This is a genomic window from Mesorhizobium sp. BH1-1-5, from assembly GCF_020165615.1.
Classification (GTDB): domain Bacteria; phylum Pseudomonadota; class Alphaproteobacteria; order Rhizobiales; family Rhizobiaceae; genus Mesorhizobium.
On the sequence record NZ_JAIUIM010000004.1, the window covers coordinates 114,355 to 226,201 of the forward strand.

Sequence of the window (111,847 nt, forward strand, 5' to 3'; positions counted from 1 at the left end):
GCGCCTCGCAGCCATTGCGTAGCCGTGGCGACGTTCGTGGTGGATGGCGAGAGCCGAAGCCCGCCGTGGGACGCCTTAGCCAGAAAAGCCTCCAAAGCCTTGCGCCGATCGCTCAAAGATCGATCGAACATGGTCTTGCCGCCTGGGGCGACGAGCATGTCGAACAGGATCAACTGCGCCGGCGTCTCCAGGCTCAGCTTGCGGATGCGGCTCTCGGCCGGGTGCAGCCGCATTTGCAACGCGTCGAAGGAAGCACCACCGTCGATCTCGATGACGATCTCGCCGTCGGCGACGAAATCCTCGGCGTCGAGGCTTTGAATCGTCGCCATCAATTCGGGAAAGTAGCGACCAAGCGGCTTTCCGGATTTCGCCCTGAGGTCGACCGCCTTGTCGTCTTTGAAGGCAAGGCAGCGGAAGCCATCCCATTTCGGCTCGTATTGCCAAGAACCATCTCCCTCCGGCAACACGTCAGCGGATCGCGCCTCCATCGGTTGCGTGTCCAAGGGTAACGGAAAGTCGTTCCTTTTCGTCCCTACCATCGTTCTTCCGTGTCATGGTGCGGCAGGTCAATGCCGCAGCAAACCCAAGCGAGCCGCTGGGAGGAGCCATAATTATGTCGTGGCTCAAGCTCGGCCGGCTCGTCGAAGCTCCCGATATGCAGCGCGACCTCGTGCGGATTCGCGTCGTAGGCGTGGGTAAGCGGTGTACCGCAGGATTGACAGAAGCTTCTCCGGGCGATTGGCGAGGACCGGCGATAGGTTGGTTCCGTGGTCAGCCAGGAGAGGCCGGCCACAGGCACCCAGGCTAATACAGCGAAGGCACTCCCGGTCGCACGGCGGCACATATCGCAGTGGCAATAATGCACGCGCGGTTCGCCGGTCAGGCGGTAGCGGATGTTTCCGCACAGACACCCGCCATTTCGCTCGACGGCTGCGTTTGGCATAAACACGTCCGGTTCTTCCATCGAGTTTGAACGCCTTATCGAAGCTGCGGTTTCGGTAAAACAGGATGTCAGGCGTCAAGCTCGATCAACGCGATGCCGAGGGCTCGTCGTTTCGTGCGCCGCAAATGCACAGGCGATTCCGTCACGGTGACTTCGAGTGTCGGCTTCACTATGCCTTCGAGCAGATGCCCGCCTCGGGTCGATCCGTCGCTTAGGCCTAGCACCGCGTGCAAATGCAGGCTTGGCTTGCCGCTGTCGTCGATGGCAATGTCGCCGATCGCGCTCAGCACTTCGCATTGTTCGTCGACCGGGATATTGCGGTAGGATTTCGAGCTGAAATCGAACCAGCCGACCTTAGCCTTCTCGAAAGCGCCGATCGCTGTCAACGAGGCGCCGGTAATCCCCTTTTGCCCGGCGAAGCCGGTAAGCGACGCAAAGGCTTCCTCGCCCGGATCGAGCACGACCACGAATATTCTTTGCCCGGAGGTTTCAGCAACCAGCTTCGATTTCATGACACCCTGCCGACGGAGGTTGATTATATCAGAACTCGTGGCTGCGCCGCATGTTCCAGCCGGTTGCCGGAAGCTTCGTGAGGTTGCAGCTCACAGCACTGCCGCTCACGCTTTGGTGAAGCTTCCCGGTCGTGGGCTGGGAACAATGCAAAGGCTGAAAGGTTAGCGCCCGGACGAGCCCAGCCAGGAGCGAGCCATGTCCCAACCCACAGTCCTCCCCAGCAACGGTATCAGCCGAAGAAACTTCATGGCAGCCACGGTCTCGGCGGCTGCAGTCGCGCCGGTGCTTGCTCCGCCCGCGCAGGCTGAGGCGCGGGAAACGGTCCAGCCGAAACTGAGGCAGCCGGTTGTGACCTCGCTGCGCATAAACAAGCAGGCCCATCAGCTTTCGTTCGATACCAGAACCAGCCTGCTCGATGCGCTTCGCGATCACGTCGGGCTCACCGGCACCAAGAAGGGCTGCGACCACGGCCAATGCGGCGCCTGCACGGTGCTTGTCGACGGCAAGCGTGTGCTGTCTTGCCTGAGCTTCGCCGTGATGAACGAAGGCAAGGACATCACAACAGTCGAAGGGCTCGCTTCCAGCGATGGCAAGCTGCATCCGATGCAGCAGGCTTTCATCGACCATGATGCGTTCCAGTGCGGCTACTGCACCCCGGGCCAAATCCTATCGGCGATCGGCTGCGTCAATGAGGGCCACGCGGGATCCGAAGCTGACATCCGCGAATATATGAGTGGCAACATCTGCCGCTGCGCCGCCTATCCCAACATCGTCGCCGCTGTCCTGCAGGCACGCGACGAGACGAAGGGAGCCTGACATGCGACCCTTCATCTACGAACAGCCGACCGACATTTCCGCTGCGGTCGCGATCGCCTCACGCTTCACCACCAAGGACGACCAACCGACACGCGCAAATGCGCAGTTCATCGGCGGCGGCACCAATCTTGCCGACTATATGAAGCTCGGCGTTGCCGAGCCAAGCCGGCTGCTCGATCTCAACCGGCTCGAGGACCCTGGTCTCAGGCAAATCCGGGTCACCGATGACGGTATCCGCTTCGGCGCCCTGGTGCGGATGGGGGAAGCCTCCGACCACGCGGAGGTCAAGCGCCGCTATCCGGTCATTGCCGACAGCCTGCGGCTTGCCGCCAGCGGCCAGATCCGCAACATGGCGAGTCTCGCCGGCAATATCCTACAGCGCACGCGCTGCGAATATTTTCGCGAGACGTCCTGGCACTGTAACAAGCGCATGCCCGGTTCGGGTTGCGCGGCAATGGAAGGGTTCAATCGGCAGCACGCGGTGCTGGGGGGCAGTGATGCCTGCATCGCCACCTATCACGGCGATTTCGCCCAGGCGCTGATCGCGCTCGATGCCGTCCTTCATGCCGAAGGCTCGCGCGGCGCACGAAAGATACCATTCGCGAAGTTGCATCGGCAGCCTGGCGACACGCCTCATATCGAGACCGACCTCGCCGCCGACGAGATCGTCAGCGCCATCGAAGTGCCTGCGATAGAGTGGGCGCGACGCTCGCTCTATCTGAAGATCCGCGACCGTGAATCCTATGCCTTTGCGCTGGCTTCAGCCGCCGTTGCGCTCGACCTCGACGGCGACAATGTTCGTGAAGCGCGCATCGCGTTGGGCGGCGTGGCGACGGTACCTTGGCGCGCCCGGGCGGCCGAAGAAGCCCTGCAAGGCAAGAAGCTGGACGAGACATCGGCAGGAGTTGCGGCGGATGCGGCCTTCGCCGAAGCACAACCGCGCCAGCACAACGCATTCAAGATCGAACTCGGCAAGCGAACGCTGGTGCGCGCGCTGCTCGAAGCCCGCGACATCGAGGTGTGACCATGGACACAGCTGCTCCAAGACCCAAAGAGAACCAGGGCGCACCGCTGCCGCGCATCGATGCGCGCCTGAAAGTCACTGGACAGGCGCATTACCCCGCCGACTTGCCCACCGCCAACATCGCCTATGGCGCGCTGGCGACCAGCAGCATCGCCAGAGGCAAGGTGACGAAGCTTCATCTCGACGATGCCCGCGCGGTGCCCGGCCTGCTCGACATCGTCACCTATGGCGATATGGACAAGGTCGACAAACCGAAATTCGGCAATTCCGGCGCCACCTCGATCGGCCCATTGCATGACCGGACGATCTTCCATGACGGGCAGATCATCGCGCTCGCCGTCGCCGAGACTTTCGAAGCGGCTGAAGAGGCGGCGCAGCTGATCCGCGCCGAATATGAGGACGACAAGCCAACCGCCAGCTTCGACAGCCCCGGCACGAAAACCGTCCCGGCGGCTGGCAAGAGCCCATTGTTCAAGGAAGACGTCAAGGCAGGCGATTTCGACGCGGCTTACGCTGCCGCAGCGGTCAAGATCGACCAGCGTTACTCGACGCCTACCCAGCACCACAATCCGATCGAGTTGTTTTCAACGACCGCGTTCTGGGAGGGCGACCAGCTTGTCGTGCACGAGGCCTCGCAGAACGTCACCGGCTGGAAAGTCGAGCTCGCCAGGCAATTGGAGATCGATCCCGGCAAGGTACGCATCGTCAGTCCTTTCATAGGCGGCGCCTTCGGCTCGAAAGGACCGATGACGCCTCGCACCGCGATCGTGGCCGTTGCCGCCAAGCGGCTCGGACGTCCGGTGCGTTGCGTGACCAGCCGCATGCAGGCGTTCGGCATCCAGACCTATCGGGCCGAAACGCGGCACCGCATCCGCATCGGCGCCGGCAAGGACGGCCGTATCACCGCTTTCGCGCATGAGGGCTGGGAGGTTACGTCGCGGCCCGACCTTTATGTCGTCGGTGGCACCTCGGCGACTGGCCGGATGTATGACTACGGTTCGGTGCTGACGCATGTCTCGCTGGTGCAGGCCGACCGCAATACGCCTGGCTATATGCGCTCGCCGCCCGAAACCCCTTACGTCTACGCGCTGGAGAACGCCATGGACGAAATGGCGGTGGCGCTCGGCATGGATCCGGTCGAGTTCCGTCGCATCAATGAGCCGAAGACTGAGCCGATCGGCAAGAAACCGTTCTCCAGCCGCTCGCTGATACAGTGCTACGATCAGGCGGCGGAGGCGTTTGGATGGGCCAAGCGAGATTCCAAGGTCGGCGCGATGCACGACGGCGACTGGCTGATCGGCATGGGCTGCGCCACGGCCATCTATCCGACAGCGGTAGCCCCATGCGCGGCACGCGTGCGGCTCACAGCTGACGGCGAAGTTCGGGTGCAATGCGGTTCACATGAGATCGGTACCGGCGTGCGCACCGTGGCCGCTCAGATGGCGTCGGAGCGGCTCGGCGTCGGCATCGATAAGATCAGCGTCGAAATGGGCGACAGCAGCCTGCCTCCGGCTCCGGTCTCCGGTGGGTCGATCTCCACGGCCAGTGTCTGCTCGGCGGTGCTCAAGGCATGCGACGCGATCCGCACCAAGCTCTATGCCGCCGCGACCGCCGAGGGTGGTCCGCTGGCCGGTTCCCATAACGAGGAATTCGACCTCGCCGACGGAAAGATCGTGGCAAAGGGCGGTGCGTCTGCCAAGGTCGAGGACGTCCTGAAGACCATGCAGGTCGGCGCCATCGAGGAGTATGTGGAGTTTGCGCCGAAGGGCGCGACGCCCGAGGCGCTGAACAAACTCTATGCCGGCACGCCGGAATTCCACGGCGGGGAACAGGACGAGGACTCAGTCAAGTATGCCTTCGGCGCCGAGTTCGTCGAAGTCCGCATCAACAGGTACACGAGGGAAATCCGCGTGCCGCGCATCGTCGGCGCCTTTGCCGCCGGCCGCATCATGAACACCCGCACCGCGCGCAGCCAGCTTATGGGCGGCATGATCTGGGGCATCGGCCAGGCGCTGCACGAGGCGACCGAGATCGACAGCCGCTATGCGCGCTATGTGAACCGCGACCTTCAGGACTATCTCGTGCCGGTCAATGCCGACATCAAGGACCTGCAAGTGATCCTGGTGCCGGAGGTCGATCACGCGGTCAATCCGGCCGGGGTGAAAGGCCTCGGCGAGCTCGGCAATGTCGGCACGGCCGCGGCCGTCGCGAGCGCGGTCTATCACGCGACCGGCAAGCGCATCCGCGACCTGCCGATAAGGATCGAGCACTTGCTCTCATAGGCGCCGCGTCTGCCGAACTAGATGCTATCTTTCAGGAGCGGTTGCGGGCGCTGTATAGCGCCTCCGCACGGCGTCGATCACGAGCTTGCGGCTTTCGTCTGCCGACAATGTCTTGTTCTTCTCGGCCTCCGCCGTCTCGCGGGCGAGGTCCTTGTCCCTGATCTGCTGGCGGAACCATTTGGAATAGTCGCCGGCACGCAGGTGGTAGTCCCAGGTCTTGTCGTCGATGCCTTCCGCCATCTGCGCGAAGATGATGAGATTGTGGGCTCTAAGGTTCATCGCCTTCTTCGGCCCGGTGAAATAGAAGCTCCCAGCTTCGTCGAGTTCGCCTTCGGCGTATTTTCGGCTATGGCGCTTGAGCGACTGACTGGGCTCGATCGCCTTGACCGTGAACGGCTTCTTGTCGTCATGCGGCCGCCAGAACAGCACCCGGTCACCCTTGGGCAGCGGAATGTTCTTCGGTGCCTTGAGCCCTGTTTCCTTGCAGAAGGTCTTGATCACGCCCTTGGCCTTGGGTCCGAGCGCGATCACCGCCGTCACCAGCCGCAACGCATCGGTGGAAATCGCTTCGGGATGGACGGTGATCAGCACCGTGCCGGGCAGCTCGATCGAAAGCACGGATCGCGTGTCTCCGCGCCGCTTGGGCATCAAATGATGCGCCTCGTCGATGATCAGCCAGTGCGGCCTTGCGGTCCGGTAGCGGACATTGCCGAGGCCGGGCAGCAATTCGGCGAAGAAATCGGGCCGCTCATCTACCTTCAGCGCCAGGCCGTTGACCACGACATTGGTCTGCGGCTTCTCGATCAGTTCCAGCAATTGCTCCTTGTTCGGAGCGGTCGAGCCGTTGCCGAGCGGCACCGCGCCCTTCAAGCCGTCATAGTCGCCTTCGGGATCGAAAATGCAGAACTGCAGGCCTTTCTCGACCAGCCGCTCGGTGAGCGCCGTGGCCAAGGTCGATTTGCCGATGCCCGAGCTTCCGGCGATCAGCACCGTCTCGGTCGGCGACAGGTAAATCTCGTTGCCACGCGAAGTCCCGAACAGCACGCCGCGCGAGCGTTTCTTGGACAGCAGGTGATCGCGCTTGATCAGCTTGCGGATCAGCTCCTCGACGCCTTTGCCGCGCTGTTCCTTGGTGATCAGGTCCGCGGTTTCCTTGACGGCGGGCAAGGCATTGGCGACTGCGACGCTGCAGCCGGAGGCCCTGAGGAAGGCGTGGTCGTTCTCGGCATCGCCGACGGCGACGACATTGTGCGGCGACAGCTTCAAATCTTCGAGCGTAGCCGCCAGGCCGGTGGCCTTGTTGATGCCGGAGGGCAGGATCATCACCGCGCCCTTGTTGAAGATGATCTCCAGATCCAGCCCGAGCTTCTTGATGACATCGAGCACGCTGGCCTGATGCGGCTCCCAGGTGGCGACGATCGAGCGGCCGACCGACAGCGGTTTCACGCCGCGTCTTTTCAGCCTCTCGACGAGATCGGCGGAAGGCGAGGGCGAGATCGTGCGCTCTTCCTCGCTGGCCGGCGTGTAGACCAGCGCGCCGTTTTCGGCGACCACCTTGTCGAAGAGCGAAAGCTCGGGAAAGACTTCCTTGAGGTCGGGCAGCTCGCGGCCGGTGACTAGGATGAGCTTGCGGCCGGATTTCTTCAACTTTTCCAGCGCCGCGACCGTGCTTGCGTTGACCAGCCCGTCATGCGCCAGCGTGCCGTCATAGTCGGTGGCCAATGCCATGAAATACATCGGTGTAGCTTTCGTTGTCATTGCGTCGATGCGTGAGGCGCAAAGTCCCGGAATGCCGAAGAACGCGTCGAAGGCTTAAAGGCTCCGCTTCATGGACGGAACTCACCCATCGGCTTCGACGGGGACACAACACAAGCGATGAAATCGTTGCCAATGCTGCGCGCCATGGCAATCGCCCGGAAGGATAACTGAGGCAATGGCCCGCTTCAGCGGAACTCTGTCCGTTTGTAGCCGTTTTTCCGCACTACTTTGGCTGGCGGTGCAGGTTTCACACCTGGCCCGTGAGCTGCGTTCCAGGATAGAGAGACCTTGATGTTTCACATCGGCATATGGATGCTGGTCATTGCCGGCGTTCCCGTGATCCTGATCTTGATCTGGATGTTCTCCATAGCCAGACGCCGAAGCGCACGAGCGCGCAACGCGAATCGTTCAGAGACCGGAGCGGATGGCGGCCATACCAACGTTTCATAGCTTGCCAGGTCGGGAGACTCAGCCCGCAGGCAGGGCATAGGCTATAACCTCGTCGCCGACCTTGGTTTCCATGAAATGATGGCCGCCAGGTGCGATGACAATATATTGCCTGCCATCGACCTCGTAAGTCATCGGCGTCGTCTGGCCACCGGCGGGTAGATCGGCCTGCCACACCTGCTTACCGGTCTTGATGTCGATCGCGCGCAGCTTGTTGTCGGTGGTCGCGGCGATGAAGATCAGGCCGCCGGCGGTCACCAGTGGACCGCCATTGTTCGGCGTTCCGATGGTGAGCGGCAGCATGGACGGAAGGCCGAATGGTCCGTTGTTGTCGGCGCTGCCGAGAGGCTCGTCCCACAAGGTCTTGCCGGTCTTGAGGTCGATGGCGCGGATGTGGCCATAGGGCGGCTTCGAGCAGAGCAGGCCGGTGGACAGGCGCCAGCCCGCATTGACGGCAATGGCGTATGGCGATCCAGACTGCGGGTCGCCGATGTCCTTGGCTTTCTTCGAACTGCCACCTTTGTCGATCGGCTTGAAGCCCATCTGATCCGCTTTCTCGCGCGGGATGAGCTGGTTGTAGTTGGGCATGTCGTTGTAGTTGGCGATAAGTACGCCGCTGTCTGTGTCGACGGCGACGCTGCCCCAGTCCGAGCCGCCGTTATAGCCGGGGTATTCGATGAACGGCTGGTTCACCGTAGGTGGCGTATACTCGCCTTGATAATACGCTCGATGGAATTGAATGCGGCAATAGAGCTGATCCAGGGGGCTCATGCCCCACATGTCCTTTTCGGTCAGCGCCGGCTGGTCGAGATGCGCATAGCCGGAATAGGGCTGGGTCTTCGAGAGCTCGTTCGGCTCGACACCGCCCGAAGGAACCTTGCGTTCCTCGACCGGGAAGAGCGGTCTGCCTGTCTTACGGTCGAGCACGTAGATCTGGCCCTGCTTGCTCGGCACGATGATGGCCGGGATCTTGCCGGTCGCGGTCGGGAAATCGACCAGCGTCGGTTGCGAGCCGAGGTCATAATCCCAAAGGTCGTGATGCACCGTCTGGAAATGCCACACCGGCTTGCCCGTCGTGACGTCGATGGCGACGATCGACGAGTTGTATTGGTTCTCGAAATCCTTGCGGTCGACACCGTAATAGTCGACCGCGGCATTGCCGAGGGGCACATAAACATAGCCGAGCTGCGGATCGGCGGCAGCAACGGTCCACATGTTCGGCGTGCCGCGTGAGTAGGTGTCCCCGGCGGGCGGCGCACCGGTTCGATCGGGATGCCCCATATCCCAGGCCCAGGCCAGCTTGCCGGTTGTGGCGTCGTAGCCTCGGATGACCCCGGACGGCGCGTCCTCGGCCTGTCCGTCCTTGACCTGAGCGCCCACCACGGCGATGCCGCGCACGATCGTTGGCGGCGCGGTGACCGAGTACCAGCCCGGGACCGTTTCACCGATGCCCTCCGTAAGGTCTACACCGCCTTGCTGGCCGAAATCGGCGCAGGGCTTGCCTGTCTTGGCGTCCACCGCGATCAGTCGAGCATCGAGGGTCCCTACGATGATCCTGGTGGCGCAGGCTTGATCGGCGCCGGCACCCGGCACCGCGAAATAGGCAACGCCGCGGCAGCTTGCTCCGTACGGGATAGCCTTGTCGGAAACCTTCGGATCGTAACGCCACTCTTCCTTGCCGGTCTTGGCATCGGCCGAGATCAGGATGTTCTTGGCCGAGCACGCATATAGATGGCCGCCGATCTCGAGCGGCGTGTTCTCGGGCGAATACATATCCTTGGCTGCCTTGCTCGGCATGTCGCCGGTATGGAAAGACCAGACGCGCGTCAGCTTCGAAACGTTGGACGCTGTGACTTGGTTGAGCGGTGAATAGCGCGTTGCAAGTTCCGAACCCCCATAGACCGGCCAGTCGTTGCCGACCTGATGGATCGCGGCGTCCTGCGACGCCGCCACGCCGTTCGGCGCGGACTGCGCGGCGGGCGCCGGCGGTTGCGCCGGTTGTGACTGCGCCAAGGCATTCATGTGCAAGAAGCCGAACGCGCCCAGTGCAATGACCGGCAGCAGCAGGCTTGTCACATAGGCGGCGTTCCTGCTGCCTCGGCTGCCGATGTCGCGGAAGGCCGGAACGGCAAGCAGGACGAAGATGAGGATAATCGTGGGAGCCAAGACGCGCGGCATCAGCGCCCAGCCGTCGAGACCGACCTCCCAATAGGCCCAGGCAACCGTTGCGAGCCATGTCAGGATGTAAAGCCAGACACCGGCCATGTTTCCTGCCAGCAGCAGAATGCCCGCGAGCAGCAATGCGATGCCGGCGGGCAGGTAATACCAGGAACCGCCGAGCGCGATGAGCCAAGCGCCGCCGCCGCCGATCAGCAGGCCGAGAATGACCAATAGGATGCCGACCAGCGCTCTCCACCAGTAGGCGACGCCGCGATGGCGCACAGGGCGATGAGAGTTGTTTGCAGCAGCGTCGGTCATGGCATTTTCCAGCGTGAAACAGATCGTGATGTCTGGCGAACGCATGCAGCGAGCAGTGGTTGCGGATTAAATTCGAGCCCCGGCGTCGCTGCCGGTCACCATTCTGTGATCCTTTCGCGACTTCGGAACCTTCGTGGCGAAAGCACCGTTAGGTGTCGTCAACTCTGAGTTTGCCTTCAACAGAATCGGCGAGGGGATGCCGCAGATCTTCTCGAAAAACGCCAATGGCGTTGCGCGCTTTGTCATCTGGGGAAGTTGTGCCGCTCTGCTGATCGCCGCCGCGATCGGGACAATCCTGCCCCGTTCGGACCTGGTAACGGGAGTAGGTGAGCCATTGGCGCAGCCGGTGCCGTTCAGCCACAAGCACCATGCCGGCCAGCTCGGCATCGACTGCCGCTATTGCCACAGCGGCGTCGAAACCTCGCCTTCGGCAGGTCTGCCGGCCACCGAAGTCTGCATGACCTGCCATTCGCAGCTTTTCACCAATGCCAATATGCTGGCGCCGGTGCGTGCGAGTCTTGCCAGCGGCAAGCCGATCGAATGGCAGCGCGTCAACAGCGTGCCCGATTTCGTTTTCTTCAACCACGCGATCCATATCAACAAAGGTGTCGCCTGCGAGACCTGCCATGGCGAGATCGACCAGATGCCGCTGACCAGGCGAGCGCATACGCTGAGCATGGAATGGTGCCTCGGCTGTCATCGCAATCCCGGGCCTAATCTGCGTCCGCCGCGGGACGTGTTCCTGATGCATTGGCAACCGCCTGAGGACATCGCCGAGATCAGGCGACAGCTGATCGGCATGCTCGACATCCATCCCGAGACGATGACGGATTGCTATGTCTGTCATCGCTGAAGCAAAGGCCCCGCCCGCCATCGACATCGCTACGTTGCGCCGACGGCTGACAAGCGACGGCGACCTGTGGCGCAGCCTTGACGAGATCGCCGGCACGGCGGAATTCCGGCGCTTCGTCGAAGCCGAATTTCCGGCAATCGCGGAGCGCCTCCCGGCAAGGCCGAACCGACGGACGCTGCTGAAGCTGATGGGTGCCTCGCTTTCGCTTGCCGGGCTGGCCGGCTGCAGCAGGGCGGAGAGCATCGTGCCCTATGTGCGCCAGCCGGAAATGCTGATCCCCGGCAAACCAGCCTACTACGCGACCACACTGTCGAGCGACGGCTTCGGTATCGGCGCCATAATCGAGAGCCATGAAGGACGACCGACAAAGGTCGAGGGCAATCCGGATCATCCGGCATCGCGCGGCGCCACCGACGCGGTGATGCAGGCAGCGGTACTGACACTGTTCGATCCCGATCGCTCGCGCATGCCACTCAAGGATGGCGAGCCGGCATCTTATGGCGATTTCCTGAAGGCAATGGCGGGGCTCGTTTCGCGATGGACGGCATCGCAAGGGCGGGGCGGAGCGCTGCTGGTTGAAGCGACGACCTCGCCGACTCTTGCTGCGCAGTTGGATGCGCTGCGAGCACGCTATCCGGAATTGAAAATCTATCGCCATGATCCGTTGGCGACGCCGGCTGCGGGGGAGGCGTCACATGCGCTATTCGGCTCTGGGCTGACGCCGCTCTACCACTTCGACCGTGCCGAGACGATCTTAAGTCTTGACGCCGATTTCCTCGGCGAGGGACCCGGGCGGCTGGCCTATGCGCGCGACTTCGCTGCGCGGCGACGTGTGCGCAGCCCGAACGACCGGATGAGCCGGCTCTATGCGGTGGAATCGACGCCGACGATCACCGGCGCGGCGGCCGACCACCGCTTTGCGGCCAGGCCGAGCGAGATCGAAGCTTTGGCTGCCGGGCTTCATGCCACGCTGGAAGGCCAGGCCGTTGCTTCCGTGCCGCCCGTCTACACGGCATGGATGGCTGCGCTGGTCGATGATCTGAAGGCAGCCGGCCGCAGCGCGCTGGTCGTGCCGGGTGCGCATCAGAGCGTGTTCGTTCACGCTGCAGTGTTTGCCGTCAATGCGAGGCTTGGCGCGCTCGGCAATACGGTGGAGTTTATCGAGGCGCCGGATGCGCCGCAGGTCGATGGCGATCTGGAGGCGATGTGCGAAGCGATTGCGCACGGGGCGATCGACACGGTCGTCGTGCTCGGCGCAAATCCGCTGCACACCGCGCCGGCAGGCCTCGATGCGCGCAAGGCTTTCTCCGGCCTGGAACTGCTTGTCCATCATGGGCTCTACCGCGACGAGACGGCATTCCCGGCGCATTGGCATGCACCGGCAGCGCATGCGCTCGAGAGCTGGAGCGACATCCGTGCCTATGACGGCACGGCCTCGCTGGTGCAGCCGCTCATCGCGCCGCTTTATGACGGCAAGACCGGGCATGAGCTGCTCGCCGTGCTTGGCGGGCAGTTCCAGACCGATGCGCTTCCGCTTGTCCGGCAGCATTGGGCAGGGCTCGATGATGACGCGTGGAAAAAGGCTCTGCGCGACGGCGTCATAGTGAACAGTGCCGCCAGGCCGGTATCCGTCACAGTGCCGCCGGACTTGGCGGGACTGAAGCCGGCGGCAAACGCAGGCAATGGCATCGATATCCGCTTCGTCGCTGATCCCTGGTTGCGTGACGGGCGTTACGCCAACGCCTCGTGGCTGCAGGAGCTGCCGCGACCGCTGACCAAGATAGTGTGGGGTAATGCCGCGCTTGTATCGCCCGCCACCGCCGAGCGACTGAAAATCGGAAACGGCGATGTCATCAATGTCGCCTCAAATGGCGCGGACGTCGATGCGCCGGCCTGGATCGCGCCCGGCCATCCGGACGAAACGATAACGCTCTCCTTCGGCTTCGGGCGAAAAGTCGGTTCCGTTGCCGCGCTGTCGGAAGGCTACGACGCCTTCCATCTGCGCCGTGCTTCGGAGTGGTTCGCGACCGGCGCGACCATCGCGCCCCGCAAGAACAGCATGCGTGTCATCACCACGCAACAGCACCAGGCGATGGAAGGTCGCGCCATCGTTCGCCACGCGTCGCTCGATGCATTCCGGCAGACCCCGGATTTCGTGCGCAAGGATGCGCCGCCAAGCCCGACGGAATCGCTCTACCCCGAATGGCACTACGACCAGGAAGCCTGGGCAATGGCGATCGATCTGTCGGCCTGCATCGGCTGCATGGCCTGCGTTTCGGCCTGCCAGGCCGAAAACAATATCGCGCCGGTCGGGCCGGACGAATGCGAGCGCGGGCACGAGATGCATTGGTTGCGTATCGATCGCTACTACGACGGACCGGTCGATGCCCCCGATACGTTCTTCCAGCCGGTGCCGTGCATGCATTGCGAGAAGGCGCCGTGCGAGGTGGTCTGCCCGGTCAACGCCACCGTGCACACGCATGATGGTCTGAATGCGCAGGTCTACAACCGCTGCATCGGCACGCGCTATTGCTCGCAGAACTGCCCCTACAAGGTGCGTCGCTTCAACTTCCTCGATCACCAGTCTTTCGACAAGGACGAGGCCGGGCCGGAGCAGGGCGTGCACAATCCCAATGTCAGCGTGCGCTCGCGCGGCGTCATGGAAAAATGCACCTATTGCGTCCAACGCATCAGCGCCAAGCGCATCCAGGCGCAGATCGAGAACCGCGATATCGCCGACGGCGAAGTGGTCACCGCCTGCCAGCAGGCCTGCCCGACCCAGGCCATCACCTTCGGCGATCGCAACAGGAAGGATGCAAGGGTCGTCCGCGAGAAAGCCGCGCCGCAGAACTACGCATTGCTGGAGGAACTGAACACGCGGCCGCGCACCACTTATCTCGGCAAGATATCCAATCCGAACAGCAGGCTTGCCAAGCTGGATGAGGCGACCGATGGCTGACACCAGCGCAAACAGTCCGGTAGTTTTGCGCGGTCGCCACGATTTTCCCGAGATCAGCGGGCGCATCGGCTCGATCGTGCTCAACGGTCGCCTGCCGCGGCATTTCTGGACCGCGTTCTTCCTTTGCTTCCTGCTGGTTTTGCTGCTGCTCTATTCGATCACCTACCTTATCGCCGTCGGCGTGGGCGCATATGGCATCAACATGCCGGTGGTCTGGGGCACGATGATCTCCAATTTCGTCTGGTGGATCGGTATCGGCCACGCCGGCACTCTCATCTCGGCGGTGCTATTGCTGCTGCGCCAGCCATGGCGCGCCTCGATCAACCGTTTCGCCGAGGCGATGACGCTGTTTGCGGTCGCCATGGCCGGGCTGTTCCCGATCCTGCATCTCGGCCGGCCATGGTTCTTCTACTGGCTGCTGCCGCTGCCCAACGTGCATATGCACTGGCCGCAATGGCGCAGCCCGCTGGTTTGGGATTTCGCGGCGATCGCGACTTATGCGACCGTATCGCTGCTGTTCTGGTACATGGGGCTTCTGCCCGACCTCGCGGTGCTGCGCGACCGCGCCAGATCACGGCCGGCGCAGCTCTTTTACGGCATATTGGCGCTTGGCTGGCGCGGCTCGGCCCACCATTGGGCGCGCTACCAGGTCGTCTATTTCCTGCTCGCGGCGCTTGCGACGCCGCTGGTCGTCTCGGTGCATTCGATCGTCTCGCTCGACTTCACCTTCGCCATCACGCCCGGCTACCACTCGACGATCTTCCCGCCCTATTTTGTCGCCGGCGCGCTGCTCTCGGGCTTCGCCATGGTGCTCACCATCGCCATCCCGCTGCGCTGGGCTTTTTCCGTCGAAGACCTGATCACGCTCAGGCACATGGACAACGCCGCCAAGCTTATGATCGCCGCCGGTATGGTCGTTGCCTATGGCTATGTCTCGGAGGCGTTCTTCGCCTGGTATTCCGGTGAGCCTTACGAACGCGCCATGATGGTGCAACGCGCCATCGGCCCGTACGCGCCGATGTTCTGGACGATGCTCAGTCTCAACTGCGGCGTCCTGCAGCTTCTGTGGTTCACGCGCGTCCGGCGCAACATGCCGCTTTTGTTCGCGATCGCCATTGCCATCAACGTCGGCATGTGGATCGAGCGCTACATTATCGTCGTGACCGGGCCGAGCCGCGATTACCTGCCGTCGGCCTGGGGCCAGCAGTCGCTGACCTGGCTCGATTTCGGCATCCTGTTCGGCTCGGTCGGCACTTTCTTCGCGCTGGTATTCCTGTTCATCCGCATCCTGCCGGCGATCACCATCTTCGAGGTCGAGGAACTGGCCGAGGAAGAGGGCAAGCTCAAATGAGTCTCTACGGTCTCATGGCTGTGTTTGCCGATCCCGAAGCGCTCGTTGAGGCGGCGCGTGGCATGCGCCAGCGCGGCTATCGTCGCATAGATGCGTTCTCGCCGTTTCCGATGAAGGAACTGGACGGGATACTGGAGATCCCGAAGACACGCCTGCCTTGGGTCGTGCTCGCCGGCGGTATTGCCGGCGCGGCTCTCGTTTATGCTCTGATTTGGTATTCCGTCGAAGTCGATTATCCCATCAATGTCGGCGGGCGACCGCTGCATTCCTGGCCGCCTTTCGTCGTCATCGCCTTCGAAGCCGGCATCCTCGGCGCCGCCTTCGCCGGCTTTCTGGGCGTGCTGGCGGCCAACGGGCTGCCCCGCTACCATCATCCGGTCTTCAACGCCGAGAGCTTCAGCTACGCGCGCGGCGGCAAGTTCTATCTGCTGATAGAGGCGGCCGACCCGCGATACCGCAAGGGCGTGACCCGGGGCCAGCTGACGCGGCTGGGTGCCGAAACGGTCGAGGAGATCAAAGCATGAGCGGCCTGCGCCTCACGCTCATGCTCGGCGCGCTGGCCATCGCCGGCTGCCGGCAGGACATGGAGGACCAGCCGCGCTACGATCCGCTGGACGCGAGCAACCAGTTCGCCGACGGCATGTCGGCACGCACGCCGGTGACGGGCACCGTCACGCGCGACGCCGATCTTTCGCCTGTCCCGGACAAGATCCCCTATCCGATCACGATCGAGCTGCTGCAGCGCGGCCAGCAGCGTTTCGATATCTTCTGCTCGCCCTGTCACGGCCGCACCGGCGACGGCCACGGCATGATTGTCCAGCGCGGCTTCCCGGCCCCGCCGAGCTACCATCAGGATGCGCTGCGTAGAGCCTCGGACCGGCACTTCTACGACGTCATCACCAACGGCTATGGCGCCATGTACTCCTATGCCGCACGCGTGCCGCCAAAGGACCGCTGGGCGATCGTGGCTTATATCCGCGCGCTGCAATATTCGCGCGACGCTCCAGTCGGTGAGCTATCGGAAACGCTGCGCACGCGGCTCGAAGCTGAGGCATCGCCATGAGCCGCCTCGAGCAGGGTTTTGTGGCTGTCGGCATCGCGGGTCTCGTCCTCTGCGCTCTTGGCGCATCGCTCGATGCCAGAGCGATGCTGGGCGCTTGGCTCCCCGCAGCTCTCTTCGCGCTCAGCCTGCCGCTCGGCGCACTGACCATATTGATGGTGCATGGGCTGACCGGCGGGCGCTGGGGCGAGGCGGTCCGCCAGCCGTTGCGGATCATGACCGCGCTGCTGCCGTTTGCGCTCATCTTGCTGCTACCGGTGCTGATGGGACTCGACTTGATCTTCCCATGGGCCGGCGCCGATCCCGCGACGCTGTCCGAGAAGGTTCGAGAGAAGCTTGCCTATCTCAACGTGCCGTTCTTCCTGCTGCGCTTCGCTGTCTGCGCGGCGATCTGGCTCGTTCTCACTTGGGTGGTGCTCGGCTCGACTTCAGAGGGTTCCGGGAAGGCTGGCAACGGGAGGAAATATGCTCTTGGCCTAATCCTCCACGCGCTTGCCGTCAGCGTCTTCGCCATCGACTGGATGCTTTCGATCCAGCCGGAATTCACCTCGACCATCTACGCGCTTTGTGAGGCATCCGCCGAAGTCGTCGGAGCTTTCGGCCTGGCGATCCTCGTGCTGGCGGCGAGGCGGGCCGTGGAGGTCATGCCCGGCGGCGAGGAAGATGCCGCGCTTAGCGAAGACCTTGCCAACATGCAGCTCGGATTCCTGCTGACCTGGATCTACCTCATATTCATGCAGTGGATCGTTGTCTGGGGCGGCGACCTGCCCGACGAGATCGGGTGGTACATCATTCGCGCGACGGGAGGCTGGCAGTATCTGCTATGGCTGCTGATTGCCTTGCAGGTGGCCGCGATTGCAGGCTCGCTCAGCCGACCGCTCAAGCGCAGCCATGACGGCCTGATCTGGCTGACGGGTTTGGTCCTGGCAAGCCATTTCGTCGATGTGTTCTGGCGCATCCGCCCGCCACTCCTTTCCGGCGGTCTGCTGGCACTGTGGCATGATGCTGTCGCCTGGATTGGATTGGGTGGGCTGTGGCTCGCCCTGTTCCTTTTCCTGCTCCGCCGGCCGGACAGGCTCGTCTGGTGGAAGCGGGAGGTCGCCCATGGCTAAGGCGCATCGCCATCCCGAGACGCGCGATGTCCAGCCGCGGATGCTGCTTGCTTTCGGTGGCGGGCTGTTGGTGTTTCTCGTCTTGGCCGCGATTGGCATGAAGCTCGCCTTCAACACCACACCGAGGTGGCTGCCGCAGCCCGCGAACGTCAGCCCGGAAGCTCCAGACTTGCAGACCGCGCCAAGGCAGGATCTTGTCAATTTCCGCGCCGAGGAGGACCGACAGCTGAAAATACTCGGCTGGGTCGACCGCAATGCCGGGATTGCTCGCATTCCGATCGACGACGCCATGCGGGCAATAGTCAGCAACGGGCTGCCGGATTGGTCGCAGCAGCGATCCGCAACGGCTGGTGCCGATGGCTGCGCCCTGGTCGCAGCGGCCGTTCCCCGCGCTCCGCAGGCCCAGACTCGCCGACAGCAAAGCGGGACAGAGCGATGAGAAGCTTATTAGCCGCTCTTTGTCTGTTCGTCGCCGGCGCGGCCCCTGCCGCCGAGCGACCGACATTCGATCCGAAGCTCGGCGCGCAATTAAGGCTGGACCGCGAACTGGTCGACGCCAGCGGCCAGAAGCGGCCGCTTGGCGAAACGCTGGACGGCCATCCGGCGCTGGTGGTCTTCGGTTACGACAAATGCCCGAACCTATGCGGCGTCACCCAGCAGGCCGTTGCCTCCGACCTGAAGAAAACATCGCTTCGCCCGGCAGATTACCGCGCGCTGTTCATCTCGATCGATCCCGAGGAGACACCGGCCGACGCAGCCGCGGCGCAAGCCGAAATCGCTTCCGCAGCCGGTCCGGCAGGCCAGTCCGCCTGGCGGTTCCTGACGAGCAGCGATGGCGCCGGTGCGGCGCTCGCCAATGAAGCCGGCATCACGTTCGACCGGCGCAAAGGCATCGATCAGTTCGTCCATCCGATCGCCGTCATTGCGCTCACACCGTCGGGCCGAATTTCACAGATACTGCCGGCGCTGACCTTCACGCCGCGCGATCTCGAGCTTGCGCTGGTCGAGGCGTCGGAGAACAGGCTCGGATCGATTGCCGATCACGTCTTCCTGCTCTGTGCTGGCTTCGACAATTCGAAAGGCCAATACACCCCAGCGATCTGGGCGGCACTGAAAGTGGCGAGTCTGGCAACGCTGTTCGGTCTCGGCGCGACGGTGCTCTGGCAAAGCTGGGGGAGGGCCAGGTGAGCTTCGGCATCCCCTTCTTCCCCCAGGAGGCTTCCTCCGAAGCCGGCCAGGTCGACGCGCTGTTCTACACGCTGCTCGCTTTCTCAGTCGTTCTCGGGCTGGCGCTCACCGGTCTCGTCGTCGGCTACGCTGTGAAATATAGGGTCGGCTCCAAAGCGGATCGAACAGGCAAGCGTTCCCGAAGTCTGCCGCTTGAGATGAGCTGGACGATCGCCAGCCTGGTCATTGCCTTCATCTTCTTCGGCTGGGGCGCGACCCTTTTCGTTCGCCGCGACCATCCACCGGCCGACGCGCTCGAGATCAGCGGCCTTGGCAAGCAGTGGATGTGGGAGTTCAGGCAGCCGGGCGGCCAGCGTGAGATCAACGAATTGCATGTCCCCGTCGGCAAGGCGGTCGTGGTGTCGCTTGCCGCGCAGGACGTCATCCACTCCTTCTACGTGCCGGCGTTCCGCATCAAGCAGGACGCGGTACCGGGCCGCACCACGCATATCTGGTTCATCGCCACCGAGCCCGGCCGCTATCACCTGTTCTGCGCCCAGTATTGCGGCACGCAGCACTCCGAAATGGGCGGCTGGGTGACCGCAATGGCGCCCGAGCAGTATGCCGCTTGGCTGAACAGTCAGGGCGAAGGCGAGACGCTTGCCGCAAGCGGCGAGAAATTGTTTCGCGCGCTCGGCTGCTCCGGGTGCCATGGTGCCAGCAGCAAGGTCAGGGCGCCGTCGCTTGACGGCATCTTCGGTCGACCGGTGGCGCTCGACAATCAACAGACGGTCATCGCCGACGAGCGTTACCTGCGCGACTCCATCCTCAACCCGAAGAAGGAAATCGCCGCCGGCTACGAACCGATCATGCCGAGCTTCGACGGCCTCATCGACGAAGGCGAACTGCAGATGCTGCTTGCCTATCTGAAGTCGCTTTCGCCGCAACCAACGGCTGGAGCCAGGTCATGACCAACGCGGCGATGCAGGGCACCTATCTGGGGGAAGGCAGCGGGCCTCGCGCGTGGCTTCTCACAACCGACCACAAGCGCGTGGCGTGGCTTTACCTAGTCTCGCTGACTGCCTTCTTCTTCCTTGGCGGCGCCATGGCGGTACTGATGCGGATCGAGCTGGCGACACCGGCCGGCGACCTCGTCTCCGACGATGTCTACAACCGGCTGTTCTCACTGCACGGCATCATCATGGTCTGGTTCTTCCTGGTGCCGTCGATTCCCGCGACGTTGGGCAATTTCCTTTTGCCGCTGATGATCGGCGCGCGCGATCTCGCTTTCCCGCGGCTGAACCTCGCCAGCTGGTATGTCTTCATCTTCGGCAGCCTGTTCGCTCTGTTCTCGGTGGTGGCTGGCGGCGTCGACACCGGCTGGACCTTCTACACGCCGCTGTCGACACTCTATGCCAATGGCTGGGTCTCGACGGCGGCGTTCGGCGTCTTCATCGTCGGCTTCTCGACGATCATGACCGGCATCAACTTCATCGTCACCGTGCACACGCTGCGTGCACCCGGGCTCACCTGGTTCCGCCTGCCGATCTTCGTCTGGACGCTCTACGCCACCAGCCTCGTGATGGTGCTGGCGACCCCGGTGCTCGCCGCCTCGCTGATCCTGATCGTGCTGGAGCGCGTCTTCGGCATCGGCATCTTCAATCCGGATCTCGGCGGCGATCCGCTGCTCTTCCAGCACCTCTTCTGGTTCTACTCGCACCCCGCCGTCTACATCATGATCCTGCCCGGCATGGGCGTGGTGTCGGAGGTGCTGCCCTGTTTCAGTCGCCGACCGCTGTTCGGCTACAAGGCGGTGGCGATGTCGTCGATGGCGATTGCCGTCTTCGGCTTCCTGGTCTGGGGCCACCACATGTTCGTCAGCGGGCAGTCGGCCTATGCCGGCGTCGTCTTCTCCTTTCTATCTTTCTGTGTTGCAATTCCTTCGGCGATCAAGGTCTTCAACTGGAGCCTGACGCTGCGCAAGGGCGAGATCAGCTTCGAGACGCCGATGCTCTATGCGCTGTTCTTCCTTGCGCTGTTCACTTTCGGCGGGCTGGCGGGGCTGTTCCTTGCGTCGCTCGCGGTCGACGTGCATGTCCACGATACCTATTTCGTCATCGCGCATTTCCACTACATCATGGTTGGCGGCATGGTGACCGCTTATATGGCCGGCCTGCATTTCTGGTGGCCGAAGATGACCGGCCGGATGTATTCGGAAACGGCGGGGCGCATCGCGGCAACGGCCACGTTCGTCGGCTTCAACCTGACCTTCTTCCCACAATTTGTGCTTGGCTTCGACGGCATGCCCCGGCGCTATCATACCTATCCGCCGGAGTTCCAGTTCTGGAACGTGTTGTCCTCGGCCGGCGCGGTGGTGCTGGCGATCGGCTACCTGATGCCGTTGTTTTATCTGGGCTGGTCGCTGTTTCGCGGCGCTCGCGCAACCGACAATCCGTGGGACGCCACCGGGCTCGAATGGCAGACGAGCTCGCCGCCGCCACCGCATAATTTCAAGACGATGCCTGTCGTGACACGCCCGGCCTATGCCTACGACATGAAAGGGCTGGAGCACGAACGCTTCAGCCCGCACCGGGAGGAGGCGGCTCGATGAGCGGCACAGAAAGCATCGCTTTCGACACACCCCGGCGCGAACGGAGCGCTGACAATTTTGCCATGTGGGTGTTCATCGGTTCCGAGGCGATGCTGTTCGGCGCCATCTTCCTGGTTTTCCTGATCGCACATATCGATTTCGGCCCAGCTTTCGCTGCGGCCTCGAAACACCTTTCGTTGCCGCTGGGCACCTTCAACACGGCTGTGCTGATCACCAGCAGCTTCACCATGGCACTGGCGCATCTGCTTGCGCTTCAGAGGCGCTGGCGCGCGACGGTCTGGGCGCTGGCCGCGACCTCGGCGCTAGGTATCTGCTTCCTGGTCGTGAAGGGGATCGAATACGGCAAGGAGATCGACGAAGGACTTGCGCCACTGCTTGGCCTGCCGTTCCGCTATGCCGGGCCCGATCCGACCCATGCCGAATTCTTCTTCGGCCTCTATTTCACGATGACCTCGCTGCATGCTCTGCATCTGATCGGCGGCATCGTCGTGATCGCCGGCATGGTCGCACTCTGGCGGTCAGCCAACCCGGCCAACCGGCTGCGCCGGGTCGTGGCCGTCGGCCTCTACTGGCACTTCGTCGACATCATCTGGGTATTCATGTTCCCCGTGCTTTATCTGATCAACCGATGAGCGAATTGCGAAAACTCACCTTCGGCTATCTCGGGCTGCTCGCGCTGTTGGCGCTGACGGTCGGCTCGTCGCTTTTCGACCTCGGCGGCTTCAATGTCGCCCTCAACCTGGCGATCGCCGCCGCGAAGGCGGTCCTGATCGCCATGCTGTTCATGCATCTGACAGGCATGTTGCCGCGGCTCGCCGTTGCGGCCGCCGGGCTTTGGCTCATCATCCTCTTCGGGCTGACGCTGATCGGACGATAAGAGAGCGATATCAATCGCCCTTTGGCACGCCGACATAGTTTTTCGTCTTGAAGAGCCCGGCCAGATGGGCGGCATTCGACGCCGCCATCTTGATCATGCCGGCGACTTTTTCTGGGGTCTCGGGAAGATCGACGAAGTTGACGTCGCCCATCGCTTCTCCGACCCAGTACACGCCGCCATTGGCGGGAACGGTGAAGCCGACGTCGTTGAGCGCCTGATAGCACTCGGCATGGCAATGATGCGCGCCATCCTCATTGCCGACGATCGCCACCAGCGCGACCTTGCCGGCGGCTGGCATGCGTCCGCTGTCGTCGGTCTCGGACAGGAAAGCGTCCATCCTCTCCATCACGCGCTTGGCCACGCTCGACGGCTGCCCCATCCAGATCGGCAGGCCAAGGATGAAGATGTCGGCTTCGAGTATCTTTTTCCGCAGTTTCGGCCAGTCGTCGCCTTCGCCCATATCCGAAAGCACGCCGGGCTTAATGTCATGAACGAGGGCGCGAGCGGTTTCGCATCCGACGTCATGACTGGCCAGCGCCTTAGTCAACTCGGCGAGCATTCTGTCGGTGGAGGATTCCTCCCCGTCAGTCGGCATCTTGAGCGTGCAATTGAGCGCGAATGCGGTGAGAGACATCATATCTTCCTGTTGGTTTGAAGCGACTGTGCCTTGCCGATCCGAGCATCTGACGGCGAGTGCCTGAGCACAGCAATTGCGGCCGGCGCCGCTAGGTGTCCAACCGCGAGCGCTCCGATATGTTCCTCCGGTTGTCGCGCAGCTTTTCGATCTCTTCCGGTTCCTTATCGTCGATTTCCGCCACGGCGTCGCTTGCCGTCCGGCTCGATTTGATCAGTTCGTCCAGTTTGGCTTGTAGGGCCTGCGTGTCGCGATGCTCAGCGCGCTGTATCAAGAGCGTCATCGCCCAGGTCGCAAGCGTGGCGATGCCATGCCAGTCGAGCGTCTCGCGCTCGAAAACGAGCCACGCCGCGGTGAAGCCAGCCAGGACTAGAAATGCCGACGGTCTAGCGGTCAGCGTTCCGATATTGGTGAGCGTCTCTCGAATTTCGAATTTTGCCATTCCTTCGAAGGGCGGGTGGTAGCCTTGGTTCCAGCTTGCCCTACATCTCGCTGTTGCCGATAATACCGGCTTCACCCTCGCTTAGATCGGTGAAGCGCACAGGTGCACCGCTGCCAACCATCTCCTCCGCCGGACGCATTTCCTCTTGCGGAAGGAACACGGCTCCGCCGGCCTGGAGCGCCTGGCGGATCCTCAGAAGTTCGTCGGCCGTCGGAATTCGATCGCCATTCTCGAAGGTGCGGATTGAAGCCTCGCTGAGGTTGCACTTGGCGCCCAGACGGACCTGCGACCATTTCAACAGGGCACGCGCCGCACGCGATTGCCCGGGCGTCAAGCAGCCCATCGCAGCCTCCTATTTGTTCAGTCCGTTCGCCATGTCGAGGTGATGCTGAAGGTGCGGCAGCGTCGCCGCGGCCCATGATTTGAGATCCGGCTGGTCGCCGTTGTCTCCATATCGCTTGAACAGATCGACCGCGTCTTCGTGGCCGTCGACCTGAACCGAATGATACTGTTTGTTGAAATCGTCTCCCTGGCGTGCCTTCAGATCATTCAGTGTAGACTGCTGTTTGTCCGTCATGGCGGAGGGCAGATTTGCCTTGACCTTTCCGCTCGCAACAAGGCCCTTCAGATCGGCGGTCGTCTTCTCGTGATCCGTGATCATTTGTTGCGCAAAGGTCTTGGTGGCTGCGTCGGCGCGTTCCAGCGCAAGCTTGCTGGACTCGATCTCGAACATGTCGCTGGTGGCGGCTTCGGTCACGAAATCCTGGGTGGACGGCGCCATCCCAAGGACCGAGTTGACGCCGGTCTTTTCGGTGGTGGACGTCGATTGCGCCCAAGCCGTCGTGGAAAGGACCACCGCCGCGGCCACGATCATCAATTTGTTCATGTCTGTTCTCCTGCTTCGGCCCTAACAGCGCGTTATCGGCTTTGTTCCTTGCCGGTCCGCCCAAGTCGGGCCTCCCGCACTGTCGGCCTCAATCCTGATGCCTGGACCCACCAGCGCCGCTCTGCTTGTTTGCGTCCCGCAGCAGGCGGACAATGGCATCGACGGGGGATGGGTCGGTTGTGGGTTGGGTTTTCCAGCGCCACAGATGGCGAAACAAAATCTTCAAGCTTGGCATCGCAACAGCCTCCTGCGCTATCAAACCTGGAACCAGTTGCGATGTTCCTTTCTCCGCTAACGAACGGCCGCGGCGACAAGAAATGCGACGGCGGCTACGACCACCAGCGCCACGATGACCAGCACGGGGCCGTTCCTGCGCGGCTGCAGGTTGGGCGCGTTCTCCGGCGGTCGCATCGCGTCGGCGAAGCTCGCCTGGTTGGTGAAGTTGGGTTTTCGCGGCTTGGTCGGCTGAGCGGAAGTCGCGACATCACCGGCTTCAGCGTCCGCTTCCTGCGGTGCTGCCGCCGGGTCGAATCCCGGGGTCTTGTCCTGCGTCCTGCCGGCCTGGATTTCGCCGCGAGCCTCGGCGGGTGTGCGTTTGTCGAGTGACATTCGGCGCCTCCTTTGCTCCCAAACCCGCAGCCGGCCACGCTGTTCCAACCGGGCCGTCAAGGGAGGAGGCGAGCCAGACAGCTCCATTCGAGTACACGGGCGTTACGGCATCAGGCGTTCGCCGATTCTTGAACCCGGACGGAACTTTTGGGACCGGGCAGCTTTATTCTCGACACCAGGACAAGAGGCAGGAATGCAAGTTCTCGACACAGCGATACATGCCAGTCCCGGAATCGTGACGGTCGAATTTGTCGGCGACGGCGGGGAAAAGATCGCCGTCACCATGATTGTGTCCGACCCATTGCTCGGCGACGCCGCGCTCTTTGATCGCGCGCGAGAGATGATGGTTCAGTGCGCGGCGTTCGGCCTGCTTGCGCAAGGCAGCCAGGACGACAACCCGGATAGCATCCGGCCGGGCACCGAGAGGCCGAGCGATACCGGCCAGAATCTCTACACATTCGAATATCGCGAGGCTGGCAATTTGAGGCGGCTCGACGGCGTTGAACTGCCCAACCTCGAAGCAGTCCATGATGAAGCACTGCGGTCGGCGATCGATTTGCTCGACGATGCGGCTGCCGAACCCCGCCAGGACGGCTGGGCGGTTCGGGTGCGTGGCGGCGACGGTAAGGTCGTCCTGTCCATCGATTTCGATGAGGCGAGGCGGGAAAAGGCAGCCGCCGCAATGTGATGGAGCTTATGCCCGTGAACGATCGGACGATAATCCCCTTTATGTCGCTGCACGCGATTGCTGCCGCAAGGGGCGACGGGCTGAGGCCGGAGTTCCTTCGTCTGCTCGACGCCCGCGCGGCCTTGTCCCACCCCGATGTGATCGAACTTCACCAGCAGACGGGCCTGAACCAGGCTGGCCCAAACCCGGTCGGCAACCCCGAAACCGCTCCGAAGCAAAGTGTGGTGCGTTTCCCGGGCCGGCGGAGTACGATCAGCCGTGCGTCAGGAAGAGGTGAGCGCGTCAGAGGAGGTCGCCATGGCAGAGCCCCTGGCACTAATCATTGAAGACGAATACCTGATCGCTTCGGACGTGGCCAACGGCCTGAAGGAGCGTGGTTTCGAGGTGGCCTGCGTGGCGTCCGAGCGAGCAGCCGCGGCCTGGCTGGACGACAATAAGCCGGACCTGGCCATCATCGACATCCAACTGCTCGACGGCCAGCGAGGTGCCGCCGCTGCCCGCCTCAAGGAAGCGGGCGTGCCTTTCGTCGTCCATTCGGGCTATGATCCGGAGTTCCAGGCGCCGATCTTTCATGGCGCGCCCTATCTGCCGAAGCCGGCGCCGATCCGGCATCTGGTCGAACTGGCAGGCCAACTGATAGGGGATCGCGCCGAACTATAGACGAGCCCAACTCAACGAGCTCATTTCAGCCTGGCGCGGCGCCATCCTTGCGGAACCGCGCCACGGCCTCGATCAGCAGGTTGTAGTCGACAGGTTTGGTCAGCTTCGGCGTGTCGCGAAAACTGTCGGGAAAAACGGTGGCGCTGTCATAGCCGGTGAGGAAAATGAAGGGGACACCGTCGCGTGTCAGATGCTCGGCCAGAGGGAAGCTTCGCTCACCTCGAAGATTCACATCCAGAACCGCGCCGTGCAGGGCAATTCCGTCGATTTCATCCAATGCCTGTTGAACAGTAGGCGCCGGTCCGACCACGGTGCATCCAGCGCCGATCAATTGCTCTGCAAGGTCTTGCGCAAGCATAAACATATCCTCGACAACGAGGACGTTGAGACCCGATAGGAGCGTGTTTGTGTTCATTATGTCCACAAAGCAAAAAACGCTATGGGCCTGCGTTTGGCCCCAGCGGAATTTCTATATCGCATTCAAGCCCAGTTCGCTTGAATCGCAGATCGACCTTACCTCCCATCTCATATTCTAAACTTTGCTGGATAAAGCTTGTTCCGAAATTCCTCTGCTGCGGCTCCATGACGGCAGGACCGTCGATTTCCTTCCAGCGGATCGACAGCAGGCCTGATTTGTCGGTGGTCCATGCCACATTGACGCGACCGTCCTCCGTCGAGAGCGCGCCGTATTTCGCCGCGTTGCTGGCGAGCTCGAAGAACACCATGCCGAGCGTTGCGGCCATGCTCGCGCGGAGCTGCAATGATCTTCCACGGATGACGATATTTTCGCGCAGCTTGTCGCTGTAGGGCGACAGCACCGCCCGCAGCAACTGCTCGAGATCGGCATCCGTCCAGTTATAGGAGGACAGCACTTCGTGCATCCGGCCCATCGCCTGCAGCCGCTGCTGGAACGAGGCTGAGAAATCGCTCACCGAGCTCGCCGTGCGTACCATGCGCGACGTCAGCGCGGTCACCGTGGCCAGGATGTTCTTCACCCGGTGCTGCAACTCATGCAGCAGCCTTTCCTGACTGCGCTCGGCCTCCTTGTGGCTCGATATGTCGACCAGCGCCGCTATCGCGCCGCGTACCTTGCCCTTTTCGTCGAAAAGCGGATTGGCCGACATCATGACGTCGACGACGGCGCCATCGTCACGCAGGATCCGCGCTTCGTAGCCGGGCACTGCCTTGCCGATGCGCATCGCCTTGAGCAGTGGCTGGTCGTCGGCGCCCACTTTGGTGCCATTTAGCGTCAACGGTAACGCGGCGGGCATGGATATCAGCTTGTTGCCGGTAGCGCGCCAACCGAGCAACTCCGCCGCGCGCCGGTTGGCGCGGATCTCCGCGCCAGCGCCATCCTCGGCGATGAAGATGCCGATCGGAACCAGGTCGAGCAGGGTTCCGAGGCTTTCGATGCGGTTGCGCAGGTCATGCGAGAGCACGCCGATCCTTTCCTCGGCCTGCGTGATCTGGGTGACGTCGACGAAGGTGATGACGACGCCCGCTATGATATTGTCGACCGTCCGGTAGGGCAGCACCCGCATGATATAGGTCTGGCCGTTCTCCGTACCCTCGACCTGCCGCTCGATTGTGCCGAGCCTTTGCAGCACCTGTTCCATATCGGCCTGCAGGCCGTCGGCGGGGAAGCGCGGACGGACATGCGCCAGCGGCCGGCCGACATCGCTTTCCACCAACCGGAACATGTCGCGCGCGGTCGGTGTGAAGTTCTTGATGCAGAGGTCGCGGTCGAGGAAGACGGTGGCGATCTGCGTGCTTTCGAGCAGGTTCGCCATGTCGTTGTTGGCGCGGGTGAGTTCGTCCACGCGCAGACTGAGCTCGGCATTGACTGTGTTCAACTCCTCGTTGATCGACTGAAGCTCCTCTTTCGATGTCTCGAGTTCCTCGTTGGACGACTGCAGCTCTTCGTTGATCGAGGAAAGCTCCTCGTTCGAGGATTTCAGCTCCTCATTGGAGGATTCGAGCTCCTCCGTCGTGATCTGCAGCCGCTCCTTGGTTTCCCTCAGCTCCCTTTCGAGCTGGCTGATATTGGCGCTTTCGACATCGTCGGTCGTGTGTACAGGCTCGTCGTCGGATTCCGCCTTGATGCCGCCGACATCTCGGAAGACCAGCATATAGAGCGGGTCCGACGAGCCGTCCGAAGGCAGCGGCTGGACAGCTAGGCTGATCGTCTGGCGACCGCCATTGGTCCCGACGGTGATCTTGCTCTGGATCGCCACCTGTCCGGTGCTGGCCGCCTTGTGGAGCGCGGCGCGCAAATCCATGCGCAAGCCCCGCCTTGCCATGGAAAAGACGTTGTGGTCGGGAGCGCCTGCGGCGAGTTCGAGATATTTCCCCGTGCCGCCCGAACTGTGCGCCAGTTCCCCGACGGCGTTGACCACCACATAGGCTGGCGCAAATCGTTCGACGAGAAGACGCTCCGCCATCTCCTGCAAGGTTCCGTTCTTCTCCCGCTGGCGTGCATTGGGCGCGGTCTGCCTTGCCGCCGCAGCGAGCGGGAATTCTGGCAACCGATGTGGAGTTACCCCGCCGCGCTTCTGGAAGATGCGGCTCATCTTGTCGACGGTCGAGAACAGGCGGGCGTGCCGCGTGACGTTTTCGGAGGATCCGAGGAAGAGATAGCCGTTGTCGCGCAGCGCGTAGTGAAAGATCGGGACAATCTTTTCCTGCAGCTCCGGGCCCATATAGATCAGAAGGTTGCGGCAGGCGATCAGGTCGAGCCTGGAGAAGGGCGGGTCACGCAACACATTATGCGCGGAAAACAGGCAGACTTCGCGCAGTTCGGCCGAAACGCGGTAGGTGCCATCCTCGCGTGAGAAGAACTCCCTGAGCCGCTTCGGCGTTATGTCCGTCGCGATCGTTGCCGGATAGCGGCCCGCGCGAGCGACCTCCAGCGCGCGCTCATCGATGTCCGTGGCGAAGATCTGCAAATTGGGCGAGGCTGCGCCGCGCGGCGCGTTCTCCTTCAAAAGCACGGCGATCGAATAGGCCTCTTCGCCCGTCGCGCAACCCGGCACCCATACGCGGATCGTCTCGTCGGGCTTGCGGCCCTCGAACAGTCGGGGAATGACTAGCCTTTCCAGCACATTGAAGGCGTGCTCGTCGCGGAAGAAGTTGGTGACGCCGATCAGCAGGTCCTGGAACAGAAGGTCAACCTGCTGCGGCTCGTCCCGCAGCCGCTTGTAGAAGAAGGTCGGATCGTCGATCTGCAGCACCTGCATGCGGCGCTGGATGCGCCGCAGGATCGTGTTGTCCTTGTAGCCGCTGAAATCATGGCCGGTGCGCACACGAAGCAGCGCCGCAATGCGCGAAAGCTGCTCGGCGACATCGCGCTTGCGGCGGTCGCGCTCGCTCTCGGTGTGGTTGAAGTGGCGGAAATAGCCGATCAGCTTGCCCGCCATCTCCTCGGCGGGAAGCACCATGTCAACCAGGCCGCTCTGGACGGCGCTGCGCATCATGCCGTCATATTCGGCACTTTCCTGCGCTAGTGTCAGACCGCCGTGCTCCTTGATCGCCCTCAGCCCGATCGTGCCGTCGCTGCCCGTCCCAGACAGGATGATGGCTGCCGCATTTTCCGACTGCTCCTGCGCCAGCGAGGTGAAGAAATCGTCGATCGGCGTGCGCTTGGCGCGCGTGGTCGTCATCTTGGCCACGTGAAAACGTTGGCCGTTGACCGTCAGCGATGCGCCCGGAGGGATGACATAGATGTTGTCCGGCTCGATTTCCGCCCCTTCAGCGGCGGTGTGCGTCCTGATGGCGGTCGAGCGCTGGATGATGCTGGCGAGCACGCTTTCGTGCTCGGCGTCGAGATGCTGAATAACGACATAGGCAAAGCCGCTGTCGACCGGAACCTCCGGGAAGAATTTCTGCAAGGCCCCAATGCCGCCCGCCGACGCGCCGATGCCGATAACGGGAAAGGAGGCAGGCTCTCGCGCGTCCGCGGTGCCGGGCTCGGGCGAGCTAGTCCGCGGCTTTCTTTCCGTTGCCTTCCTCGGTGACCGCGCCATCGTCTGCTACCTGCACCCGCCTGCTTTCCAGAATGCGCTCGATGAGAGCGGCATCCGCTTCGTATTCCTTCGCTCGCCTGCCCAGTTCGAAGGCGAGTTCACGTCGATCCTTCGTCCTCTCCCGCTCGGCCATCCGCCGGGTGAACGCGGCCCGCTGTTGATGTGAGCGGAGCAGGCTCCACAGGATCTCGTCCGCCTCGATCGCCTGCGCCTCCATCACTGCGTCGGCGGTAAAGGCATGCCCGGTATGGCACCGATAGCGCAGCATGTCACCGTCTTCGATCTGCCACAGCGGCCCGTGGCATTCCGGGCATGTAAACACCGACAACTCGCCAAGTCGATCTTCATCTTTCATGGTCGAATGCTCCTGCGCGGCGAGGGCCGCCTCCAACCTGATCACCGGCGAGGCCGGAAAGGTTTTACCGGCCGGTTCCGCCACGAGCTTTGCCAGCAAAGCGCCGAGTTCCGCCGCCGGCAGGCAGTGATCTATCTCGACGTAGCGCAGCGCGCTTTCCACCATGGCCGGCACCAGCGCATCCTTGGAATCCTGGACGACCGCCAGCCCGCCGACTGCCTTGACGGCCCTTAGCCCGGCGGTGCCGTCGGAAAGCGAACCCGACAGCAACACGCCGACAACGCTGGCGCCGTAGCTCAACGCCGCCGAGCGGAATAAAGGATCGATGGCCGGCCGTGCAAGGTTTTCGCGTGGGCCGCGCCTTAGCAGCATATGGCCATCATGGAGGAGAAGGTGGGAGCCGGGTGGCGCCACATAGATGCAGCCCATCGTGAAGGCAGCACCGTTCCCGGCCGGCACGGCACCGAGCGGTCCCGCCCGGTCGAGGATTTCGGGCAGGTAGCTGACCTGGCCGACATGCACCACGACGAATACGGCCGCCGGCAGGTCGGCGGGCAGATCGCTGACAATCTGCTTCAGGGGCTCGATCCCGCCGGCCGAGGCGCCGATGACGATGATGTTGTGGTTTTTCGGGCCTTTGGAATGGGCCATTCCGCGACGAGCCTCCAGATTGGGCTGTGAGAACCGTTCCGTTGCGGTGACGGCGCCATCGCGGTTCAGCGACCGGTCAGCTCTTTAACAACGCAATCCGCGCGATGTTCCATGGCTGCAGGTCCAAGCGCCTCTCCGTCGTCGTAAAAGATGGCTGGAACATAGGAGATCGCTGGCAGTTCGGGTTCGCTTCGGACGCCGTGCCAGGCGTCTGTGAAGACGGGTGGCAACACCTGGTCGGCCCGCGCCTGTCCCTCGCAGGCGTGGGCTTCGGCCCCCGGCAGGATCTGCCGCGCCGCAGTGCGGATGTACCGCCAAGAACCACAGGAGACAGCAATGAAGCATCAGACCTCATACGAACTTCAATCGTTGGCGGTCGTCGACCGGCTTGGATTGATCCCTCTTGCAACGAGAACGCAGCGGATCGAGCGGTGGGCGGACCTGCTCGACCGCAATCCCCTGCGCTGCCTCTCGGCGCTGACGGGCACCGAATATGTCGATCCCGGGGTCCGTGAACGGGTGCGGGCGGACGGATCGCCGCTCGCGGTTGCGTTCGATGATCCGTTGCTGCGCGCGGCCGGGTTGCAATCGGACACCTATGGCGAGGCGAAGCGCTTCTTCGAACTCTCCGATTGGCAATTGCATGACGTCGTCTGTAGTTGCCATGCCGGCGCCACGATGCAGGCGAGCTGGGCCGCCGCGCGGGTGCGCAAGATCGTACAAGGCAACCGGGTTCTCGCCTGGCTCAGGAGCCGCTTCGTGCATTGAGATAAACGTGTCGTCCGGCGAGCAAGGGCCGCCGGACGAGGCGGTTGAGATCAGAGCAGGCTCCGCGCGAGCGCTATTCCAAGCGGGGTGGCGCCGATCCCGAAATACGGCAACGGCCTGAGCATGCTTGATCGCGTGGCTGCAAGCTGAAGCGCGACGCGGTGGCCGGTGAGGCTGACCGTATCTCAGCCACCTTGGTCGATAGCGTGCGGCGACGGCTGCTGGGCGCCGCCGCTGGGGCGTTTGCTTGTCCGGTCAGCCCAAAGCCAAAGGGCGGTCATCACGATCAGCAGAGCCGCGACAAGTGTAACGATACGACGCATTCGCTGGTCGCCGTGCCTTCAGCCGCCGGGCCTGTTGGCGGCCGGATCCGAGCCGACGCCAACCGCCGGATCCGGCGTCACCGGGCCGCGCTCGGCTTCCGAACCTTCCGACTCGATTTCCTGGACGGCTTGATCCCAATGCTCCTGCTCACGCCCATCGGGGCGGCCTTGCCGTTCCCAGATCTCGTGGGCACGTTGCCTGATGCGCTCTTCCCTATCCATGCCGACCTCCTCTCGCGCCTGAACTGGGCGCTTACCAGCGCCTAATCGAGTGCCGGGAGGTTTGTTCCATCGGATTTCGAGTGGATTGAATGCGAGCACAAAGCGTCGCGGGAACGTCGCCTTTGGAATCCCGCCGTTCCGGTGGCCCCTGGCACGGTTGGCTGTGAGGGTGATGACAGTTTACTTGTTCGCGCGAATTTTCTGGCGCGCGTTGATTCCGGCCGTTGAGGTGGTGTCGTTCTCGACATCTCCCTCGACCGTGTTCTCGCCATGCTCCAACTCGTCGCCCTCCTTGATGGTGCCCTTGGAGGTCCCGATGCCGGGATCGTTCTCCATGTCGGCGTCGCTCGGCTTTTTCGATTTTGGGTGCTGGCTTCCGCTCATGGCCGTTCCTCGCTGAACCCTCCGAACCGGAAGGGACGCAGAATGTTCCGACATCAAACGCCGAACGGATAAGTGTCCGGCATCCCTTCCGCCGCGTGCTCGGGTCCGAGCGGCGTGACGGCGCTGGTTTCATCGAACCACGCAAAGGCATCGAACTGCCGCGCCAGCGAGGCGTCGGCATAGTGGCTGTGCAATTCCGTTTCCGGTCGGTAGATCACGCCGATGAAGCGTTCCAGGCGGCGCTCGGTCAGGCGGTCGCGCAGGTCCGGGTCGTGTCCGAGGTCAAGCAGGAACCGGCCGATGCCGGCGTCGTGGCAGAGCCGCTCGTAGCTGTCTTCGCGAGAGGGCCGCACCGATTTGATTTCCATCTCGCCATCCCAATCGGTCGCTGCCGCGACGGTGCCCGCATGCGTGCCGAAGCCGATGAGCGCCGCAGCATCGCCAAACCGCTGCCGGCAGAGCTGGCCGACATTCAGTTCGTCGCGCGAGATACCCATTTCGGTGTAGCGCGCATCGCCGATATGCGAATTGTGTGCCCACACCACAGCTTTCGCGTTGGGGCCCCGCGTATCGAGGATATGCTCCAGCGTTTCGAACATATGAGTATCGCGCAAATTCCAGGATTGCGGGCCGCCATAATACATGGTGCGGTAATAATGCTCGGCGGAGGCGACGAGACGGGCATTCTGCGCGGCGTCGAAAAGGTCGTCGCCGTCTTGTCCGGTATCGTCAAGCTGCCTCGCCAGCATCTCGCGGCATTGTTCGAGAACCGCTTCCTCGCATTCGCGGTAACCCCTGGTCAGCGCGGCGCGGCCATAGGTCGACGGCTCGGTCTGCCAAGGTGTCAGGCAGCCATAGCGTTCCCGCGCAATTCTCGCCGCTTCGGGATCGGTGCGATCGAGATACTCCAGGACGGCGGCGATCGAGCCGCGCATGTTGTAGATATCGAGGCCGTAGAATCCTGCTTGCGGCTGGAGTGCCTTGACCTTGTGATTGTGCTCGCGCAACCACTTCACGAATGCTGCGACGTCGGTGTTGCGCCACATCCAGGTCGGAAAGCGCTGAAACGGTCGTTCGGCGCCACTGGAAGTGCCCTTACCTCGAACGTAGCGGTCGATCGCAGCCGCATCTGGCCAATCGGCCTCCACGGCCAAGATGGTGAAGCCGTGCCTCTCGATTAGCCTTTTGGTGATTGCCGCGCGCGCCCGGTAGAATTCGGATGTGCCGTGGCTGGCTTCGCCGAGCAGGACGATCCGCCGGTCCGCGAACTGGTCGAACGGTTCGGCAAAGCCGGGATCGTCGAAGTCGGGCAGCGGCTCGGCGGCCGCGGCGATCATTTCCGGGAGGCTGCGCTGGCGCGCCAGTGGAACCGCGCGGATAGTCGTCGGACGGCTTTCCTCTCGCCAGCCCTGTTCGCCGATGAGCGGGACGAAGCGCACCCCGCCGAAATCCTCCTCGCTGTAGGTCGATGCGCCCGTGCGGGTCACCTTGAGCAGGCGCTGCTCGTCAGGATCGTCGCTCACTGGAATGACCAGCCTGCCGCCGACGTCGAGCTGCTGCTGCAAGGCCAGTGGCGCGCCCGGACCGCTCGCCGCCACCACGATTGCGTCGAAGGGTGCCGCTTCCGGCCAGCCTCTGGTGCCGTCGCCGGTCCGAACTTCGATGTTGCCGTAGCCTAGTCTCTGAAAGCGGCGCCGTGCGGTCTCGGCCAGCGCCGCATGGCGTTCGATCGTGTAGACATGGTCGACGATGCGGCTCATGACAGCCGCCGCATAGCCCGATCCCGTGCCGACTTCGAGCACCTGGTCGCCCGCACCGAGCTGCGCCATCTCCAGCATGAAGGCGACGATGTAAGGCTGCGATATCGTCTGCCCTTGCGCGATCGGCAGCGGTCCGTCCTCATAGGCGAATTCCTCGTAGCCGGGATCCACGAAGACTTCGCGGGGAACCTCGCGCATCGCCGCCAGGATTTCCCGATCATGGATGCCGCGCCGGCCGAGATGAACATCGACCATCCGACGGCGCTCGCGGGAAAGATCGAGCATCGGAATTCCCTCCTATTCTCCTGCCTCCATCATCGTCTTTGCCGGCTCCCGGGCGACGTTTTCCTCGATCTCGCCGCGGCCCGGAGTCTGAGGCAGCGCCTTGCGGAAGTTCTTGGCGTAGTCGGGTGGCATTTTCGGCGGCATCATCGGTTCATGGGCGTCGACCAGCGCCTCGATGATCACCGGGCCGCTGGTGGCGAAAGCCTGGTCGAGCACGCGCTCGACCTCATCCGCCCGCTCGATGCTGAAGCCCTTTCCGCCCATCGCCTCGGCGGCCTTGGCGAAATCGATCGGCTGCAGCTCGCAGCCGAATTGCGGGTTGCCGAGGAACATCATCTGTTCCCAGGCGATCTGGTTCAGCATGTTGTTCTTGATGACCAGGAGTTTCAGCGGGATGCCGTAGCGCACCGCCGTTGAAAACTCGCCGAGCTGCATGGCAAGGCCACCGTCGCCGACGATCGCCGCGACCGGGCGACCGGGAAAGGCAACGCCTGCGGCGATCGCATAGCTGAGACCGCAGGACATGGAGGCAAGCGCGCCCGAGACGCCGAAGGCCTGTCCAGCGCGAACATCGACATGGCGGGCGGCAAGCTCGGTGTTCTGGCCGGAATCGGTGGCCAACACGCAGTTCTGCGCTAGGCGTTCGCCGAAGGCGCGTGCGATGCGCTGCGGCTTCAGCGGATGCGCCGAGCCATCTTCAGACTGGCGCATCATCTCGCGCCATTTTTGCATCGAACTCTGTGCTGTCGCCAGGAATTCGCTGTCGCCTTTCTGCTTCAGCCGCTTGTTGAGGGCGCGCAATGTCTCGGCCGCGTCGCCGACCAGGCCGGCCTCGACGGGGAAGCGCAGGCCGATGCGCTGCGCGTCGCAATCGATCTGGACGCCACGCGCTTTGCCCGGCTGCGGATAATATTCGATGTAAGGGAAGGTCGAGCCGACGATGAGGACGGCATCGCACGTCTCCATTGCCTCCTGCGAAGGCAAGGTGCCCAGGATGCCGATGCCGCCAGTGGTGTAGGGATGGTCGTCCGGCAGAACCGCCTTGCCGAGCAGCGCCTTGACGATTGGCGCCTGCAGAAGCCGTGCCGTTTCTTCGAGCTCCGCCGTCGCGCCTATCGCACCACGTCCCGCAAGGATCGCCACGCGCCCCGCGCCGTTGAGAAGGGCCGCGGCCTTGTCCAACTCCGCATCTTGCGCCAGGCAGCGCGGTGCGAACATGTCCTGCGGCGTGTGCGCCGGCCGGTTGCGCTTGGATCGCTTGGCCGCGTCGGCGGGCTGCTCCTGGATATCGCTGGCGATCGAAAGATGGGCGACGCCCTTGCGGGCGAGCGCCGTGCGGCAGGCGAGGCTTGCGACGTTCTCCATATGCGCCGCGTCCGAGACCTGGACGTTGTAGACGCTGACGTCGTTGAAGACGCGGGTAAGATCGACATCCTGCTGCGTGAAGGTCTCGATCAGGTCATGGAACTGCATGCCGGTGATTGCCAGCACCGGCGCCTGGTCGAGCTTGGCATCGTAGAGACCCGTCAGAAGGTGGGTGCCACCGGGTCCGGATGTTGCCAGGCACACGCCAAGCCTGCCGGTCCATTTCGCGTAGGCGCAGGCCATGAACGCAGCCGATTCCTCATGCCTGACCTGGACGAAGGATATCCTGTCCTGGTTTTTGCGCAGCGCTTCCATGACGCCGTTTATGCCGTCGCCCGGAAGACCGAAGACGACTTCGACGTTCCAGGCGATTAGTGTGTCTACAAGGATTTCGGCTGCGTTCGGCATGGTGGGGCTCCGCTTCTTGGCGCCCCAACCGTCAATCTTGCAGTTGGTTCCCTCGATGGCGGCAAAGCCGCCGCAAAATCGTCCAGTCGCCCAAGCGGTCGAATTGTTTACGATCAATAGCCCCCGATGATCGGCAGGATCTCGCCGGTGATGTAGCTGGAGCATTGCGGCGAGGCCAGGAACACATAGGCCGGCGCGATCTCTTCCGGCTGCGCCGGCCGCTTCATCGGCGTCTTGGCACCGAACTGCGAAACGTCTTCCGCTTCCTTCTCGGAGGGGTTGAGCGGCGTCCAGACCGGACCGGGCGCGACCGCGTTGACGCGGATGCCCTTGCCGACGAGATTGCCGGAGAGCGCGCGGGTGAAGGCGTGGATGCCGCCCTTGGTCATCGAATAGTCGACCAGTTCCTTCGAGCCCTCGATGCCGGTGACCGACCCGGTGTTGACGATCGCCGAGCCCGGTTTCATGTGCGGCACGGCTTCCTGGGCCATGTGGAAATAGCCATAGAGATTGGTCTTCAGCGTGGTGTCGAAATGCGCTTCGGTGAGATCGGCGAAGTCGGCCGAATGGACCTGGAAGGCCGCGTTGTTGACCAGCACGTCCAGTTTGCCGAAAGCCTTCACCGCCGCAGCAACCGCCTTGCGGCAGAAGGCGCGCTTGGCGACGTCGCCGCGCAAGATGATGCAGCGCCTGCCCTCCGCCTCGACCGCCTGCCTCGTCGCCTTGGCGTCGCGGTCCTCGCTGAGATAGACGATGGCGACGTCGGCGCCTTCGCGCGCGAAGAGCACGGCGACCGCGCGGCCAATACCGGAATCGCCGCCGGTGATGAGCGCAACCTTGTCCTTGAGCTTGCCCGACCCTTGCCAGAACGGCGCGTCGTAGAGCGGCGCCGGTTCGATCGCCCATTCCTCGCCAGGCTTGGCATGATGTTGCTTCGGGAAAGGCGGAACGGGATACCGGCGCGCGCCGGCCTGCATGGCGCCCGTCGCTTTTGCCTTCGCCTTGCGGCGATCGGTGGCGTCAACTTCACGCTGCACGTTTCGCTGGTGGGCGGCCGATTTGGATGTATCGGTTTTCGCAGCGGCTATTCTGGTCATACCTGTTCCTTCTCCGAGCGTCCTATGATTGCCTAAGCGGATTTCCTTTGCGGCTTGGCTGCGCCCTTGCGCGCGATGCCTTCCTTGGCCAAGCTTTTGCGAAGAATGGAGGCGAGGTCGACGACGTTTTCTTTCGGCCTCGTCGCGGCTTTGGGAGGCTTCTTACCCTTGCGTTTCGCGTCGATCATCGCGATCAACGCATCTTCGTAGGTATCTTCGAATTTCGATGGATCGAGTTTCGTGACCTTCTTGTCGATAAGCAGCCCCGCGATCTCCAGCAGGTCGTCGTCATATTTCGGGTTCGTCAGATCATCGAGAACGGTCTTTTCCGACGCCATCTCATTGTGCGTTCTGAGTTCCGTGAGCAACATGCCTTTGCCGAAAGGCTGTACCAGAACCTCCCGGCCGCGCTGGTAAAGCACCACGCAGGACCGCGCCGCGACGCGCTTCTTCGCCATGGCCTCGCGCAACACCGAAAACGCCTCCAGCGCCGCCCCGTCCGCCGGAATGACATAGTAGGGCTTTTCGAGATAACGAGTGTCGACGTCGTCGATCGCGACGAAGCTCTCGACCTCGAGCGTGTGGGCAGAGCTCAGCTTCAGCTTCTTGATCTCATCGGGCTCGATCTCGATGAAATCGCCCTTCTCCAGCTCATAACCCTTGGTCTGGTCGGCGGCGTCAACGACGTCGCCGTTTCTTCGTCGACATAGGCGCTCTTCACGGGAAGTCCGTCTTGCCGGTTGAGGATCTTGAAATGGATCTTGCCGGCCTTGCTCGTAGCACCCACAAGCTTCACGCCGCACGAGACGGATCCCACTTTCAAGAAGCCTTTCCAAACCGCGCGTGGCGCCGCCATGGCCAATCCTTTCGGCAAATGCGAGCGTCCGCCAGCTTGCGCCAACGGACGTCTTTGTCAGGGACAAATCGAATAGCCGCCAATTTCCTCGGCAATCGAGGTGAGCGCCCGCGACAGGTGAAAGAGTTTCTTCTCTTCGTATGACCTCGCCCGCTCACGCAGCAACAAGATGCATCTGGCCCGCTCCGCCACTGCTATGCTGTCTTCGAGGTTCTCAGGCTTGGCCAGGGCCTCAATGGGAAGCATGATGCTCACGGCTAGCCCGCGTTTTGGCGGCCTTATTGGCTGAAGCCGAACGCTCTGCGGCCGACCGGTTCGCCGACGCCGAGCCACCCTTCTTACCACCCTTGTGCGCGGCGGGATGGCCGGTGTGCTTGCCACGACCCGAACCACCTTCTTTCTTGCCGCCGCCGTCGTCCTTGTTCACGGTCGCCCAAGCGCGCCGCTCGGCTTCCTTCTCGGAAACGCCGCGCTTTTCGTAGCCCTCGGCAATGTGATCGGCCTTTCGCTCCTGCTTGCCGGTGTATTTGGATTTGTCGCCACGTGGCATCAGAATCTCCTGTTGGTTTCCAGGCAGACTCGTCTAACCGGCGTGACGCTGAAGGGTTCCAAGGCGGGATAAAATCCGTGGAAGCTTGGCCTGTCGCCGGACAGTGAGGCTGCCCGGCCGGGGTTCGCCGGGCAGCCTCGCTTAAGGTGACGTCTCGGGAGGATGAACGTCACAGCTCGCCGAACCCCGGGTCAACTATAATGTTCCACCGGTTTGGCTGGGAATGTACCCCCGCACTCGATCGGAAGCATCACGAAATATTTCGCGGGGAACGCCTGCCATCTTTTGAGGTTGGAAGAGGCGCGGGACAGCATCCCAACAAACCACGGAGATATCCATGCCCAACCAAGGTGGAAGCCACGAAGACCATGCGAAGGCCGGCCAGCAGAGTCACAAGAGAACTGACGACAACAACCGCCAGCGTTCCGGCCAGCAGCAGGCGGACGAAAACCAGCGCGGCGGACAGCAGCGCGACGGCAATTTCGCCGACGATCGCGAGAAGGCATCCGAAGCCGGCCGCAAAGGCGGACAGTCCTGAATCTCGTATCGGCGGCGCCCAGGGGCGCCGGTCGGGTTTTCAACGGAAGGAGACAAGAAATGCCGAAGACCAACGGCAATGGGCTGGAAAGCCTGTTCATCGACGGCCTGAAAGACATTTACTACGCCGAGAAGAAAATCCTGAAGACCTTGCCGAAGCTTGCCAAGGCCGCGCAATCGGAGCAGCTCAGCGCCGCTTTCGAGAAGCACCTCGCGGAGACCGAAGGTCAGGTCGACCGGCTGGAGCAGATCTTCGAGCAACTCGGCAAGGCTGCCAGGGGCAAGACCTGCCCGGCCATCGACGGCATCCTGGAGGAAGGATCGGAAATCCTCGAGCAATACAAGGATTCGCCGGCGCTGGACGCGGGGCTTGTAGGCGCCGCGCAGGCGGTCGAGCACTATGAGATCGCGCGCTACGGCACGCTGATCGCCTGGGCGGAACAGCTGGGCATGAAGGATGCCCTGCCGCTGTTGCGTGAAACCCTTGAGCAGGAATCGGCGACTGACGAGACGCTGAGCCAACTTGGCGAGGGCGAGGCCAACGAACGGGCTCTGCAAGCGGCTTGAGTATTTACCGCGCCGCTCACCCGGGCGGCGCGGGTTTTCTCAGCGATCGTCTTTCATCCGGCTGCTGGGATCGCCAATGGCGGGGTCCCGTGGTCGGCTATATCTCCACAGGCGGGGCAAGTCGTCCGCGAATTCGACCCACGGCAACTTCATCGACCAGAAAGCATGCACCGCCGGCTTGAAGCGCTCGGGATGATCCATGAATCCGACGGTCAGCCAATATTCATTGGCCAAACCTTCATCGACGTAGCCGATCGAGGATCCACATTCCGCGCAGAAGCTTCTGACGACACCGGACGTCTTGCTGAAAGTTTTGGGCGCTTGACCGCCGAAGCGGATTTGCTCCTGCTTGTAGCCGATCCAGATAGTGAGCGGGCTGCCGAGCGCCTTCCTGCAATCATCGTCATGATCGTAGTTGACCCAAAACGGCTCTCCGTGGGCTTCCGCCATAACCTTCCCGCAGAAACACGATCCTTTCTCGATCCGGTCTCTCATGAAGCCTCCTCATGCCTTGCCCAGCCGCGAGCTCTTCTTACTTCCACCAATCGAGGATCTCCTCGACCGACCCCACCTCGACGTGATGCGAATAGCGCTCGTTGAACAGCTTTAGGATGTTTTCGTAGGCGACGTCGGACGTGCTGCAAATCGCGTCCTCTGCAAGCACGACGCGGAATCCCAGGTCGATCGCGCCCATGACGGTCGCGAGAACGCACATATCGGCTTCGCCGCCGCTGATGACGAGTGTGTCGATCTCCTCGGAAAGGAAGGCCCGGGCCAGATCTCCCCCGAACCAGGGCGAATACACTGGCTTATCGAAGGTCCTGGCGGGAGGGACGAACGAGCCCAACGGCGGCGCCAGTTCGATGATCTCAGTGCCGGCTCTTTCCAAGGTCATCTCCTGCCAGCGGTGGAAATAGCTGCGCCACATACCGTGGCCATCGCCCGGTCTCCGGGCGGGGATGAAACGGGTGAAGACCGTTCGGCTCGGGTCCTTTTCGACGAGACGGATCACCATCGGCAACGTCGCCGGCAACCAGCTCACGGCCCAAGGACCGGGCGGCATGAACATCTTTTGCATGTCGACACAGATATGCGCCGTCCTGTCGGAAAGGGGCCGCTCAACCGTCATGGTCAACTCGGCCGCCGACGGCGGAAAGCTTTCATGCCCTTGCGCAACGAAATGGCCGCCTTGCTGGCGCTCTGCCAGCCCTTCAGCTTTATCTTCTTGCCGGTGCCGAGGACCGATGAAAAGAAGAACTGCTCTATCTCGCGGCGCAGTTCGTCCGGGACATGGTCGGCGGCAACGGGTTCATCGGGCGCGTCCTCCTTATGCGGGCAGAAGATATAGCGGTCGTTTCGGATTTCGTTGCCATCGCGATCCTTCTGCTTGATGCGCAATGCGCCGAGCAATTCGCATTTGATCACGACGCCGGGCGCGGTCGCGGCCTGATGGATCACCATGCCATCCAGGGGATCGCCATCCTCACCCAAGGTCGATGGAATGAAGCCCCAGTCGAAGGGGTAAGTGTTCCCGACAGGCAGCGGTCGCGAGTATTGAAAAACGCCTTCTTTCGGTACGTAGGCGAGCTTAGCCGCCGAGCCCCTCGGCGTCTCGACCACCATCCGGAAAAAATCGCCCGACATTGTGGGAAGCTTCAGAAGATTGGTCATGGCGCATGTTCCGACCGATTGCCGAAATAGCACGCGCCAGCGCGAGAAAAGTTCCATCTTTTTCGGCAGCGCCAAGAAACCCGTTGCCGGCCGGCGCGTTCACTTTGCGCTACAGCGGAGTGCGCCCATGCCTGACTTTCTGCCTCTCATCGTCAAATTCCCCGGCAGCAGCCAGCCGACCGTTGTCTGCATCTTGCCGAGGCTGCGGCCACGCTCGGCAAGCGGTGGCCAAACCGAGCATCCAACGATTATGCCAGGGCCGCGGACTTGCTGGGAAAGGCCATGGCGGGTGACTGCGCGCGCCCCGCGTTGCTTTCGAAGCCCTATCGGAAAGCGGCGGGACAGCAGCGCCTGCTGATGGCACCAGTCGGAGCGCCGCCCTGCAGGTGCTCGATTCCCTCGCCGGGGAATCGATGGTGGTTTCGCCCGACCCCGACGTGGGCGCACTGAAATGACAGACGCAAGCGCGACGGTGGAGCGTGACCAGAACAACAAAGTTGCCAAAGGCCCGTTTCAACGTTTCCTTCGTACGATCGGACCCGGCTTCATCACCGGCGCTTCCGATGACGACCCGTCGGGAATAGGGACCTACAGCCAGGCCGGCGCGTAGCTCGGGTTCAATATCGGCTGGACGATGCTTTTTACCTTTCCGCTCATGCGGCGATCCAGGAAATCGCTGGTCGGATCGGGCGAACAACGGGTAGAGTATCTCCGGAAATCTCTATCGCCATTATCCGCGGGTGCTGCTCTATTCTGTCGTGGTCCTGCTTTTCGTCGCCAATGTCATCAACATCGGCGCCGATCTGAGCGCGATGGCGGATGCGCTGAAGCTTCTCGTTGGAGGGCCCAGCTCGCTCTATGTGCTGGCCTTTGCGATAATCAGCGTGGCGGCGATCGTTTTTCTGAAGTACAGCGCTACGTCAAAATCCTCAAATGGACTACTCTCAGCCTATTCGCCTATGTCGCTGCCATGTTTGCGGCCAAGGTGCCGTGGATTGAGGCGGCCAAAGGGTTGCTGATCCCGCACGTCGAATGGAACGGCACTTTCTTCACCACGTTGCTCGCAATCCTGGGAACGACCATCTCTCCCTATCTTTTCTTCTGGCAGGCCTCACAGGAGATGGAAGAGGAAAAGCAGGACCCGGCTGCGCAGCCCTTGAAATGGGCTCCGTGGCAAGCGTCGCAAGCCTTTCAACGCATTCGCGCCGAACGCTGGTCGGAATGGCGCTCTCCAACCTTATCGCGATCGCCATTATCTTCACGACGGCCGCCACGCTGCACAGGGCAGGTGTGATGGATATCTCGTCGTCCACGGATGCTGCAAAGGCGCTGGAGCCTGTAGCCGGCAAATTTGCCTTCGTGATCTTCTCGGCAGGGATCATCGGAACCGGCCTGTTGGCCGTTCCGGTGCTCGCGGGGTCGGCTGCCTTCGGTGTGGGAGAAGCGCTGCAGTGGAAAGTCGGGCTCGCACGCAAGTCTAAGGAGGCCGTGGCGTTTTACGGCACGCTTGCGGCGGCCACGGTGCTGGGAACCGGAATCATGTTCACCCCGATCGACCCTATCAATGCCCTCTACTGGAGTGCCGTCATCAACGGGATATGTTCCGGTCATGGTCGTGATGATGCTGATGGCGGCGCGCCGACATCATGGGCGAGTTCCTTGTCCAAGGCTGGCTGCGCTCGCTAGGTTGGCTCTCGACGGTGGCCATGGGCCTTTGCGTGGCAGGCCTAGTTGCTCAGTGGGTGGCATAGGTCACAACTTGGTCCCCAGTTCTCGAGCCCAAAGACGAAGCTTTCTGCAGGCCTCGATGAAGGTGTCGATCGTATCAGCGCCGCCAAGCTCGATCATGCCCTCATCGGGTTCAATGCCAGCCTTAGCAAACAGTGGCGTCGCTCCCGACGTGAAAGCGATGTATTTGCAATGGGCGAAGGCATCGGCGACGAAATCGCGAGCCGCTGCTTCCGCTGTCAGGTGCTGTGCCGCTTCTTCGGTGAGCAGCAGCGCCACCGCGTCGAACAGGACGGACGGCCCGCCGTCGATCATGTGCTTGGCCTCGATCCAGCTGCCGTCGGCGGCCTCCACACCGCCGACCTTTGGCGCGATGACCTCCATGACCGCGCCTTCGGTCTCGATGCCAGATTGCAGTTTCTTGAGAAGCTTGGGATCTACCCCGTTGGCCACGAGCACTCCGACCTTCCGGCCGGCGAAGCTGTCGGGTCCATTTTCGATGATGCTGAGGGCCGGGGATAGCTCAAGGTCGTCGCGCGGCCGCACCGCGGCATCGGCCGGCTTGGGCAGGTCTTTCATCCCCAACTTGTCGGCGACGGTTTCGGCAAGTCCGTTGTCGATGTTCAGCAAATGCGACACCATCCGCTCACGGATGATCGGCATTTCAACCTTGCTCAGCTCAAAGGTCAGGGCCATCGCGATATGGCGTTGCTCCGGCTCGGTTTGACTGTTGAAGAATTGCCTCGCCTGGCTGTAGTGGTCGGCAAAACTCTCAGCCCGTATGCGCTGCTTCTGGCCACTCTCGGCGTCGGCGAAAGAGCGGAAACCGCGGTCCGGCGACTCTCTCGGGCCTTCGCCCCACGAATTCGGCTGATAGTTCGCGCGACCGGTGGGATTGCGCATTGCCATATGTCCGTCCTGTTGGAAATGGTGGAACGGGCACTTCGGCGCGTTGATCGGAAGGTGCGTGAAGTTGGCGCTGCCAAGCCGTTTCAGTTGGGTATCGAGATAGGAGAAGTTGCGACCTTGCAGCAGAGGGTCGTTTGAGAAGTCGACGCCGGGTGGCACGTTCTGCGTCATAAACGCTACCTGTTCCGTCTCGGCGAAAAAGTTGTCGGGCATCCGGTCGAGGACCAGTCGCCCAACCGGCATCGGCTCGATGATCTCCTCGGGAATGATCTTGGTCGGATCCAGTATGTCGAAATCGAAGCTGTCGGCGAACTCCTGGTCGAAGAGCTGGACGCGCAACTCCCACTCCGGGAAGTTGCCCGCCTGGATGGACTGCCATAGATCGCGGCGGTGGAAGTCGGGATCGGCGCCGTTGATCTTGACTGCCTCGTTCCAGACGACCGATTGAAGTCCGAGCTTCGGCTTCCAGTGAAACTTGACGAATGTGGATTCGTCCTTGGCATTGACGAACCGGAAGGTGTGAACGCCGAAACCTTCCATGAACCGGAAGGAGCGGGGGATCGCCCGATCCGACATCACCCACATGATCATGTGCATGGATTCCGGCGTCAGGCTGATGAAGTCCCAGAAATTGTCATGCGCCGATTGCGCCTGCGGGAAGGCCCGGTCCGGTTCTTCCTTGACCGCATGGACCATGTCCGGGAACTTTATCGCATCCTGGATGAAGAACACCGGGATGTTGTTGCCGACGATGTCCCAGTTTCCTTCCTTGGTGTAGAGCTTCACCGCGAAGCCGCGGACATCTCGGGCGAGATCGAACGAGCCTTTGCTGCCGGCGACGGTCGAAAAGCGGACGAAGGCCGGCGTCTTCTCGCCGGCGCGTTGGAAGATGTCGGCGCGCGTGTACTTCGCCAACGGCTCGTAAGTCTCAAAGAAGCCGTGGGCGCCATAGCCGCGAGCGTGCACCACGCGCTCCGGAATACGCTCATGGTCGAAATGGAAAATCTTCTCCCGGAAATGAAAGTCCTCGAGCACGGTGGGCCCACGATCGCCGATCTTCAGCGAGTTCTGATCGTCCGATACAGGTCCGCCTTGCGCCGTCGTCAACAGCGGCGTGTCGCCCTCGGCTATCTGGTGCAATTCGCCGCCATTGCCGCGGCCAAGTTTCTGATCGTGAACGACAGCTTTGCTGTTCGAGCTGCGCGAGGGCTTTGCCATATGGGATGCTCCTGATCTGATGCAAATCCCGCTCCGCATGCGGCGGCCGGGGTTATTTTGATTGGGCGCATTGATATGCGACGCGGCTGCGTTCCCTCTCAACGTCGTCATCGGGAGCATCGCTGGCGTCTAACAAGCGCCTGCGGTGTTTGTTCCGGAAGCTCCGGCTGGTCGTTCATTTTCATTGGCGTGAAATGTTGGAGCGTATTTAAAAGGCATGCCGGTTCGCCGAAAAATCGCTGAAACTGCCAAGCTGATTGGTGAGTGGCCGCTGACGCCATCCGCGACGGTGGGATCGTCGGTGAGGGCGAGGGGTATCTTCCTCGACACGAAAGATCGGTAGCGATAGAGGCTTTGATCGAGATTTGGTGATGCCCAGGTACAGATCTGAAATGTCTCTCGACGGGCCTTGACGCTGAAAATCGGATTTTACATATATTTTTTCGGGTCGCTCCGACTTGAGGCGACCATACTTCAACCGTCTGAAATCGTTCAAGGAATTGGAGGTTAAGATGAGCGATAGGACATTCGACAGCCCCGTATTCGTGAGAGTCGCAGAAGGGCTCGTTCAAGAAATAGCGTGTCTTGAGGACGCATTCGACTTGCTCGACGAATGGCCTCGACACCGGCGCGGCGTGATCTATGAAACAACGAAGCGGGCATGCCGGCGGGCCTTCGACGGATACATTCCATCGACCGTTGCACGCGACGCATTCGCCGGCTTCGCCCGATCGGCAAAAATTATTGAGGATGTCTCCACAACGGTGCCTTGGATGGTCGGCGCTAAACCTGGCCACGCCGGCGGGTCACCCGCATGACTGGTAGGAAGGAGGAAAACGATGCTTTCCCAACCTTTCGAAAGCCCGTCCGCGTATGGGTCGGACTTGGCTTCCCTCGCCAATTGAATTCCGTGGTGGATGCCTACCAGTTCGTCATCGACTGGTGTGGGAATAGCCCGGAACAGAAAGCTGCGATCCGCGCCTGCAAAGCTGCGTTGGCGGGTGAGATCGACGCCGAGACTGCGCGAGGCATCTTCGTTCAGTTCGCCAGGAGGAAGGACATCCTGGCCGAGCAATCCCCAAGAAACTGCGTAGCGGGTTTCCGCCCGAGCGGTTCGGCGATTCTGTGAAACGCTGAACCGCTGCAGGGCCGAATGGACAGCCTGCTGGAATGTTCATAGCCACTCTGTGACTTACGAGCGGCGATCCCGAAAACGGTTCCATGCATGCGTGCGGTTGGCGATTTGCACCGCGATCGGATGAAACGGAATCGGCTTCATGTTGGTGACCGGCAGCGACATCTGCTCGTCGGTGCGGCGGCCCGCCGCCCAGCGGCCGATCTCCTGGCCGAGCGACATCGAAAGCGCTACGCCGCGGCCCGAATATACGCCGCCGAACACAAGGCCCGGAGCCAACCGGTAGAGGCGAGGTCTGCGGTCGGGCACCACCGCGAAGGTGCCGTGCCAGTACTCCACTATCTCGGGCTCGCCGCCGAAGGCTTGGAATGCCTTGCCGAGCATATGCGAGACCTTGGCGCGGCCGCGGTCGACCTCATTCAACCAGAACGTATGCGTGCCGCCGCTGACCAGCCGGTTGTCGCGGTCGTAATGGAAGTAACGAAGGTCCTGGCGCATGTCGGACACGGCCGGGTTGCCGACAAGAATTCCGGCGCGCAATTCATCGGACAACGGAGCGGTCGCAGCCTGGAAGACCTTGAAGGGCACCAGCGTCTTCTTCAGGCCCGGCCAGATGTCGCCGGTCAGCGCGTTGGTCGCGAGGATCACCTGGGGCGCGCTGACGCTTCCCGATCCGGTGAAGACGCGCCAGCCGCCTCGCAGGCGTTCGATCCTAGTCGCACGGGAGTTCTCATGGATGGTCACGCCTTCGCGTTCCAGGGCGGCGGCGAGACCGATTGTCATGGCGAACGGATTGATGTGGCCCGAATTGTGGACCTTCCAACCGCCGAGATAGGGGCTGCCGATGCGAGCGCTGACCTCTGCGCGATCAAGCCAGGAGACATCCGCGCCGAAGGCTTTCCACTCGTCGTGGAACCGACGGGCGCGGGCGAGGGTAGCCTCGGTGTGGGCGGGCTGGATCCAGCCTTCCTGTACCTGATGGGCATCGATATTGAAGCGCTGCATCAGACCGAAGGCGACGCCTGCGGCGTCCGCCACCATGCGGTTGTAGCGCGTGCCGACGGTCTTGCCGTAGACAGCCTCGAATTCCGAAGGCGATGCCTTCGAATGATGCGAGATGACAAGGCCGTTGTTGCGGCCGGAGGCGGCCGATCCGATCTCGTTGCCTTCGAGCAGGACGACGTCGACCCCGCTGTCGCGCGCGCCAAGCGCCGCGGCCATGCCGGTGAAACCGCCGCCGACAACCAGCACGTCGGCCTTCGCGTCGCCTCCGAGCGCAGGCGCCGTCTGTCGTGAAATGGCGGTCTTGCGCCACAGATGCGGCGTCTTCCAGTCGACCTCAAACATGAAGGACAGTCCCGGTGACGCCGCCAAGGTAATGCTCGCTCAGCGCGGAGTGCTCGGCTATCTCCTGTGCCGGCCCGTGAAGCTTCACCTTGCCAGTGTTCAGAAGATAGGCGTAGTCGCCGCATTCCAGCGCGAGCTGGACGTTTTGCTCGACGAGCAGGATAGAGATGCCGTTGCGCGACAGGTCCAGGATGATGCGGAATATCTGGTGGACGATCTTGGGGGCGAGGCCAAGGGACGGCTCGTCGAGCATCAGCAGCTTCGGTTCGGCCATCAGTGCGCGGCCGATTGCCAGCATCTGCTGCTGTCCGCCCGACATCCGGCTCGCTATGCTGTTGCGGCGCTCCTTGAGCACCGGGAAGAGATCGAACGCCTCGGCGCGCAGCGCCTCAAAGCTCTTACCCGCTCGGCGGATGTGAGCGGCGACAAGATTCTCCTCGACCGTCAGCCGCTGGAAGATCTGGCGGCCTTCCGGGCAATGGGTGATGCCGAGGCGCACGACCTGCTCTGGACGCATACCGGTGATGTCGCGCCCCTCGAAGGTAATCGAGCCAGCGCTCGGCCGTGCGACGCCGGAGATGGAGTTGAGCAACGTCGTCTTGCCCGCGCCGTTCGGACCAAGCACGACGACGATCTCGTTTGGATCGACCTCGATATCGATGTTTTCAAGAACGCCGACGCGCCCGTATCCCGAGCTGAGCCCGGCGATCCTGAGCAGCGGCCCGGATTTCGTCGATGTCATTGGCGGTTCCCAGATAGGCGAGTTGGACGTCGGGGCTCGCCTGGACCTCGGCGGGCGTGCCCTGGAAGAGCAGCTTGCCGTGATGCATGACGATGATGTTGTCGCAAAGCTTCATGACCAGATCCATGTCGTGCTCCACGACGATCGTGATCCGGTCGGGTACGCGCTGGGCGGCCAGCCTTGCGGTCAGTTCCGCCGTCTCGTGGTGGTTGAGACCAGCGGCTGGCTCGTCGAGCAGCAGCACGCGCGGTTCGCACACCAGGGCGCGGGCGATTTCCAGCATGCGCTGGCGGCCGTAGGGAAGGCTTCCGGCATCGGTCTCCGCATAGCCTTGCAGGTCGAAGAAACGCAGAATGTCCATGCATTTCTCGCGTCGCTTTTCACGTCTGGCCGATGCATAGGGCGGCCACACCACTTCCTTCCAAGTGCCGCCGACATCGGCCGGATAGAAGCATACTTCCAGATTCTCGAGCACCGTCATCTGGTCGAAGAGGCGGATGTTTTGGTAGGTGCGGGCCACTCTGGAATTCGCGATCTGGTATTTCTTGAGCGTGTCTAGGCGCTTGCCGTCGAGGGCGATCGATCCCGAGGAGACACTGTAGGAGCCGGCGGTCATGTTGATGAGCGTCGACTTGCCCGCGCCGTTCGGTCCGATCAAACCGTGGATGAGCCCGGGGGCGAAGGAGGTCGTCACGTCGTCGATGGCGACCACCTGCCCATATTGCTTTCGCAGCTTGTCGAAGACCAGGGTCATTTGCCGAAAAGCCTCCGGATGAGCTTGTCCGGCCCGAAGCTGCGCGGGACGATGCCGGCCGGGCGCACGATGATCAGGAAGATCATCAACAGGCCGAGGAAGAGGATGCGCCATTCGGCGAATTCACGCAGCACCTCCGGCAATAGCATCAGGATCGCTGCGCCCGCCACGATGCCCAGAATGTTGCCGATGCCGCCGATCACGATCATCAGCACGATCAGAACCGATTCCTGGAGTGTGAAGCTCTCCGGGCTGACGAAGCGCTGGGAGGCGGCGAAGATCGCTCCCGCGATCGAGCCGATCGTCGCGGACGTGGCGAAGGCGGCAAGCTTGGCGTTGGTCGTGTTTATGCCTATGCCGCGTGCGGCGTCCTGATCCTCGCGGATGGCGGCCCAGGCCTTGCCGAGGATGGAACGCTCCAGACGCCAGACCAGCACGCCGGCCACGAGCACGGTGATGAGCAGCAGCCAGAAGAAATCGATCGGGCGGGCAACTTGAATGCCAAGGATCGAGGCCTTGTCGAGGCGCGCTATCCCCTTGGGGCCGCCCGTGAGCCAGTCGAGATTGTTGATGATGATGCGGATGATCTCGCCGAAGCCGAGCGTGACGATGGCGAGATAGTCGCCGCGCAATCGGAGCACCGGTATGCCGAGCAGTATGCCGGTGGCCGCGCCGAGGCAGGCTGCGACCGGGAGTATCGCCAGGAAAGGCCAATGCAGGTCGAGTTGCGGGCTGGCAAGCAGCGCGTAGCTGTAAGCGCCAACCGCGTAGAAGGCGACGAAGCCCAGATCGAGCAGGCCGGTGTAGCCGATCACGATGTTGAGCCCGATGCCGAGCAGAATGTAGATCAGCAGGCTGTTGATGACGCGGACATAGTAGTTGGGCAGGAAGGGGCTCGCCGCGATGAGCGCGATCGCGATAGCAAAAACGAGGAACGAAATGGCCCGGCCCGAATGCGGCTTGGCTGCGGTCAGGGTTTCGGCGACGGACATCAGAACTCCCTCTTGTACACGATGCTTTCCTCGGACACGGCTTCGCCCAGTATGCCGGCGGGGCGGATCAGAAGCACGAGTATGAGGATCGCGAAGGAGAGCACGTCGCGGTATTCGGTGCCGAGCATGCCATGCGTGATCACGGGCAGCAGCGCCGTTCCGCCGACCTCGACGAAAGCGAGGATGAAGGCGCCCAACATGGCGCCGGGAATCGAGCCGATGCCGCCGAGGATCGCGGCGGTGAAGGCCTTCAGGCCGATGACGGCGCCCATCGTCGGCGTCATGATGCCGTAGTAGCTGGCATAGAGGATACCGCCCGCCGCGCCCAGCAGCGGCCCGACGAAGAACACCATCGAGATCGCGCCGTTGACGTTTATGCCCAGGAGCTGAGCTGTCGGTCGGCTTTCCGACACGGCCCGGACGATGATGCCGATACGGCTGCGGTTGACGAGGAATTGCAGGCCGAACATCAGTGCGAAGGCCGCGATCAGGATGCCGATCTGCATGGAGGTGATGGTGCCGCCAAGCACCTGGTATCGGACGACTGGAAAGAAGCTCGGAAAGGCGACGGGCTGTGGGCCGGCAAGGATCTGGATGCCGGTGACCAGCGAGAGCGATACGCCGAGCGAGGAGAGCATCGGCGCGAGTCGGGTGGAATTCCTCAAGGGCTTGTAGGCAACCCTCTCGATGCCGACACCGATGACACCCACCAGGAAGATGGCGATGACGAAGGCCGCGGCGAGCGCAATGGCGCCGGCGGCGCCCACGGTGCCGATCAACATGCTGAGCACAAGGAAAGCCACGTAGGCGCCGAGCATGAACATTTCGCCATGGGCGAAATTGATCATGCGCAGCACACCGTAGACCATCGTGTAACCCAGAGCGATCAGCGCGTAGATGGAGCCGATCGTCAGGGCATTGACTGTTTGTTGGATGAGGCTTCCCAGCATGGGCCGGCATCCTGTGCAGTAGGTTCCGCGCGGCTGGCGCAGCCGGGGAAAGGAACAATCGGCACGGCCGCGCTTCCGTGGAGCGCGGCCGCAAACAAGCAAGGAGACCGCCGCCGAGGCGAGCGACCCCCCGGCGCATGCCTATTTCTGGCCGGCCAGTTTGAAGTCCGAGCCCTCGACCTTGTAAAGGTAGGACGGGGCCACCTTGAGTTCGCCAGTGTCGTCGAACTCCAGTTCGCCCACCGCGGTCTTGACCTTGACCGCATGCAGCGCGGTGTTCATGTCCTCGCGCGTAAGGCCCTTGGTCGTCTTGAGCACCTGCTCGAGGATTTGGCCCTGCACATAGCCGTAGATCGAATATGGCCCGGCATCCTCGCCATACTTGGCCTTATAGAGCTTGGCGAAATCCGCGATCTCGGGCGAAGCATCCATCGGCGGGACCTGGATGGCGACAAGCGTGCCCTGGACGTTGGCCTCGCCGGCCTGCTTGATAAGGTCCGGGGTATAGCCGCCGTCCGGCACCATCAGCGCCGCGGTTATACCCTGTTCGTGCATCTGCTTGGCGAACAGCGCAAGCTGCGGCATCACGGCACCAAGATAGATCGCGTCCGGCTTTTTGGTCTTGATCTGGGCCAGCACGGCGGTGAAGTCGACGTCGGTCGGTGCAACCGCCAGGGTATCAAGGACCTTGCCGCCGCCCGCTTCGAAGTTCTTGGCGAATATCTCGGAAATCCCCTGTCCGAAGACCTGCTTGTCGTTGACGATGACGGCGGTCTTCGCGCCGAGCTTGCCTAGGGCGTATTCAGCCGGCAACAGCGCGCCGGCCAGGTCGTTGGCGACGGGGCGCACCATGAACTTGTAGCCCTGTTTGGTCAGCGACGGGTTCGAGCCGAAGGTCATGGTCGGCAGCGAGCAGTCCTCGTAGATCGGCAGCGTCGACTGGGCAACGCCGGAATTGAAATTCACAAGACCGAGCACGACCTTGTCGTTGTCGCAAAACTTCTGGGCGACGAGCGTTCCCTCGCGCGGGTCGGCTTTGTCGTCCTGCTGGTCGTAGGCAATGGTGACGCCGTTGACGCCGCCATTCGCGTTCAGTTTGTCGACGTAGAGCTTGAAGCCATTGTGCCAGGTATTGCCGAAATACGCCTGTGGGCCAGAAAGCGGCGCGGCCATGCCGATGGTTATCTGCTCCGCCATGGCGGGTGCCGCGAAGAGTGAGGCGCCGAGAAGGAGCGCGGCGGTAAGTTTTCTCATGAAGGTTCCCCTTAGCTGCTGTCACGTGAGGGCGGCCGTTCCGGTCTTCTCCCCTCTTTGCCAGCGCATCGAAGCAGACAAAGGAGTGGCAGTCAAGAAAGTGTCGACACTATTGCGTTCAATCTTGTGGTCAGATACCGATTAGGCATCGCGGACCTTTCGGCGACGCTTCAAATCGGCGGCATTGTCGGGCGCAAAAACCTTGAGCAGCGCGTCCTTGAGCGCCTGCTGTGTGGCGGAGACGGTCATTTCGATATGTTCGCGCAACAGTTTCATGCCTTCCTCGGCATCTCGTTTGACGGCGGCGGCGACGATCCCGGAGTGGAAGGTGACTTGCGCCTTGTCGTGCGAAGGGTGCTCGATCTGGATACGGCGGATGAAGCGGATGCGCGCATTGATGGAGGCGAGCTGCGCGACAAGTTCGGGATTTCCCGAGAGCTCGGCGATGAGCAGATGGAAGCCTTCGTCCTCAGCCAGAATGATATCGGCCGGCTGGTCTCGGTAGCCGTCGACGATCGCCTCCCAATATTCCCGCAGCCGATCGATTTCGCGGTCTTCGGCGCGCTCGCACATCAGCTTGAAAGCGGCGCATTCAATGATGGAGCGCAGCTCATAGAGATCGAGCAGGCCTTCGGTGCTGAGGCTCCTTACGAAGAAGCCGCGATTGGGTGTGAGCGAAACAAAGCCTTCGGAGGCGAGCCGGTTCAACGCCTCGCGGATTGGCGTGCGCGAGACACCCAGGCTGCGCGAAAGCTGGACCTCATTGATGCGCTCGCCGGGCTTGAGCGTGAACTCCACGAGATGCTTGCGGATCGTGAGATAGGCACGTTCGCTGCTGTCGGCGCTGCGTCGCGTTTCGGCCTCGTTCATGGCGGGCTGATCGCTGCCGGCGTCGCCCTCAACTCGTTCGGTCATGAAAGTTCCAATCGGATTTGTCTGCAGATTGTGTCGACACTTTGCGGCTCACACTTCTTTCGCAAGTTCATACGAATGGCAAGCGGCGCTTCGGGGGGAAGGAAATGATCATTGGCATTCTTGGCGTCGGGCATCTGGCCGCTTCCATGCTGACCGGGTTTCTGCGGTCCGGGTTGGATCCAGCGGCAATCATCCTGTCTCCACGCGGCAAGGCCGAAGCCCTTGCGATCCAGCATGGCTTTCGGCTCGCCGCCGACAATCGCGAACTCGTTGAGGTTTCCGATGTCGTCCTGCTCGCTGTGCGGCCCATCCATGCGCCGGAGGCAGTCAGCGGCTTGCCGTGGCGAAAGGGGCAGACCGTGATATCGGTTTGCGCCGGCGTGCCGCTGGCCGGTCTGGATGTCGCGCCGGCGCGCATCGTTCGCGCCATGCCGCTCACTGCTTCCGAGATCGAGGCCAGTCCGACGGTCTACTATCCCGACGTGGAGCAGGCGAGGGCGGTGCTGGACCGGTTAGGCCCCCCGATAGCACTCTCCAGCGAGAGGGATTTCGAGGTCGCGACGGTCACAGCCGCGGTCTACGGCTGGGCACAGGACCTCATCCGCAGGACGGCGGAATGGTCGAGTGCCCAAGGCCTCGATCCCACGGCGGCTCGCCGGCTAGCGGCAGGGACCTTCGTGGCGGCTGGGCGACTGATCGCCGAAAAGGGAGACCCGATGGAGCGGATGCTGCAGGAATTGGTGACGCCGGGTGGGATCACCGAACGGGGACTGCAGGTTCTCTCGGCGCGCGAGGTGCCGATGGCCTGGGAGGAGGCCTGCATGGCGGTTCTCGCGAAGCTGACCGGCGGGCCCGCCGATACATAGAAGCGGCTATGCCAGGCTAGTCATCGTAGCGGCGGCGGTGGGTATTTCTGGCCCCCGGCCGCCTGTTCGCTTGGCGCGATGGTCAATTCCGCGATGTCGACATGGTCAGGCATCCGCAGCGCTGAAACAAGCGCGGCGGCAATGTCGGCCGGGCGCAATGGCCGCTGCTCGCAATACATGCGCTTGCGCAGGTCTTCGCGGTCTCCGTCAAAGGCCTTGAGGTAGAAATCCGTCTCGACGCGTCCAGGTGCGATTTCGGTCAGCCTCACGCCGGTGCCTGCAAGATCGAAGCGCAGGATGCGGCCCGCTTGCGACAGGCCGGCCTTTGCCGCGCCATAGGCTGTCGTACCGGCAAAGATACCGCTGGCCGCCGTGCTGGTCAGGGTGAAGATGTGGCCGCGCTTGCGCGCGATCATACCGGGTAGGAGAAGGCGGATGAGTTGCAGCGGCGCGGTGAGATTCAGTTCCACCACCTCCGCCGTCTCTTCGGCGCTTTGTTCATGCAAGGGGCGCACCGTCGCCAAGCCGCCGGCATTGTTGACCAGCACGTCGATTTCGGCGGTGCCCAGCGCGGACATGATTGCTTGGCCATCGCGAACGTCGGTTGCAATGGGCTTGATCTGCGGCCCAAGCCGCTCCCGCAAGGCAAGCAGCGCGTCGTTGCTGCGCGCCAGCGCATAAACCGTCAGCCCTTCCGCCACGAGACTCTCAACGATCGCCGCGCCGATGCCTTTGGAGGCTCCGGTGACGAGAGCGGTGCGATAGTCCATGCGCGTCCTCCCAAGCTGCTATGATCAAAGCGCGCCGTGTTCGGCGACCGTCCTCAGGATGCCGACCAGCCCGGCGTCCCGCGCTGCCCTGAGTTCCTCGGGGCCGCGGCCATGCGTGGCCGCGCCCGTCGACGCCGAAACCGCCCGGATCGTGTCGGCGTCGAGCCTGGCTTCGAGCAGCGTATCCCAGATGGCCTGATAGGTGGGACCGTATTTGCGCAGGAAGTCCTCGATGCCGTCGGCATTGAGGCTGTTGGAAATGAACGAGCCCTGCAACGTCCATTTCGGTCCTGGTCCGTACATGAATGCCCGATCGATGTCCTCGACCGACGCGACGCCGTCGCGCACCAAGGCTATGGCTTCGCGCCACATCGCGCCCATCAGGCGCAGGGCGATATGGCCCGTCACTTCCCTGTTGAGCGTGACCGGCTTCTTGCCGACGTCTTCGTAGACGGCGCGCGCCCGCGCGATTGCCTGCGGATCGGTCGCCCTGCCGCCGACGATCTCGACGAGCGGCATCAGATGCGCCGGGTTGAACGGATGACCAAGCACGATGCGGCCAGGCACGCGGCACTCGGCCTGGATGTCGGAGACGAGCAGCGCGGAGGAGGAAGAGGCGACGATGACCTCGTCGCCGATATGGTTTTCGATCTCGGCAAGCAGCCGTCGTTTGAGCGACAGGTCTTCCGGACCGTTCTCCTGCACGAAGTCGACGCCCTCGAGCGTCTCGGCCATCGTCGGGAAAAGCCTGATTGCCCCCGCCGCGGGCGCGGGACCTTTCAAGCCGTCCAGGTCTGCCGCAAGCGCCGGCAGGACTTCGTGGAGGACTGTCTCTCGCCGCTCCACCGGATCATATACGCGCACGTCGTGACCGGCATGGGCAAAGCAAGCCGCCCAGCGCTGCCCGATGACGCCGAACCCGACGACGCCGATGGTCAGTTTGTCCATTTTCAGACCCTTCTTCCATCGAGCGCGGCACGGAATGCCTCGTTGAGGTCGTTCCATGGGATGAGCAGGTCGAGCCAGGCGCCGATACGGCCGGCGACGAGGATCGCCTCATTGATAAGCGGGTCGAAAGGCACTTGCTCCTCCATCGCCTTCTCGAGACGAAACAGCAGCGCCGGCGTTTCCTCGAGATGGCAGAAGTCTCGCAGCCGCGTAGCCGCCTTGTTCAGCGCAAGCGCCGCCGTCTGGCGCAGCACAGCCTCGTCGACGCTTGCCCGCTCGGAGCGGATCCACCAAAGCAGTTCGTGCAGGACGCGCGCCTCCGCCTCCGCGGTGAAGACAGGTCCGGCGGGATGCATGATGGCCCGCGAAGCGGTGATACGGGCTATGTCGTCGGGCATGCGGTCCCAGATCACCTTGCGTCCGGCCACGATGTCGTGTGCAAGCGTCGATGCCGGCGGCGCCTCCCCAGTCCCTCCGTCGGCCAGCGCCAAGGTCCCGTCGATGACGCGGCGTCCCTGTTCCCGCTTGAGCACCGCGGCGAGCTCCGCGATGCCCTCGACCGGCGCATCGAGATGGCCGAGCACGGTGATCTCCGCCGTCTCGGCCTGGAGGGGTGCGAAGGTGATTTCCAGGAACTGCCGCACCGGCCAGTAGATGAAGGCCCCCGCCTTGGCGTCGAGCACATGGGTCGCGCCCTCCACGTCCTCGACGAAGGGGGCGTGCCAGTAGATATGGCTGCCGGCGATCTTAGGCGTGTGCAGTTGCAAACGCAGGGGTAGGGCGGCCAGCAGCGAGCGGCGGGTGCGCAGGGCGTCGCCGTTCAGTTGGATAGGCCAGGCCTTGCCCTCGGCCGAGAAAACGAGCTGCATATCACTTGCCGGGGTTGAAGAACGAAACCGGCTTCAGGATCTGGTTGTGCATGTCGAGGAGATAGTCCGTCTCGATCACCTTGCGCCGATAGGCTTGCCATTCCGGGTCTGCTTCCATGCGGTCGCGACGCTCCTCACGGTCGGCAAGGCTCTCGTATTTCCACAAGTGCACGGTCCGGGAGAGATCGCCGATGTGGGTTTGGAAGAAGCCGAAAGGCTCTCCCAGATAATGCCGCTGCATGGGCAGGGCGACATCCTCGTAGAGCTTGAGGAAATGGGACAGCTTGTTCGGGCGGGCGGTATAGGTGCGGTGGTCGAAGATCATCTCGGTCACTCCTTCTGGTTCCTGTTCCGGCTTCGTCGACGCCGGAGAAGTCTTGTCCGGCTCGGCTTCGCCGGCGCGGCACGCGCGGGTCGTCTCAACCGCAACTTCGCACCGTCTCCGCGATAAGCCTGGCCGTCAGTGCCGGCGCCTCGATCTGCGGTACGTGGCCAACGCCTTCGAGCAGGTGAACGGCGGCGAAGCCGGGCGCGCGGGCGGCATGGGCGGCGGGCGCCACGCGGTCGAGCTTGCCCCACACGAGCCGTGTCGGCACGCCAAGTTCGGCGAGAGCGGTCGTCAGGTCGAAGCCCTGCGTTCCATCTGGGAACAGCGCTTCGGCCATTGAGGCCAGCGCATCCCTATTGCCGTTTTTTTCCATCTGCCTCAGCGCCGCTTGCGCGTAGCCGGCCGGCAGGGCCCGAGGATCGCCCACCATGAACGCCAGCCAGCGCTCGAGCGCCTGGACGGTGGTCGAGCGCGCAAGCCCGGCGATGAAGCCGGCATTGATCTCGGGGCCGAGACCGCCCGGGGCGAGAAGGGTCACGGAGCGTATGGTGAGACGGCCGAGCCGCGTAAGCGCAAGAGCGGCCGCCCCGCCCAGGGAATGGCCGACGAGATGGGCGTCCCCGACGCCCATGGCCTCCAGCCGGTCGGAAAGGGCGAAGGCGATCTCCTCGATGCTCCTTGCCGGCCGCGCGGCCTCCGCGCCGTGGCCGGGCAGGTCGAGGCTGATCGTCGCAACACCCGGTTCGAGCAAAGGCACGACCTGCCGCCAAACGGACCGGTCCGCTCCGAAGCCGTGGATGAGGACTGCCGGCGCCGTTTGCCGCGCTGTCGCCGGCGTGGCGGCGGGCGATGCCGGGGACGCGGCCGGCTCCGCCTGGATGCCGCCGGACCGATCCGAACGCCCGGCGAGTGCGGCGTCAATGTCGCGCTTCTTGATGCGTCCCCTTGGACCGGTCCCCGGGACGGTCGACAGGTCCAGCCCCGCGGCCGCCGCAAGCCGACGGGCAAGCGGGCTTGCGATCGCACGGGTGCCAGCCTGGCGGGCGGGCGGAGGGGCGTCGGCCACGGAGAGGGGATCGGTAGTTGCTGCTGGAGCCGCTTGGCCCGCCATCGGTTTTTCGTCCGAGATGGTGCCGAGCACGGCGCCCACCGGCGCCTCCTGCCCCTCGGTGAAATAGATATCGGCTAGCCAGCCATCACGGTCGGCCTCGATTTCGGTCGCCGCCTTGGCCGTCTCGACGGTGACGATCAGATCGCCAGCCTTGATCCGGTCACCGGATTTGGCCGCCCAGGCAATCACTAGCACGGCTTCCATATACTCGCCGCCGGCGCTGTCGATGCTGATCGGATGGGTTGCCATCTGCCGCCTCCGTCACTTCAAGGTTTTCAGCGCGGCAGCGCGGATCTTCTCGGCGCTCGGCAGCATCGCCGTTTCGAGAGGCTCGGAATAGGGGATCGGCATGTCCGGCAGCGTCACGCGCGCGACCGGAGCATCGAGTTCGTCGAAGACATGGTCCATGATCGTTGCCGAAAGCTCGGCGGCGTAGCCGCAGAAGCGCCAGCCCTCGTTGACCACCACCGCGTGGTGCGTCTTCGCGATCGAGGCGACGATGGCGTCGACGTCAAGGGGGCGCAGCGACCGGAGATCGACGATTTCCGCCGAAACGCCGTCCGCGGCCAGCAGGTCGGCCGCCTTTGTCGCTTCAACCACCATTTTGGAAGTGGCGAAGATCGAGATGTCGCTGCCCTCGCGCACGGTTGCCGCCTTGCCAAGCTGCACGATCACGTCGCCTTCCGGAACCTCGCCGCGAATGTTGTAGAGCAGCTTGTGCTCGAGGAAGATGACCGGCTGACTGTCGCGGATGGCGGCCTTCAGCATGCCTTTGGCATCGGCCGGCGTCGACGGCGCGACCACTTTGATGCCCGGTATCTGAGCCAGCATGGAATCCAGCGCCTTGGAATGTTGCGCGCCCGCGCCGGCGCCGCCGCCGCCCTGGGTGCGCACGACGAATGGCATCTTCACCTGGCCATTCCAGATATAGTTGTAGATCGATGCCTGATTGACCAAAGCATCGAGCGACAGCGGTATGAAGTCGGCATACATGATTTCCAGCACTGGCCGGGTGCCGGTCATGGCTGCGGTCACCGCCATCGCGGTCAGCGCTTGTTCCGAGATCGGCGTGTCGCGCACCCGCTTTTCACCGAATTCCTCCATCAGCCCTTTCGTCACCTTGAACACGCCGCCGTAGCGGCCGATGTCCTCACCGAACAGGAAAACGGAAGGATCGGCCTGCATCTCCTCGCGCAGCGCCGCGTTGAGGGCCTCGGCGTATCGCATCATCGCCATGTCAGCGCGCCTCGCTGTAAGGATTGCAGGCTTCGTCGACCAGGAACTGGGGCATCGGGTCGGAAAGGGCGATCTCGAACGCCTCGTCCGTCTCGGCCTTGGCCGCGGCCTCGATGTCGGCGAGCCGTGCCTCGCCGACATCGCCTAGCAAAGCCTTGCGGGAGATGATCAGCGGGTCGCGCGCTTTCCAGGCAGCGATATCCTCGGGCTTCTGGTAGCCGCCCATATCGGATGTCGAGAAACCTTCGACGCGATAGGTCTTGCATTCGACCATGCCGGGACCTTCGCCACGCCTCGCCCTCTCCGCCATCGCCGCCACGGCGCGGTAGACGGCGACCGCGTCGTTGCCGTCGACGATTTCGGCCGGCATCGCGTAGCCGGCAGCGCGGATCGACAGATCCGCGACCGGCGACTGGACATCGGATGGAACGGTCAGGCCGAACTGGTTGTGTTCGAGCACGAACACGACCGGCAACTTCCACAGCCCGGCCATGTTCATCGCCTCATGGCAGATGCCCGTCTGGGCGGCGCCGTCGCCGAAGACGCACATGGCGACATTGCCCGTGCCGAGGATCTGCATCGACAGCGCCATGCCGGCAGCAGCGGGGATACCGGCTCCGACGATCGCGTTGCCGCCGATCACGCCCTTTTCGGCATCGGCCACAAGCATATGTCCGGCACGTCCGCCGCAGGCGCCCGTCGCCCTGCCGAATATCTCGGCTACGATTGGGCGCATGGCCATGCCTTTGCCGATATAGACGGCGTGGCCGCGATGGGTGGTGGCAACCTTGTCGCCGGCTTCCAGGGCAGCCGTGGCCGCAACGCCCACAGCCTCCTGGCCGTCGCACCGATGGATAGGGCCACGCGTGCGGCCTTCCTTGTGAAGCGCGCCCAGCCTCTCCTCGAGGTGCCGTACCAGCAGCATCCGACGATAGATATCCAAATGCTGTTCGACGGACGGAGTGTTCTTCACGGGCTATCCCCAGTTGCGCGCCGAAATTAAATACAAAAGTGTCGACACTTTGCAAGTGCTTCTGCAGGATGTGGCGAAACAAGTTCGAAAAAGGAGAGGACTCAGGCGACCGGCGCGATGGAACGAAGGGCGGAGAGCATCTCGTCGAGGTCGGCGCAAGGGAGGCAGCCGAGGTCGGCAATATCTTTGGTCACGTCGACCGGCAGGCCTGAATTCGAATCCTTCGGCACCTCGTTCAGCCGTCCGCCGATCAGCACGGGCAAGGAAAGTCCGCGCGCCGCCATCGCGGCCTTCACAGCCTGCGCGTAGCGCAGCGCGACACCATTGTAGGTGCTGACCGCAATGGCGTCCGCGCCGGTTTCGGCGGCATGGGCGACGAGCGCTTCCGGGTCGACGGCGACGCCGGCGTCGACGATGGCGACACCGAGACCTTCGAGCGCCTGTTCGACGAGATATTTGCCGTGCTCGTGAACATCCGTGGTGCCGATGCAGACAGTGAGATTTCTTGCCGCCTCCATCCGCTTCTGAGCCGCCACCCAGGTTACCGCCTTGTGGTTGAGCTCTCGCGCCCATTCGGCGTGGATCAGCGGCACACGCCCGCGGGGACCCGTCGCACCTGGGCCGAAAAGCGCTTCCAGGCGTTTCGGACCGATGCGGCGGATGGCCAGCATCAGCGCGGCAGGGTCGTCCACATCAATCCCTCGTTCGGCGATTCCGGCGAGGGCGGCATCGGCAAAGCGTCGCCCGCCTTCGACGAGCACGTCGGCCATCGCCTCGGTCTTGGACCAGTCGAAGACCGGGTCGTAGAAAGGCGCGTGCAGCGTCAACCTGTGGGCGAATGTCTGCGCGTCGATGATCTCGTCGACGTCGGGAATGCGCTGGTTCTCCGTCACCGGCACGGGATTGATCGCATGGCCCGAAGGCCAGCGCCCCATGGCGAGTATGTCGGCCATCAGGTAGCTCGCTAGGCTGGCGTAATTGCCTGCAGGGGTCGACTGGTAGGAGACGGTGTTGCCGAAGATCATGGTGCCCGGCGTGTCGGTGACCCGCACGAGTGCCGCGTGGAAGGCGGTGCGCGAAAGCGGGTCGCTGAAGTGATGGCCGTAGCAATGAGCAAGGTGCGCGCCGATCAGCGTCTCGACGATGTGCTTCTCCAACAGCACCATGCCGAGCGCGCAGGCCATGTCGATGAAAAGCCCGGCGAATCCGTCGTCGAGATTCGAATGGACCAGGATCTCCGCATCCTGCGCCGCGATCAGCCCGAGCGCGATGACGGTCGCCTCCGTTGTCGCCACGTCGTCGTCCCAGTAGGGCAGGCGGAAGGTAAAATACTGCCCGAGATTGCCGATGGCCGTCGCTCCGGCCGCGATCGCGGCACGCGTGTTTTCGACGGCGCCCGGCAGGCCGAGCATGAAGTCTCCGAAATGCGCGGCCGCGGAAGCGGCATTGGTGATGCGCGCGAAATCCTCCGGACCGGTCAGCACGATGCCTGTGCCGCGCGCGGCCTTGGCGCGCATGGCCTGCGGATAACCCATCGACCAGTCCAGCGTGATGCCGAAACGATCGACCCTGACACCTGCCTTGCGGCATTGCTCATGCACTTCGCCGATCGCCGCGATGGTGCGGTCGACGCTGCGGAAACCGATGTGAGCATGCTGCATGACGCGCCCTTCCGCTGCCGCCTTGCGTTTCCACGCGGCTTCGGACGGCATTCCCGTTTCGATGAGGAAACTGCAGCTCCCGAGTCGCCAGTCGCGCGCCATCGTTCGGCCCTCGGCGAGCAGGTCTGGGCCCGGCTTGAGACGCGGATCGGTTAGGACGGGGACGATGTCGGCGGTCATGATATCTGCTGCTCGGCTTCGGTGATGAAACGGCGGATGACGGCGGCAATGCCTTCCGGCCTGGCGAGGGGATGGAAATGCGCGCCGTCGACGGATGCGTATCGGGCGCCCGGTATCGCGGCGGCAATGGCTTGTGTCAGTGCGGGCGGGGTCAGCACGTCGCCCGTGGCGGCGACCACCTGCACCGGAGCGGCAATCCCCGCGAGATCATCGAGGCAATCGTGGTCGAGCAGCATGCGCAGGCGCGCCGCGGCGACGTGCAGCGGAGCAAGGATCCGTGAGGCGGTGACAACCGCGGCCTCGAGCTGGGCGGCATGCGTGGCGAGATAGGAAGCCTCGTGGCACAGAACATGGGTAAGGCGCTGGTAGGTCTCGGCCATGCCGGCTTCGAGCAGTTCGGCGCGGGCGGTGAAGAGCGTGCGGAAGCGGGCGTCTGCTCTCGCCCAGGAACTGCTGATCGTGTAGCTCAGCCCGAGGTCGGCATGGTCGAGGGCAAGCATCTGCGCGACGGCGCCGCCCGTGGAATGCCCCACGACATGCGCCGGCCCGCCCGTCTGCGCCAGCAGGCCCGCGACATCGCCGGCAATGAGCGGAACGGAGTAGGGGCCGTCCGGGCGGTCGCTGCGGCCCGCGCCGCGATGATCGGTGACTATGAGGCGGTAGTCGGCCTCAAGCAGGCGCACGACGCCGGGCCAGAATCGTCCGTCGCCGCCGAGTCCCGGGATGAGGACGAGGCGCGGCCCCTTCGCTCCGAACGTTTCGTAGTGGATGCGGCAGCCATCGGCGGCGACGAAGAAGGCCATCAGCGGCGGCCTCCCGTTTCGGGCGGGTCGATGTCGAGCAGATCGCGCAGAGCGGCGACGAGACTCAGCGCGGTCAGTGCCGAAGTCTTCGGATTGACGGGCGAGGGCGCGTTGACCATGCTGAAGAAGGCGGTGCCGGCGGCACTCTCGGCCTCGATTTCATGGCTGTTGCCGGTCGCCCTCGGGTCGGCGATCACCCGCACGGTGACTCGTTCCTCGTCCACGGCCAGCGCCACGGCGAAAGCCGCGTTGAGGTTCTTCGGGTAGGCGGATGCCGCTTCGGCGGGGGTGCCCTCGAAGAGCGTCACGGCATCTCGCTCGGCCGATAGACCAAGCGCGGCGAGCTCGGCTTCCCAGGCCGCCGGTGGCTTGCGCGAGGTATAACGCACCCGCGCGTCTGGAAGGACCGCTATGGCGCGCAGGTAATCGAGGCCGCCCAGCGCTCCCGCCGGCAGGATAAGGCGCGCGCCGCCGCTGCGGCCGGCGGCGGCGATCCGGGCGTGAAGCGTGGCATCGGCAAGCGCGCCGACCGATGCCACGACGGTTGGTATTCCGGCTTCGAGCAAGGCAGGTATGTAGGTCGCCACTGCCCCCTGGCCCGCTGCCTCGACCACAGCCCGCGGCTTTGCCTCGATCAGCCGCTCGACCCTGGTGACCGCGCTGACATTCGCCGGCAGTTCGGGGCTGGCGCCTTCGCGCAGCAACACCAGCCAATCGACCGCGTCCGGCGGAAAGGCCGAGACGATGTCACGCGCGATCGCGCCGTAGCCGATGAGGCCGAGCGTCGTCATCCGGCGTCTTCAGGAGCCGCGGCTCACGGGATCGAACTTGTCGGTGAGATCGGCGCCGAAGACGGTCCTGCGCTCGATCTCCAGCACGTTTTCCGGGCGTGGGAAGTTGGAGGGCACGCGGTCGCCCGGCTTGCGCGGCTTGCCGATGAGGCGGAAGAAGTCTTCGAGCCCGTTGGGCACGATCAGCCAGAGCCAGCGAAGCTGCGTTTCGCCATCGTTGATGAACATGTGCCTGACATTCTTCGGCAGGAACACCACGCTGTCGGGACCTAGAGGATGCTCCTTGCCGTCGACGACGGCGCGGCCGCGGCCCTCGATCACATAGATCGCTTCCTCATTGCGCTCATGCGTGTGCTCGCGCACATAGCCGCCAGGCGCCACCGATTGCGTGCCAAGCGCGAACGGGTGTTCCATGCCGACGATATGAGGCGCGAGCGCCACGTCGATATGGCCGTTCGCCGGCACCGGCTGCCAGTAGCTTTCGCGCGTTTCGGACCCGGAGATATGAATGCCGGATGGAACTGGCGGAAGGTGGGTATCATCCATGGCTCTGCCTGTCGAAAAGCGCTTGAGATTATCGTGCGGGTGCATGCCGCTCACCCGACGGAACGTATAACGCAAAAAGTGTCGACACAATAGTAGACAGATTTAATTTCCCGCACCTATAGTGACGCCGCGATGACAGTCTGGGGAACACCAATGGGCGAATTCGATGTTCTGGTTATCGGTTCCGGTTCGGCGGCCTGCTCGGCGGCATTGAGGGTGGCCAAGGGTGGCCTCAAAGTGCTGGTGATCGAAAAGAGCGAATGGCTGGGTGGCACCTCGGCCATGTCCGGCGCGGGGGTCTGGATACCCGCCAATCACCTGGCCGCGGATGCCGGCGTCGCCGACAGCCGGGACGATGCGCTGACCTATTTGCGCGCCGTGTCTCCCCAGGATTGGGCGCTGAAGGAAGATGCGCTTTGGAGCGCCTTCGTCAGGGCGGCTCCCGATATGCTGCGTTTCCTTTCTGACAGCACGCCTCTGGATTTCCGACTGGTCAACGAGCCGGACCCCTTCGCCGAAGCGCCTGGCGGCAAGCTTTTCGGCCGGATGGTTTCGCCGCTGCCGCTCAGCCGCCGCATGCTGGGCAAGTTCGCGGCGCGGCTGCGCCGTTCCACCCTGCCGCACAGCTTCAGCTACCAGGAGATCGTCGATACCGATCTCTATCACCACCCCATCCGCGCCGGCCTCAGGCTCTGGCCGAAGCTGCTTTGGCGGCGGCTGACGAATTCCGGCGGGCAGGGTACGGCCCTCATGACCGGGCTGATCAGGGGGTGCCTCGATGCAGGTGTCACCTATTGGCTGGAAACTCGCGCCGTGGGTCTGATCCAGGACACGGACTCTCGCGTGATCGGCGCCGAGGTGGAGCGCGAGGGCCGGCGGACGAAACTTCTTGCCCAGCGCGGCGTGATCATAGCGACGGGAGGATTCGAATGGGATGCGGAGATGCGGGCGCGGCATTTTCCCGGCGCCCTGGATCGTATCGGCAGTCCTCCCACCAATGAGGGCGACGGCCAGAAGCTTGCCGCTTCCGTCGGCGCGGAGCTGGATCGCATGGACCAGGCGAACGTCTATCCCTGCCTGCCGACGCTCTACCAGGGCAAGCCGCATGGCCTGCCCATGACCTTTCAGGCCGAACCGCATTCGATCGTCGTCAACCGCGATGGCAGACGCTTTGTCAGCGAGAACGATTTCAACATCGGCGAGGCGATCGACGCGCGCGGGCCGGACGGCGCGCCGGTAAACTTGCCCTGTTACCTGATAGGCGATCATCGCTTCCTGAGGACGTCTCTGCCCTTCCGCTGGTACGCGTCCTACGAGCGGCAGTGGATCAAGAAGTCAGACACGATCGGCGGCCTCGCGGCAAAGCTGGGATTACCGGTATCGGCTCTCGAAGAGACGATCGCTCGCTGGAACAGCTTTTGCGTGAAGGGACGCGATGAGGACTTCAGGCGCGGCGAGAACGGCTGGGAAGACTACAAGGCGCACGGTCCTGAAAACCGCCTGAAGCCGATCGACAAGCCTCCCTATATCGGCATGACGGTCAATCGCTCGATCCTGGGCACCAAGGGCGGCGCGCGCACCAACGAGAGGGCACAGGTGCTGAGGCCGGACGGCTCGATCATCCCCGGACTCTACGCAGCCGGGCTTGCCATGGCGAACCCGATCGGCACGCGCGCGGTTGGAGCCGGCACGACGCTTGGCCCCAATTTGACCTGGGGTTTCATCTCCGCCGAAACCATTCTTCACCAGAACCGGTGAGTTCTCCGGGGCGAATGCGGCATCGCCGTCAGCGCGGCCGTTCCAACCAGCTTGCTGGCGTTCCCCTAGGTCGCGTCGATCCTGGTCATGGTTGCCGCCCGCGGCCGGTGGCGTCGTTTCACCAGGCAAACGCACCGCTGGTCGCGCCTTTCATCCGGCTCATGCCGCTGCCGCGCATGCCGCCGCGCGCCGTCACCGAAACTCGTCCCGGCTGAAGCAAAAAGTACCCGAGCCGAAGTCCTGCCATGCTCCCGATCCTGCTTCACTTTACGCTCTCGCTTTGCGACCGGCTCCCGTTGTGCGGTGGTGGACTGTCTAACCCGCCGGGCGAAACGGTTTTGCCAGCGAGGCTGGAAAATGCAGCGCCAGCATCTGGCGGTTTCGTGAGATCAGCACCAGGACCACGATCGTTGCCAGATAGGGCAGGGCCGACAGCAGTTCGGATGGCACCTGCAGGCCCAGCGCCTGTCCTTGGAGTTGCAGGATCGTCATGCCGCCGAACAGCCAGGCGCCGAGCAGCACGCGCAGCGGCCGCCATGTCGCGAACACCACCAGCGCCAGCGCTATCCAGCCCTTGCCGGCGGTCATGTTCTCGACCCAGAGCGGCGTGTAGGCGACCGACAGATAGGCGCCTGCAAGGCCCGCCATCAGCCCCCCAAACAGCACCGCCATGTAGCGGATCCGGATTACGGGATGGCCGATGGCATGCGAGGTCTGCGGCGATTCCCCGATCGTGCGCAGAATGAGGCCCGCCTTCGTGCGATAGAGGAACCAGCTGATGACGACGAACATTGCGAGTGCCAGATAGACGAGCGGGTCGAAGCGGAAGAGCAAGGGTCCGATCAGCGGCAGGTCGGACAGGATCGGGATGTTGAGCCCATGCAGCGCTTCGATCGGATCGCTGCCGAAGCCGCGACCGATGAATGCCGACACGCCAGACCCGAAGATCGCCAACGCCAAGCCGGCCGCGTATTGGTTGGTGAGGAAAGTCAGGGCAAGCACGCCGAACAACAGCGAGGCGGCGGCACCAGCCAGCGCGCCGGCGATGATCGCGACAGGCATCGAGCAGCCGGCGGTCACTGCCCAGAAAGCAAGCGCCGCGCCCATCAGCATCATGCCTTCGATGCCGAGATTGAGCACGCCGGATTTCTCGACCACGAGCTCGCCAAGCGCTGCAAAGATCAGCGGCGTGGCGGCGATGACGGTGCCTGTGAAGATGGCGATAAAGAGTTCCATCCGATGTCTCCCGCTACCGCGCCGCTTTTATCGCATGGGTGTCTGTGGCCGGCCGCACCATGCGGATGCGATAGAAGATGAAGAAGTCGGCCGCGAGCAGGAAGAACAGCAGGATGCCCTGGAAGATGCGCGTCAGCGCCGAGGGCAGGCCAAGTGTCATCTGAACGCCTTCGCCGCCGAGGAAGAGCAGCGACATCAATAGCCCACCGAGCACGATGCCGAAGGCGTTCAGCCGTCCAATGAAGGCGACGATGATGGCGGCAAATCCGTAGCCGGGAGAAATCTGCGGCGAGAGCTGTCCGAGCGGCCCGGCGGCTTCCGCCATGCCGGCGACGCCGGCCGCGGCGCCGCCCGCCAGCAACCCGATCCAGACGGCGGCGGATTCGCGAAAGCCGGCATAGCGGGCCGCCAGGGGGGCTGCGCCGCTCACCGACATCTTGTAGCCGAGAAAGCTGCGGTCGGTGAACAGCCACATCAACAGCACGGCGACCACGGTGATGAAGATGGAGGAATTCAGCCGGTAAGCGGGATCGAAGGATTGAAACATTGCCGCGGCCGGCAGCAGCGCCGTCTGCGGGTAGTTGAAGCCGGCCGGATCGCGCCACGGTCCGTGCACGAGATAGGACAGGAACAGCGTTGCGATATAGGTCATCATCAGCGTGACCAGGATCTCGTTGGTGTTCATCCGTGAGCGCAGGAAGGCGGGGATCGCGGCCCAAGCCATTCCCGCGCCCATGCCGGCCAGAAACATCAGCGGCAACAAGAGCATGCTCTCGGGGTTCGGCCAGAACAGGCCGACACCGCTGGCTGCAACCGCGCCCAAGGTGAACTGCCCCTCGGCGCCGATGTTCCAGACATTGGCGCGGAAGCCGATCGCCAGCCCGCAGGCGATCAGGATCAATGGCGAGGCTTTTAAGAGCCATTCCGACAGGCCGTTCATCGAGCTCAGCGGCTCGACGAAGAAGGCGTAGAGCGTCGGCAGCGGATCGTGCCCGAGCGAGGCAAAGAAGATCGAGCCGACGATCAGCGTCAGGATCGACGCCAGCAACGGTGCGGCAATGCGCATCGCGGCCGAGGGCTCCGGCCGTTGTTCAATCCTGAAGTGCAACGCTGCCACTCCCCTTCTGGTCGTTGCTGGTCGTTCGTCCAGTCATCAAAAGCCCGATCTCTTCGCGGTCGGTGCTTGCGCGGACAAGCGGCGGCGAAACGCGACCCTGGCAGATCACCAGCAGCTGGTCGCAAATCTCGAACAGCTCGTCGAGCTCTTCCGAAACGACGAACACCGCTGTGCCGGCGCGGCTGAGGTCGACGATGGTCTGGCGGATGAAGGCGCTTGCGCCGACATCGACGCCCCAGGTCGGCTGCGAGACAAGCAGCAGCTTCGGCGCCAGCGCGATCTCGCGGCCAACGATGAATTTCTGCAGGTTGCCGCCGGACAGGCTCTGCGCCGTCGCACCCGGCCCGTTGGCCTTGACCTTGAACCGATCGATGATGCCGGCGGCGAAGGCGCTGGCCCGGCGGCGGTCGACAAGGCCCTTGCGCACGGTGCCGACGCGATGGGCGGTCAGTACAGCGTTTTCCCACAGCGTGTGCGAGGGCACCGCGCCGCGCCCGAGCCGCTCTTCCGGAACGAAGGCGAGGCCGAGCTTGCGGCGCTCGTCGGGCCGCAATGCGGCCGCGGGCATTCCGCTGATTTTGATCGCGCCGCCTTGAGCGTGCCGGCGCTCGCCGCTGAGCAGCGCGATGAGCTCGGCCTGGCCGTTGCCGGAGACGCCTGCCAGGCCGACGATCTCGCCGCCATGCACGTTGAAGGACACATCCTTCAGGTCGACGCCGAAATGGTCGCGGGCGCTCGCCGACAGGTTCCTGACCTCGAGCACTGGCCGTTCGCTCGGCGCCGCCGGGCTGACATGCATTTCCGGTAGTTTCGAGCCGACCATCATGCGGGCGAGCTCAAGCGAGGTGGTTTCCTTCGGCCGCGCCGTACCGGTGACCTTGCCGTTGCGCAGCACGGTGGCGATATCGCAGAGCTCCTGCACCTCGTCGAGCTTGTGGCTGATATAGACGATGGAGCAGCCCTCGGCCGAAAGCTGCCGAAGGGTGTCGAACAGCTTGACCACGGCTTGCGGCGTCAGCACCGAAGTCGGCTCGTCCAAGATCAGGAGCTTCGGCGCCTGCAAGAGGCAGCGCACGATTTCGACGCGCTGCCGCTCGCCGACCGACAGGTCGTGCACCTGGCGATGCGGGTCGATGGGCATGCCGTAGCGCAACGACAGCTCGCGGATATTCTCGGCGAGCGAGGGCAGGTCGAAGGCGCTGCTTGCCGAGAGCGCGATGTTCTCGACCACCGAGACGGATTCGAACAGCGCGAAATGCTGGTAGACCATCTCGATGCCGAGCGCGCGCGACATCGCCGGGTTGTGCGCGGTGATCAGCTTGCCGTCGCAATAGATCTCGCCGGAATCCGCTTGCGCCGCACCATATATGATCTTCATCAGGGTCGATTTGCCGGCGCCGTTTTCGCCAAGCACTGCATGGATTTCGCCGGGCTGAATCGTCAATGAGACGTCGTCATTGGCGATGACGCCGGGATAGCGCTTGGAGATATTGCGCAATTCTAGTCGCGGATGCATGGCGGGTCCTGCCGGGCTTGCAGCGGGGTTGGACGGGAACCAGGAGGGCGACGCCGAGGAAAGAGCCTCGGCGTTCCCGGGGTCTATGAAGCTGATCAGCTCAGCTTGCCGATCATTCCCTTGACGAACCAGTTCATGCCGCGAATGCCGTCGTCGTCGAGCACCGATCCAGCCGCGACCTTGACGTTGCCGTCCTGGTCCTTCAGTTCGCCGGCATACGGATGCACCTTGCCGCTGCCGATATCGGCTTCCAACTGCTTCAGCTTGGCCTTGCTGTCGGCCGGGATGCCTTCATTGTAGGGCGCCATCTTGACCACACCGGCGGCCAGTCCGTCCCAGCGCACTTCCGGCTTCCAGGTGCCGGCCGCGACAGCCTTGGCGGCGCCGACATAGTCGCTGGTCCAGTCGAGCACGAAGGACGTCAACTGCTTGCCCGAGGCGAATTTCGACATGTCGCTGGCATAGCCGATCGACCACGCGCCGCCTTCGCCGGCGACTTGAACACCGGTCGCCGTATCCGTCATCGAGCAGATGACGTCGCAGCCTTGCGAGAGCAGCGTCTTGGCGGCCTCTTTCTCCTTGCCCGGATCGAACCAGGAATTGAGGAAGATGGCGTTGCAGGTGGCGTTCGGATTGACGCTCTGCGCGCCGAGCAGCAGCGCGTTGGCCGGGCCGACGATGTCGGGGATCGGGAAGCCGCCGATGAAACCGATCTTGCCTGATTTCGACATATAGCCGCCGGCCGCGCCGGCGACGAAAGTGCCTTCATAATACTTTGCTTCGAAGGTGCCGAGATTGGCGAGGTGGACGATGCCCGAGCAATGCTCGAACGCGATCTTGGGGAAGCGCGGCGCCACCTTCTGCATCGGCGTGCCGTGCGAGAAGCTGGTGCCGAAGATGAGCTGATTGCCGGCGCTGGCCAGCTCGCGGAAAACGCGCTCCGCATCCTGCGGCATGAAGATGTTGTCGATGACGGTGAGCTTTGCCTTGTCGCCGAACGCGGACTTGATCGCCTCGACGCCAAGGCTGTGCTGCTTGGTCCAGCCGATCTCGGCGATCGGCGAGACATAGACGACGCCGATCTTGAGCACGTCGTCGGCCCTGGCGATGGTGCTCAGTCCGCCGGTGCCGAGCGCCGCACCCAGCGCGCCGCTGTATTTCAGGAATCCACGCCTTGTCAGGTCGTTCATGCTGGTAACCCTCTGTTGGTTTTTTTAGCGGATGCCCGGCTTTTCGGTGCCGGATCTTGCTTGGGGAGATGGACATGCACATGCGCTGTGCCGTTGCCGTTCCCGGATGGGCGTGTCGGTGCTCGCGGCGCGATCGGAGCCGCGCTGTCGGCCCGGCCGTCGAGGTAGGGCGCCAACGCCTCGGCCGGCGTCATTTCCGCGTAGACCTCGCGATCCATGATGTAGCCGCGCACCACCGCGCGGTGATGGGTGTCGATCAGGTCCATGGCCTGTTTCAGCCGGCCCTTTTCGAGAAGGTCGACGACGCGCGAATGGTCGTCGAGCAGATTGCAGTAGTCGAAATCGGCGGTGATCAGCGAGCGCAGCAATGTGGTGCGGCGCACGAGCTGGGCATGGATTTCCTGCATCACCTTGTTGCGGCTGAGCCGCACGAACACCGAATGGAATTCCTGGCCGAGCACGTCGGCCAGCGCGTCGTTGCCGGCGGCGACCGCCTGGCGCTGGCGCTCCACATGCTGGCGCAGCTCCGCCCATCCGGCAGGGCCGAGGCGATCGCTGAGCTGGGCGGCCACGCCCTGTTCGACGAGCGTCAGCGCATCGTAGATCTCCATCGCCTCCTGCATGCTCGGCTTGGCGACGAAAGCGCCGCGATTGCGCTCGATCTGTGCCAGTCCGTCATCGGCCAGCCGTATCAGCGCCTGGCGCACGACGATGCGGCTGACGTCGAAAATCTCGGAAAGCTCGCGCTCGCCGAGCTTGCAGCCAGGCACCAGCCGATGGTCGATGATGGCGCGCGTCAGAATATCCGCTATCGTCTGGGAACGGCTGCTCAAGGCGCGGTTCTCCGCGGGTTCGAGGACATGATCAGCAGGCTTTCCGTAGTGAAGACATGCGCCGCCAGGACACGGCATATCCCAGATTCAGAATTTCATACATCGGAGGTCAATCATCGAAACCTGTCAACACAAAAATGAGTTTTGGCTGACAAAAAATCGTTGATTGATATCCAATCTTGTGTTTTCGTCCTGTCGAAACGCCGGGCTAGGTTCATGGTGAAGGGCTAGCCGAGTTGGAGGGGATGCCGATGGCTACCCACTGCGTCGACCGAGAGCTCCTGAACGACTGGCACATCGTCGCCGACCAGGAATCGCTCCCCCAGGAAAAGCCGTTTGCAACACGCCTGCTTGGCGTCGATCTTGTGGTACGCAGGCGCTCGGGGAGCGTCGAGGTCATTCGCGACGACACGGGCGCCGCGCTGAAATCGGCCGAGCGCTACGGCTTCGTCTGGGCCTGTCTCGACAAGCCTTGGCGCGATATCGTCTACATCCCCGAGGCAAACGAATCGGACCGACACCTCGTCAGCGGTGGATCCATCGCGGTCAAGGTTTCCGGCTTGCGCGCCGTCGAGAATTTTCTCGACATGGGCCACTTCCCCTTCGTCCACACCGGATGGCTGGGCGAGGAGCCGCATACCGAGGTGGCGCCCTACAATGTCGAGATCACCGCGCAGGACGAAGTACTGGCGACCGAGTGCAAATTCTACCAGCCTGTGGCATCGCCCAACGCCAAGGAAGGCTTCGTCGTCGACTACATCTACAAGGTGATCCGGCCCTATACGGTGGCGCTCTACAAGAGCAATCCGATCCAGAAGCATCGTCTCGACGTCATCACGCTGTTCGTGCAGCCGGTCGATGAAGAGAACTGCATCGCGCATCCCTATCTCTGCTACCTCAAGGAAGGCATGGAGGCGGCGACGGTGCGCAGCTTCATGCAACTGATCTTCGCGCAGGACAAGCCGATCCTGGAGAACCAGGTGCCGAGGCGCCTGCCGCTCGATCCGCGCGCCGAAACGCCGATCCGGGCCGATGCCGTCTCGGTTTCCTACCGCCGCTGGCTGCGCGACCGCGCCGTCACCTACGGCGCCATACCGGCGCGGATCTGACAGATGGCCGCCGATATTCCGAAGGATAATGCGATGACGAAATGCACGGACCCCGTGGTCCTCGATCTCTGGCATCCGATTGGCGCGATTGCCGAGGCCGTTCCTGGTATCGCCCAGCAGACCGTGCTGCTCGAAGAGCGCATCAGTTTCGAGGTCGGCACGGATGGTTCGCCGATCGTCTGGCGCTCGCGGCCCGATATGCAGCGGGCTGACCAGATTACAGCTGCGGAGAGGCTGCCGGCGAAAAACGCCTATGGCTATGTCTGGACCTCGCTGGGCGCGCCTCCGGCCGAGCTCTTCCCGATCCCGGAATATGCCGAACCGGACCGTCGCCGGCTCAACGCGGCGACTTTCGGCGTCAACGTCTCGGCGCCGCGCGCCATCGAGAACTTTCTCGACATGGGCCACTTCCCTTATGTGCATACCGACATTCTCGGCGCCGAGCCGCACACCGAGGTCAAGGAATACGATGTCGAGATATCGGTCGACCGTGACGAGATTCTCGCGACACGCTGCCGCTTCTTCCAGCCGATGGCTTCGACAGCGTCCGACGGCGGAGCCGACGTCGACTATGTCTACCGCGTGCCGCATCCCTATTGCTCGGTGCTCTATAAATCGAGCCCGGTCGACGAGAGCCGGCGCGATGTGATCGCCATCTTCCTGCAGCCGGTCGACCAGGAGCATGTGCGCGCCCACATGCTGCTTTGCGTGCTGGACGAGAACAGCGAAGACAAGGTCATCAAGCGCTTCCAGCAGACGATCTTCGGCCAGGACAAGCCGATCCTGGAGAACCAGGTGCCGAAGCGCCTGCCGCTCGATCCACGCGCCGAAACCCCGATCCGCGCCGACAAATCGGCGATCGCCTACCGGCGCTGGCTTAGCCAGAAGGGCGTGACCTACGGGGTCATTCCCGCGGCGGCCTGAGCAAGACATTTTTTGGAGACGACGAATGCTGGAAGTAGCCAAAAGCCAGTGGCATCCGATCGCCGCTGCCCATGATCTGCCTTACCGCCATGTGTTCCATGGCCAGTTGCTCGGCCGCGAGTTCGCCGTCTGGCGCGCCGATGACGGCTACGTCAACATCTGGGAGAACCGCTGCCTGCATCGCGGCGTGAGGCTGTCGATCGGCATCAATGACGGCCGCGAGCTGAAGTGCCAATATCACGGCTGGCGCTATTCGAACCGCACCGCCGGCTGCACCTATATCCCCGCGCATCCGGCCGACGCGCCGGCCCGCACCATCACCAACCGCACCTATCCGGCGGTCGAGCGCTATGGCCTGGTCTGGTCCTCGGAAGAGGCGTTGGGCGAGGTGCCGGATGTCGCAGGCCTTGCCGAGGGCAAGCTGCTGGCCCTGCGTGGCATCCCGGTCAACGCGCCGGCCGACAAGATTACCAAGGCGTTGAAGGCCTATCGCTTCCAACCGAGTGGCGCGATCGGCGGCAATGGCGCCGAAATAGCCGTCGAGGCCGCTCAGGATTTTGCCGTGGCGCTGCGCTCGCGCGACAGTGGCGCCGAGACGCTTGGCGTGTTCTTTGTCCAGCCGGTCGATTCCAACCGTTCGGTCATCCGCGGCGTTCTCGACCATGAGGCTGAAGGGTCTGCGCGCATCGCTATCCTGCGCCACCACAACGAACGGCTGTCCAAGCTCCGCGACGAGGTCGAGCGCAATGTGGCCAACGTACCAGCGCCGGCGCCTATCGAGCCGACTTACGAACGGGTGTCGGCTGAGCTTGCTGAAATGCCGGAATTGACCGCGCATGGCCGCAAGGCGGCGCTGCGCGTCACCGTGGCCAGGAAGTGGCAGACGGCCGACGGCATTGCCGGTTTCGAGCTGCGGCCAATCAAGGGCATCCTGCCCACCTTCCAGCCCGGCGCGCATATCGACGTCCATATGCCCAATGGCGAAATCCGCCAATATTCGATCACCAACGGACCCGGCGAAACCGACAGTTTCACCATCGGCGTCAAGCTGGAGAAGGATTCGAAGGGTGGCTCAAAATGCATGCACGAGACGGTGCGGGAGGGCGACGTGCTGGCGATTTCCGAGCCGCGCAACAACTTCCCGCTGCGCCGCGATGCCATCAAGACGATCTTCGTCGCTGGCGGCATCGGTATCACACCGCTTTTGGCCATGGCGCAGGCGCTGAAGAACCAGGATCTGACGCACGAACTGCACTATTTCGCGCAGGGCGAAGAACATCTTGCTTTCGCCGATCGCCTGAAGCTGCTCGGCGAGTCATTGAAGCCGCATCTCGGACTGTCGCCGGACGCGACCGGCGCCGAGCTTCGCCGCGTGCTTGCCCTCTACCGGAACGGCATGCACCTCTACATCTGCGGCCCAGGCCCGATGCTGGAGGCGGCGCGCAAGATCGCGGCAAAGCAGGGCTGGCCAGACAGCGCCGTGCATTTCGAGTATTTCAAGAACACCAACAAGATCGATGACAGTTCGAGCTTCGAGGTGGCGCTGGCGCGCTCCTGCGTCACGCTGCAGGTGCCGGCCGGCAAGACGATCCTGCAGGTGATGCGCGAAAGCGGCATCGACGTGCCGTCGTCCTGCGAGCAGGGCGCTTGCGGCACCTGTGTCGCGACCGTGATCGAAGGCGAGCCCGATCATCAGGACGTCTATCTCAACGACGCCGAGCGCAAGGCTGGAACGAAGATCATGACCTGTGTCTCGCGCGCCAAATCGGCGCGCCTCGTGCTGGATATCTAACTGTTTGTTTTACGCAATTCCGAACGGAAAACCGCTACGCACTTTTCCTGGAATTGCTTAGGAGCTACCGATGATCACGCTTTACGATTACGAGCTGTCCGGCAATTGCTACAAATTGCGGCTTTTGATGAGCTTCCTCGGCATCGACCACAAAACCGTGCCGGTCGACTTCTATCCCGGACGCGAGCACAAGTCGGAATGGTTCCTGAAGCTCAATCCGCTGGGACAACTGCCGGTAATCGACGACGACGGGCTGATCCTGCGCGACGCGCAGGCGATCCTTGTCTATCTGGCGTCGAAATACGACCCGTCCGGCACATGGTACCCGAGGGATAATCCGGCCTTGCTCGGCGAGATCAGCCAGTGGCTGGCCTTTGCCGACGGCATCACAGGGACGGCCTCGGCCGCCCGCCTGCACGATGCGCTGTTCTACGATTTCGACATCGAGGCCGCGCGCGCCGGCGCGCACCGGTTGTTCCGCATCCTCGATGAGCATCTCTGGTTCGGCGAGCAGGAGGGCCGCGGATGGATCTGTTCGGCGGCGCATCCGACGATCGCCGACATCGCCTGCTTTCCCTACATCATGCTCTCGGAAGAGGGGGGTATTCCACGCCAGGATTATCCGGCGATCCGGCGCTGGTGCGATCGCGTAAAGCGCATCAAGGGCTTTGTCGTCATGTCGGGCGTGTTTCCGGCCGGGCCCGCCAGAGCCGCCGCATAAGTTTCAAGCCACGAAGCCGGGCGCTCGCTTCGGCCAACCAAATCGGGAGAGGGAAAAATGAAAACGCGTGCCGCCGTAGCCGTTGCCGCCGGAAAGCCGCTTGAGATCATGGAGGTGGACCTTGAAGGTCCGCGCGAGGGCGAGGTGCTGGTCGAGGTGAAGGCGACCGGCATCTGCCACACCGACGAGTTCACGCTGTCGGGCGCCGATCCGGAAGGCCTGTTCCCGGCGATCCTGGGCCATGAGGGCGCCGGCATCGTCGTCGATGTCGGCAAGGGCGTGACCTCGGTCAGGAAGGGCGACCATGTCATCCCGCTCTACACGCCCGAATGCCGGCAGTGCCCGTCCTGCCTGTCGAGGAAGACCAATTTGTGCACCGCCATCCGCGCCACGCAGGGGCAAGGGTTGATGCCCGACGGTTCGTCGCGCTTCTCGATCGGGGGCGAAAAACTGTTCCACTATATGGGCTGCTCGACCTTCTCCAACTTCACCGTGCTGCCGGAGATCGCGGTGGCCAAGGTCAATCCAGACGCCCCCTTCGACAAGATCTGCTACATCGGCTGCGGGGTCACGACCGGCATCGGCGCGGTCATCAACACCGCCAAGGTCGAGCAAGGGGCGACAGCGGTCGTCTTCGGCCTCGGCGGCATCGGCCTCAACGTCATCCAGGGGCTTCGCCTTGCCGGCGCCGACATGATCATCGGCGTCGATTTGAACAACGACAAGAAGGCTTGGGGCGAGAAGTTCGGCATGACGCATTTCGTCAATCCGAAGGAGATCGACGGCGACGTCGTGCCTTACCTGGTCAACATGACCAAGCGCGGCGCCGACCAGATCGGCGGCGCCGACTACACGTTCGACTGCACCGGCAACACCAAGGTGATGCGCCAGGCGCTGGAGGCTTCGCATCGCGGCTGGGGCAAGTCGGTCGTCATCGGCGTTGCCGGCGCCGGCCAGGAGATATCGACCCGTCCCTTCCAGTTGGTCACCGGCCGCAGCTGGATGGGCACCGCCTTCGGCGGCGCGCGCGGCCGCACCGATGTACCCAGGATCGTCGACTGGTACATGGAGAAAAAGATCCAGATCGACCCGATGATCACCCACACGCTGAAGCTCGAGGACATCAACAAGGGTTTCGACCTCATGCATGAGGGCAAGTCGATCAGGAGCGTCGTGGTTTACTGAAGCAATTCCAGGAAAAGCGTGCGGTTTTCCGTCCGGAATTGCGCAAGATACGCCGCGCCGAAGGTTCTGTGTTCCCAAACTACCGTGCCTTCCAAGCAACGGCGTAAGACCGGCGGTGCAGTCGAGCCAGCGCAGCTCGATCGCGCCGCCGGTGCAGTTTTGCGAGGGCTGCCGCTCGGCTATTTGCCGACGATCACATTCATGTCGGGCAGGGCCATGCCATAGGCGGTGTCGGCGGCGCCTTCGGCGATGTCGCTGGCCAGGCGGTAGCCCTTGTTGGCGCGAACGTCGCGTGGCGACATGCCGAATTGGTCCGAAATCTGCCGCGAGAGGTGGAACGGGTTCTTGTAGCCGCATTGATAGGCGATCTCCGAAATCGACAGCCCCGTCCGCAGCAGCAGCGAATGGCCGTGATGGGCGCGGACCTGCCAGAGGTAGCGCACCGGGGGTCACGCCGATATGCTTGCGAAAGGACGAGACGAGGTGCTGCGGGGTCACGCCGACCAGTGCCGCCAGCCTTTCGACGGTGATCTCCTTTTCGTGATTCTCGTCGTTGGTCTGTATACCGCCATGCAGGCTGCGATCATCCATCGCCATTCGACCGGGCAGGGCAGAAGAAAGCGCTCCGGTTTCGCAGGCGACGTGCCGAGCCGAGCCGAGCCGGCAAGGCCCAGGTGCTTATTCATCGACTCGTCAATGGCGTTGATGAGGTAGGGGTGGGTTCTCTCAAGCCATATCTCGCCGATAAACCATCAACTGGTTGTCGCCTTCCTGCATGATCCGTCCCCACTGATTGCGAACGACAAATCGCAGGCAAAGGATCGCGCGGGCGGGATTGCGAGTGGTCCGCTTGTCCGCGACCGTCACCTCGGCTTTGACGGTGTCGCCAGCGAGCACCGGGGCTGAAAACCGCCATGTCCAGCCGAGCGAGGCTACCGCCCGGAACCGGGCAACGGCATTGTTCTTCAGCCCATCGATAAGAGACAGCACAAGCAGGCCATGCGCCACGCGCGCCGGAAAACCATGCCGGAGTGCCGCCTCGTCGCTCATATGGATTTCGAACCGGTCACCGGTGATTTCGGCGAACGACTCGATGACGGCCGCTGTCACTTCCCTGGAAGGCGTTTCGAAATGGTCGCCGACCTCCACGTCTTCATAGCTCAACCCGAAGCCTGTGAGCGATTTCCCTTTGGTGTCGACGCTCATGCCGGCACCGGAGCGTCTTCTCGCAACAGCCTGCCCTTCTTCAGGTCGTGCCAGAATTCGCCAGGGATAGGGTAACTGAACCAGGCCAGGTTCTGCTCAAGTTGTTGGACAGTACGTGTGCCGGCGCAGAAGGACGGGATGGCCGGGTGCGCCACCACGAACTGCAAGGCGGCGGCCGGCAGCGGGACGCCATGCGCGCGGCAGATTTCCTCGATTTTCGCCACCTTCTCCATGATGGACTTTGGCGCCGGCGAATAATTGTACTTGGCGCCCGGAACGGCACCTGTGGCCAGGATGCCGGAATTGAAGCCGCCGCCAACCAGCACCGCCGCGCCGCGTTCGACGCAAAGCGGCAGGAACTTGTCGAGGGCTTCCTGTTCCAGCAACGTATAGCGGCCCGCCAGCAGGAAGCAGTCGAAGTCGCGCTGCTTCAGGGCCTCGTGGCAAACTTCCCATTCGTTGACCCCAACGCCGATCGCCTTGACGACGCCTTGCGAGCGCAGTTTCTCCAACGCCCGCCAGCAGCCGTCCATCGCCTGCCGGAAGACCTCCGGCTGCTCGTCTCCACGGGTGAACCGATCGATGTCGTGGATGAAAAGCATGTCGATATGTTCGAGCGCCAGGCGCTGCAGCGAATCCTCGAACGACCGCATGGTGCCGTCGTAGGAGTAATCGAAATCCATGGTGTTCGGCGCGGCGTTCGACCACGGCGCGAAGTCGATCTGCGAGCGCTTTGCCGGCTTGAGCACCCTGCCGACCTTGCTGGTGAGGACGAACTCGCCGCGCTTCTTCCACCGAAGCGAATGCCCGGTTCGCAACTCCGAAAGGCCGTGGCCGTACATCGGCGCGGTGTCGTAGAAGCGAATGCCGGCGTCCCAGGCGGTCTGGATCATGGCATCCGCAGTCTGCTCTTCCATGGGCTGAAGGAAATTGCCGATAGGAGCGGTTCCGAACGCGAAGGCCGTAACGTTGAGGCCGGACCGGCCGAATACGCGCTTGTCAGACGGCTTCATGATATCCTCCATTAGTAACCATCTGGTTATTTGTATTCAGTTTCACGCAGCGTCGCAAGCGCTTGTAACGGCGACGCATGGCGATGCGAAGCCCGCCGCTTGACGCCGGTGGCGATTCCAGCATAGTAGTAACTAGATAGTTACATAGGAGGTCGGCCGTGCCGCTGAGCGAAACGCAGCAGCAGGTGCGCGAGATGGCGCGCCAGTTTGCCGAGGACGTCATTCGTCCGGTTGCCGAGGCGCTTGATCGGGACGAGCGCTTCCCCGGCGAGATATATGAGCAGATGGGTGAGCTCGGTCTCTTCGGGATCGGCGTCCCGGAGGCCATGGGCGGCCCCGGCTTCGACACGCTTACCTATGCGTTGGTGATGGAAGAGCTGTCGCGCGGCTATGCATCCGTCGCCGATCAGTGCGGCCTCGTCGAGCTGATCAGCACCTTGCTGGTTCAGCATGGCACTGAGGCGCAGCGGCAACAGTGGTTGGGTCCGACCATGCGCGCCGAGAAGAAGGCCGCCTACTGCATAACCGAGCCCGAAGCGGGCACCGATGTTTCTGGGATACGTACCGCCGCGACGCGCGACGGGGACGGATGGCGGCTGAACGGCGGCAAGATCTGGATCCACAACGCGCCGGTCGCCGACGTCGGTTTCGTGCTGGCGCGCACCGACAAGGCTGCGGGCCATCGCGGCATGTCGATCTTCATCGTCGACCTGCACGCCAAGGGAATAGAGCGCGGCCCGAAGGAACATAAGATGGGTCAGCGGGCCAGCCAGGTCGGCGCGCTCAATTTCAATGACGTCGTTCTGGGACCTGAAGCGCTGCTGGGAGAAGAAGGCCGCGGCTTCCACATGATGATGAGCGTGCTTGACAAGGGACGCGTGGGCATCGCCTCGCTGGCCGTCGGCATCGCGCAAGCGGGGCTCGAGGCAGCGGTCGACTATGCCCAGCAGCGACGCCAGTTCGGCAAGGCGATTGCCGACTTCCAGGGCGTGCAATGGCTGCTTGCCGACATGGCAAAGGACATAGAGGCGGCGCGTCTGCTCGTGCGCAGCGCCGCCGAGAAGATCGATGCGGGGGAAAACGCAACCAAGGCCTGCTCGATCGCCAAATGTTTCGCGGGAGACATAGCCGTGGCTCGCACCGCCGATGCCGTGCAGGTCTTCGGCGGTTCCGGTTACATACGCGGCTTCGAGGTCGAGCGCCTCTATCGGGACGCCAAGATCACGCAGATATATGAAGGCACCAACCAGATCCAGCGCATGATCATCGCCCGCGAGCTCCTCAAGCACGGAGCCCGGGCGTGATGGCCGGATCGCGTCACGCGGCTTTCGTCACCGGATCGAGCCGCGGCATCGGACTGGCGGCTGCATTGGAGCTTGCCCGGCGCGGATTCGGCGTGGCGCTCAACGGTCCGGTCGATGACGAGGAATTGAAATCCGCCGAAGCGGCGGTCGCCGCGCTCGGCGTTCCGGTCGCGCGCGTTGCGGGCGATGTCGCCGATCCGGGCATCCACGAAGGCATGCTCGAAGCCGCCGAGGCCGCCATCGGTCCCCTGTCGACGCTGATCAACAATGCCGGCGTGTCGGTCATCTCGCGTGGCGACCCGCTCGATGTCACGGAGGAGAGCTATGACCGCTGCCAGGCAATCAACACAAAGGCGCAGTTCTTCCTGTCCCAGCGTTGGGCCAGGCGGCTGGTCGCCCGCAAGCGCGATGACGGCCGCTTCTACAGCCTGATCAACGTCTCGTCCTCCAATGCCACGGCGGTGGCGGAACCGCGCTCGGAGTATTGCGTGTCGAAGGCCGGATCCGCCATGGTGAGCCAGGTCTTCGCGGTGCGCCTCGGCCGGGAGAACATCGCCGTCTACGACATCAGGCCCGGCCTGATCGAGACCGCCATGACCAAGGCGGTCAGCGAAACCTACCGGCGCCGCATCGACGAGGAGGGACTGACATTGATCCGCCGCCTCGGCAAGCCGGAAGATGTCGGCCGCGTCATGGCGACGCTCGCCACGGGCGAGCTGCCATATACGACAGGCCATGTCATTGCCGTCGACGCGGGCATGCTGGTGCCGCGGTTCTGACCGCGGCGCAACGCCAGGGAGAACGCCATGATCATCCAGCTGCCGGATACCGCGGGCAAACTTTCCGATTATAGGCTTCAGGGCAAGGCGGTTCCCGCCGCGCGATTGCCGCCGGAAGCGGCACGCACCGTGCTGTCGGCCGCCCATGTGGTGGCGGATCCTTTCAGCGCGAGCGATCCCGGCGGTCCCGCCGCCATCGACTGGAAGGCCACGGTGGCATTCAGGCGCCACCTTCACGGGCTCGGCCTCGGCATCGCCGAAGCAATGGACACCGCGCAGCGCGGCATGGGTCTCGACTGGCCTTCGGCCTTGGAGCTGATCCGCAGGACCAGAAGCGAGCTGCCCGACGCGCTCGTCTTCAACGGCGCCGGCACCGACCAGCTCGGACCGGCTGATGCACGCACGCTCGACGATGTCCGCCGTGCCTATTTCGAACAGATCGAGGCCATCCAGAAGGTCGGCGGCAGATTGATCGTCATGGCCAGCCGGGCGCTGGCGGCCGTGGCGCGTTCGCCCGACGATTATGTATCGGTCTATGGCGATGTGCTCGCGCGCTGCGACCGCCCGGTGATCCTGCACTGGCTGGGAGAGATGTTCGATCCGGCCCTCAAGGGGTATTGGGGGGCCGGCCGCTTCGAGGATGCGCTCGAGACGGTATTGGCAATTATCGGAAACAACACCGCCAGGATCGACGGCATCAAGATTTCCCTCCTCGACAAGGAGAAGGAAATCGCGATGCGCCGCCGCCTGCCCGCCGGCGTGAAGATGTACACGGGCGACGACTTCAACTATCCGGAACTGATCGCGGGTGACGAGCAGGGGTTCTCGCACGCTCTTCTCGGTATCTTCGACCCTCTGGCGCCGGCTGCCGCCTACGCCATCGACCGGCTCGGCCGGGGCGATACCCAAGGGTTCCACGCGACGCTGGATCCGACCGTGCCGCTCGCGCGGCTGATCTTTCGAGCGCCCACGCAATACTACAAGACCGGGGTCGTCTTCCTTGCCTGGCTGAACGGGTTCCAGGATCATTTCATCATGCTTGGGGGCGCCCATTCGATGCGGCCGCTGCCCTATTTCGTGGAGGTGTTCAAGCTGGCCGACGGATGCGGCCTCCTGGCGGATACCGAACTGGCTGCCGCACGCATGCGCAAGCTGTTTGCCCTTTATGGTCTCTGACCAGAACCATGCGTGACTTCACGAGGAATCATTCCGCGCTGGCGCTCAACACGGCGACGCTCGGCCACAATCTCGACGGTCACGGCGCGGGCTGGTCGATCGAGCGTGTGCTCGACGCATGCGCTGAGCGCGGCCTGCGCGGCATTGTCTTCTGGCGCCGCGAAATCGGCAGCCGCGCCGTCGAGATAGGCGAGCGGGTTCGCGCGGCCGGCCTCGGCGTCGTCGGCTTGTGCCGCGCGCCTTATCTCACCGGCCCGTTGGCGCTGCCCGGCCGCGCAGCGATCATGGACGATTTCCGCGCCGCGATCGACATGGCTGCCGGTCTCGGCGCGCCTGTCCTGACCATCGTTTGCGGTGGGGTCGAGCCGGGAACGAAAGGCGTCGGCGAAAGCCTCAAGCTGGTTGCGGATCGTGTCGCCGAAGCGGCTCCCTACGCGGCGGCCAGAAACGTTCGCCTGGCTCTCGAGCCGCTGCATCCGGTTTACGGCGGCGACCGGTCCTGCCTGGTGACGATGCGCGACGCGGTCGATCTTTGCATTGCCGTCGATGCGCCCAATGTGGGCGTCGCGGTCGACGTGTACCACGTCTGGTGGGATCGCACGCTGGCCGACGAATTGCTGCGGGCCGGGTCGAACCGCATTTTCGGTTATCACCTTTGCGATTGGCTGGCGCAGACACGTGACGTGCTGCTCGACCGCGGCATGATGGGTGACGGCGTGGCCGACCTGAAGGCTATCCGCGCTGCAGTGGAGGCAGCCGGCTATGCCGGGCCGTGCGAGGTGGAGGTGTTCTCGGCGCGGAACTGGTGGAAGCGCGATCCCGAAGACGTCCTGGACGCCTGCGTTGAGCGCTTTCGCACTGTTTGTTGAAGACAGAGGCCGGACAAGGAGCAACGCTCGCAGTCTTGCAAGCATCCCAGGCAAAAAAGGAACCGTTTGAGGGGTTGCCCGCCCACTGGCAAACAGCCTTTCACCGCGTTCAAACCGGCCCGAGATTAGTCTCCCGACCGGCGGCCCTTTTCCCGGAAGGCGGCAAGGCCCGCCCGAAGATCCTCGCTGCCGGCGGCGATACGTCCGGCAAACGCATCCAGAACACGCTCCCGTTCCTCGCCTTCAGCGGCATTGACGAGCATCTTGGCGAGTTCCGTGGCTGTGGCAGACCGGCCTGCAACGATAGCGGCAAGGTCCTCGGCCGCGGCCAGGCCGCGCCCTTTGTCGACGACCTTATCGACAAGCAATAGCCCCAAGGCCTCGTCGGCGGAATAGACTTCGCCGAAGATCGACATGCGCCGGATCAATTGCGGGCCGAAACGACGGGCCGTGCGCTGGGTACCCGACCAGCCGGGTATGATCCCCAGGCTGGTTTCAGGCAGACCGATGCGGGCGTGGCGCTCGGCGATCCGATAGTCGGCGCAGGCCGCAAGCTCCAGGCCTCCGCCAAGGCAATGGCCGTTGAGGACGGCAATGACCGGTTGCGAAAGCCTGGCAAGAGCATCGAAGCCGGCATGGCCGTCGCGGATCCAGTGACGCGCGAACTGCTCGGCGCCGAGCACGCTCCAGGCGGCGACGTCGCCGCCCGCGCAGAACGACTTCTCGCCCTCGCCGGTCAGGATCAGCACCTTCGCCGCGGAACGCTCCACCGCTCTGCATAGCGGCACGAGCGCATCGACCATCGCGGCATCGAGCGCGTTGAGCTTTTCAGGCCGGCGGATGGTCATACGGGCGATCGCGCCGTCGAAGCTGAGGTCGAGACGGGGATCGCTCACAGCCGCAATCCTATCGGCTGGTCGAGGAACAGCGCCGCGTCCATCAGCTTGAGACCCGGCGAGACCGCGAGAGGAGACGTCGCCTGCCGCAGCACGTCACGCTCGAGGTCGAGCCCGGGGGCTATTTCGGTGACGACCAGGCCGTCGGCAGTCAGGCGGATGACGCACCTTTCCGTCACATAAGTGACGTCCTGGCCCTGGCTGACGGCGCGCTGTCCCGAGAAGCTGACCTGGTCCACTTTCGGGACGAACTTGGCGACCTTGCCTTCCTTGTCGATGACCAGCTTTCCATTCTCCAGCCGCATCTTCGCGCCGGCGTTGAAGTTGCCGGAGAACACGATCTTACGCGCCCGCGCGGTGATGTCCACGAAACCGCCGGCGCCGGCGGTGCGATGCGGCGTCGAGGAAAGACGCGAGACGTTGACGGATCCGTCGGAGCCTATTTCGAGGAACGACAGCAAGGAGCAGTCAAAGCCTCCGGCCTGGAAGTAGGTGAAAAGGTGCGGGGAGGCGACGAAGGCTTCCGCGTTCGAGGCACAGCCGAATTTGAAGTCGAGCAATGGCACGCCGCCCACCGGCCCTTGTTCGATCACCCAGGTGACGGCGCCGTGCAGGCCTTCCTCGATCAGGATGCGAGGCACGTTGGCCGAGATGCCGAAGCCGATATTGACTGCCCAGCCCGCTCGAAGCTCCTGCGCGACGCGGCGCGCGATGACTTTGGAGACGTTGTATTCAGGCGTGCGGAAGGTATGCAGTGGCCGGAACAACTCGCCCGATATGGCCGGATCGTAAGCGGTGCCCGTTGTCTGCAACTGATCCGGCGCCTCGACGATGAAATCCACCAGGATGCCGGGAACCTGCACTTCATGCGGCCGCAATGAGCCTTGGGCCGCGACGCGCTTGACCTGGGCAATGACGATGCCGCCGCAGTTGCGCGCGGCAAGCGCCATCTCCATCGCGCCGAGGATCGCTCCCTCCTGTTCGAAGGTGAGGTTTCCCTTCTCGTCCGCCGTGGTCGCGCGGATGATCGCCACATCCGGCTGGAGGGGCGGGAAGTGCAGCCATGTCTCGCCGTTGAATTCCACGCGCCGCACGATGGGCGACTTCAGCGCGGCGGCGTTCATGGCTCCGCCCTCGAGCGCCGGATCGACAAACGTGTCCATGCCGACCTTGGTCAACACGCCAGGCCGGTGCGCCGCGCCCTCGCGCAGCATGTCGAACACGATGCCGGAGGGGAAGTTCCAGGCCGCCACATCCTCGGCAAGGATACGCTGCCAGATCAGCGGCGGTTCGGCATTCGTTGGTCCCGAGGGATACGAGCCTCCGATGATGCGGCTGAGCAAGCCCGGCAAGGCGATATGATCGACCCCTTTGGTGCCGAACATGTCGCCGGCGGCGATCGGGTGGATTGTGGTGATGTTGCGAGGCGCTCCCTCCGCCGCGAAGCGTTTGCCGATGGCTTCAAGCACTGCGTCCGGACACAAGAGGCCGGACGACGAATTGACCGCGACCGTCGCTCCGTCGCGTATCGCGGCGACGGCCTGCGCTGCGGACCTGACCTTGCTCACGTTTCCTCTCCATAGGGCTTGGCAATAAGTAACTAGATAGTTATATCTGTATAGCCGCCCGCCGCTTTCAAAGCAAGCTCCGCGCCGTCGGCAACCAGTGGGAGGATTTCGATGAACATCATGTTCCAGAAGACGAATCAGCGGATGTTTGGAACTTTCCCTCTTAAGGGGGATACGCTGCGTGCAGCGATCGCGGCTGCGATCGACGCAGGCTACCGCGCGTTCGACACGGCTCAGGCCTATGGCAATGAAGCCGACACGGGCTTGGCCTTGGCCGAGAGCGGCATGCCCCGGGACGAGCTCTGCGTCACGACAAAGGTCACCGTGGAGAACTTCTCGCGCGAGCGGTTCATGCCATCCGTCGAACAGTCCCTGCGGGATTTGAAGTTGGATCGTGTCGACATCCTGCTGCTTCACTGGCCGACGCCGGGAGGCGACATCGAGCTCTCACTTAAACTGCTTCAGGAGGCGCAGGAACAAGGTTTCGCCAACACCATCGGAGTTTCGAACTACACAGCGGCGATGATGCGGCAGGCGAGGCAGATCGCCGGCGTGCCGCTCGTGACCAATCAGGTGGAATTCCATCCGCTTCTTGACCAGCGCAAGCTGCTGGCGGCCGCGAGTGAAACGGGTATCCCTCTGTCGTCCTACTGCTCGGTCGCGCGCGGCGAGGTCTTCAAGCATCCGCTTTTCGCCGAGATCGGCGCGACATACGGCAAGTCGGCTGCCCAGGTCGTGCTGCGCTGGATCCTGCAGAAGGGTTTGCCGATCAACACGATGTCCACAAAGCCAGACAACATCCGCTCGAATTTCGACGTGATGGACTTCACCTTGTCGAGTATCGACATGGGCCGCATCGACGCCATGAATGCCGTCGGTTATCGCGTTGTGGGGAAGCGGCTGATCCCATATGCGCCGGATTTCGACGCCTGAGAGCACGAACAGGGAGAGCGATCAGATCCGGGGTGACCGGCAACGCTGGAGTGTTTCACCGCTTCACGGAAACGGCGAACCGCTCTATCCCTTTTTGCGCAATTCCGGACGGAGGGCTACGGCGAAGTCGCCGAGCCCAACCGCTCACACCTTTCCTGGAATTGCTCTAGCGGTTGCCTCGGATCAGGTCCGACGCATGCTCACCGATCATGATTGTCGCCGCATTGGTATTTGAGCCGACCAGGGACGGCATTGCCGAGCTATCGCAGATGCGGATGCCATCCAACCCGTGCACCCGCAGTTGAGGATCGACCACGGACATCGCGTCCTTTCCCATCTTGCAGGTGCAAGTCGGGTGATAGGAGGTACGGCCATAGCGTCGCGCATAGGCTTCATAGTCTGCCTGCGAGCGCACGCTCGTGTCGGGGAACCGAAGCTCTTTGATGAATTTGCGCAGCGACGGCTGATTGAATATCTCGCGGCTGATCCTGATGCCTTCGACCGACACTCTGAGGTCGTCGGGGTCCGCGAGGAAATTGGGATCCACGACCGGATTGTCGCGCGGGTCCGGCGAACGGAGCGTCACGCTCCCGCGCGATTTCGGGCGCAGCGTGTAGCTGTTCAAAGTGATGCCGGACGATCCCTTCGGGACCGACGGCACGCCCGCTTCCGCGCCTGCTCCCGCCAGGAAGTGGAACTGCAGATCGGGAACCGCTCCCGCATGGTCCCCGGAGGAATGCCAGAAGGCGCCGCCTTCGACCACGTTCGACGTTATCGGCCCGGTCTTGAACAGCATATACTGGATGCCGGCCCACAGCATCCAGTGCGTCTTGTTGTACTTGTCGAGTGAATCGTGGCCTTTCAGCTCCGCTACGATGTCGATGCCGAAATGATCGTGCAGGTTCTGTCCGACGCCCGGGAGATCCTGGATCGTCTCGATGCCATGATGGCGCAGGTGCTCGGCAGGGCCGATGCCGGACAGCATCATCAGCTTCGGCGTGCCTATCGCCCCCGAGGTAACCAGCACTTCGCTGTCGGCGTTTACCACTTTCAGCGAGCCGCCGACCGAGCATTCGACGCCAACGGCCCGGCGGCCCTTGAAGACGATGCGATGGACCAACGCCCCTGTGATCAGCGTAAGGTTCGGGCGCTTCAGGGCAGGCTTGAGGTAGCCCACGGCAGCCGAGCAGCGGCGGTTGTTGCGCGTCGTGATCTGGTAGATGCCGGCGCCTTCCTGCTTCGCGCCGTTGAAGTCCGGATTATAGGGCAGTCCGTATTCCTGGCAGCTCTGGACGAATGCGCGCGAAACGACGTTCGGATCTGGTATGTTCGACACGCCGAGCGGTCCGTCGGTGCCGTGGAGCCTGCCGGAGAGTATGCTGTTGCCCTCGGAGCGGAGGAAATACTTCCGGACGTCCTTGAACGCCCAGCCGTCCGCACCTTCCTCGTTCGCCCAGCGGTCGTAGTCGGTCTCGTGCCCTCGGGTATAGACCTCGGCATTGATCGACGACCCGCCGCCCAGCACCTTTGCTTGCGCATAGGGGATCTCGCGATTGTCGGCATGTCTCTGAGGGGCCGTCACCAGTCCCCAGGTGAGCGGCCCGGTGGTCATCTTGGCGAAGCCAACGGGCATATGGATGTAGGGATGGCTGTCCCTGCCACCGGCCTCGATGATGCAGACCCTGACGGCGGGATTCTCGGACAGGCGCGCGGCAAGCACGCAGCCTGACGAGCCGGCCCCGACGATCACATAGTCGAAACCTGTCGTCATCACTTGATCCAGTGCGAGCGCTTGCCGATTTCGATGTGGACGGACTTCACCTGGGTGTACTCCTCCACGCCGTACATTCCGGCCTCTCTTCCCCATCCGGACTGCTTGAACCCGCCAAGCGGCATCTCCGGTCCTCCGGCCATGATCGTGTTGACCCAGAACCGTCCGGCGCGCACGCGCCGCGTCACGACAAGCGCCTTGTCGATGTTCTTGGTCCACACGCTGGCAGCCAGGCCATAGACGGTATCGTTGGCAAGGCCGATCGCCTCCTCGAGGGAATCGAAATGGAAGGACGACAGGACAGGCCCGAAGATTTCGTCGCGAGCAATCGACATTGCGGGCGTGACATCGGAAAACAGCGTCGGCACAATATACTGGCCGCCGCCAAGGTCCAGGGTTTCACCGCCGGTTACCAGGGTTGCCCCCTCGGCCTTGCCCTTGTCGATATAGCTCAGGATGGTTGAATTCTGCGCGTCGGTGGTGATGGCGCCGACCTGCGTCTTCGTTTGCAGCGGATCGCCGACGACGATCTTGGCCATCTTGGCGGCGAGGATTTCCTCGAACTCGCGGGCAACCGAGCGCTCGACGATGACTCGGCTCGACGAGACGCAGCATTGGCCGGTGTTGAAGCTTATGCCGAAGGCCGCGCCGTCGGCCGCGTCCTCGAGATCGCTGTCGGCGAAAACGATGATGGGGTTCTTGCCGCCCAATTCCAGGCCGAGCTTCTTGAAATTCGAATCGGCGGCCGCGTGGACACATGAGCGTCCGACGGATGTCGATCCGGTAAAGGACAGCATGTCGACATCGGGATGCTCGCTCAAAGCCTGGCCAATCGTCCGGCCCGATCCGGTGACGACGTTATAGACGCCGTCCGGCGCGCCGGCTTCGGAAAGGATCTCGCCAAGCAGCAGCGTGGTCGCGGACGTGACCTCCGAGGGCTTGACGACCACGGTGCATCCGCTGGCCAGGATGAAGGGAATGCGCTCGCACAGGATCAGGAAGGGGAAGTTCCAGGGCGTGATGAGCCCGACCACGCCGACCGGCTCACGCAGCACCACGCCGAAGAGACTGTCGCCGAGACTGTTGAAGCTGTCGCCATGCAACAGCCGCGCCGCGCCCGCGCCGACTTCGAAGCAGGCAATGCAGTGATCGATTTCGCCGCGCGCCTGCGAGATCGGCTTGCCGTTCTCGAGGACCTCCCAATAGGCAATCTCGTCGCGACGGCGGCGCAGGATTTCGGCCGTTCTTAACAGCACGCCCGCGCGGTCGGCTCCAGGCAACCCCGCCCACCGGCGATCCTCAAAGGCGCGACGCGCCGCGGCCACGGCCGAATTCAGGTCGTCGACCGTGCATTTGGGGGTAAGCGTCACCGCCACGCCATGGCCCGGGGAACGGCGCTCGAACATCGCCCGGCCCTTGCGCCACGAACCGTCGGACCAGAACCCGAATTCGCGCGGTGCATCCGGCAGGGTCGCGCGATCAGCAAAATCAAGCATGTGGCATGGCTCCGTTTTAGCGGTGCGCCGGCCATTCGCGTCCGCCGTTCCGGCGAGGCGCGCCGGCTGTTCTCAGTTCAGTATGATTTGCGTCTTCAGATCCTGGGGCCGCTCGGCCAGAGTCTCGAAGGCCTGCTGGATCTGATCGAGGGGAAAGGTCGAGCGTGTGAACGCGTCGGTGCGAAAGCGGCCGTGCGACAGCAGCGTCAACGCATCGTGCATGTCTTCTCCCATGCCGGCGACGGAGCCCTTGAGGCTGTTCTCCTCGAGGATGGTGCGCAGGATATCGACCGGCACCGTGTCGTGCGACCCGGTAAGGCCGAAGAAGGCGACATGGCCGCCCTTGCGGATGAGCTCGAATGCGAGCGCGTAGAGCCGGGCGGAGCCGACGCTCTCGATCACCAGGTCCGCCCCGCGTCCACCGGTCCTGGCCAGGACCTCCGCCTTAAGCCGGGCAGGGTCGGCTATAGCTGCATCCGCACCGGCTTCAAGGGCAAGACGGCAGCGGTCCCGCGACAGGTCGGCGACGATGATCGGCGCGGCGCCGCATAGGCGCATCATCTGGACGTGCAGGTTGCCGATCGGTCCGGCTCCAAGGATCACGACAGACTGGCCGAAGCTCGCGCGCGCCTTGCGCGCGGCGCGCACCACGCAGGACACCGGCTCCGTCAGGGCCAGCACCTCGGCCGGGACATGGTCCGGCGCCGGCAGGACGAGCCTGGCCGGCACGCAGACATATTCGGCGAAGGCGCCGTCGCGCCCGATGCCGACCTGCGTCATCGACGGGCAGTTCAGGATCTCGTTGCGGCGGCACCAGTAGCACTGACCGCAGCCGATATTGACGTCGGCGACGCAGGTCGTGCCCGGCTTGATGTGCTTCACACGCTCACCTGTCGCGGCGACCGTCCCGGCAAACTCGTGGCCAGGCACCAGCGGCAGCCGATCAGCCGCATAGTGACCATTGAAGATATGGATGTCGGTGCCGCATATGCCGGTCCGCGAGATGCGGATCAAGGCGTCGTCGGGGCCGACCTCCGGAATGGCGATCTCCTGCACCTCGAAACGGCGCGGAGCGGTCAGAACGGCGGCGCGCATTGTTGCCATGGCTTGTCTCACTTCACGATGCGAAGCTTGGAGCGGTCGATGGTCAGCGCGATGGCGACGATCAGCACCAGGCCGAAGACCATCTGCTGCTGTGTCGCCGCGATGCCGAAATAGAGCATCGACGCCCGGATGACCGCCACGATCAACGTGCCGATCGCGGTGTTGAGCACACCGCCGACACCACCCGTCAGCGGCGTTCCGCCGACAAGCACCGCCACGATTGCCGGCAGCAGGAAGCCGTTGGCGATCGTCGGCGCGCCGCCGGACAGTTTGACCGAAAAGAGCAGGCCAGCCACGGCGGCCAGCGCTCCAGAGATGGCGAAGGCCAGGATCTTGTAGCGGGCGACGTTGAGACCGGACGCGGCCGCGGCCAGTTCGCCGGCGCCCACGGCCTTCAGCGCACGGCCGAGGATCGTGCGCCGTTCTATGAGCAGGCAGATCGCCAGCAAGCCGAGCGCGATGAAGAGCTCGTGCGGCACGATGCCGGTTCGGCCGATCATCCAGCCGAAGGTCTCGTTGCGCTGGGTGGCGTCCATATTCAGGGCGCGGTTGCCCGACAGCCATTGCGCCACCGAGAAGCAGACGCCGCCGACCGCCAGCGTGGAGATGAAGGAGGGGACATACATGCGCGTGGTCAGGTAGCCGGAGAGGGTGCCCAGCATGAACCCCGCGAGGATGCAGAGCGCCGCGACCCATATCCCCAGCGACGCCAGATAGACCGAGGCAACGACAGTGATCATGTTCGCCATCGACTGCGCCGACAGGTCGATACCGCCGATGTAGATGGCAAAGGTCAATCCCAGCGCCATGATGAACAAGGGCACGATGTCGCCGGCAAGGCTCAAAAGATTGGCCGGCTTCAAGAAGCTCGGATCGGCGATGCCGACGATCGCGACGAGGACCAGGAGGGTGATCCAGGGGAAGTGCGGCTTGAGGCGTTGGATATCCATCGGTGCCCTCAGATCATGTAGTGCAGAAGGTCGTAGAGCGACGGCTTGGGGCCGGGCACGCAGTCGAAACGCTTCTGGATCTCGCCGTCCTTGATGACGACGATGGTGTGGGAGAGGCCAATGGCCTCTTCAAGCGTGTCGGCGACCAGGACGACGCCGACCCCGTCGTCGCACATCTCCCTGATCATGTCGTACACATCCTCCTTGGCGCCGATGTCCAGACCGCGGGTCGGATGATCGAGCAGCATGATGTCGGAGCCGCCCGACCGCCATTTGGCAAGCACGACCTTCTGCTGGTTGCCGCCCGAGAGGTTGCCGCAGTCGGCATATTCGGAGCTTGCCTTGATGGCGAGCTTGCCGATCCATTTCCTGGCAAGCTCACGCTCGTTGCCGACATCGAGCCAGCCCATCCGCGCGTAACGCGGCATTTGCGAGAGCGTCATGTTCTCGTAGACATTCATGCCGGCGACGATGCCTTCTATCTTGCGTTCGCGCGGCACGTAGCCGACGCCGCGCTCCACCGCGCCCCGGGCCGTCAGCCTGGAGATCGCCTCGCCCTTGATCTTCAGGGTGCCCTTGGCCGGCGCTCGCATGCCGTAGATGGTTCGAAGGATCGCCTCGCGACCGGAGCCCTCGGTGCCAACCAGGCACAGCACCTCGCCGGCATGCAGCGTCAGCGAGATGTCGCGGATACGTCCGGGCAGGCTGACATCGGACAGCTCGACCAGAGGCCTCGTCGCGTCGTAGGGCTTTTGCCGCTGTTCACGGTAATATTCCTTGTCGACATGGCGGCCGACCATCTTGTGCTGGATCGCTTCCGGCGTCGCCGCGCCGCGCGAGACGACGTCGACCACCTGGCCATCCTTCATCACGTAGATGCGGTCCGAAAGCTCCATCACTTCGTCCATGCGATGGGACACGAAGATGAACGAAGCGCGCGTCGTCAGCTCCCGCACGAGCTTGAACAACAGCTTCACCTCTTCCTCCGCCAGCACCGAGGTCGGCTCGTCGAGCAGGACGACCAGATGACCCTGCACCCGTTCCTCCAACGTCAGCACCTTGGCCAGTTCCACAAGCTGGCGCTGCGCGAAGGAAAGGCTCGAGGTGGTCGTGCGCGGATCGATATCGAGCTTGACCTTGGCAAGCTGCTTCCTGGCGGCTCTGGCCATCGCCTTCCAGTTGACCACGCCGAAGCGCGAGAACTGGTCTTCATAGCCGAGGAAGATGTTTTCCATCACGGACAGGTTGGTGATCAGCGATTGCTCCTGAAACACCATGCCGATGCCCCGTTCCATCGCATCGCGGGGGCCGCTGAACCGGACGGGCTTGCCGTCGATGAGGATCTCGCCGCCGTCAGGCTGGTAGGCGCCGTAGATCACCTTCATAAGCGTGGATTTGCCCGCGCCATTCTCTCCCACCAGCCCGACGATCTCGCCGCGGCTGATGGAAAAGTCGACCGATTTCAGTGCCCGGACGCCTGGAAACTTCTTTTCGACGGCTTTCAATTCATACATTGCGGCCTCACTTGACGAACGCGACCGAGCGCCGGTCCGTCGACAGGATGACCGCGATGATGACCAGCAGCCCGAGAACGGCGGCCTGTAGGAAGTCGGGCAGGCCGATGACCACCATGCCGTTGTTGATGACGGCGACGATGAGGACGCCGACGAGCGTGTTCCATACGCCGCCGATGCCGCCCCAGAGCGCCACGCCGCCAACCACCACCGAAGTGATCGACATGAACATGAAATTGGATCCGGTGACCGATTCCGCCTGGCCGAGCTTAGCGACCTGCAGGATCGCGGCTATTGCATAGAAGAAGCCGGCAAGCGCAAAGCCAGCCATTCGCACCTGCTGCACCCGCACGCCCGAGGCGTGGGCAAGGTCCTCGCCGCCGCCAACCGCGTAGAAATAGCGCCCAAGGCGTGTATGCGCCTGGATGAACCAGGCAAGGACGAGGCACAGGCCCGCGACATAGACCATCAGCGGAAACCCCAGGATGCGCCAGGTCAGCAAGGCGCGGAACGTCGGATCGTCGAATTTGACGATGTCGCCGCCAGTGAGCAGGATCGCGGCGCCGGTGCCGACGAAACCGAGCGCGAGACTGGCCATGAAGGATGGTATCTTCAGCCTGACATGGACGAGGCCGTTCACCAGGCCGATAGCGGCGCCGACGACCAGGATGATCGGTATCGCGATCCAGCCGCCCGAAGCCAGCGTTCCGCCGAACGCCAGCATCAGGAAGCAGAACAGGACCGCCGTCAGGGAAACGACGCCCTCCATCGAGAGGTCGATGGACCCCATGACGATGATGAAGGTTACGCCGACCGCCACCATCAGCGCGGGCGCGGCCGCAATCGCGATGCGCGCGAAGTTGCGCTGCGACAGGAACGAAGGGTTGATTGCGGAGAACAACACGATAAGCGCCAAGAGCACCAGGAACGGCGCCCAGCGGATCGCGTTTTCCCTCGTCAGGATACGTGGCAACTTCGGCCTCCCGTCCAAGCGCGCCGTCTTCAACAGCGGCGGCCCCGTTTCGAGGGGCCGCCCGTTCAGGGATTTGGTCTACTTGTACTTGATCTGGCCGTTGCTCGGACCCCAGAAGTCCTTCCAGTTGTAGGAAGGAACGGAATCGAGATATTTGGCCTTGAAGTCCGCCGCGTCCTTTTTTGAGATGAGGATCGTCGGGCCGTAGAATTCACGGTGCTCCTTCGGCTCCTCCGAGGGTTTGAAGGCGCCCGTCGCCGCGTAATACGCAAGCGCCGCCGTGATGCCGCCGCCCCAGTGCGGATTGGTGAAGACGGTCGCCAGAAGCTTGCCGTCCATGACGAGCTTCACGGCCTCCGGATTGCCGTCATAAGCGACGATCGGCATATTCTCGATGCCTTCCGCGCGCAGGGCTTCGATGACGCCATAGGCGATATTGTCGTTCGCACAGTGAACGCCGGTGATCTTGTCGCCGAACCGGGTCAGGAAGGAGGCCATCAGCTCCGTGCCCTTGGTCGTGTCCCAATCGGCGGGCTGGGCATCGAGAAGCTCGATGTTGGGGAAGTCCTTCAGCGCGTTCTTCAGGCCGTTCAGACGTTCGATCGCCGGATTGTTGGCGGCAATGCCGCCCAAATGCACGACGCCGCCCTTGCCACCCATGGCATCGAACAGGATACGCGCCGTCTGCTCTGCCGGCTTCTCGTCCGACCAGGTCATGTGCGAGACGTAATTGTCGCCAATGTCCCACGGGTGCAGGTCGTCGGTCTTGTTCCAGATCGTGGAAATGTAGGCGCCGGCATCCCGTACCGCTTCGACCACGGGACGGGCGTTCGGGCTGTCGTTGGCGTCGCAAGCGATCGCGCACTTGCCGCCGGTCTTGGCCAGGAACGCCTTGATGTCGGCCAGCGACTTTTCGGAAGATCCCTCGTTGATCAGCGAGATGAGGGAATCCTTGGACTTGCCGAGGGATTCCACGAACGTCTCCCCGCCCGACACGACCGAGTTCCAGTAAGCTGAAGCGCGGTCGCGATAGGACCAGGCGATCGCCGGATCTGTGATCGCCGCGCGGGCGCCGCCGCCGAAAGCGAAGGGGGCCGCCATGGCTCCCATGCCGGCAGCCGTGGCGAGAAGAAAATTGCGCCGGTTGATGGTCTCGCGCTCTATGTAATCCTTGATGAAAGTCGACATGCTACCTCCCATTTGGCAACGACCCGCAGGGGCGGGCCACCTATTGAGCAACTCGAGAAGCCTAGCCGTCCAAACCCGCCCTCTGGTCGCTTAATGCACCATCTAGTTACTTCTTGAACATGCAAGAGTCAAGCGGCGGCGCAGCGCGCGGCCTGTTGACTTCTTGGACAATTGAAATGACTTTCAGCGTATGACCGATCGTCGCCTGCACGCTGGAACTGGAATCAAGGGAGCGGCCAAAGTGGACGCCACGTCCGACAAATCAAGCAATGTCGCCAAGAAGAAGCGCCTTCGGGATGCCGAAGCGACCAAGCTTCGCATTCTGGAAGCAGCAAAGAGCGATTTCGCCAAGAATGGCCTTGGGGGTGCGCGCGTCGACGTCATCGCCGCGAAGGCCAAGGCCAACAAGCGTATGATTTATCACTATTTCGGCAGCAAGGATAACCTTTTCCAGACCGTCGTTGAAAATGCCTATCTCGACATTCGGACGGCTGAGCTGAAGCTCCATCTCGACGATTTGGAACCCAAGGAGGCTCTTGAGCGCCTCGTCCAGTTCACGTGGCAATATTACCTGAGGAATCCTGAGTTTATCACCTTGGTCAATAGTGAGAACCTTCACAGAGCAAAGCATGTGAAGAAGTCTGAATTGATAAAGACGGCGAGCCGAAAATTCGTTGCAATGGTCTCGAGTATACTTGATAGAGGCGTAATAAGTGGGGATTTCCGTGCCGGTATCGATCCTGTGCAGCTGAATATTACGATTGCCGCGATCGGTTACTATTACATCACAAACCGCTTTACGGGTTCAATTATTTTTGAGCGGGATCTGATGGACAAGGATGCTCTCAACGAGCGCCTGGAGTTCAATATCGACACCATTATCAGGCTTGTAAGTGCCTGACCTTTTTGTGGAGTTCGGGCACGTGCTGCGGGCCACGCCGTTGTGGATCTCGCCCGTCCACCCTGGGCTGAATGCGCTGGTTTCAACCCAAGGACGACCTCCACAGTTCCGCGACCGGATGTCAGCTGGTGCTCACGCCGGCTTATCGTCGGGGTGGCCAAGCTCGCAGAACCAGCCGCCGAGATATTTCACCGACGGTTTCTTCGAATCGGGAACAGGGGTCTTCGCCTCGACGGCGGCGCGGAACGGCTCGGCGCTGTCCTGCGGGATAAATCCCAGGTGGTCCGCACCGCTGTTGTCGACCATCTTCAGCTTGTTGTCGGAGATGCCGAAGGAGATGGTGTGGCCGACGCGCGGCGCGGTAAGCGATGCCTCGACCAGCCGTACGCAATCGGCGAAGGAGAGATACGACCACAGCATGCGGCGGTCGGCCGGTTCGGGGAAGGACGAGAAGATGCGCAGGCACACGGTCTCGATGCCGAACTTGTCCCAATAGAGCCGGCTCAAGCTTTCGACGAAATTCTTCGACACGCCATAGAGGCTGTCGGGGCGTACCGGCGCGTCGACGCCGATATGCGCCTCGATCTCGTGATAGCCGATGGCATGCACCGACGAGGCGTAGATGACGCGCTTGACGCCGTGTTTCCGTGCGCCTTCATAGATGTGGTAGGAGCCGCGGATGCTGGAATCGAGGATCGTCTGCCATTCGCATTCGAGCGGCGCGCCGCCGAAATGCACGATCGCGTCGCAATCCTTGGTCGCCGCGATCGTGGCGTTCATGTCGGCGAGATCGAACACCGCTTCCTCCTCGTGCGGCGCAAGATCGCCGAACGGTTCGCGGCCCGCCAGGCGGATCGTCTTAGCCAGCGGCGCCAGGCCCTTGCGCAACACTGAGCCGAGGCGGCCGGCAGCGCCGGTGATCAGGATACGTTCGTAATGCGGCATCACTTACTCCACTTGCGCGACAGCGGCGTTGATCCGCGCGATCGCTTCGGTCAGCACCTCATCGCCGGTCGCGGTCGAGATGCGGAAATAGGGTGACAGTCCATAGGCGACGCCCGGCACCGACGCCACCCGGCCTTCGTTGAGAAGATAGTTCGACACGGCTGCGTCGTCAGCCAGCACGGCGCCCTTGGGCGTCTTGCGGCCGATCAGGCTGGCGCAGCCGATATAAGCATAGAAGGCGCCCTCCGGCGGCGACAGCGTCAGGCCGTTGATCTTGCGGATGCCGTCGACGACCAGATCGCGGCGCCGCTCGAAAGCCTGGCGGAAGCGCGCGACCTCGTCCTGCGGGCCGTTGAGCGCTGCGACCGTCGCGGCCTGCGCGATCGAGCAGACAGACGTGCAGGACTGGCTTTGGATTGTCGACATCGCCTTGAGAAGCGGCGCCGCCCCGGCCGCATAGCCGACGCGCCAGCCGGTCATGGCATAGGATTTCGAGACGCCGTTGACGATCAGCGTGCGGTCCTTGAGCTCGGGGCAGGCCTTGCCGAAGGAGATGAATTCGCGCCCGTCGAAAAGGATGTGCTCGTATATCTCGTCGGAGAGGATGAGCACCTGTGGATGCTTCGCCAGCACCGCGCCGAGCGCCTTGAGGTCGGACTGAGAATAGACCGCACCGGAGGGATTGCCGGGCATGTTGAGGAAAAGCCACTTTGTCCTTGGCGTGATTACCTTTTCCAGCAGCGCCGGCGTCAGCCGGAAGCCGGCGGTCTGCGGGCACTCGACGACAACCGGCGTGCCGCCGAGCAGCTTCACCATTTCGGGATAGGAGACGAAGTAGGGCGCAGGCAGGATCGCCTCATCGCCGGTCTCCAATGTCGCCATCAGCGCGTTGAAGATGATCTGCTTGGCGCCGTTGGCGACGACGATGTCGTCGGCAGTGTAGTCCAGCCCGTTCTCGCGCCGGAATTTTCCAGCGATGGCTTCGCGCACTTCGGCGGTCCCGGCAGCGGCCGTGTAGAGCGTCTGGCCAGCCTTCGCCGCAAAATGGGCGGCCTCGACGATGTGATGCGGCGTCGGAAAATCGGGCTCGCCCAGGCCGAGGTCGATCACGTCGACGCCCTTGGCGCGCAGCGCCTTCGCGGCCTGCGAAGCGGCCATCGACGCGGAGGGCTTCACCGCCGAGAGGCGCGAGGCAACATAGCTCATCAGTCGTTCTCCGTGATGTAACCCTTGGACCGGTCATTGGCTCGCGCGGCCGCATTGCGTTTGGCCGGATCGCCATAGCCGCCGCCGCCCGGCAGCTCGAGGATCAGCCGGCGCCCCGCCGGCACATGCTGCCAGCCCTTAGGGCGCATCCTGGTGCCGTCGTCGAGGTTGACGATGCCGGCAACGCCCGGCTTGCCGCCCTCGCGGCCGTGGGCCGGATGATTGACGCGGTCGAACATGGCCGAGAAGTCGAACTCGTGGCCGTCGGTCGCGGCGATCTCGATGATCTGTCCCAGGCCACCGCGGAATTCGCCGTCGCCGCCGGAATTGGGTCGCAGCTCCTTGCGCCAGATGACGATCGGACCGGTATGCTCGGTCGCCTCGATCGGCATGGTGTGCACGCCGGACGGAAAAGCCGTCGCCGACAGGCCGTCGAGTTCGGGGCGGGCGCCCATGCCGCCGGAGTTGAACATCAGCACCTCGGCGCGACGGCCGGACGCGCCGGCGACGGGCCGCGCCGAAATATGGATGTTCCAGAGCGCGCCGGCGCCTTCGGCGAGGATCTTTCCTGGCAACGCCTTGGAGAAGGCGCCGAGCACCAGATCGGGAACCATGTGGCCGAAGATATGGCGAAGCGCTACCGGCGCCGGCCGCACGGCATTCAGGATGTTGATGGGCGACGAGACGGTGAAGAAGGCGAGCGAGGCGGCGTTGTTTGGGATGTCGGGCGCCACCATGCATTTCAGTGCATAGCAGGCATAGGCCTTGCTGTAGATGATCGGGCAGTTGATGCCCCAGCGGCTCATCGGATCGGTGCCGGTGAAATCGACTTCGACATGGTCGTCGCGGACAGAGACCGTCGCCGCGAGCTTGATCGGCTCGTCATAGCCGTCGGTCACCAGCTCGTTCGACCAGCTTCCCTTCGGCAGCGCCTTGATGCGTTCGAGCATGGCGTCCCGGGTGCGCGAGAAGATGAAGTCGCCGAGACCGTCGAGCGAGGTGAGGCCGATCTCCCTCATCATGTCGACGAGGCGCCGGTGACCGACCTCGTTGCAGGCGGCCAGAGAATAGAAATCGCCGACCACCTGGTTGGGTTCGCGGACATTGGCGCGCAGGATGCGGACGAGGTCGAGATTGACCTTGCCCTTTTCCGCGAACTTCATGATCGGGATCTGGATGCCTTCCTCATAGACCGACTTGCCGTCGGCGCCGAAGCCGCGCCCGCCGACATCGACGACATGCGCCGTGCAGGCGAAGAAGGCAACGAGCTCGCCATTGAGGAAGGACGGCGAGACCATGGTGATGTCGTGCAGATGGCCGGTGCCGAGCCAGGGATCGTTGGTGACATAGGTGTCGCCCTCGAACATCTCGTCGCGGGGGATCGCGTTCATGAAATGCAGCACGGCCTCGGCCATGGTGTTGACGTGGCCCGGCGTGCCGGTGACTGCCTGCGCCAGCATCTGGCCGCGCGGATCGAACACGCCGGCCGACAGGTCGCCGGATTCGCGCACGGAGGTCGAGAAAGCGGTGCGCAGCAAGGTTAGCGCCTGCTCCTCGACCACCGAGATCAACCGATTCCACATGACCTGCATGCGAATTTCGCCAATATCGCTCATGCCTGGCTGCCTTTGCGGATCAGGAGTATCGCGCCGTCGCTCTGGATGACGGCGTCGAAGCTGGTGGTGACGACGGTAGAAGTCTCGCGCTCGACGATGACGGCAGGGCCCGCGACGCGGTCGCCGGCGCAAAGCGTGTCGCGCTCGACAATGCCGTAGGTCTGCGGCGCGCCGGTCGCCGGATCGAACACCGCGCGGGTGGTGGCCGGTTGGCTGGTCTTCTTGCCCGTGGTCAGCTCGTGCCGCGTGACGGCAGGACGAACATCCGTCGCCTTCACCGACCAGGTCACGATCTCGATCTCCAGTCCGTCGAGGCCTTCGATGGCGCGGCCGAAGAAGCGCTGGTAGTTCGCCTCGAAGAGGTTCTTGAGCTTGGCCACCGCATCGTCGCCGAACGATTCGTCCGCCAGCGATACGGGGATCTCCCAGCCCTGGCCGGCATAGCGCATGAAGGCGGTGATCTCGCAGACGATTTTTCCGCTGGCGCCGGTGCGTACAAACCCCTCGGCGGAGGCTTTGAGGTCGGCGAGCAGGGCATTCACTTCCGTTGACTTGAAGCGGGACAGGCGCGTTAGCTTCGAGGCAAGCGCCTCATAGCCGAATGGCGCCTTGAGGAAGCCGATCGCCGATCCAACGCCGGCCCCGCGCGGCACGATGCACTGGTCGATGCCGAGCTTTTCGCAAAGCCTTGCGGCGTGGAGGGGCGCCGCGCCACCGAAGGCGATCATCAGATTGTCGGAGATGTTCTTGCCATTCTCGACGGCGTGGACGCGGGCGGCATTGGCCATGTTCTCGTCCACCACCTCGCAGATGCCGAAGGCGGTCGAAATTGCATTCAGCGACAGGCGCTCGCCGACATCGCGCAAGATGGCCTGCTCGGACGCGGCCGTGTCGAGCTTGATCGCGCCGCCGGCGAAATTGTCGGGGTCGAGCTTGCCGAGAACGAGGTCAGCGTCCGTGATCGCCGGGCGCTTGCCGCCGCGGCCGTAGCATGCTGGGCCGGGTTCCGAGCCGGCGCTTTCCGGTCCGGTCTGGATGCGGCCCATGGCGTCGACCCAGGCGATCGAGCCGCCGCCGGCGCCGATCTCGATCATCTCGATCACCGGAATGGAGATCGGCATGCCCGAGCCCTTGGAAAAGCGGTAGGTACGCGCCACCTCGAAGGTCCGCGCCGTGCGCGGCGCATAGTCCTCGATCAGGCAGATTTTTGCGGTGGTTCCGCCCATGTCGTAGGAGACGACTTTCTCCATGCCGAAGCGCCGGGCGATGTCGGCGGCGAAGATGGCGCCTCCCGCAGGGCCGGATTCCACCAACCGTACCGGAAATTCCGAAGCAGTTTCGACTGAGATCAGGCCCCCGCCGGAATGGATCATGAAGACCGGGCAGTCGGCGCCCATGTCCTTCAGGCGGATTTGCAGGCGGGCGAGGTAGTCGGCCATCTGCGGGCGCACATAGGCGTTGGCGCAGACCGTGTTGAAGCGCTCGAACTCGCGCATCTGCGGCGAGACCTCGGCGCTGATCGAAATCGGGATGGTGAGTTTTCGCGAGAGGATTTCGCGCGCGCGACGCTCGTGGTCGGGATTGGCGTAGGCGTGGATGAATCCTATCGCTACCGAGCCGAAATTGCCGGCCGCGATCCGATCGGCGATCTCCTCCAGCGCAGCCTCGTCGAGCGGCTGCAATTCCTGGCCTTCGGCGCCGATGCGGCCCCTGACGGTGAAGCGGTCCTCGCGCGGGATCAGCGGCATCGGCAGCTGCAGGTTCAGATCATACTGCTCGAAGCGGTTCTCCGTCCGCATCTCGATCACGTCGCGAAAACCTTCCGTCGTGACCAGCGCGGTCCTGGCCCCGCGCCGCTCGATCAGCGCGTTGGTTGCGAGCGTCGTGCCATGGATGATGATGCCGATCTCGGCTGCCGAAATGCCGGCGTCGCGGATGACGACGTCGATGCCGTCGAGGATCGCCTGCTCGGGCGCCGCATAATTGGTCAGCACCTTGGTCGAAAACATCGTTCCCCTGACATCGAGGGCGATGTCGGTGAAGGTGCCGCCGATGTCCGCGCCGAGACGGATGTCGTCTGATCTGGAGGTCATGCCTTGGCCTTCTGCGAAGCAAGCGCGGCGTCGCGCATCTGGGAAAGGGTCTGCCGGGGCGTGAGCGCTTCGGGCGAGATGGCGATGTCGAGGACGGCGCCGGTCGCGGACCGCAACGCACGCCCGAACGCCGCCGCGAAATCCCCGGTGGTTTCGACGCGCTCAGCGTGAAAACCATAGGCCTTTGCCAGTGCCACGAAGTCCGGATTTTCCAGCGAGGTTCCGGAAACGCGGGCCGGATAGTTGCGTTCCTGGTGCGCGCGGATCGTGCCATAAATGCCGTTGTTGATGATCAGCACGATCGGCTGGGCGTCGGCCTGCCTGGCGGTACCGAGCTCCTGGCAATTCATCTGGAAGTCGCCGTCGCCGGCAAAGCAGACGACCGTGCGGCTTGGATAGGCGACCTTCGCTGCAACTGCCGCCGGCAGGCCGTAGCCCATGGCGCCGGATTGCGGCGCGAGCAGCCGCGCTTGGCGTCCGAACTTGAAGAACTTGTTCGGCCACACCGTGAAATTGCCGGCGCCGTTGGTTAGGATGACATCGGCCGGCAAGGTCTCGCGCAGCCAGGCGCTGACCGCCACCATGTCGACGGGACCGGGCTGGACCGGCGCCGCGAATGTGCCCTCATAGGCCTTGCGCGCCGTCGCGCGCCAGTTGGCCCAGTCACCCTTTACCGGCGTCAGCGCCTTGGCGAAAGCGTTCGGGCCGGCGTGGATGCCAATCGCGGGCACGTAGATCTTGCCGATCTCGCGGTCGGAACCGTGGACATGGATCAGCTTCTGGCGCGGCACCGGAACGGAGAGCAGCGTGTAGCCGTCCGTCGTCATCTCGCCGAAGCGGACATTGACGGCCAGGATCATATCCGCATCGCGGATCAGCGTCTTGACGTGCGCCACCATGCCGACGCCGGCTTCGCCGACGAACACCGGCGAATGGTTATCGAACTGGTCCTGGTAGCGGAAGGCGGCGACGACCGGGATGTCGGAAGCCTCGGCGAAGGCCTGGAGCGCGAAGCGTCCGTCCGCGGTCCAGTTGGTCCCGCCCATCAGCAGCACCGGCCTCTCGGCCGCAGCCAGCATCTCAAGCGCCGACGCAACGGCATCCTGCGACGGAGCGGCTTCGAAAATCGAAGCAGGGCCGCTGAGCGGCGCGGCTTCGGTCGCGGTGGTCAGCATGTCTTCCGGCAGCGCGACGACGACGGGGCCGGGCCTTCCGGTCAGGGCGGTGGTCCAGGCCCGCGCCACGATCTCCGGGAGGCGCTCGACGTCGTCGATCTCGACCGCCCATTTTGCGACGGTCCCGTAGACCGCCCGGTAGTCGATCTCCTGGAAAGCTTCGCGGCCCTTCATGTCGGTGCCGACCTGGCCGACGAAAAGGATCATCGGCGAGGAGTCCTGCATCGCCGTGTGCACGCCTATGCTGGCATTGGTCACGCCCGGGCCGCGCGTCACGAAACAGATGCCGGGCGATCCCGTCAGCTTGCCATAGGCGGAGGCCATGAACGACGCGCCGCCTTCGTTGCGGCAGAGCACATAGTCCAACTTGCCATGGGTATCGTGCAGGGCGTCGAGAACGGCGAGATAGCTCTCACCGGGAACGCCGAAGCTCTTGGTCGCGCCCAAGGCGATCAGGCACTCGACAAGAAGGCGACCGCCATTGCGGACCATGCTTCGACATCCTCTTAGCTGGCGGCAAGCGGACCGAGCCTGCCCTCGCAACTATACCTGCACCGCGGTGGGCCGGCGCGAAATCAAGAAATGCGATCCATACGAAAGTTTTTCTTTGCTAGTGCGTTGACGCAATTCCGAACGGAAGGTTACGGCGAAGGCACCGAACCGGATCGCTCACACTTTTCCTGGAATTGCTCTATGGAACCCGCACCAAAACACCAGGGTTCATCGTGGCTTGCGGATCGAATGCGCGCTTGAGCCGCGCCATGAGGATCCGCTCGGTCGAGCTGCGATTGCGGTCGGCCATGGCGATCTTGGCGCGGCCGAGCCCATGCTCGGCAGCGAAGCTGCCGCCCATGTCGGTGGCTAAAGCGGCCAGCGCCTCGGCGAATGCTGCCGCCTTGCCGTCGAAATCGGCGCGGCCTTCCGGCGGCGACAGATTGTAGTGGATGTTGCCGTCGCCGAGATGGCCGAACGGATTGATCCGCACGCCCGCAAGAATGTCGTTGCATAGCTTCGCGCCCGCCTCGATGAAGCGCGCGATCGCGCCCGGCGGCACGGAGATGTCGTGCTTGAGCTGCTCGCCCTCCAGCCGCTGGCCCTCCGGCTGCTCCTCGCGCAGGCGCCAGAACTGCGCCCGCTGCGCACCCGAATTGGCCAGCGCGCCATCAACGACGAGGCCTTGCTCCATGCCCCATTCCAGCGCCGAAGCCAGGATGTCGTCGAGAGGGACGCGCGTCGAGCCCGACGCCATCTCGACGAGCAGATAGACGTCGCCTCTTGTCTCCAGCTGATAGGCGAGGTCCGGCAGATGCTTGAGCGCGAGCGTCAGGCCGACATCCGAAAAGAATTCGAGGCCGGCCAGGAATTCTCCGGCCTCGCCACGCAGGAAGGCGCCGAAGGACACGGCGGCGCTGAAATCGGACATGACGAGAAGCGCGCTCGCCTGCTGCTTCGGCGTGGGATAAAGCCTGAGCACCGCGCGCGTCACGATGCCGAGCGTGCCTTCCGAACCGCAGAACAGCTTGCGCAGCTGGTAGCCGGCATTGTCCTTCTGCACGGCGCGAAGTCCGTCCCACACCGTGCCATCCGGCATCAGGACCTCGAGGCCGAGCACCAGGTCCTGCATCATGCCGAAGCGAAACGCCTGGCTGCCGCCGGCATTTGTACCGATCAGGCCGCCGATCCTGGCGCTGCCTTCGGCGCCGAGATGCATCGGAAACATCAGGCCATGCGGTTCCAGCGCCTCATGCAACCCGGCCAGCACGACGCCGGCATCGACGAGGATCGACCCGCTCTCCAGATCCGGTTCGCCGATCGCCGTCATGCGCGAAAGCGAGACGATCACCGCGTTCGCCTGATCGGCGACGGCGCCGCCGCACAGACCGGTGTTCCCGCCTTGCGGGATCACCACCGCGCCTGCCTCCCTGCATATGTTTACGACTGCCGCCACCTCCGCGGTGCTGGCGGGCCTGGCAACGCCAAGAGGCGCCACGCCATAGCGGTTGAGCCAATCGCGGCGGTAGGGGTCGGCATCGCTACCCGAAAGCCAGCCTTTCGGCCCGAGGACTGCCTGCAATGCGCTAACGAGATCAACCATCTGGGTACCTGAGATGTGGGATGAGCCGCGTATAGACAGTAAGACCGTCCGGCTCAATGACCCAGGACCTGCGACAGGAATTGTCGCGTGCGTTCGTTGCGGCAAGAGGTGAAGAACTCTTCCGGCGGCGCCTCCTCGACGATCTCGCCGCCGTCCATGAAGACCACCCGGTCGGCGACACGCCGCGCAAAGCCCATTTCATGCGTGACGCAGATCATCGTCATGCCGTCGGCGGCGAGCGTCACCATCACGTCCAGCACCTCCGATATCATTTCCGGATCGAGCGCCGAGGTCGGCTCGTCGAAAAGCATGATCTGCGGCTGCATGCAAAGCGCCCGCGCGATCGCCACGCGTTGCTGCTGGCCGCCGGAGAGCTGGCCGGGAAACTTCATCGCCTGCTCGGGGATGCGGACCTTCTCGAGATAGCGCCGGGCGGTCGCCTCCGCTTCCGCGCGCGGCAGCTTGCGCACGATCATCGGCGCGATCATGCAGTTGTCCAGCACCGTCATATGCGGGAACAGGTTGAAGTGCTGGAACACCATGCCGACTTCGCGCCTGATCCCGTCGATGTTGGCGACATCGTCGTCGAGTTCGGTGCCGAGCACGGTAATGCGGCCGCCATTGTGCTCTTCAAGCCGGTTGATGCAGCGGATCATGGTGGACTTGCCGGAGCCGGAAGGACCGCAGACGACGATCCTTTCGCCTCGCTCCACGGACAGGTTCACCTTCCGCAATGCATGGAATGTCCCGTAATATTTGTCGAGGTTTTCGATGCGGACCGCCGGTCCTGAGACTTTGCTCGAGTTCATATGCCGCCTCCTTACCGTTCGCCGACCGACATGCGGCGCTCGAGGAAGGCGCCGTAGCGAGACAGGCTGAAGACGAAGACGAAGTAGATGAAGGCGATGAAGGCATAGACCTCGACATAGGCGAAGCGCCATTCGCCGGTGCCGTAGGCGGCGTTGCCGGAGGCCAGGATCTCGAAGAAGCCGACGATGACCACAAGCGAGGTCTCCTTGAACGAGATGACGAACTGATTGATCGTCGCCGGCAGCGCGTTGCGCATCGCCTGCGGCAACAGGATGCGGCCGATGCGCTGCCAGTAGCTCATGCCGAGCGCCATGGCGGCTTCTTCCTGTCCCGCCGGTACGCCTTGCATGCCGCCGCGCACGATCTCGGCCTGATAGGCCGAGAAGAAGAGTGCCGATCCCAGGATCACCCGGTAGAGCTTGTCGCCCACCAGCCATTGCGGCAGCGCGAAGGGCAGGACGATGGCGAAGGTGAACAGGATCGAGATCAGCGGCAGCGAACGGACCCCGTCGATGATGAGGGCGGTGGTCCGCGATATCCAGGGAAGCTCCGAGCGGCGCAGCAGAGCCAGGCAGATCGCCAGCGGAAAGCCGATCAGGCAGGTGGTGACGAAGATGAAGAGGGTGAGCGCCAGGCCGCCCCAGGCTTCCTCGCCGACTTGGGGCAGCCCAAGCACGCCGCCCTTCATCAGCACATAATAGAGGGCCGTGCCTGCTCCCCAGACGAGCGCGATGCGGCGTCCGGTCCAGAAGGCCGGGAGGCAGCTCAGCACGGTCATCACAACGACGGTGACGCAGGCCAGCGCCGAGCGCCATTGCTCATCGAAGGGGTAGAGGCCGAACAGGATGATGCGCCACCTTGCCGCGATAACCGACCAGCAGGCGCCGGCCGCGGCCTGGCAGGCCTCGGGTCCGCCGCTCGTCGTGAAGACGGCCGAGAAGACCGCCCAGTTGAGCAGCTTCCAGGCAATGAAAGCCATGACCGCCAGCGAGATCAGCGACAGCAGGGCCTGAAGCGGCGTCGCGAAGAAGCGGCGCTTCAGATCTTCGATCTTCCCCGGGGCAGGGGGCGCGACAACGACCATCTCCATGCCTCACCCCCTCAGTTGATTGCCCTTCAGGGCAATGGCTTTGTTGATGCGGTTGAAGATCGCGGCGAGGCTGAGATTGATGGCGAGGAAGCCCGCCATCAGGATGCCGATCACTTCCAGCGTCTGGCCGGAATGGTTGATGGTCAGCGCCACGATCATGAAGAAGTCGGTGAAGCCGACGGCGATGCCCATGGTCGTCGCCTTCATCAGCCAGACATACTGGTTGGCGAGGATCGGCAGCATGGCGCGCAGCGCCAGCGGCAGCCGCACCAGCGTGAACACGCGCCACGGGCTCAAGCCCAGCGATAGCGCCGCCTCCATCTGGCCCTTGCCGACGGCCTTGAAGCCGCCGCGCACGATCTCGGCGATGTAGGAGCCGCCATAGATGGCAATGGCGATAGCGAGGGCGGAAAACTCCGGCGGAATGCGCAGGCCGCCCTGCAGGTTGAGGCCTCGCAAGGTGGGGAAGTCGAGCATCGGCCCGTCCGGCAGGCGACCGAGCGCCAGGATGACGGCAGCGGTGGCCAGCGCCGTCGCCGCCGCGGCCAGTTGAATGCCGAGCCGCTCGCCGAATGGTTGGCTCAGGCGCGAGGTCCGGCCGAGCCAGAGCGGGAGCGCGATTGCCGAGATCACGGCAAGTATCGCCGCCGCAAAGGCGATGCCGCCGACATTCGGAACCGGCACGTAAAGGCCGCGGCTGGTCAGCAGCATGCCCCATGCCTCATGCGCTGCGCGCGGCGTCGGCAAATGCGTGATGATGGCGTACCAGAAGAAGACCTGGAGGATCAGCGGGATGTTGCGGAAGATATCGACATAGGTACGGCCGAGCAGCCGCGCCAGTTCGTTAGACGAGGTCCGCGCCAGGCCGACGATCGTTCCGACCAGCGTCGCCAGCATCAACCCGACGGTGCCGAGGAACAGCGTGTTGATGATGCCGATAAGGAAGAACCACCAATAGGGATCGTTGGCCGTGGCAGGCAATAGCGAGAAGTTCACGTCCCAGCCGGTCGACTTGTAGAGAAAGTCGAAACCGGAGGTGATCCCCTGCTCGGCCAGATTTCGCCGCGCGATCACGACGCCGGCGAGCACCAGCGCCGCGAGCAAGCCGACATAGAGGACCTGCAACAGCGCGTTGCGGACCTTCTGATTTCTCAGCAGGCTGACCATCGACCGATCTTTCTCGAATAGCTGCCGGCTCCGTCCGACCGAAGCCGGACGGAGCCCGAGCGGGACAGGTTCAGACTAGGATCAGTCGATCACCAGCGGGAACAGGACACCGCCATTGTTCCACAAATTGGTCAGCTCGCGATCCATCTTGTAGGGCGAATCCTTGCCGAGATCGCGCTCGAAGATCTCGCCGTAATTGCCGACCTTCTTGATGACGTTGTAGGCCCAGTCGTCGGAGAGCCCCAGGCCCTTGCCCATGCCGGGCGTGACGCCGAGGAACTTCGCCACCTGCGGCGAGGTCGGCTTGGCCTTGATCTCGTCGACATTCTTGGAGGTGATGCCTTCCTGCTCGGCGAAGATCAGGGTGCTCAGCGTCCAGTTGGCGATGTCGACCCAGTTGTCGTCGCCCTGGCGCATGATCATCACTTCAGGCTCGACCGCGAGCACGTCGGGCAGGATCACATGGTCCTCGACCTTGCTCTTGGCGATGCGGGCGATGGCCAGCGTCGGACCCCACTGCGCATAGAGATCGCAGCGCCCGGAGAAATAGGCCTGTTCGAGCTCTTCGGTCTTTTCGATCAGCACCGGCTCGAGCTTGATGCCGAGCTTCTGTGCGTAGGCGGCGACCTGCTGTTCCTGCGAAGTGCCGGCGGGAATGCAGATCGTGCCGCCATTGGCGTCCTTGAGCGACTTCAGGTTGAGCTCCTTATGCGCCATCACCTTGGTGGTTCCGAGGTAATAGGACATGGAGAATTGCAGGCCGAGCTCGGTGTCGCGGCTGAGCGTGCCGCCCGAGGCCTTGATGATGATGTCGACATCGCCCGACTGCAGCGAGGGCCAGCGCTGCGCCCAGCTGATCGGCACGATCTTGAGCTTCGCCGGATCGCCGAACACGGCGGTCGCCACCGCCTTGCAAAGGTCGATGTCCATGCCCTTCCAGTTGCCCTTGTCGTCCACCTCGGCAAAGCCGAGATAGGAGCCGTCATGGCCGGTGCAGTTGAGCATGCCGCGCGCCTTGACGGCTTCGAGCGTCTTGCCGCCGGCAGCTTCCGCGGGTGCTGCCAGATGCACGAGGCCCAGGGCCATGGCAGCGGCCCCCCATTTGATCATTTTCATTTTGATTGTCTCCACTGTTGAGGTTGTTCCGTTTCTTGTTGTTGGAGCCCCACAAGTGCTTTTTCGGGACCCGGTCTCGAGACCGCTTCTCAGTCGGAAAGCGGGGTCGGTTTCGGCAAGGAGAGCTTGAGGTCGCTCCGCCAATCCTCCTGCGCCAGCCATCGATGGAGCGCGGCCACCGCCTTCACGCGTAGATGCCCGCGCGGGACGACGAGGTAGAAGCCGGGGACTTCCTCCGGCTTCATGTCGGCGATGGCGTCGCGGCCGATCGGCGCGACCAGCGCGCCGGAGCGGAAATCCTCCTCGGCGTCGATGACGGAGACGAGGCCGACGCCGATGCCTTGCAGGGTTGCACGGCGCATGGTCGCCGCGTCGTCGAAGCTGATGCTGCGGTCGCCGTCGGTCAGTTCCACGCCGAGGTGCCGCAATATGTCAGGCCACAGGCGCTTCGACTTGACCGTGTCGAGCAGCGTAAACTTCGTCAGATCACGCGCC

108 protein-coding genes and 1 pseudogene (2 of these 109 running past the window's edge) are annotated in these 111,847 nt (G+C 63.3%); 37 read left to right on the top strand and 72 right to left on the bottom strand.

The window, feature by feature from the left end; translation table 11 throughout:
- The 3 genes in view from LB572_RS06865 to LB572_RS06875 are tightly spaced (at most 47 nt apart) and all read right to left on the bottom strand, a layout consistent with a single transcriptional unit that may run on beyond the window.
- Positions 1–539 carry the 5' portion of an ATP-dependent DNA ligase gene (locus LB572_RS06865; RefSeq protein WP_224667193.1) on the bottom strand. It extends 475 nt beyond the left edge of the window, so 539 of the gene's 1,014 nt are visible here — the first part of the coding sequence; its start codon is at positions 537–539; the stop codon falls past the left edge of the window.
- Entirely contained in the window at positions 533–964 is a 432-nt protein-coding gene (locus tag LB572_RS34685) for a GFA family protein (protein ID WP_412033541.1), read from the bottom strand. The genes LB572_RS06865 and LB572_RS34685 overlap by 7 nt, the downstream gene beginning before the upstream one ends.
- 47 nt (positions 965–1,011) lie before the next feature.
- On the bottom strand, positions 1,012–1,455 hold the full coding sequence (locus LB572_RS06875) for a PPC domain-containing DNA-binding protein (protein WP_224667194.1): 444 nt from the start codon (positions 1,453–1,455) through the stop codon (positions 1,012–1,014).
- Between the two features lie 247 nt (positions 1,456–1,702).
- Here LB572_RS06875 and LB572_RS06880 point away from each other — a divergent pair, with 247 nt between their 5' ends.
- Genes LB572_RS06880 through LB572_RS06890 form a run of 3 tightly spaced genes read left to right on the top strand, consistent with a single transcriptional unit; the run spans position 1,703 to position 5,578 of the window.
- Positions 1,703–2,272, top strand: coding sequence for a (2Fe-2S)-binding protein (locus LB572_RS06880; RefSeq protein WP_224667195.1), 570 nt, complete (start codon positions 1,703–1,705; stop codon positions 2,270–2,272).
- Between the two features lies 1 nt (position 2,273).
- Complete coding sequence (locus LB572_RS06885) at positions 2,274–3,296, top strand: FAD binding domain-containing protein (protein ID WP_224667196.1); 1,023 nt, start codon at positions 2,274–2,276, stop codon at positions 3,294–3,296.
- A 2-nt stretch (positions 3,297–3,298) separates the two neighbouring features.
- The gene (locus LB572_RS06890) at positions 3,299–5,578 is read left to right on the top strand and encodes a xanthine dehydrogenase family protein molybdopterin-binding subunit (RefSeq protein ID WP_224667197.1); all 2,280 of its coding nucleotides are present in this window, start codon (positions 3,299–3,301) and stop codon (positions 5,576–5,578) included.
- A 24-nt stretch (positions 5,579–5,602) separates the two neighbouring features.
- Here LB572_RS06890 and LB572_RS06895 read toward each other — a convergent pair whose 3' ends face one another.
- Both LB572_RS06895 and LB572_RS06900 read right to left on the bottom strand, forming a co-directional pair.
- Positions 5,603–7,315, bottom strand: coding sequence for an HAD family hydrolase (locus tag LB572_RS06895; RefSeq protein WP_224667338.1), 1,713 nt, complete (start codon positions 7,313–7,315; stop codon positions 5,603–5,605).
- A 489-nt stretch (positions 7,316–7,804) separates the two neighbouring features.
- Positions 7,805–10,261: a membrane-bound PQQ-dependent dehydrogenase, glucose/quinate/shikimate family gene (locus LB572_RS06900; RefSeq protein WP_224667198.1), complete on the bottom strand. Its 2,457-nt coding sequence runs from the start codon at positions 10,259–10,261 to the stop codon at positions 7,805–7,807.
- 196 nt (positions 10,262–10,457) lie between these two features.
- On the opposite strand from LB572_RS06900, the gene LB572_RS06905 reads away from it, so the two are divergent.
- The 12 genes from LB572_RS06905 to LB572_RS06960 are packed head-to-tail and all read left to right on the top strand — an operon-like array spanning position 10,458 to position 22,251.
- Complete coding sequence (locus LB572_RS06905) at positions 10,458–11,114, top strand: cytochrome c3 family protein (RefSeq protein WP_224667199.1); 657 nt, start codon at positions 10,458–10,460, stop codon at positions 11,112–11,114.
- The gene (locus LB572_RS06910) at positions 11,098–14,073 is read left to right on the top strand and encodes a TAT-variant-translocated molybdopterin oxidoreductase (RefSeq protein WP_224667200.1); all 2,976 of its coding nucleotides are present in this window, start codon (positions 11,098–11,100) and stop codon (positions 14,071–14,073) included. Before LB572_RS06905 ends, LB572_RS06910 begins: the two co-directional genes overlap by 17 nt.
- Complete coding sequence (gene nrfD, locus LB572_RS06915; RefSeq protein ID WP_140802844.1) at positions 14,066–15,424, top strand: NrfD/PsrC family molybdoenzyme membrane anchor subunit; 1,359 nt, start codon at positions 14,066–14,068, stop codon at positions 15,422–15,424. The genes LB572_RS06910 and nrfD overlap by 8 nt, the downstream gene beginning before the upstream one ends.
- Positions 15,421–15,948, top strand: coding sequence for a DUF3341 domain-containing protein (locus LB572_RS06920; protein WP_224667201.1), 528 nt, complete (start codon positions 15,421–15,423; stop codon positions 15,946–15,948). The genes nrfD and LB572_RS06920 overlap by 4 nt, the downstream gene beginning before the upstream one ends.
- Entirely contained in the window at positions 15,945–16,487 is a 543-nt protein-coding gene (locus LB572_RS06925; protein ID WP_224667202.1) for a c-type cytochrome, read from the top strand. The genes LB572_RS06920 and LB572_RS06925 overlap by 4 nt, the downstream gene beginning before the upstream one ends.
- Positions 16,484–17,596 carry a hypothetical protein gene (locus tag LB572_RS06930; RefSeq protein WP_224667203.1) on the top strand — a complete coding sequence of 371 codons (1,113 nt, stop codon included), beginning with the start codon at positions 16,484–16,486 and terminating at the stop codon, positions 17,594–17,596. The genes LB572_RS06925 and LB572_RS06930 overlap by 4 nt, the downstream gene beginning before the upstream one ends.
- On the top strand, positions 17,589–18,035 hold the full coding sequence (locus tag LB572_RS06935; RefSeq protein ID WP_224667204.1) for a hypothetical protein: 447 nt from the start codon (positions 17,589–17,591) through the stop codon (positions 18,033–18,035). Before LB572_RS06930 ends, LB572_RS06935 begins: the two co-directional genes overlap by 8 nt.
- On the top strand, positions 18,032–18,784 hold the full coding sequence (locus LB572_RS06940) for an SCO family protein (RefSeq protein ID WP_224667205.1): 753 nt from the start codon (positions 18,032–18,034) through the stop codon (positions 18,782–18,784). Before LB572_RS06935 ends, LB572_RS06940 begins: the two co-directional genes overlap by 4 nt.
- Positions 18,781–19,734 carry a cytochrome c oxidase subunit II gene (gene coxB / locus LB572_RS06945; protein ID WP_140802838.1) on the top strand — a complete coding sequence of 318 codons (954 nt, stop codon included), beginning with the start codon at positions 18,781–18,783 and terminating at the stop codon, positions 19,732–19,734. Before LB572_RS06940 ends, coxB begins: the two co-directional genes overlap by 4 nt.
- Positions 19,731–21,374: a cytochrome c oxidase subunit I gene (ctaD, locus tag LB572_RS06950; RefSeq protein WP_224667206.1), complete on the top strand. Its 1,644-nt coding sequence runs from the start codon at positions 19,731–19,733 to the stop codon at positions 21,372–21,374. Before coxB ends, ctaD begins: the two co-directional genes overlap by 4 nt.
- Positions 21,371–22,006, top strand: coding sequence for a cytochrome c oxidase subunit 3 (locus tag LB572_RS06955; protein WP_224667207.1), 636 nt, complete (start codon positions 21,371–21,373; stop codon positions 22,004–22,006). Before ctaD ends, LB572_RS06955 begins: the two co-directional genes overlap by 4 nt.
- Positions 22,003–22,251, top strand: coding sequence for a cytochrome C oxidase subunit IV family protein (locus LB572_RS06960; RefSeq protein WP_140802835.1), 249 nt, complete (start codon positions 22,003–22,005; stop codon positions 22,249–22,251). The genes LB572_RS06955 and LB572_RS06960 overlap by 4 nt, the downstream gene beginning before the upstream one ends.
- A 10-nt stretch (positions 22,252–22,261) precedes the next feature.
- On the opposite strand, the gene LB572_RS06965 is transcribed toward LB572_RS06960, so the two are convergent.
- From LB572_RS06965 to LB572_RS06985, 5 genes are all read right to left on the bottom strand, one after another.
- Entirely contained in the window at positions 22,262–22,885 is a 624-nt protein-coding gene (locus LB572_RS06965) for a flavodoxin family protein (protein WP_140802834.1), read from the bottom strand.
- A 91-nt stretch (positions 22,886–22,976) separates the two neighbouring features.
- Entirely contained in the window at positions 22,977–23,327 is a 351-nt protein-coding gene (locus LB572_RS06970; protein WP_224667208.1) for a low affinity iron permease family protein, read from the bottom strand.
- A gap of 40 nt (positions 23,328–23,367) precedes the next feature.
- Positions 23,368–23,670, bottom strand: coding sequence for a helix-turn-helix domain-containing protein (locus tag LB572_RS06975; RefSeq protein WP_140802832.1), 303 nt, complete (start codon positions 23,668–23,670; stop codon positions 23,368–23,370).
- 9 nt (positions 23,671–23,679) lie between these two features.
- Positions 23,680–24,213, bottom strand: a complete 534-nt coding sequence (locus LB572_RS06980; protein ID WP_224667209.1) for a DUF4142 domain-containing protein — start codon at positions 24,211–24,213, stop codon at positions 23,680–23,682.
- 291 nt (positions 24,214–24,504) lie between these two features.
- Positions 24,505–24,822 carry a hypothetical protein gene (locus LB572_RS06985; protein WP_140802830.1) on the bottom strand — a complete coding sequence of 106 codons (318 nt, stop codon included), beginning with the start codon at positions 24,820–24,822 and terminating at the stop codon, positions 24,505–24,507.
- A gap of 193 nt (positions 24,823–25,015) precedes the next feature.
- Here LB572_RS06985 and LB572_RS06990 point away from each other — a divergent pair, with 193 nt between their 5' ends.
- Together LB572_RS06990 and LB572_RS06995 are read left to right on the top strand one after the other, a co-directional pair.
- Complete coding sequence (locus LB572_RS06990; protein WP_224667210.1) at positions 25,016–25,510, top strand: DUF6894 family protein; 495 nt, start codon at positions 25,016–25,018, stop codon at positions 25,508–25,510.
- Positions 25,511–25,807: 297 nt separating this feature from the next.
- Complete coding sequence (locus tag LB572_RS06995; RefSeq protein WP_224667211.1) at positions 25,808–26,170, top strand: response regulator; 363 nt, start codon at positions 25,808–25,810, stop codon at positions 26,168–26,170.
- A gap of 25 nt (positions 26,171–26,195) precedes the next feature.
- Here the strand turns inward: LB572_RS06995 and LB572_RS07000 are convergent, their stop codons facing one another.
- The 3 genes from LB572_RS07000 to LB572_RS07010 all read right to left on the bottom strand — a co-directional run bounded on the left by LB572_RS07000 (position 26,196) and on the right by LB572_RS07010 (position 31,198).
- On the bottom strand, positions 26,196–26,528 hold the full coding sequence (locus LB572_RS07000) for a response regulator (protein ID WP_224667212.1): 333 nt from the start codon (positions 26,526–26,528) through the stop codon (positions 26,196–26,198).
- A gap of 79 nt (positions 26,529–26,607) precedes the next feature.
- Positions 26,608–30,192 carry a CheR family methyltransferase gene (locus LB572_RS07005; RefSeq protein WP_224667213.1) on the bottom strand — a complete coding sequence of 1,195 codons (3,585 nt, stop codon included), beginning with the start codon at positions 30,190–30,192 and terminating at the stop codon, positions 26,608–26,610.
- Entirely contained in the window at positions 30,146–31,198 is a 1,053-nt protein-coding gene (locus LB572_RS07010) for a chemotaxis protein CheB (RefSeq protein WP_224667214.1), read from the bottom strand. Before LB572_RS07010 ends, LB572_RS07005 begins: the two co-directional genes overlap by 47 nt.
- A gap of 336 nt (positions 31,199–31,534) precedes the next feature.
- Here LB572_RS07010 and LB572_RS07015 point away from each other — a divergent pair, with 336 nt between their 5' ends.
- A complete protein-coding gene (locus LB572_RS07015; protein ID WP_224667215.1) occupies positions 31,535–31,966 on the top strand; it encodes a hypothetical protein in 432 nt (143 codons plus the stop codon).
- A gap of 341 nt (positions 31,967–32,307) precedes the next feature.
- On the opposite strand, the gene LB572_RS07020 is transcribed toward LB572_RS07015, so the two are convergent.
- From LB572_RS07020 to LB572_RS07055, 8 genes are all read right to left on the bottom strand, one after another.
- Positions 32,308–32,511: a DUF2934 domain-containing protein gene (locus LB572_RS07020; RefSeq protein ID WP_140802823.1), complete on the bottom strand. Its 204-nt coding sequence runs from the start codon at positions 32,509–32,511 to the stop codon at positions 32,308–32,310.
- A gap of 180 nt (positions 32,512–32,691) precedes the next feature.
- Positions 32,692–32,895 (bottom strand): hypothetical protein, encoded by a 204-nt coding sequence (locus LB572_RS07025; RefSeq protein WP_224667216.1) that lies wholly within the window; start codon positions 32,893–32,895, stop codon positions 32,692–32,694.
- A gap of 53 nt (positions 32,896–32,948) precedes the next feature.
- Positions 32,949–34,940: a protein-L-isoaspartate(D-aspartate) O-methyltransferase gene (locus LB572_RS07030; RefSeq protein ID WP_224667217.1), complete on the bottom strand. Its 1,992-nt coding sequence runs from the start codon at positions 34,938–34,940 to the stop codon at positions 32,949–32,951.
- Positions 34,941–34,952: 12 nt separating this feature from the next.
- The gene (locus LB572_RS07035; RefSeq protein ID WP_224667218.1) at positions 34,953–36,713 is read right to left on the bottom strand and encodes a thiamine pyrophosphate-dependent enzyme; all 1,761 of its coding nucleotides are present in this window, start codon (positions 36,711–36,713) and stop codon (positions 34,953–34,955) included.
- Positions 36,714–36,826: 113 nt separating this feature from the next.
- Positions 36,827–37,810 carry an SDR family oxidoreductase gene (locus LB572_RS07040; RefSeq protein ID WP_224667219.1) on the bottom strand — a complete coding sequence of 328 codons (984 nt, stop codon included), beginning with the start codon at positions 37,808–37,810 and terminating at the stop codon, positions 36,827–36,829.
- 32 nt (positions 37,811–37,842) lie between these two features.
- The gene (locus tag LB572_RS07045) at positions 37,843–38,733 is read right to left on the bottom strand and encodes a Ku protein (RefSeq protein WP_318014014.1); all 891 of its coding nucleotides are present in this window, start codon (positions 38,731–38,733) and stop codon (positions 37,843–37,845) included.
- Complete coding sequence (locus LB572_RS07050) at positions 38,724–38,921, bottom strand: hypothetical protein (protein WP_140808414.1); 198 nt, start codon at positions 38,919–38,921, stop codon at positions 38,724–38,726. The genes LB572_RS07045 and LB572_RS07050 overlap by 10 nt, the downstream gene beginning before the upstream one ends.
- On the bottom strand, positions 38,899–39,216 hold the full coding sequence (locus tag LB572_RS07055) for a plasmid stabilization protein (RefSeq protein ID WP_140808412.1): 318 nt from the start codon (positions 39,214–39,216) through the stop codon (positions 38,899–38,901). Before LB572_RS07055 ends, LB572_RS07050 begins: the two co-directional genes overlap by 23 nt.
- A gap of 337 nt (positions 39,217–39,553) precedes the next feature.
- Here LB572_RS07055 and LB572_RS07060 point away from each other — a divergent pair, with 337 nt between their 5' ends.
- Both LB572_RS07060 and LB572_RS07065 read left to right on the top strand, forming a co-directional pair.
- Complete coding sequence (locus tag LB572_RS07060) at positions 39,554–39,754, top strand: general stress protein (RefSeq protein WP_140808410.1); 201 nt, start codon at positions 39,554–39,556, stop codon at positions 39,752–39,754.
- A gap of 59 nt (positions 39,755–39,813) precedes the next feature.
- The gene (locus LB572_RS07065) at positions 39,814–40,320 is read left to right on the top strand and encodes a ferritin-like domain-containing protein (RefSeq protein ID WP_224667220.1); all 507 of its coding nucleotides are present in this window, start codon (positions 39,814–39,816) and stop codon (positions 40,318–40,320) included.
- Between the two features lie 39 nt (positions 40,321–40,359).
- Here LB572_RS07065 and LB572_RS07070 read toward each other — a convergent pair whose 3' ends face one another.
- From LB572_RS07070 to LB572_RS07080, 3 genes are read right to left on the bottom strand one after another with little or no spacing between them, the layout of a single operon-like run.
- A complete protein-coding gene (locus tag LB572_RS07070) occupies positions 40,360–40,815 on the bottom strand; it encodes a GFA family protein (protein WP_224667221.1) in 456 nt (151 codons plus the stop codon).
- A 37-nt stretch (positions 40,816–40,852) separates the two neighbouring features.
- Complete coding sequence (locus LB572_RS07075; protein ID WP_224667222.1) at positions 40,853–41,449, bottom strand: cysteine hydrolase family protein; 597 nt, start codon at positions 41,447–41,449, stop codon at positions 40,853–40,855.
- A gap of 2 nt (positions 41,450–41,451) precedes the next feature.
- Positions 41,452–41,991 (bottom strand): inorganic diphosphatase, encoded by a 540-nt coding sequence (locus LB572_RS07080; RefSeq protein WP_140808404.1) that lies wholly within the window; start codon positions 41,989–41,991, stop codon positions 41,452–41,454.
- A 451-nt stretch (positions 41,992–42,442) separates the two neighbouring features.
- On the opposite strand from LB572_RS07080, the gene LB572_RS07085 reads away from it, so the two are divergent.
- Together LB572_RS07085 and LB572_RS07090 are read left to right on the top strand one after the other, a co-directional pair.
- Positions 42,443–42,601: a hypothetical protein gene (locus tag LB572_RS07085; protein WP_224667223.1), complete on the top strand. Its 159-nt coding sequence runs from the start codon at positions 42,443–42,445 to the stop codon at positions 42,599–42,601.
- 24 nt (positions 42,602–42,625) lie between these two features.
- Positions 42,626–43,742, top strand: a pseudogene (locus tag LB572_RS07090) (NRAMP family divalent metal transporter).
- Between the two features lies 1 nt (position 43,743).
- Here LB572_RS07090 and LB572_RS07095 read toward each other — a convergent pair.
- Positions 43,744–45,846 (bottom strand): catalase, encoded by a 2,103-nt coding sequence (locus tag LB572_RS07095; protein WP_140808423.1) that lies wholly within the window; start codon positions 45,844–45,846, stop codon positions 43,744–43,746.
- Positions 45,847–46,358: 512 nt separating this feature from the next.
- On the opposite strand from LB572_RS07095, the gene LB572_RS07100 reads away from it, so the two are divergent.
- Entirely contained in the window at positions 46,359–46,664 is a 306-nt protein-coding gene (locus LB572_RS07100; protein WP_224667224.1) for a DUF982 domain-containing protein, read from the top strand.
- Positions 46,661–46,975 carry a DUF982 domain-containing protein gene (locus tag LB572_RS07105; RefSeq protein WP_224667225.1) on the top strand — a complete coding sequence of 105 codons (315 nt, stop codon included), beginning with the start codon at positions 46,661–46,663 and terminating at the stop codon, positions 46,973–46,975. Before LB572_RS07100 ends, LB572_RS07105 begins: the two co-directional genes overlap by 4 nt.
- Positions 46,976–47,038: 63 nt before the next feature.
- Here LB572_RS07105 and LB572_RS07110 read toward each other — a convergent pair whose 3' ends face one another.
- From LB572_RS07110 to LB572_RS07140, 7 genes are all read right to left on the bottom strand, one after another.
- Positions 47,039–48,328: an NAD(P)/FAD-dependent oxidoreductase gene (locus LB572_RS07110; protein WP_224667226.1), complete on the bottom strand. Its 1,290-nt coding sequence runs from the start codon at positions 48,326–48,328 to the stop codon at positions 47,039–47,041.
- Positions 48,321–49,070, bottom strand: a complete 750-nt coding sequence (locus LB572_RS07115) for an ABC transporter ATP-binding protein (protein ID WP_140808391.1) — start codon at positions 49,068–49,070, stop codon at positions 48,321–48,323. The genes LB572_RS07110 and LB572_RS07115 overlap by 8 nt, the downstream gene beginning before the upstream one ends.
- Positions 48,994–49,824 carry an ABC transporter ATP-binding protein gene (locus LB572_RS07120; RefSeq protein ID WP_140808389.1) on the bottom strand — a complete coding sequence of 277 codons (831 nt, stop codon included), beginning with the start codon at positions 49,822–49,824 and terminating at the stop codon, positions 48,994–48,996. Before LB572_RS07120 ends, LB572_RS07115 begins: the two co-directional genes overlap by 77 nt.
- Positions 49,821–50,816, bottom strand: a complete 996-nt coding sequence (locus tag LB572_RS07125; RefSeq protein ID WP_140808387.1) for a branched-chain amino acid ABC transporter permease — start codon at positions 50,814–50,816, stop codon at positions 49,821–49,823. The genes LB572_RS07120 and LB572_RS07125 overlap by 4 nt, the downstream gene beginning before the upstream one ends.
- The gene (locus LB572_RS07130) at positions 50,816–51,766 is read right to left on the bottom strand and encodes a branched-chain amino acid ABC transporter permease (RefSeq protein ID WP_224667227.1); all 951 of its coding nucleotides are present in this window, start codon (positions 51,764–51,766) and stop codon (positions 50,816–50,818) included. Before LB572_RS07130 ends, LB572_RS07125 begins: the two co-directional genes overlap by 1 nt.
- 141 nt (positions 51,767–51,907) lie before the next feature.
- The gene (locus tag LB572_RS07135; RefSeq protein ID WP_140808385.1) at positions 51,908–53,020 is read right to left on the bottom strand and encodes a branched-chain amino acid ABC transporter substrate-binding protein; all 1,113 of its coding nucleotides are present in this window, start codon (positions 53,018–53,020) and stop codon (positions 51,908–51,910) included.
- A 141-nt stretch (positions 53,021–53,161) separates the two neighbouring features.
- Complete coding sequence (locus tag LB572_RS07140; protein ID WP_140808383.1) at positions 53,162–53,935, bottom strand: GntR family transcriptional regulator; 774 nt, start codon at positions 53,933–53,935, stop codon at positions 53,162–53,164.
- Positions 53,936–54,039: 104 nt separating this feature from the next.
- Between LB572_RS07140 and LB572_RS07145 the strand changes: the two genes are divergently transcribed.
- Entirely contained in the window at positions 54,040–54,801 is a 762-nt protein-coding gene (locus LB572_RS07145) for a pyrroline-5-carboxylate reductase family protein (RefSeq protein ID WP_224667228.1), read from the top strand.
- A 20-nt stretch (positions 54,802–54,821) separates the two neighbouring features.
- On the opposite strand, the gene LB572_RS07150 is transcribed toward LB572_RS07145, so the two are convergent.
- The 11 genes from LB572_RS07150 to LB572_RS07200 form a co-directional block, all read right to left on the bottom strand.
- Positions 54,822–55,571 carry an SDR family oxidoreductase gene (locus tag LB572_RS07150; RefSeq protein ID WP_224667229.1) on the bottom strand — a complete coding sequence of 250 codons (750 nt, stop codon included), beginning with the start codon at positions 55,569–55,571 and terminating at the stop codon, positions 54,822–54,824.
- 24 nt (positions 55,572–55,595) lie between these two features.
- Positions 55,596–56,576 carry a 3-hydroxyacyl-CoA dehydrogenase NAD-binding domain-containing protein gene (locus LB572_RS07155; protein ID WP_224667230.1) on the bottom strand — a complete coding sequence of 327 codons (981 nt, stop codon included), beginning with the start codon at positions 56,574–56,576 and terminating at the stop codon, positions 55,596–55,598.
- Positions 56,522–57,388, bottom strand: coding sequence for a hypothetical protein (locus LB572_RS07160; protein ID WP_224667231.1), 867 nt, complete (start codon positions 57,386–57,388; stop codon positions 56,522–56,524). The genes LB572_RS07155 and LB572_RS07160 overlap by 55 nt, the downstream gene beginning before the upstream one ends.
- 1 nt (position 57,389) lies before the next feature.
- Positions 57,390–57,713: an NIPSNAP family protein gene (locus tag LB572_RS07165; RefSeq protein ID WP_224667339.1), complete on the bottom strand. Its 324-nt coding sequence runs from the start codon at positions 57,711–57,713 to the stop codon at positions 57,390–57,392.
- Between the two features lie 94 nt (positions 57,714–57,807).
- Positions 57,808–59,076 (bottom strand): alpha/beta fold hydrolase, encoded by a 1,269-nt coding sequence (locus LB572_RS07170; RefSeq protein ID WP_224667232.1) that lies wholly within the window; start codon positions 59,074–59,076, stop codon positions 57,808–57,810.
- 12 nt (positions 59,077–59,088) lie between these two features.
- Entirely contained in the window at positions 59,089–60,063 is a 975-nt protein-coding gene (locus LB572_RS07175) for an alpha-ketoacid dehydrogenase subunit beta (protein WP_140808564.1), read from the bottom strand.
- Between the two features lies 1 nt (position 60,064).
- A complete protein-coding gene (locus LB572_RS07180) occupies positions 60,065–61,036 on the bottom strand; it encodes a thiamine pyrophosphate-dependent dehydrogenase E1 component subunit alpha (protein WP_224667233.1) in 972 nt (323 codons plus the stop codon).
- A gap of 101 nt (positions 61,037–61,137) precedes the next feature.
- Positions 61,138–62,877 carry a cobalamin-dependent protein gene (locus tag LB572_RS07185; protein WP_224667234.1) on the bottom strand — a complete coding sequence of 580 codons (1,740 nt, stop codon included), beginning with the start codon at positions 62,875–62,877 and terminating at the stop codon, positions 61,138–61,140.
- Positions 62,874–63,680 carry an alpha/beta fold hydrolase gene (locus LB572_RS07190; RefSeq protein ID WP_224667235.1) on the bottom strand — a complete coding sequence of 269 codons (807 nt, stop codon included), beginning with the start codon at positions 63,678–63,680 and terminating at the stop codon, positions 62,874–62,876. The genes LB572_RS07185 and LB572_RS07190 overlap by 4 nt, the downstream gene beginning before the upstream one ends.
- Positions 63,680–64,471 (bottom strand): aspartate dehydrogenase, encoded by a 792-nt coding sequence (locus LB572_RS07195; protein ID WP_224667236.1) that lies wholly within the window; start codon positions 64,469–64,471, stop codon positions 63,680–63,682. The genes LB572_RS07190 and LB572_RS07195 overlap by 1 nt, the downstream gene beginning before the upstream one ends.
- A gap of 9 nt (positions 64,472–64,480) precedes the next feature.
- Complete coding sequence (locus tag LB572_RS07200) at positions 64,481–65,017, bottom strand: cupin domain-containing protein (RefSeq protein WP_224667237.1); 537 nt, start codon at positions 65,015–65,017, stop codon at positions 64,481–64,483.
- 153 nt (positions 65,018–65,170) lie between these two features.
- On the opposite strand from LB572_RS07200, the gene LB572_RS07205 reads away from it, so the two are divergent.
- A complete protein-coding gene (locus LB572_RS07205) occupies positions 65,171–66,775 on the top strand; it encodes an FAD-dependent oxidoreductase (protein ID WP_224667238.1) in 1,605 nt (534 codons plus the stop codon).
- 118 nt (positions 66,776–66,893) lie between these two features.
- On the opposite strand, the gene LB572_RS34360 is transcribed toward LB572_RS07205, so the two are convergent.
- From LB572_RS34360 to LB572_RS07230, 6 genes are all read right to left on the bottom strand, one after another.
- Positions 66,894–67,022 (bottom strand): hypothetical protein, encoded by a 129-nt coding sequence (locus LB572_RS34360; RefSeq protein ID WP_263497888.1) that lies wholly within the window; start codon positions 67,020–67,022, stop codon positions 66,894–66,896.
- 68 nt (positions 67,023–67,090) lie between these two features.
- Positions 67,091–68,011 carry an ABC transporter permease gene (locus tag LB572_RS07210; protein WP_224667239.1) on the bottom strand — a complete coding sequence of 307 codons (921 nt, stop codon included), beginning with the start codon at positions 68,009–68,011 and terminating at the stop codon, positions 67,091–67,093.
- Between the two features lie 13 nt (positions 68,012–68,024).
- Positions 68,025–69,119, bottom strand: a complete 1,095-nt coding sequence (locus LB572_RS07215; RefSeq protein WP_224667240.1) for an ABC transporter permease — start codon at positions 69,117–69,119, stop codon at positions 68,025–68,027.
- Entirely contained in the window at positions 69,103–70,644 is a 1,542-nt protein-coding gene (locus tag LB572_RS07220) for an ABC transporter ATP-binding protein (RefSeq protein WP_224667241.1), read from the bottom strand. The genes LB572_RS07215 and LB572_RS07220 overlap by 17 nt, the downstream gene beginning before the upstream one ends.
- A gap of 95 nt (positions 70,645–70,739) precedes the next feature.
- Entirely contained in the window at positions 70,740–71,834 is a 1,095-nt protein-coding gene (locus LB572_RS07225) for a BMP family ABC transporter substrate-binding protein (protein ID WP_140808585.1), read from the bottom strand.
- A complete protein-coding gene (locus LB572_RS07230; RefSeq protein WP_140808587.1) occupies positions 71,831–72,667 on the bottom strand; it encodes a GntR family transcriptional regulator in 837 nt (278 codons plus the stop codon). The genes LB572_RS07225 and LB572_RS07230 overlap by 4 nt, the downstream gene beginning before the upstream one ends.
- Before the next feature lie 251 nt (positions 72,668–72,918).
- On the opposite strand from LB572_RS07230, the gene LB572_RS07235 reads away from it, so the two are divergent.
- From LB572_RS07235 to LB572_RS07255, 5 genes are all read left to right on the top strand, one after another.
- Complete coding sequence (locus LB572_RS07235) at positions 72,919–73,776, top strand: aromatic ring-hydroxylating oxygenase subunit alpha (RefSeq protein WP_140808589.1); 858 nt, start codon at positions 72,919–72,921, stop codon at positions 73,774–73,776.
- Positions 73,777–73,809: 33 nt separating this feature from the next.
- Complete coding sequence (locus LB572_RS07240) at positions 73,810–74,700, top strand: aromatic ring-hydroxylating oxygenase subunit alpha (protein WP_140808591.1); 891 nt, start codon at positions 73,810–73,812, stop codon at positions 74,698–74,700.
- Between the two features lie 25 nt (positions 74,701–74,725).
- Positions 74,726–76,492, top strand: a complete 1,767-nt coding sequence (locus tag LB572_RS07245; protein WP_140808593.1) for a Rieske 2Fe-2S domain-containing protein — start codon at positions 74,726–74,728, stop codon at positions 76,490–76,492.
- A 70-nt stretch (positions 76,493–76,562) separates the two neighbouring features.
- On the top strand, positions 76,563–77,213 hold the full coding sequence (locus LB572_RS07250) for a glutathione S-transferase family protein (protein WP_140808595.1): 651 nt from the start codon (positions 76,563–76,565) through the stop codon (positions 77,211–77,213).
- Between the two features lie 57 nt (positions 77,214–77,270).
- Positions 77,271–78,398, top strand: coding sequence for an S-(hydroxymethyl)glutathione dehydrogenase/class III alcohol dehydrogenase (locus tag LB572_RS07255; RefSeq protein ID WP_140811622.1), 1,128 nt, complete (start codon positions 77,271–77,273; stop codon positions 78,396–78,398).
- A 179-nt stretch (positions 78,399–78,577) separates the two neighbouring features.
- Here the strand turns inward: LB572_RS07255 and LB572_RS07260 are convergent, their stop codons facing one another.
- The 3 genes from LB572_RS07260 to LB572_RS07270 all read right to left on the bottom strand — a co-directional run bounded on the left by LB572_RS07260 (position 78,578) and on the right by LB572_RS07270 (position 80,617).
- Entirely contained in the window at positions 78,578–78,841 is a 264-nt protein-coding gene (locus LB572_RS07260) for a helix-turn-helix domain-containing protein (protein ID WP_140803242.1), read from the bottom strand.
- A 283-nt stretch (positions 78,842–79,124) separates the two neighbouring features.
- On the bottom strand, positions 79,125–79,604 hold the full coding sequence (locus LB572_RS07265; protein WP_140803241.1) for a MaoC family dehydratase: 480 nt from the start codon (positions 79,602–79,604) through the stop codon (positions 79,125–79,127).
- Positions 79,601–80,617, bottom strand: coding sequence for an aldo/keto reductase (locus LB572_RS07270; protein WP_140803240.1), 1,017 nt, complete (start codon positions 80,615–80,617; stop codon positions 79,601–79,603). Before LB572_RS07270 ends, LB572_RS07265 begins: the two co-directional genes overlap by 4 nt.
- 158 nt (positions 80,618–80,775) lie before the next feature.
- On the opposite strand from LB572_RS07270, the gene LB572_RS07275 reads away from it, so the two are divergent.
- Genes LB572_RS07275 through LB572_RS07290 form a run of 4 tightly spaced genes read left to right on the top strand, consistent with a single transcriptional unit; the run spans position 80,776 to position 84,745 of the window.
- Entirely contained in the window at positions 80,776–81,921 is a 1,146-nt protein-coding gene (locus LB572_RS07275; protein WP_140803239.1) for an acyl-CoA dehydrogenase family protein, read from the top strand.
- On the top strand, positions 81,921–82,700 hold the full coding sequence (locus LB572_RS07280; RefSeq protein WP_140803238.1) for a 3-ketoacyl-ACP reductase: 780 nt from the start codon (positions 81,921–81,923) through the stop codon (positions 82,698–82,700). Before LB572_RS07275 ends, LB572_RS07280 begins: the two co-directional genes overlap by 1 nt.
- A gap of 27 nt (positions 82,701–82,727) precedes the next feature.
- A complete protein-coding gene (locus LB572_RS07285; protein WP_224667242.1) occupies positions 82,728–83,876 on the top strand; it encodes a dihydrodipicolinate synthase family protein in 1,149 nt (382 codons plus the stop codon).
- A gap of 8 nt (positions 83,877–83,884) precedes the next feature.
- Positions 83,885–84,745, top strand: a complete 861-nt coding sequence (locus LB572_RS07290) for a sugar phosphate isomerase/epimerase family protein (RefSeq protein WP_224667243.1) — start codon at positions 83,885–83,887, stop codon at positions 84,743–84,745.
- 125 nt (positions 84,746–84,870) lie between these two features.
- On the opposite strand, the gene LB572_RS07295 is transcribed toward LB572_RS07290, so the two are convergent.
- Both LB572_RS07295 and LB572_RS07300 read right to left on the bottom strand, forming a co-directional pair.
- A complete protein-coding gene (locus LB572_RS07295) occupies positions 84,871–85,641 on the bottom strand; it encodes an enoyl-CoA hydratase/isomerase family protein (protein WP_140803235.1) in 771 nt (256 codons plus the stop codon).
- A complete protein-coding gene (locus tag LB572_RS07300) occupies positions 85,638–87,209 on the bottom strand; it encodes an acyl CoA:acetate/3-ketoacid CoA transferase (RefSeq protein ID WP_224667244.1) in 1,572 nt (523 codons plus the stop codon). The genes LB572_RS07295 and LB572_RS07300 overlap by 4 nt, the downstream gene beginning before the upstream one ends.
- A gap of 111 nt (positions 87,210–87,320) precedes the next feature.
- On the opposite strand from LB572_RS07300, the gene LB572_RS07305 reads away from it, so the two are divergent.
- Positions 87,321–88,142: an aldo/keto reductase gene (locus LB572_RS07305; protein WP_140803233.1), complete on the top strand. Its 822-nt coding sequence runs from the start codon at positions 87,321–87,323 to the stop codon at positions 88,140–88,142.
- A gap of 166 nt (positions 88,143–88,308) precedes the next feature.
- Here LB572_RS07305 and LB572_RS07310 read toward each other — a convergent pair whose 3' ends face one another.
- The 7 genes from LB572_RS07310 to LB572_RS07340 form a co-directional block, all read right to left on the bottom strand.
- Positions 88,309–89,913 carry a GMC family oxidoreductase gene (locus LB572_RS07310; RefSeq protein WP_224667245.1) on the bottom strand — a complete coding sequence of 535 codons (1,605 nt, stop codon included), beginning with the start codon at positions 89,911–89,913 and terminating at the stop codon, positions 88,309–88,311.
- The gene (locus LB572_RS07315; protein ID WP_224667246.1) at positions 89,913–91,409 is read right to left on the bottom strand and encodes an aldehyde dehydrogenase family protein; all 1,497 of its coding nucleotides are present in this window, start codon (positions 91,407–91,409) and stop codon (positions 89,913–89,915) included. The genes LB572_RS07310 and LB572_RS07315 overlap by 1 nt, the downstream gene beginning before the upstream one ends.
- 72 nt (positions 91,410–91,481) lie before the next feature.
- Positions 91,482–92,513 carry a zinc-dependent alcohol dehydrogenase gene (locus LB572_RS07320; RefSeq protein WP_224667247.1) on the bottom strand — a complete coding sequence of 344 codons (1,032 nt, stop codon included), beginning with the start codon at positions 92,511–92,513 and terminating at the stop codon, positions 91,482–91,484.
- An 8-nt stretch (positions 92,514–92,521) separates the two neighbouring features.
- The gene (locus LB572_RS07325) at positions 92,522–93,463 is read right to left on the bottom strand and encodes an ABC transporter permease (protein ID WP_224667248.1); all 942 of its coding nucleotides are present in this window, start codon (positions 93,461–93,463) and stop codon (positions 92,522–92,524) included.
- Positions 93,464–93,471: 8 nt separating this feature from the next.
- Positions 93,472–94,977, bottom strand: coding sequence for a sugar ABC transporter ATP-binding protein (locus tag LB572_RS07330; RefSeq protein ID WP_224667249.1), 1,506 nt, complete (start codon positions 94,975–94,977; stop codon positions 93,472–93,474).
- A 7-nt stretch (positions 94,978–94,984) separates the two neighbouring features.
- Entirely contained in the window at positions 94,985–95,950 is a 966-nt protein-coding gene (locus LB572_RS07335; RefSeq protein WP_140803227.1) for an ABC transporter permease, read from the bottom strand.
- A gap of 78 nt (positions 95,951–96,028) precedes the next feature.
- Entirely contained in the window at positions 96,029–97,138 is a 1,110-nt protein-coding gene (locus LB572_RS07340) for a sugar ABC transporter substrate-binding protein (RefSeq protein ID WP_140803226.1), read from the bottom strand.
- A 190-nt stretch (positions 97,139–97,328) separates the two neighbouring features.
- Between LB572_RS07340 and LB572_RS07345 the strand changes: the two genes are divergently transcribed.
- Entirely contained in the window at positions 97,329–98,039 is a 711-nt protein-coding gene (locus tag LB572_RS07345) for a TetR/AcrR family transcriptional regulator (protein WP_140803225.1), read from the top strand.
- Between the two features lie 132 nt (positions 98,040–98,171).
- Here LB572_RS07345 and LB572_RS07350 read toward each other — a convergent pair whose 3' ends face one another.
- The 11 genes from LB572_RS07350 to LB572_RS07400 all read right to left on the bottom strand — a co-directional run.
- Positions 98,172–98,984 carry an NAD-dependent epimerase/dehydratase family protein gene (locus LB572_RS07350; protein ID WP_224667250.1) on the bottom strand — a complete coding sequence of 271 codons (813 nt, stop codon included), beginning with the start codon at positions 98,982–98,984 and terminating at the stop codon, positions 98,172–98,174.
- 3 nt (positions 98,985–98,987) lie between these two features.
- A complete protein-coding gene (locus tag LB572_RS07355; protein WP_224667251.1) occupies positions 98,988–100,190 on the bottom strand; it encodes a pyridoxal phosphate-dependent aminotransferase in 1,203 nt (400 codons plus the stop codon).
- Positions 100,190–101,806, bottom strand: coding sequence for a hydantoinase B/oxoprolinase family protein (locus LB572_RS07360; protein ID WP_140803222.1), 1,617 nt, complete (start codon positions 101,804–101,806; stop codon positions 100,190–100,192). The genes LB572_RS07355 and LB572_RS07360 overlap by 1 nt, the downstream gene beginning before the upstream one ends.
- Complete coding sequence (locus LB572_RS07365) at positions 101,803–103,899, bottom strand: hydantoinase/oxoprolinase family protein (RefSeq protein ID WP_224667252.1); 2,097 nt, start codon at positions 103,897–103,899, stop codon at positions 101,803–101,805. Before LB572_RS07365 ends, LB572_RS07360 begins: the two co-directional genes overlap by 4 nt.
- Positions 103,896–105,566: a thiamine pyrophosphate-binding protein gene (locus tag LB572_RS07370; RefSeq protein WP_224667253.1), complete on the bottom strand. Its 1,671-nt coding sequence runs from the start codon at positions 105,564–105,566 to the stop codon at positions 103,896–103,898. Before LB572_RS07370 ends, LB572_RS07365 begins: the two co-directional genes overlap by 4 nt.
- Positions 105,567–105,765: 199 nt before the next feature.
- Complete coding sequence (locus tag LB572_RS07375) at positions 105,766–107,169, bottom strand: FAD-binding oxidoreductase (RefSeq protein WP_224667254.1); 1,404 nt, start codon at positions 107,167–107,169, stop codon at positions 105,766–105,768.
- A 53-nt stretch (positions 107,170–107,222) separates the two neighbouring features.
- Positions 107,223–107,978 (bottom strand): amino acid ABC transporter ATP-binding protein, encoded by a 756-nt coding sequence (locus LB572_RS07380; protein ID WP_140803218.1) that lies wholly within the window; start codon positions 107,976–107,978, stop codon positions 107,223–107,225.
- A gap of 11 nt (positions 107,979–107,989) precedes the next feature.
- On the bottom strand, positions 107,990–109,069 hold the full coding sequence (locus LB572_RS07385) for an amino acid ABC transporter permease (protein WP_140803217.1): 1,080 nt from the start codon (positions 109,067–109,069) through the stop codon (positions 107,990–107,992).
- A gap of 3 nt (positions 109,070–109,072) precedes the next feature.
- The gene (locus LB572_RS07390; RefSeq protein WP_140803216.1) at positions 109,073–110,236 is read right to left on the bottom strand and encodes an ABC transporter permease subunit; all 1,164 of its coding nucleotides are present in this window, start codon (positions 110,234–110,236) and stop codon (positions 109,073–109,075) included.
- A gap of 81 nt (positions 110,237–110,317) precedes the next feature.
- Positions 110,318–111,352 carry an amino acid ABC transporter substrate-binding protein gene (locus LB572_RS07395; protein WP_224667255.1) on the bottom strand — a complete coding sequence of 345 codons (1,035 nt, stop codon included), beginning with the start codon at positions 111,350–111,352 and terminating at the stop codon, positions 110,318–110,320.
- A gap of 89 nt (positions 111,353–111,441) precedes the next feature.
- Positions 111,442–111,847: the end of a LysR substrate-binding domain-containing protein gene (locus tag LB572_RS07400; protein ID WP_140803214.1), read on the bottom strand. The gene runs 542 nt beyond the window's last position; 406 of the gene's 948 nt are visible here — the last part of the coding sequence; its start codon lies off the right edge, out of view; its stop codon occupies positions 111,442–111,444.

What these genes read in the sequence shown, in the direction of transcription:
- LB572_RS34685 (WP_412033541.1), bottom strand. Translation starts at nt 964, where the DNA reads ATGGAAGAACCGGACGTGTTTATGCCAAACGCAGCCGTCGAGCGAAAT.
- LB572_RS06875 (WP_224667194.1), bottom strand. Translation starts at nt 1,455, where the DNA reads ATGAAATCGAAGCTGGTTGCTGAAACCTCCGGGCAAAGAATATTCGTG.
- LB572_RS06880 (WP_224667195.1), top strand. Translation starts at nt 1,703, where the DNA reads ATGGCAGCCACGGTCTCGGCGGCTGCAGTCGCGCCGGTGCTTGCTCCG.
- LB572_RS06885 (WP_224667196.1), top strand. Translation starts at nt 2,274, where the DNA reads ATGCGACCCTTCATCTACGAACAGCCGACCGACATTTCCGCTGCGGTC.
- LB572_RS06890 (WP_224667197.1), top strand. Translation starts at nt 3,299, where the DNA reads ATGGACACAGCTGCTCCAAGACCCAAAGAGAACCAGGGCGCACCGCTG.
- LB572_RS06895 (WP_224667338.1), bottom strand. Translation starts at nt 7,315, where the DNA reads ATGTATTTCATGGCATTGGCCACCGACTATGACGGCACGCTGGCGCAT.
- LB572_RS06900 (WP_224667198.1), bottom strand. Translation starts at nt 10,261, where the DNA reads ATGACCGACGCTGCTGCAAACAACTCTCATCGCCCTGTGCGCCATCGC.
- LB572_RS06905 (WP_224667199.1), top strand. Translation starts at nt 10,458, where the DNA reads ATGCCGCAGATCTTCTCGAAAAACGCCAATGGCGTTGCGCGCTTTGTC.
- LB572_RS06910 (WP_224667200.1), top strand. Translation starts at nt 11,098, where the DNA reads ATGTCTGTCATCGCTGAAGCAAAGGCCCCGCCCGCCATCGACATCGCT.
- nrfD (WP_140802844.1), top strand. Translation starts at nt 14,066, where the DNA reads ATGGCTGACACCAGCGCAAACAGTCCGGTAGTTTTGCGCGGTCGCCAC.
- LB572_RS06920 (WP_224667201.1), top strand. Translation starts at nt 15,421, where the DNA reads ATGAGTCTCTACGGTCTCATGGCTGTGTTTGCCGATCCCGAAGCGCTC.
- LB572_RS06925 (WP_224667202.1), top strand. Translation starts at nt 15,945, where the DNA reads ATGAGCGGCCTGCGCCTCACGCTCATGCTCGGCGCGCTGGCCATCGCC.
- LB572_RS06930 (WP_224667203.1), top strand. Translation starts at nt 16,484, where the DNA reads ATGAGCCGCCTCGAGCAGGGTTTTGTGGCTGTCGGCATCGCGGGTCTC.
- LB572_RS06935 (WP_224667204.1), top strand. Translation starts at nt 17,589, where the DNA reads ATGGCTAAGGCGCATCGCCATCCCGAGACGCGCGATGTCCAGCCGCGG.
- LB572_RS06940 (WP_224667205.1), top strand. Translation starts at nt 18,032, where the DNA reads ATGAGAAGCTTATTAGCCGCTCTTTGTCTGTTCGTCGCCGGCGCGGCC.
- ctaD (WP_224667206.1), top strand. Translation starts at nt 19,731, where the DNA reads ATGACCAACGCGGCGATGCAGGGCACCTATCTGGGGGAAGGCAGCGGG.
- LB572_RS06955 (WP_224667207.1), top strand. Translation starts at nt 21,371, where the DNA reads ATGAGCGGCACAGAAAGCATCGCTTTCGACACACCCCGGCGCGAACGG.
- LB572_RS06960 (WP_140802835.1), top strand. Translation starts at nt 22,003, where the DNA reads ATGAGCGAATTGCGAAAACTCACCTTCGGCTATCTCGGGCTGCTCGCG.
- LB572_RS06965 (WP_140802834.1), bottom strand. Translation starts at nt 22,885, where the DNA reads ATGTCTCTCACCGCATTCGCGCTCAATTGCACGCTCAAGATGCCGACT.
- LB572_RS06970 (WP_224667208.1), bottom strand. Translation starts at nt 23,327, where the DNA reads ATGGCAAAATTCGAAATTCGAGAGACGCTCACCAATATCGGAACGCTG.
- LB572_RS06975 (WP_140802832.1), bottom strand. Translation starts at nt 23,670, where the DNA reads ATGGGCTGCTTGACGCCCGGGCAATCGCGTGCGGCGCGTGCCCTGTTG.
- LB572_RS06980 (WP_224667209.1), bottom strand. Translation starts at nt 24,213, where the DNA reads ATGAACAAATTGATGATCGTGGCCGCGGCGGTGGTCCTTTCCACGACG.
- LB572_RS06985 (WP_140802830.1), bottom strand. Translation starts at nt 24,822, where the DNA reads ATGTCACTCGACAAACGCACACCCGCCGAGGCTCGCGGCGAAATCCAG.
- LB572_RS06990 (WP_224667210.1), top strand. Translation starts at nt 25,016, where the DNA reads ATGCAAGTTCTCGACACAGCGATACATGCCAGTCCCGGAATCGTGACG.
- LB572_RS06995 (WP_224667211.1), top strand. Translation starts at nt 25,808, where the DNA reads ATGGCAGAGCCCCTGGCACTAATCATTGAAGACGAATACCTGATCGCT.
- LB572_RS07000 (WP_224667212.1), bottom strand. Translation starts at nt 26,528, where the DNA reads ATGCTTGCGCAAGACCTTGCAGAGCAATTGATCGGCGCTGGATGCACC.
- LB572_RS07005 (WP_224667213.1), bottom strand. Translation starts at nt 30,192, where the DNA reads ATGGCGCGGTCACCGAGGAAGGCAACGGAAAGAAAGCCGCGGACTAGC.
- LB572_RS07010 (WP_224667214.1), bottom strand. Translation starts at nt 31,198, where the DNA reads ATGGCCCATTCCAAAGGCCCGAAAAACCACAACATCATCGTCATCGGC.
- LB572_RS07015 (WP_224667215.1), top strand. Translation starts at nt 31,535, where the DNA reads ATGAAGCATCAGACCTCATACGAACTTCAATCGTTGGCGGTCGTCGAC.
- LB572_RS07020 (WP_140802823.1), bottom strand. Translation starts at nt 32,511, where the DNA reads ATGGATAGGGAAGAGCGCATCAGGCAACGTGCCCACGAGATCTGGGAA.
- LB572_RS07025 (WP_224667216.1), bottom strand. Translation starts at nt 32,895, where the DNA reads ATGAGCGGAAGCCAGCACCCAAAATCGAAAAAGCCGAGCGACGCCGAC.
- LB572_RS07030 (WP_224667217.1), bottom strand. Translation starts at nt 34,940, where the DNA reads ATGCTCGATCTTTCCCGCGAGCGCCGTCGGATGGTCGATGTTCATCTC.
- LB572_RS07035 (WP_224667218.1), bottom strand. Translation starts at nt 36,713, where the DNA reads ATGCCGAACGCAGCCGAAATCCTTGTAGACACACTAATCGCCTGGAAC.
- LB572_RS07040 (WP_224667219.1), bottom strand. Translation starts at nt 37,810, where the DNA reads ATGACCAGAATAGCCGCTGCGAAAACCGATACATCCAAATCGGCCGCC.
- LB572_RS07055 (WP_140808412.1), bottom strand. Translation starts at nt 39,216, where the DNA reads ATGCCACGTGGCGACAAATCCAAATACACCGGCAAGCAGGAGCGAAAG.
- LB572_RS07060 (WP_140808410.1), top strand. Translation starts at nt 39,554, where the DNA reads ATGCCCAACCAAGGTGGAAGCCACGAAGACCATGCGAAGGCCGGCCAG.
- LB572_RS07065 (WP_224667220.1), top strand. Translation starts at nt 39,814, where the DNA reads ATGCCGAAGACCAACGGCAATGGGCTGGAAAGCCTGTTCATCGACGGC.
- LB572_RS07070 (WP_224667221.1), bottom strand. Translation starts at nt 40,815, where the DNA reads ATGAGAGACCGGATCGAGAAAGGATCGTGTTTCTGCGGGAAGGTTATG.
- LB572_RS07075 (WP_224667222.1), bottom strand. Translation starts at nt 41,449, where the DNA reads ATGACGGTTGAGCGGCCCCTTTCCGACAGGACGGCGCATATCTGTGTC.
- LB572_RS07080 (WP_140808404.1), bottom strand. Translation starts at nt 41,991, where the DNA reads ATGACCAATCTTCTGAAGCTTCCCACAATGTCGGGCGATTTTTTCCGG.
- LB572_RS07085 (WP_224667223.1), top strand. Translation starts at nt 42,443, where the DNA reads ATGACAGACGCAAGCGCGACGGTGGAGCGTGACCAGAACAACAAAGTT.
- LB572_RS07095 (WP_140808423.1), bottom strand. Translation starts at nt 45,846, where the DNA reads ATGGCAAAGCCCTCGCGCAGCTCGAACAGCAAAGCTGTCGTTCACGAT.
- LB572_RS07100 (WP_224667224.1), top strand. Translation starts at nt 46,359, where the DNA reads ATGAGCGATAGGACATTCGACAGCCCCGTATTCGTGAGAGTCGCAGAA.
- LB572_RS07105 (WP_224667225.1), top strand. Translation starts at nt 46,661, where the DNA reads ATGACTGGTAGGAAGGAGGAAAACGATGCTTTCCCAACCTTTCGAAAG.
- LB572_RS07110 (WP_224667226.1), bottom strand. Translation starts at nt 48,328, where the DNA reads ATGTTTGAGGTCGACTGGAAGACGCCGCATCTGTGGCGCAAGACCGCC.
- LB572_RS07115 (WP_140808391.1), bottom strand. Translation starts at nt 49,070, where the DNA reads ATGACATCGACGAAATCCGGGCCGCTGCTCAGGATCGCCGGGCTCAGC.
- LB572_RS07120 (WP_140808389.1), bottom strand. Translation starts at nt 49,824, where the DNA reads ATGACCCTGGTCTTCGACAAGCTGCGAAAGCAATATGGGCAGGTGGTC.
- LB572_RS07125 (WP_140808387.1), bottom strand. Translation starts at nt 50,816, where the DNA reads ATGTCCGTCGCCGAAACCCTGACCGCAGCCAAGCCGCATTCGGGCCGG.
- LB572_RS07130 (WP_224667227.1), bottom strand. Translation starts at nt 51,766, where the DNA reads ATGCTGGGAAGCCTCATCCAACAAACAGTCAATGCCCTGACGATCGGC.
- LB572_RS07135 (WP_140808385.1), bottom strand. Translation starts at nt 53,020, where the DNA reads ATGAGAAAACTTACCGCCGCGCTCCTTCTCGGCGCCTCACTCTTCGCG.
- LB572_RS07140 (WP_140808383.1), bottom strand. Translation starts at nt 53,935, where the DNA reads ATGACCGAACGAGTTGAGGGCGACGCCGGCAGCGATCAGCCCGCCATG.
- LB572_RS07145 (WP_224667228.1), top strand. Translation starts at nt 54,040, where the DNA reads ATGATCATTGGCATTCTTGGCGTCGGGCATCTGGCCGCTTCCATGCTG.
- LB572_RS07150 (WP_224667229.1), bottom strand. Translation starts at nt 55,571, where the DNA reads ATGGACTATCGCACCGCTCTCGTCACCGGAGCCTCCAAAGGCATCGGC.
- LB572_RS07155 (WP_224667230.1), bottom strand. Translation starts at nt 56,576, where the DNA reads ATGGAACGACCTCAACGAGGCATTCCGTGCCGCGCTCGATGGAAGAAG.
- LB572_RS07160 (WP_224667231.1), bottom strand. Translation starts at nt 57,388, where the DNA reads ATGCAGCTCGTTTTCTCGGCCGAGGGCAAGGCCTGGCCTATCCAACTG.
- LB572_RS07165 (WP_224667339.1), bottom strand. Translation starts at nt 57,713, where the DNA reads ATGATCTTCGACCACCGCACCTATACCGCCCGCCCGAACAAGCTGTCC.
- LB572_RS07170 (WP_224667232.1), bottom strand. Translation starts at nt 59,076, where the DNA reads ATGGCAACCCATCCGATCAGCATCGACAGCGCCGGCGGCGAGTATATG.
- LB572_RS07175 (WP_140808564.1), bottom strand. Translation starts at nt 60,063, where the DNA reads ATGGCGATGATGCGATACGCCGAGGCCCTCAACGCGGCGCTGCGCGAG.
- LB572_RS07185 (WP_224667234.1), bottom strand. Translation starts at nt 62,877, where the DNA reads ATGACCGCCGACATCGTCCCCGTCCTAACCGATCCGCGTCTCAAGCCG.
- LB572_RS07190 (WP_224667235.1), bottom strand. Translation starts at nt 63,680, where the DNA reads ATGGCCTTCTTCGTCGCCGCCGATGGCTGCCGCATCCACTACGAAACG.
- LB572_RS07195 (WP_224667236.1), bottom strand. Translation starts at nt 64,471, where the DNA reads ATGACGACGCTCGGCCTCATCGGCTACGGCGCGATCGCGCGTGACATC.
- LB572_RS07200 (WP_224667237.1), bottom strand. Translation starts at nt 65,017, where the DNA reads ATGGATGATACCCACCTTCCGCCAGTTCCATCCGGCATTCATATCTCC.
- LB572_RS07205 (WP_224667238.1), top strand. Translation starts at nt 65,171, where the DNA reads ATGGGCGAATTCGATGTTCTGGTTATCGGTTCCGGTTCGGCGGCCTGC.
- LB572_RS34360 (WP_263497888.1), bottom strand. Translation starts at nt 67,022, where the DNA reads ATGGCAGGACTTCGGCTCGGGTACTTTTTGCTTCAGCCGGGACGAGTT.
- LB572_RS07210 (WP_224667239.1), bottom strand. Translation starts at nt 68,011, where the DNA reads ATGGAACTCTTTATCGCCATCTTCACAGGCACCGTCATCGCCGCCACG.
- LB572_RS07220 (WP_224667241.1), bottom strand. Translation starts at nt 70,644, where the DNA reads ATGCATCCGCGACTAGAATTGCGCAATATCTCCAAGCGCTATCCCGGC.
- LB572_RS07225 (WP_140808585.1), bottom strand. Translation starts at nt 71,834, where the DNA reads ATGAACGACCTGACAAGGCGTGGATTCCTGAAATACAGCGGCGCGCTG.
- LB572_RS07235 (WP_140808589.1), top strand. Translation starts at nt 72,919, where the DNA reads ATGGCTACCCACTGCGTCGACCGAGAGCTCCTGAACGACTGGCACATC.
- LB572_RS07240 (WP_140808591.1), top strand. Translation starts at nt 73,810, where the DNA reads ATGACGAAATGCACGGACCCCGTGGTCCTCGATCTCTGGCATCCGATT.
- LB572_RS07245 (WP_140808593.1), top strand. Translation starts at nt 74,726, where the DNA reads ATGCTGGAAGTAGCCAAAAGCCAGTGGCATCCGATCGCCGCTGCCCAT.
- LB572_RS07250 (WP_140808595.1), top strand. Translation starts at nt 76,563, where the DNA reads ATGATCACGCTTTACGATTACGAGCTGTCCGGCAATTGCTACAAATTG.
- LB572_RS07255 (WP_140811622.1), top strand. Translation starts at nt 77,271, where the DNA reads ATGAAAACGCGTGCCGCCGTAGCCGTTGCCGCCGGAAAGCCGCTTGAG.
- LB572_RS07265 (WP_140803241.1), bottom strand. Translation starts at nt 79,604, where the DNA reads ATGAGCGTCGACACCAAAGGGAAATCGCTCACAGGCTTCGGGTTGAGC.
- LB572_RS07270 (WP_140803240.1), bottom strand. Translation starts at nt 80,617, where the DNA reads ATGAAGCCGTCTGACAAGCGCGTATTCGGCCGGTCCGGCCTCAACGTT.
- LB572_RS07280 (WP_140803238.1), top strand. Translation starts at nt 81,921, where the DNA reads ATGGCCGGATCGCGTCACGCGGCTTTCGTCACCGGATCGAGCCGCGGC.
- LB572_RS07285 (WP_224667242.1), top strand. Translation starts at nt 82,728, where the DNA reads ATGATCATCCAGCTGCCGGATACCGCGGGCAAACTTTCCGATTATAGG.
- LB572_RS07290 (WP_224667243.1), top strand. Translation starts at nt 83,885, where the DNA reads ATGCGTGACTTCACGAGGAATCATTCCGCGCTGGCGCTCAACACGGCG.
- LB572_RS07305 (WP_140803233.1), top strand. Translation starts at nt 87,321, where the DNA reads ATGAACATCATGTTCCAGAAGACGAATCAGCGGATGTTTGGAACTTTC.
- LB572_RS07310 (WP_224667245.1), bottom strand. Translation starts at nt 89,913, where the DNA reads ATGACGACAGGTTTCGACTATGTGATCGTCGGGGCCGGCTCGTCAGGC.
- LB572_RS07315 (WP_224667246.1), bottom strand. Translation starts at nt 91,409, where the DNA reads ATGCTTGATTTTGCTGATCGCGCGACCCTGCCGGATGCACCGCGCGAA.
- LB572_RS07320 (WP_224667247.1), bottom strand. Translation starts at nt 92,513, where the DNA reads ATGGCAACAATGCGCGCCGCCGTTCTGACCGCTCCGCGCCGTTTCGAG.
- LB572_RS07325 (WP_224667248.1), bottom strand. Translation starts at nt 93,463, where the DNA reads ATGGATATCCAACGCCTCAAGCCGCACTTCCCCTGGATCACCCTCCTG.
- LB572_RS07330 (WP_224667249.1), bottom strand. Translation starts at nt 94,977, where the DNA reads ATGTATGAATTGAAAGCCGTCGAAAAGAAGTTTCCAGGCGTCCGGGCA.
- LB572_RS07340 (WP_140803226.1), bottom strand. Translation starts at nt 97,138, where the DNA reads ATGTCGACTTTCATCAAGGATTACATAGAGCGCGAGACCATCAACCGG.
- LB572_RS07345 (WP_140803225.1), top strand. Translation starts at nt 97,329, where the DNA reads ATGACCGATCGTCGCCTGCACGCTGGAACTGGAATCAAGGGAGCGGCC.
- LB572_RS07350 (WP_224667250.1), bottom strand. Translation starts at nt 98,984, where the DNA reads ATGCCGCATTACGAACGTATCCTGATCACCGGCGCTGCCGGCCGCCTC.
- LB572_RS07355 (WP_224667251.1), bottom strand. Translation starts at nt 100,190, where the DNA reads ATGAGCTATGTTGCCTCGCGCCTCTCGGCGGTGAAGCCCTCCGCGTCG.
- LB572_RS07360 (WP_140803222.1), bottom strand. Translation starts at nt 101,806, where the DNA reads ATGAGCGATATTGGCGAAATTCGCATGCAGGTCATGTGGAATCGGTTG.
- LB572_RS07365 (WP_224667252.1), bottom strand. Translation starts at nt 103,899, where the DNA reads ATGACCTCCAGATCAGACGACATCCGTCTCGGCGCGGACATCGGCGGC.
- LB572_RS07370 (WP_224667253.1), bottom strand. Translation starts at nt 105,566, where the DNA reads ATGGTCCGCAATGGCGGTCGCCTTCTTGTCGAGTGCCTGATCGCCTTG.
- LB572_RS07375 (WP_224667254.1), bottom strand. Translation starts at nt 107,169, where the DNA reads ATGGTTGATCTCGTTAGCGCATTGCAGGCAGTCCTCGGGCCGAAAGGC.
- LB572_RS07380 (WP_140803218.1), bottom strand. Translation starts at nt 107,978, where the DNA reads ATGAACTCGAGCAAAGTCTCAGGACCGGCGGTCCGCATCGAAAACCTC.
- LB572_RS07385 (WP_140803217.1), bottom strand. Translation starts at nt 109,069, where the DNA reads ATGGAGATGGTCGTTGTCGCGCCCCCTGCCCCGGGGAAGATCGAAGAT.
- LB572_RS07390 (WP_140803216.1), bottom strand. Translation starts at nt 110,236, where the DNA reads ATGGTCAGCCTGCTGAGAAATCAGAAGGTCCGCAACGCGCTGTTGCAG.
- LB572_RS07395 (WP_224667255.1), bottom strand. Translation starts at nt 111,352, where the DNA reads ATGAAAATGATCAAATGGGGGGCCGCTGCCATGGCCCTGGGCCTCGTG.